This is a genomic window from Ignavibacteriales bacterium, assembly GCA_026390795.1.
GTDB lineage: Bacteria > Bacteroidota > Ignavibacteria > Ignavibacteriales > Melioribacteraceae > Fen-1258.
In genome coordinates this window covers 1672472-1787814 of sequence record JAPLFG010000003.1, presented here as the reverse complement: position 1 = coordinate 1787814, position 115343 = coordinate 1672472, and the positions used below count along the sequence as shown (strand labels likewise).

Here is a 115343-nt window from a genome sequence, read left to right as displayed (position 1 = left end):
AATTAAAGAGTGCCGCTACTTGATCCGGCTTATTGTTCAATGAGCTGTCTAACACTGTAGAATCGGCAAGACTTAAACCGCTTGTAATATCAAATTTAATTCCCAGTTTATAGAGAGTATTTATTTGATCTGTCGGAATTCCGGATACTGTCGAAGTAGAAAGAGAGCTGAAAAAACTTTGAAGCGTTGTTGCCGTAGAGTCTCCCGTCAAACTCCCTCTCGTAGTTGTTGTACCGTTTGTTGAACTGGTTAAATTAGTCTTTAGATATGTATAGAGATCGTTAAACTTACTTATAAAATTATTAATGGCTGTCTTTACAGCAGTAGTATCCCTTGTAACTGAAATATTAACTGTTGGATCTGTTGGCTGCATTACCGCATTTAAGGCAATCTTGGAACCGGGAATGAGATCAGAAATTGAATTTGAATTTCTCTCAATACTTATACCGTTGTATTCCAACTTCGCATTCAATGTTGAAGAGGCATAAGCATATCCTGCCGTATCAATATCGTTGCTAATTTGTTCGAATGAAGTTCTTGCCGCCCCTAAATTTAATCCCAAAGAAGCTAACGCACTTCCTCCAACGCTATCATCAAGAGACATTATTCTATAATCGAAACCAGATTGATCGGTAGTTAAAGAGAACTGTGAATATCCAGATACCGGAGTAAATACGGAAGCATTAGCTACCGCAGATGTGCTAATTTCTTTTGTGTTTGGAGAAGCAATACCAAGATCGTTTACCAATGTTCCTGTTATATCGTTTCCTATGCTTATATATTTCGAAGTATCTGTAACTGTAATTTGCAACTTAAAATTATCCGGTCCGTCTGCAATTTTTTCTGCCGTTATACCAGAAAGTGCATTAATCTGAGAGGCAACACTATCCAGAACATCACTGTATGTTCCAGCGGAATAATTAATTGTAGTTTCCGTTCCGTTGAGATTTAATTTGAATGAGCCTTCTGTTGTTTCGGTATCACCAGCAACAGAACCAGAATTAACAATGGCTTTATCTGTATTGATTGCTGTCTGAATTTTAGTCATCACATCTGCATTCGATATCGTACCGTTCGTAAAATCGGATTCGGAAAACGTTACTGTCACTTTACTTGTTAATGTACCGCCCAAACCATCACCTGACGTGATAACAAAATCATGACTTCCCGCTTCGGTAATTACAGTAGAAGCAGTATCGGAAGCTAGATCTTGAGATAAAACCAGATCATTCTTTGCAAGCTGATTAACACGTACCGTACTTGTATTACTAACCGCCGTGCTCGTAGCTGATATTGAAAAAAAAGCTGCGCTAGAAGAAGTGGCTCTCATTGAAGAAAATGTCGATGTGCTGTCCGTACTTGCTAGAGAATTTAATGAACTGCTGAACGCAGTTAATTTTGTATTTATTGTTGTATAAGCCGAATCGAGGGTTTGATAATTCGTTCTTCGAGTGGTTAAAGGAGTCAGCCTGTTATTAGCTTCCGTGTTTTTATAGTTTGTAACAAGACCGTCTATGCCCGATGTTGTTAAAAGATCGTAAGCCATAATTTACTACCTCAATTTTAATGCATCTTGCCAAGTAACTCTAAGTTCACTTAAAATTTTTTGAACTTCTTTATAATTCTTTTTTCTCATCTGATCCTGGCAATACTGATACAACCTTAATAGTCCAATTGAAATTGGTTTTGCACTTTCATCTGTAAAATTCAAACAATCTATAAGAACCTGAATTGCTTCGTTTGTTTTAAGCATATCTTCTTTTTGACACTTCATAATAGCGAAATCATATACTTTCATTATTTGCTGAGCGGGTGTTGCATTACTAATTTCATTAACAAGATAGGGATTCATTTTATTTCTGTTCGAGAATGCTGTAGCTGTCTGCATATTTTCTTACCGGGTTTAAGTTTTCAATAAAAAAGCCCCCCGGTATTACCGGGGGACTTAAATCATGTTCAATTAACGGAATAATGATAAGAGTTGTTGTGGAGCTGAATTCAATTGTGATAACATTGCTGTACCAATTTGACCAGAAATGTTGCCTTTTGTAGCATTCAATTGTTCAGCAGCCATATCAGCGTCGAATATACTGGAGATAGAAGCTGTACTGTTTGCAATTGAAGACGTTAAGAATTCGCTTCTTGAATCGATTGATTGACTCAAGTTACCAATTCTACCAAGAGAATCACGGATTGCAGCTGAAGCAACACTAACATCTTGTGCAGCAGTGATAACAGAAGCTGTATCATTAGCAGAAGGAACATAACCAGCTACTCCGCCATCATATGCAGTTGTAAGATCAGCTTGTTGAGAAATATAACTAAAAGCTGCTGTACCGGTGGATTGAACACCAGATGCGGTAGCGGCATCAATAAGAGCCTGATTTGCATCGCCACCTACAGCTACAGTTAACGCAGCTGCGCCTGCGGCTAAAGCTGCAGTTACTGCTGTTAAAGAATGAGCACCAGTGTCAAAATTGGCAGCATCTGTCTGCGTAGCCATAAAGCCACCGAATGCTGTTGAAAATGCTTGAACTTGAGCAGCACTAACACCATATTCACCTAATTTAGTAGCAATGTTCGCCATGAGACTATTTGCGGCGGTTTTTGCTGCTGTTGCATTAGTATAACCAGTATTAACTGCGGTAAGTGCAGCTGCATCATCGTAAGTTACGGTACCGGTTGATTGAACACCCTGTGCTAAAGCGTCAGCTACGGTTGTTCCGCCTACTGCGGTTTTACCTGCTGTAAATGCGTTATCTAATGCTGTACTTACACTAAGTCCAGCTGCGATATCTGAATCATATCTTGCGGTTAATGCATCAGCAAATGCTGTTACGTTAGCAGCAGATACATTGGATTCTGAAAGTTTTGTATTAACGTCTGTTAAAAAGCCTCCAACTACAAATGCTCTTGCAGCGGCTAAACCTGCAGCTGTTTCACCGGCGGTTGTTCCGCTGGCATCTGCTAAGGTTAAGCTTGCTATTTTAGTAAGTAGATTTACTGTATCCATCTTTCCACCAAAATCAACAGAGAAAGCTGCGCCGCCTACATCAAGTGATTTGTCTGTTGCTGCTAAGTTAACGTCTGTTTGTTTTACTAACAGCTTTGTACCGTTGATATTAGTTGTCTGAAGAATTGATTTTATTTCTACTGCTAGAGTAGTAATATCTTTTGCAATACTTGCTTGATCTTTCAACGGATCCTGTGCGTCTGTGTATTTAGCAGAAATCTGATTCAATTTATCATTGATCTGCTGAAGAGCGGATTCTGCTGTTGCTAATAAATTTTTTGCTGAAGAAACGTTGTTCAACTGAGCTTTCTGTTTTAATACCGAAGCCTCCATTTGTTTACCGATGTTAAAGCCAGATGTATCATCTGCTACTGAGTTGATTCTTTTTGTTGTAGCAAGACGTAACTGTGCTTTTTGTGTCTCTGCATTAACTTTTGCCAATGCGTTGTACGCTTGAAGAGCGCCTAGATTTGTGTTTACTGAAAAAGCCATTTGAAACCTCCATGTGTTTGTTGATTATTATTCAAGCTTCCTTGCTTGAACTTATTTTTGAGAACACTTTGTTCTCAAGAATATTATCGGAGACTCTTTTGAAAAGTTTAATTTTTTACGAGGTTAATTAGAGTAGTGCTGTTGCTTGCATGAATATTAATTAAGGATTGTCATTGCGATCCCGTTTTAGCAGGAGAAGCAATCTCGATAATTATTCAGAATCAAAGTTTTGAGTTTGCTTCACTTCGTTCGCAAAGACAGTCTTTGGAATATTTCAGAACTCCCTTTTATTTTAGTTAGAGGGGAACAGTTGTAAGCATAAGCAATTTTCTTCTTAATTTTCTTACTCTTTCCATCACTTCGGGTATGTGAGAATAATTTTTTTCTAATTTACCAATGATAGGCTTAATTTTATCTTCTGCTCCTTTTTTCAAATAGAAAGAAATGAGATAGAATAATGTGGTTGGGTCAAACTGGTTTTTTTCTACAATGTTTTCAAGAAGAAGAATAGCATCATCTATCCGCCCTGAATCTTCCAGCAATTTTGCAATTATTTTTTTTATTTCAACCGCGTCCGGATATTTTTTTAACAAGTCGTTGGCCAGCTGAAATACTTGTTGTTTATTCGGATTGCTGGTCATCATGAATAGAAATAGATTCATTGTAAAGTGGTTCGCCATTTCTATAAATATTTCTTCTTCGCTTACGGTTAGCATTGTATTGCTGAACAACTTTTGAATAACGGTTAATTTTTGCGGTCCGTTTTCATCTACTTTTTTATTGTAATATGCAGACAACTCCTTTTGATAGTAACTGATATTTGTAAAATTTTTGTTTTGAAGAGCGAGTGTTAAACCATAACAAATTACTTCTTCCGGGTCCAACAAGACGGCTAGTTTAGATTGCTCTTTTCCAAGAATCATATTTTGGTTTAATTGCTGGGCTTGCCGGCATCTAAGTTCTGCCGTTATATAGTCTCCTTTACGCAATGCTATTTTAGCTGATAACAATTGTGAGAACGGCTGGCGGTCATCCAGTTTGAGTGAAAACTGTATAAATCTTTCAGCTTCAATACTTTTATGATCATAGTGAGCTACGTACGCTAAAGAAGAAAAACATTGAGCACGTAAAGATCTGTCTAACCCTACGCTTTCGCCGGCACTTTTATAATATTTAAATGCGTTCAACTTGTCATCAAGAATAAAAAAAGATTGAGCAATTTGAAAAAGACAGTATACTGCTTTTGTGGATTCGTATTCTTCTTTCAGCAAAGTAAGGTTTCTTTCTATTTTCTTCTGATTATCCTCTTTCGAAATGCTATAACCGATATGATGAATAAGAATATTAGAATTGAGAATCTGATATTTATTTTGGGTCAACGATGGTTCGATCTGCTCGTGTACTTTCCCGCTAAATTTTAATTCGCGTGAATTGGCAAACAATCGAATATAGCGAACTGAGTTATCACGGTTTTTATCCAGATGATGATTTTTAACAGTACAGTAATAGCCGATCAATAATTTAACTTCACTTAGTTTTTTAAACTCGTCAACAGAATTACTATCAAGGCGTTCGTCTGCATCCATGCAAAAAATCCATTCACCGGTTGCTTTTCCAAGAGCAAAATTTCTAGCCGCTGAAAAATTATTTGCCCACTCATATTGAAATATTTTCGCATTATATTTTTCAGCAATCCTGATTGTACCGTCGTTTGAACCTGTATCCACAATAATCATTTCATTAACAACATCTTTCACGGAATCCAAACATGCAGCCAGATTCTTTTCTTCATTTTTGACAATCATGCAGAGCGTAAGTGTCAACTTCCCTCCGGTCCACCTAAAATTGGAGAGAATTTTTCCCTCAGATACTGCAAATTTTCAATTGCCACTTCATTTTGCGTATCAATGGCTAAGATCTGCATAAGCAAAGTCATTGCTAAATCATAATTCTCGGTGAGTATTTCTATTACTGCAAGATCGTTCAGTGCATCAAGGTTATTTTCGTTGGCACAGATTAGTTCATTAAGAAGCAGGCGGGCTGCATCAAAATTTCTAAGTTCGATCTGCTTTTCAGCTTCGAGAATTTGATCGCTGATTTCCGGTAGATTATTTAAAGCCAAGCAACCCTCTCTTTTATATTTATAACAGTTTTTTTTGCTTTCCAGTTAATATAGAGTAGAAAAATCATTCCAACCAGTAAGGCTATTTAGGATTGATATTAGAAGAGTTATCTTAAGGTGTCGATCTTTTATTCGGCAACTGGCTAATAATAGCCAAGAAGAAGGTTAATTTAGAAGACCCAGATCTGAAATGGTTGAATTAATTTGTTCTTCGGCTTGCTTCATAAGAGTGCGCTCTAAATCGGCTTTCTGAGTTCTCAGTTCTTCTACCCTTTTAAGGTGTTGGGTTATACTGTTAGTAAAATTATCACACATAATTTTTTCTTTTCTGATAACCGTTTCTCTTTGTTCGGCGATTAATCGTTCCCTCTCAATTTTCATGTAATTTATTTTCCGAAGCAACTTTTGCCGCATATCTGAACGCTCAATCAAAATTACTCCGGCCATAATTGTGGAAATAATTGCACCCAAAACAAAACTAATAGCACCCCACTTTGAACCAGTTATAAGAACAAATGTAAACATGGAATTAAACTCTGAAGTATCGGATACTGTTTTATTTGAATAGCCGGCAACTCCGCCAATAAAGAATACGACAAACGCTATGATGATATTATAAGTCATGTTGTTGGATAATGATACTCTGGGATTAAAACGGTCAACTTTATGAAGTTCATTAACTTTCTGTTCGAGCGATCGGGTTTCCAGATCAAAATTTTCATTTAAATGCTGAATCGATTTTGAAAGATTTTCTCTCGACTTTATTTTATACCTTTCTATTTCTTCAGTTAAATGTTTTTCTGCGCTTAAACTTTCATTTATTGAATTATCGTATGTTGATATTTTTTCTCTTACTTCGGTATAGTATAACTCTTTTATATTTTGGATTATCGATTCTACCATGGCATTATATCTATTTTGAAATTCCGGGTAGAGCGAATAGAGAAGTGTATTTGTGGAAGTGGAATAGTTTTGTAAAATCTTTTCCAGAAAAGCAATTGACTTTTTTATATCATCATCGTAATAATCATCTAATTTTTTTATTTTGAATGATTCCAAACTTTCTTTGCAAACTGTCAGCGTAGTTGCATCGTGAACGCTACTTTCGCTTAAAAACGTATCAATTTTAGTGTAGGCTCGCGCAAATTCTTTTTCATGAAAGATACTGTATATAAAAGCATTTCTGTAAAAATAGCTGAACATCCCGGAATTATTCGTTTTAGCTGCCAGAGTTAACCGGTGAATATCGTAATTAAAAATTTCTTTGAGTAAAAAAATCCCACCGTCTTCGTTTCCAAGAATTATCTCTGTAAGTGCACAATAAATCTTTGCGGTATTCCCCTGAGGTTTAATACCTATTGCTTCTTTAAAAGCTACGTTCGCTTTTTCATAATTGTTTTCTTTTAAGTGAATAAATCCGGTGTAAAGAATTAAAATATATTTTAATTCCACTTTAGACTGATCGTTCAGACGGATTGTGTTCATCAATCCCAACGTATTTGTAAGTAATTCCAATGCGCGTACAGGATTATAAAATGTGCTTTGATACGTATGTATAATTGCTTTAATGATTTGATTGAAAAAATTGTGTTTATTAATATCACGTTCAATAAAATTGACTGTCAAAGTGGCGTAATAATCCTTTTCACTTTTTAATTTTGTTATAACCCACTTGGAGTAATTTTCTTTGATCGATTTATGCAATTCGATATACGAATCTTTTACGAGATTAAATTTCATGAACTCTTCAATCTGGTTGAGCAGTGACGATTCATAAATCCAGAATACAGGCGCTTCTGCAAACGGGATGAAGATTTCTTTAACTTCCGGCGGTAAATCAAGCGAGAAGAAACGGATACTTTCTTTCACTCCGTTGATATAATCGTAATCATTCTTAATATTTATTTGAAAATGCTCTTTTGCGAGGTGAAAGAATTTGGAATAATTCACTTCTGTAATAATACCGGCCTGGTTATATTTTTCTAATACCGATTCCATAATTTATTTACTCGCCGCGAAACTAATTGAAATTTTTGTCCCAACATTTTTTTCACTTTCGATATCAAACTGACCGTCCATTAGTTTTGTCAATTTAAAGGCAATCGTCAATCCGAGCCCGGCACCTTCAAAGGGGCGTGTATATCCTTCTACTTCTTGTGTGAAAGGTTTTAATATTCTTTCAATATGCAATTTGTCTATTCCAACACCTGTATCCGAGACAACTATCTCTACACTATTCTCAAAATGTTTTGTGCTAAGGTAAACACAGCCATGAGTTGTATACTTTATAGCATTATCTACCAGCGAGTGAATTATTTTTTCAAATTTCACCCAGTCAACCTCAATAACACAATCTTCCTCGTCAACTTCCAGAACAAACTCAATATTTTTTTTAGATGTTTCGGCGAGCATCTTGTTATATACATTTCTAACTACCTGGTTGCAATTCAAATCTACTTTATCTAATTCAACTTCACCCGCTTCAAGTTGAGATACTTCTACTATGTTAGTAAACAAGTTAAGACCGCGCCCAAGTACTTCTTTCATCGAATCCATCAGATCACGAAGCATCTCAATATTGCCAGTCTCTATGCTTTCATCAACAATCTCAGAAAAACCAACGACGGCATTGAACGGAGTGCGAATCTCATGGGACATGTTTGCAAGAAAATCCGACTTCATTTGATTCAGAAGCATTTCTTTACGGTATGCTCTCTTTAATTGATCTTGATAGAGAACCTCATCGGTAATGTCTTTCATTGTAATGATGTATATTGTCGAATTCCGTTCTTGTTCCGTTATGCTGTTAATTTTGCAAGAGTAATCGCGTTTATCGAAATTTTTATAATTGAATTCGTAAAACGGGAGATTGGAATTTGAGAGATGCTTCATTGACTGATAAATTTTATCAACCAGATTAGCGGGAATGAAATCGTCAATTTTCAGAGAATAGATTTTATTTTTATCCAGATTGAAAATGCGGCAAAAATTATCGTTGGCATTTTCGAACAATGCCGCCGGTCCTATATGCTCTATAATCAGCAGAAGATCGGAAATATTATTTATTATCAGCCTTTGCTTTCTTTCAGACCGCTCAATTGCTTTTGTTTGATTTATATGTTCGGTTAGATTATTAGCAATAAAAATGAAACTTTGCTGAAGTTCGTCGTTTGATAACACCGGACTAAGAGTGAATTCCCAAAACGTTACGGGAATTCTTGCCAAAAAAGGAATTACTTTTTTCCATGGTATAAAAGATCTAAGAGCATATTCAAGATGATTAATTTCACTTTTGTCAAAGATATCGGACAAAACTTCAGTTAGATTCCTATTATAAATACTTTCAATTTCCCTCAACAAAAGAACTTCGAACGAACGTGTTGCGTAAGTTATTTTTCCGCTTGCATCTAAAATAATTATGGGAACATTTCCATGATCGAGCGCATTATGAAGGGAGTTTATTTTATTCTCAAGTTTCTTCCGTTGTGCCAACGATTCAATAGTAAGGACGTAATAAAGACCCGAAGAAATAAATACCCTCTCAATACTCACAGAATAATTTTTAGTGAATTGATTGTTATCCGAAGAAAGATTTATTTCAAGCGAGATATTTTTATACCTGCTTTCGCTAAATCCCTTTAAAAAATAAACGAACTCCGGATTGGAGTTCATTTTCGATATATCATCGTGAACATCTAGAGAAAATGTTTTTTTGAACGCATCATTGCAGTACGCAATATTCATTCTCTGGTCAACAATTACGAGCGGATTGTTGTTCGGCAATTCGGTATAATTCCGAAAATCCGTTTCGGAGTTTACCACGGAATATTTTGAAAAATTGGAATGAGCCATAATCTAAGTTTTATTTATCTGCAATAATTTCAGTTCTAACATATGTCTGGTATTACTCTCATCGTTTTTTAAATTAATTTTACACGAGAGATATTTTTCCAGAAAATTAATTAGCCCTTTATTTAAATAATTGAATTCCATTTGAAGCGCGCTTTCCATTTCCAAAAAGTATTTTTGCACTTCGTATGTATTTGAGGAGACATCCGATCTAAATCCGAAAGTCGAAATAATTGAACCGAAAAATTTATTCAATTCATTCAGGTGCAGTTTAATCTGAAGACTTTCGGATCCTTCTAAATTCAAAGGTGACGCAACTTTTATAGTCATATTAACTACACCCGTGTATGAACTAATAGAATATTTTATTTCATATTCGATGCGCGGAATTTGAATTATCTCCGCTGGATTGATTACCGTTGAGAAATCAAAATCATCAAACGAAAAAACAATGTGCAGTTTCTCTTTTTCATTTTGGATTTTTTTAAGTTTCCAACCGATACCCGAGAGAAATGCTGTGGCAGGAGAAAGCGAAATAGAATCGTTGCTTACTGCATGATAACTATTAATATAGTTCGATACAGCTGATTGTTTACCGGGTTTTGAAGATTGTTTATAATCAGACCCGGCAGAAATATTTACAATTTTTTCTAACATGCCTTATCCTCCGCATTATTATCGAAAGAACAGGCATTTATTTTATACTAATCCGTCTTGATCATCCTTTTTTCTTCAAAATAACTTACAACTTCTGGTTTTTCGAGATGAATTAACTCGTTTACAAACTTTTTAATCCGTTCAATTGATTCATTAACAGTCGTAAAATCTTCTAGATACTTTGATTTATCTTTCTGCATAAGCTCATTTTCAATATTTTTGATCGAAAAGACCAAGCTGCTGAGCGGGTTATTTATTTTATGCCCGATTGTACAAGCCATTTCAACAATCGCTTTCGAATGTTCAATGCTTCTTAGTTCGTTTTGAAGATTAAATATTCTTACACCTGAACGGATTCGCGCAAGCAACTCCTGGTTTTCAACCGGCTTGATCAAAAAATCGTCCGCGCCAACATCCAGGCCCATTATTCTGTCTTTTAAAGACGAACGTGCCGTAAGAATTATAAAATAGATGAGTTTATATTTTTCATCATTTTTTAGAACATTGCAGAGCGCCAGACCGTCCAGAATCGGCATTGTCCAATCTGCAAGAATAACTTTGGGCGAAAAAGTTTTTAACACTTCAAGTGCTTCCTGCCCGTTTACGGCGCTGGTCACATCGTAATTATTTCTCGATAAAAGTTTCTCGAGTATAAACCGAGTATCTTTTTCGTCTTCTACAATTAGGACTGAATCTTTCATGTTTTTATGCAAACCAAGTTGTTAATTTTTTCAATTAGTTGATTAAAATCTGCTATCGGTTTAATAAGATAATCATCAGCCAAGCTATCCTCAAGAAGGCGGTTTCCAAAACTCGATAAAGGATAAGCCGTAATAAGAATAATGGGAATTTGAAGATGGCTATAATGTTCTTTTATATACCGAGATAATTTTATTCCGTCAATCCGCTGAGAATTCAAGCTTGTGTTTCTCAGATTAATGTCCATGATTATCAATTCAACTTCACCTTCGCTAACTATTTTAAATATATCGTCCGAGTCTTCAGCAAGGATAATTTCTGCGCCAATTTTTTTAAAAATTATTCTGTAAAAATCCTGTAGAAACGCATCGTCTTCAATTATCAATATTTTTTTTAACGTTTTCATAGTTTATTAAATTTCACAGTAATACTAATTCTTCTGTTTGTTGAGCTTAGCGGATTTTGAACGTTTCTTAACCGAGTATCGGCATAACCTCGTACTTCATCAATTTGCTTCTCCTTTAATCCGCCAGCTACCAAAGCTCTCTTTGCAGCAAGCGCTCGCTCTGAACTCAGTTCAAAATTTGTATATCCGGTTCCAATATTATTATACTTATGCGAATCGGTATGTCCTTCAACAATTATTTTATTAGGCATTTTCGAAATTTCTGAACCAATTTTATGAATTATTTTTATTGCTCTTTGCTTCAACTCCGCAGTACCCAGATCGAAGAAGACATCATTTTCAGAGTCGGTCAATTCGATTAGTAATCCTTCCTTAACAATTTCAATCTTAACTTGGTTCGCAAGACCCATTAAATCAGTGTCGGCTTTTAATTCTCCCTCTAATTTTTCACCTATCTTTTCTAATTCTGCTTTTTCCATTTCATGAGTTTTCGCTTCTTCTTCCGCCTTCATACCTGGTACAGGATTCGCTTTACCTTCTATCAAAATTTTACTTTTGGAAGAGAATCCCACAGGATCTTTGAAATAAGAAGACACTGCTTCTTTCACTTCCGGTTTTTGACCTAAAATCCAAAGAACGATAAAAAGAGCCATCATTGCCGTTACAAAATCCGCATACGCAACTTTCCAAGCGCCCCCGTGATGCCCGCCGTGAGATTTTTTAATTTTTTTAATTATGGGAGTTGCTTCAGTTCCTATATCGCTCACTTATCTTTTTTCCCCCTTAAGAACGCTTCAAGTTCCTGGAACGAAGGGCGCTCATCAGAAAATATTGATCTTCTAGCAATCTCAGCCGCAACAAATGGCGGATTCCCTTTTGCATACGCAAGTATAAATGATTTAATAATTATTAAATCTTGCGCTCTCACTTCAACAGAGTGAGAGAGATTTGCCGCTAGAGGACCTACAAATCCATAAGAAAGCAATACACCAAGAAATGTTCCAACTAAGGCAGCCGCAACTTTTTCTCCAACTACTTCCGGTCCTTCATTGATAGCGCCCATTGTTACGATAATTCCAAGTACTGCTGCCACAATTCCAAGCCCGGGTAAAGCATCTCCAACTCGATTTATTCCTTCATAAACAGGCCGGTTTTCTTTTTCAAAAGTCTCAATTTCTGCATCCATCAAATTTTCTATCTCCTGCGGAGGAACTGAACCAGCCAACATAACTTTCATTGTATCGCAAAAGAAATTTTTCATAACAGCGTCATGAATAAATTTCGAATTTGCAGAGAGAATTGTACTAGTATCCGGATCTTCAATATGCTTTTCAATTGCAAGCAATCCCTCTCTTTGAGCTATTAAGAAAAGATCGCAAAATGATTTCATCATTTGGAGATAATCATCTTTTGTGTTGCCTGCGTGTTTTATTATTCCCTTCAATGAGCTAATCATTTTTTTAATCAGCGGTAATGGTGAAGCAATTAATAAACTTCCAATTGCGGCGCCGCCGATTGTAATAAACTCTGAAATTTGAATCAATAGAATTAAGTTACCACCCGCTAAGGAGAATCCTACAACCACAGAAATAAGTACAACTACAAGCCCAATAATTACAAACATTTTTTATCTCCTACTTAACAGCAGATGATTCTGCTTGCTGGAAGCTTTCCGTTAAAAGTTGACACTTTTGCTCAATTTCATCCCAGCTATGATTCGGCAAAGAGGCACATGCTTCAATTTCCCGGCAGATATCTGTTATTCGGTGAAATCCTACTGTTCCACTTGACCCTTTCAATTCGTGAACAACTAGTTTTAATAATTCCATATTCTTATGATCGAGCGATTTTTTGAGTGTCTCTTTTTTGTTAGCAAGACTATTTATAAAATATTTTTTTAGTTCCTTAGTCATCTGTTCCTTTTCCGAATTAGTAAGATTAAGAAACTTTTTAGAACTGCCTAGAAAATTACCGCCAAGGACTTCATTAATGCTTTTAATCAGAATCTCTTTAGTAAGCGGTTTTGAAACGATTTTTTCTGCACCTGCTTCCATAGCGGCAATAACATTGGTTTTATCTGTATGTCCGCTAATAATTATTACCGGAATATGTTTCAATTCTTCCATCACTTTCAGAACTCTAAGCAAACGTATGCCGTCAAGATTCGGCATCATCAAATCGAGAAAAATCAATCTCGGTTTGTGCTCAATTGCCTGCTGCAACCCCTCTAACCCGTCGTTGCTGGTAATAACTTCAATTTCATATTCCAGCAAGAATTTTTTTAAAGTACTTCTGATGATATCCGAATCATCGATTACTAGGATTTTAATTTTACCGTGATCAAAGTCCATTTCTTATTTAACCCTTTGGATTTTGTATTTGAATAGGTCTGTTTCTTTTTGAATGCTGGCACGTGATGCTTCAATTGTGCTTTCTTTTACTTTTTCAAACACTTCGTTTCGGTAAATTTGTACATTTCTAGGAGCGTCAATGCCTAACTTTATTTGATTTTCGGAAATAGATAATATTTTAATAGTTATGTCCGAACCAATTTTAATATCTTCATTTATTTTTCTTGTTAAGACTAACATATTCACCTTCACTCAGAAAAAAGGTTGTAGTTAACCGGGTAATTATCCGTATCAACTATTTTTTGAAATCCCGATTTATCATTTTGATTAATGTAAACCGGCGCTTTCAGATTCAATGTGATATTAAGAGGGTTAGAATTAAGTGTCACAATTCCAAACGCCTCAAAATTTTCTTCCTGCGGGAAATGATCATCAATTACTCTAAGACCAAACATCGGGAAAGCAATATCGGGATTTTCGATTGAGTTTAGCCAATAGAAAAAACTGTCATCCGGTTTAATGAAAAGATATTTTTTTAGATATTCGAAACCGAACAAGCCGTTTTCGAAGTTAATTATTTTTTCTTCGGTGAATTCAATTTCACCAAATTGATGTGTGTTGATTTTCATATTTACTCACTTAAGAATTACTAAATCTACTCTTCTGTTTTTAGCTCTTGATTCCGGTGTATCGTTCGTAGCAATCGGTCTGTATTCCGAGTAACCAACAATAGAAACTTTATCCGGAGAGATATTTTCTTGTTTTATTAAATAATAAGCGGTACTTAATGCTCTATCCACCGAAAGATGCCAGTTAGAAGGATAGCGTTCTGTAAATATCGGTATATTATCTGTATGTCCCTCTATTCTGATATCGTTTGGAATTGTGCTGAGAACTTTAGCTAATTTTTTCAATACTAATTTAGAAGACTCATTCATATCCGCTTTGCCGGGAGGAAATAAAATATCATCCAGAATATGTATCGTAACACCTCTTTCGTTTTCTTCCAATTGAATAGAGTTCGAGTAATTATTTTCTACAATCAACTTGCTGAGTTCTTCGCTTACTTTCTCTCTCGGCCTAGTCAATATTTTTGATTCCGCCATTTTTGGAACAATAGACTCATTGCCGAAATAACTTCCCATTGCTGCAACAACATTTTTATACTTACTGTTGTCAATATTCGATACGGCATAAAGAATAATGAACAAGCCCAAAAGCAGCGTAATTAAATCGGAATAGGTAATTAAGTACCGATCTTTATCACCGCTTTCTGCATAAGGATTTTCTTCGGAATCTAAGAACTCATTTTGCTTAATTGTTCTCTTTGCGGAAGCATTCCTATTAGTCTTGCCTTCATTATCGAAGGAATTTCTCCGCTCTGAAGTGTTAGCACTCCCTCCAAAGAAATCTCCATCATATTTTTCTCCTCTGAATGACATCTCTTTAATCTATCTCCTACTGGAAGCCATAAAATGTTTGCGCTGAATACACCCCACAGCGTTGCAATAAATGCGGTTGCAATATTTTTAATTAATGAATTAGGATCTGCGCCGGCATTAGCAAGGGTCATTATCAAACCCATTACAGTTCCTATAATACCCATTGTGGGTGCATATCCTCCCATTTTTGTAAATATGAAAATATTTGAATAATGCCTTTCCTGCATTGTTTTTAATTCAAGCTGTGCAAGATTCTGTAGCGATTCGGCATCAGTGCCATCAAGAACAAACTTTGTCATCTTTTTAGGAAAGACATAACCAAATTTGTTCAAATCTTTTTCGATTGAAAGCAATCCTTCTTTTCGTGCTTTAATAGAGAGTTCTACAAATGTGTCAATCACCCGGCTCACATCATACTCTCTGGGAAAGTAAGCTAGTCGAATAAGCGTAACTATATTTTTGAATTTGTCTAGTCCAAAACCAATAATGATTGCAGAAAATGTTCCGCCAAAAACAATTACTAAAGACGAAAATAAAAACAGCGCTTTAAAGGAACCGCCTTCTAAAAAAAACGCTCCGAAAATGGAAAATAAACCAAGAAGAAGTCCAATCAATGTTCCTGTTTTCTTTATCATAGATAATCAAAAAGAGATTTAGGATAATTGTTCGCTAAAAGTTTATTAGTGATCTGTAATAAGTAATCTTTGTTTTGTAATTCAACTGTAAGGGCTGCTACATCTACTCCCTGTTTGTTGCTAAGCATCTCCTGCAAATTTATTGTTTGGGTTGTCAACATCTGGTTCAAATCATCCATTCTATTAATAGATTGACCGCCAAGAGATTGTACATTTAGAATCGCATTATATGCGTTTTCTAAATCTGTTTGCTGAGCTTTGGTAGGTGCAGTCCCAGCAGTTAAAGAATCTATGATATTATTAATTGAATCAAATATGCCCGTTCCTAATAATTTAGAGCCGGGTATATTGTATGTCTGTTTTACGTCTTGAGAAATTTGAGCTTGCATCACTCCCGAAAAATCTTCGGCCGAAATGACGGCTTTCCCATTTACGTCAATCGTAACAGGATCCGACTGAAAATTAGTTCCTCCAAAAAGAGGCATACCATTATGCTTTGCTGTCATATTTTGTACAATCGCGGTTAACGAATCTTTAATTGATTGTACCATTGTTCCATAATTTTGAACATTAAGCGGATTATCGGCATCTACGCAAGTGGTCATTATTTTTTGAATTTCCACAGTCATGTTATCAAGCGATTGAAGAGAAGAATTCATAAACTGTTTTGCATTTACTCCATTCTGCACATATGTATCGGTCTTTTTTATTTGAGAGTTTAGTTTTATGCTCTCAAGTGAACCGGTAACATCGTCCGATAGTGTTTGAATCCTGCTATTGGTTGCAAGTTCAATCTGAATTTGTGTTTTACGCTTGAGAACTTGCTGCTGATTATACAAGTACGTTGCGTTTATTGAACTTTCTGTTACTCTCATAATTACACCATTTGTAAAATTGTCTGAATCATTTCATCCGCTATTTTTACCATTTTAGAGGCGGCATCGTATGAACGTTGAAATTTGAGAACGTTTGCCATTTCTTCATCAAGTGAAACTCCGGAAGTAGATGAATCCTGGTTTCCTAACTGTAAAAGGATTGCCTCACTTGATTGTATTGTATTATCGTTAGAAACTTTATCTAATCCAATGCTATTTAGTGTAGTTGAATAATTATCCAATAAACTCTGGCCGTTTAACTCCAATAGTTTTGAATCAAGCAGTTTGGCAATTTGAATAGCATTATTACCGTTTCCATCATTATTAACTGCATTGGAAGCGGCAATATTAGCCGGGTTATCTAAAATCGCTGGATTGATTTGCAGCTGACCATTCGAAATAGAATTAATCACATTTCCATTAACGTCAAGTTCTCCAAAAAATGGAATTCCGGTTTTTGAGTTAGCACCCTGCGCCAGGGTATTCCCGCTCATATGCAGTTGATTAATTTTATTCACAAAAACGGTTTCAAGGTTTTCAATACTGGATTTGTATTTAGCAATCTTGTTTGAATAAAGGTCAGAAACTGCAAATAATTCACCGCTGTTTAGCATTGCTATAGCAGAAGAATCGTTTTGTGAAACCAGCCGCATTTGACCATTAACAATCTTCATTTCAAATTGATTATATGTATTAAGGTCGGCACCATATAAACCGCCGACATTTACATTTACCGAACCATTCGGATTTTTTTGAACGGTTATATTAACCATCTTACTCAAATTACCAATCAATGCCTCTCTTTGATCTTTTAATTCATTGGCTTTAATGCCGCGCATTTCCGATTCGGAAATTCTTTGATTTAGACCGTTAATATCTTTTAAATATGTGTTAATCGTAGCAACATCATTTAGAGCTTCTGTTTGCAAACTGGTTTGAATATCATTCATCCCGTTTAAAATTTGTGAGAAGCGGTCGCTAACAGTTTGAGCATTCTGAATTACATCCAGTCTTCGAGGAGTTGAGTTCGGCTGCGATGCTAGTTGATCCCACGAATTAAAAAACTGAGTCATATAATTTGAAAGTCCATTATCTGAAGGCTCCGAAATTATGCTTTCAATCTGACTAAGTACTTGTGAGCGTTTATTGGCATCGGATGACTTTGATTGATAATTTCTAATTTGAACTCCCAGCAGATCATCTTTAATCCGCTGAACATCGGCAACGGTTACACCGGCTCCGCGTCCATTTTCAGCAGTTACAGTTGCAAACTGAATTCTTTGACGCGCATAATCGGGGTTACTTGCATTAGAAATATTGTTTGCAGTAACATCTATTGCCTGCTGATATGTAGACATTGCCCGTACGGCTACATCAAATACATTACCTATACTCATTATTATACTCTCTTGTTAACTAGTTTGTGCTTGTTTGGTCCCACAAGCATCAGAACAGTTTCTTTAATCATATTGCGTGAGAATTCGATCACAGTTTTCAAGTGTAAATTAGCCTGGGCTATTTTGTCAAGTTTAAGATTAATAGTCTCGCGCAATTTTGTCAGGTCTTTCATTTCATTTTCTAAATAACTTTTTCCATGTTCAAGAAGATTTTCAACAGAAGGTGATGAAAGTTCCAGCGAGTATAGACTGGCAATTTCTTTAATAATCTTAATACGGTTGGATTCTTCCCGTTCAACCGTTTTCAGTACTTTTTGTTCTTTAAGAATAACTTGCTCAAGAGCGTTATAATCGTTTTGAACAATTGCGAATTTTTCTTCTTCAAGTACTTCGATCAAATTGTCAAGATTATTATCCTGCTGCCTCAAAGAATTAACTAAAAGCTGTGCGTTCATAATTTACTCTCACTAAAATGATTGAAATAGCTTAACACTTTATTTATGTAATTTTTTGTCTCTTCAAAAGGAGGAATACCATTGTATCTTTCCACATTTTTCGGCCCGGCATTATATGCCGCAAGTGCAAGCTTCACATCACCACTATATTGTCGAAGCATTTTGGCAAAATATTTAGTGCCTCCAAGAATATTTTCTCTAGCATTAAACACATTCTGAACCCCCATATCTACCGCTGTTGAATCCATTAACTGCATTAATCCTTTCGCTTTAGCGCTGGAAACCGCTTTTTGATTCCCCGCGCTTTCTGTCATTATGATGGATTTTATAATATTTCTATCTACACCATAGGATTTGGCTGCTTCGTCAATATGCTGGTCCAACTTTTGGATTCTATTCAATGATTCATTACTTGGGTGTACATTCGTTGAATCAATTTTTATTGATGGTTCATTACTTAGATGAACATTTGTCGAATCAATTTTTGTATTAATATTATTTACTTTTATTGGTTCAACTTTATTACTGATCTTTGTACGCAACTCGGGCTTCATCTCTTCACCCGTAATTTTTTTGTAGAGCATCTCGGCAAGTCCAAGACTTTTTGTTTTACCCATATAAGTGGCAATTTCTTGTTCAAAAACAGTATCGAACATATCGTTGCCGTAACCTTCTTCGCCAAGCATTCCGCCTGTAGTCTTGTTCATGCTCTTAAGCATCATTTGAGTAAGCATACTTTCAAATTGCTTTGTTGCAGAGGCAACCTTTGCTTTTCCCTTTTCATCATAACGGGAATTCACTTTCATCGGTTGTGAAATTTGCCTTTGCGGATTATCTATTTTGAGCGTTAGTTCTTTCATTTACATTATAATTAATTCTGCCATAAGGGCGCCTGCTTCTTTAAGCGCTTGGAAAATTGAGATTATATCGCGCGGAGAAACTTTTAGAGAATTTAGTGCAGCCGCTACTTCCTGAACATTGCTTGCACCTTGTATGGCAACGGTGTTTGTTGAATCTTGAGTAGCATACGGAATCAAATTGTTTACAATGGCTGTCTTTCCTTGAGAGAACGCACCCGGTTGAGAGACAATAGGATAATTACGAATTGTAATATTCAGACTTCCGTGAGTAATTGTGACCGGCTGAATTTTTACATTCTGACCGGAAACAACAGTACCGGTTCTTTCATTTAATACAACTTTTGCAATCTCATCAACTTGAACCGGGATGTTTTCCAGCTCGGAAAGAAATCCAACAAGATTTGTTTGGCGGTCTTGCGGTATAGCAATTTTAACTTCGGCGGCGTCAACAGCTTTGGCAATATCACTTCCAAACTTTTTATTTACGGCTATTGAAATATTCTCCGATGTAGTAATATCCGGATCTTTCAAGAAGACAGAAATTTCACCAGTGGACTGCTCTGCAACTTCCATTGATTCTTTTAGTGTGCCGCCGCGCGGTACTCTTCCGGCTAAAGTATGATTTTTTGAAACTCTATTCCCGGTTGAAGTATTTATATCGTATCCTCCGACAGATATTGCGCCTTGAGAAAAACCAAATACTTTACCGCTTATACTTGATAGCGGTGTCATCAGAAGAGTTCCGCCTTGAAGACTTGTTGCATCTCCCATCGAAGAAACGGTTACATCGAACTCTGCGCCCGCTCGTAAATTTGAACTTAACGTTGCAGTTACAATTACGGCGGCAACATTTTTTGTTTTAAGATCCGTCTGAGGAACGGTTATCCCGAATCTTTTAAGCATACTTGTTACAGATTGTATTGTGAAAGATGAACGGTAACTATCTCCGGTTCCTGCCAATCCTACCACTAATCCGTAACCAATTATTTGTTCGGAATTTTTTCCGGACATGTATGCAACATCTTTAATTCTCTGAGAAAAAATTGAATTCCCCATGAATAAAAGAATTATAAAGAATAAAAAAAGTTTTGCTTTCATTTCGATCCTAAAACAACCAATGGAATATTTTTGTTAATAAACCCGGTTTTTGTGCATTATTAATTATGCCGTTCCCTTCAAATGATAATTCTGCATTGGAAATGTTGTATGAAAGAACTGCGTTGCCCGGAGAAATATCGGATGGGCGCACAGTTCCTTTAATAATAATTGTCTGCTCTTCACCGTTAATTGTAATTTTTTTACTGCCGTGAATTACTAGATTGCCGTTGGCAAGTACCGTGTCTACTGTTGCGCTTATCTTTGTACTTATATTACCTCTTGTTTGAGTTGATCCTTCACCGCTGAAATCATTATTAGCTGCCACTTTTAAATCAACATTCGGTAAAGCGGTTTTATCAAGACCACCCGAAAGACCGAATCCAACATCACTCTTTCTGCCAGCGTTCGTTGCGGAATTATTAGAAGCTTGTGTAGATTCTAATACAATTATTGTTATTGCATCTCCTTGCCTGCATGCCTTCTGATCAGAGAAAAGGGACGAGTAAGCATTTTGGCGCATATCCTGAGCTTTAATTGTTACTGTGAGAACAGTAAGTAATAAAATTGTTATTAGTCGTTTCATATTATTCTACCAGAGTTAAATTGCTTTTATCTACTATTTTCCCTTTGTATAATTTGTTTCCGTTTGATAAAACACTTATCACATCTCCAGCACATCCGTCTTGACGTGCAGTTACATCTATAGAAACATCAACACCAAGACCGCCGGTATGAAGAAATATTTTATCGCCTCGGTTTATTACAGGAATCGGTTCAATCATTTCTCCGGAAAGGATCGATCCGGATTTTACAAGAACCTTGCTTCTATAATTGGCAAGATTTTCCGTTACATTAATTATATTATCACCGTACAAGGAAACATCAGCAAGTTTTAATTCGAACATATTCGGCAAAAGATTTTCATTTCTCCGGATTTCCTTTGCCGCCGAAAAAACATTTTTATAAAGTTTTACACGTATAGTTAGAAGCGATAGACTTGCAATATTTTTGTTATCATAAATTTTTACAGGTAAATAGAAATAGTTCTTGTTCAAACGCGATTTTCTATCTTCGCTAATTTCAATGCGGGAGTAATTTTTAGGCGCTTGAATAATTTGATATTCATACTTTGCATACGAATTCAATTTTTCATCTAAATATTTTTTAAGCTGGACGTTAAAATTCTGCCCTTGCCCAAAAACTAAACCTATCAGTATTGAGATTAATCCGAACATATCAATTATCCGTTCTTAAGATTGTTTGCCATGGTCATCATATCTTCCACAGTTTTAACTGTTTTAGAATTAATTTCGTATGCGCGTTGTGCGGCAATCATCGAAATCATCTCTTCAACGATATCAACGTTGGATGCTTCAAGAAAACCTTGATTAATTTCGCCAAAGCCTGCATTTCCGGGAGTTCCAAGAACCGGTTGTCCGGATGCCGGAGTTTCCGCATAAAGATTATCGCCAAGTGAATTAAGACCACCGTTGTTCATGAAGCGCGCAAGTTCAATATTACCAAGTGTTGCTGCGCTGCCGTCGACCAAATGAGCTTCTACGGTTCCATCTTTTCCAATTGCAACACTCGCAATGTCCGAAGTCAAAGTGAATCCTGGCTCCAGAGTATATCCGCTTGTAGTAACAATTTTTCCTTCCGCATTTACTTTAAACGAACCATCGCGTGTATAAGCAAATGTTCCATCGCTCTTTTGTACCTGAAAAAATCCTTCACCTTGAATTGCGAGATCAAATTGATTGTTAGTAGGTGTAACATCGCCTTGCTTGAATATTTTTTGAGAAGATGCCGGCTTAACACCATTACCAACTTGAATCTTAGAAGTACTTGTGTCTTCCAACCCTGGAGTAGATGAAGTAAGAGGATTAATACTGACCTCCTGGTACATCAAGTCTTGAAATTCAGCTTTATTCTTTTTAAATCCGGTGGTGTTAATGTTGGCAATATTGTTAGAGATAACTTCAATATTAATTTGCTGAGCATACATACCGGTAGCCGCAGTTCTTAATGCACGTTCTGACATAACCTTCTCCTTTTATACTTTTCCAATTTCATTTGCCTGAGCGAGCGATTTATCTAGCGAGGCAATAATTTTTTGTGCTGATTCATATTCTTTATTAAGCTGAATCATTGCTTCCATTTCTTCAATAGCATTTGTGTTAGCTCCTTCAAGATATCCTTGAGAAATACCGTAGTCGGTTTCGGGAGCTGCAAAGCATTGCTGTCCATCAGTTGCAAAGTTAGAATCGTCAGATCTGGCCAATTGAGTTGAATCATCAACATTCATAATTAACAAAGTATCAATTGTTTTATCGCCAACCTTAATTTCTCCGGCTTTTGTAACAAGTATTACCGAATCCTTATTCTGCATCGTATCTTCCATAGAGATCGGACCGTTCTTTCCTAAAACTTTTTGATTGCTGCTATCAACCAAGAATCCTTCATCTGAAATTTTAAATCTCCCGTTGCGGGTAAGTTCTATATTACCTTCGTCATTTTTGACTGCAAAAAACCCTTTACCGGAAATAGCCATATCCAATGGATTAGCGGTTAGAAGAACATCTCCCTGCCGTTGGCTGGAAAGTTTTTTAATCTGAACATCACCCATCTGGTTTATTACTTCTGAAAAAGGAATTTCTCTTTTATATCCGGTTGTACTCAAGTTTGCAAGATTGTTTGCTATCACGTCAATATTTTTAACTTTGTATTCAAGACTTCGAGCGGCGGTATAGATTCCTTTTATCATTTCATCCTCTCTTACATTTTTCCAATTTCAAAGATCTTCAACCGCGATGCAAGCAGAAGTTCTCCTTTAGCAATGTTTAATCCCTTTGCTACTTTAGAGATGTGTTTATCGGTTGTATCAAAGATTGATTTGCTATTTCTCAGTTTCTTGCGCGCTTCTTCAAGTTTAGGATTTGTTCTTGTTACAACTTTTTCTTCGCGAAGCATTGTAATTTTATTTTTTAGGATCTGTGAAGCTCTCTTTTTAAAAGCAAGTATTGCTCTTCTAAACGTGATAACAAGCAGAATTACAATTGAAATCGAAAAAAATAATTTTATATGTAGAGGCAATGAACTAAAAAAGCCCGGAATTTCTTTGTTAACCGGTTGATTTATTCCGGATTGAGTAACAACTTTTACAATGGGAACTGTTTGTATTGATTGTTTTTCTTTTGCTTTGTTTATCTGCTGCTGAACAAGATCACTTATACGAACGCCATCTTTAAGCGAAACCGTCGAACTCGAGTCAACCGATTTACTTTGTGCAAACAATAACGAAGCAGAAATCAGAACAAAACAGAATACGGATCTCATAGATTTAATTTCCTTTTCAATGGGAAAATCAGATGAATGATTGTTCCTTTAAGCGGCAACGAGTTGAATTCAACAACACCTTCATTCTTCTTCATAAGTTCGTTTATTAGTTTTACCGTTACATTCGAATTGTATTCTTCCGGATTGGACAGTCCCATCACTTGTTCAGTTGTAAAAACCGAAAGAACAATTTTTTCTTTAATGTACTTTGATTGTATAACTATTGCCCCGCCTTTTTTAGAATCACTTTTAATTATTGAGAAAATGCTCGATAATAATTGTTTAATGTCTTTAGGATCACATAGAATGGGTGGCATATTTTCTTCAAGATCCAATTCACATTCCAGTCCAAGATTATCAAGCGTCGTTTTTATTACATTAATAAATTCACGCAGAACTTTGTTTATTTCGCACGGCTGGCTTTTTTGCGGCTGAGGTTTGTTAAGCCCGGAAAATTTAACAAGACGGTCAGCAAGGTCGCTGATCTTCTTTACCTGCTGTTTAATTTTATCCGTAATCTCGCCTTCAACGGTCTGTTCATTTTCAATATCGTTTGTATAACTTAAAATAACTTGAAGCGGTTCGCCTATCTCTTCCAATATTCCCTGCGCAAGTTCACCAATTGCGTAGGTATCAAAATCATTTTTCATCTTAGACTGGTAAACTTGAAGCTCCTGGTAAAGTTTATTGATTGTTTGTTTCTGTCGTAAATTTATAATCATCGGGATTATCATACTTAACAGAATTTGCACCGATTGATTTTCAAGCGAATCCTCCGATACTTTTGTAACCGGGGTTAGTATTGAAAGCAGTCCATAATTTGTTTTTCGATCAAAAATCGGGAAGATAATTTGATTGAGCTTCGAACCATTAATTGTGAGAAGATTCAGATCCGGAATTATAGTTGCTTTCTTTGTTTCGAATATCCAATCCAGAATGCCGTCTTTATATGCTTTATTTACCACAGCGATGTGCGGTTGTGATGTAGCCGTGTTCAGAGGAATAAGATTGCGGCGAGAATCGTTAAACAGAAATATCTCTACCTCTTTCGAAAAAATTATTCTTTTAACAAACTCTTGAAAAATCGAATTCAATTCTATAACGCTTTCAATATTTTGAATTCTTTTTTGAAACGAGGATACATTCTGAACAAAGAAAGAATATTTTTCAAATAGAGTTGAATTAACCTTATGGTTCTCAAAACTTACAAGTTTAAGATCTCCACGCGCTGCAGATTGTTTAGTGAAATACTGAAGCGACTTGTGAAAAGATTCATATTCGGTAGTATTGTCTTTAATCAGTCTCAAATTAAATACCTCAATGATTCAAGTTGACCAACTAATGGCTCACGGTAATTTTCTATAAATTTTCCAAGATCCGTCAAATCTTTGAAATGCAGATTATTAAAAATGTGCTCGTTCAATTCAATGTTGCCGTCCCAATTCAATTCTCCCATCTGCAATTTCTGGGTCATATAGTCTGCCAGATGAACTACAGAACTTAATACCGGCGCTTCTTGAGACAAATTCGGCGAGTGATGATTCTTGACAATATTGCAAATCAATTCAGGAATGTTCCAATTCTTTAGAAGCATTTCTCCTACCAACTGATGGTCTATTCCTAAAACTTGTCTTTCTGCATCAAGATATGTGGTACCATTGTTAACAAGATCGCAAATACTAACAAAGTCAGAATGCATGAAACGATGGACAACTGAAATTCCGAGATCATGTAAAAGTCCTGCAAGAAATGCTTCACCGCTTTTTTCCAACCCAAAATCCATTGCAATTTTTTTGGAGATTGTAGCTGTAATGTATGAGTGCATCCAGAAATTTTTCTGATCAAGATATTGATCGCTTTTGTTCCTCATCGATTCCATCAGCGAAAGTGCAGAAACAATATTTCTGATTTCATCGTAACCTAAAATCATTATTGCAAACTCAATCGAAGATACTCTTTTCGTTAATCCGTAAAATGGAGAGTTGGCAATTGTAAGAAGTTTTAGTACTACGCTTTGATCTTTGGATATTGCTTTTGATAAAATGTGCGGACTTGTATATTGATCGTTCAACAGTTCCAACACTTCAGTTAACAGCTTCGGAATGGGAGCTAATGTATTAACTTTTTTCAAGATCAATTCTGTTCGCTCGCGCTTCTGCGAATAATCAGTTGTTATTGTTTCCATGATAGCCTATAGATTTATTGATTCAAGATGACTTTTAAATAAAGGTTCGTAGCCTAAAATAAATTCTTCTAAATATTGAAAACTCCCAAAACCGAGGATGTCTATTATGTTTTCATCGAGTTCGAAATTATTATCCCAATCGAAAGCCCCTATTGATAAACGCTGGGTCATATAATCTGCAAGATGAATAAGTGAAGCCAGAACTCTTCCTTTTTCCGTTAGTGACGGTTTATGATGATAGAGTATAGCTTCGCTTATGTATGGAGGGAAATTCCATCTCTCAAGTAAGAACACGCCTATATCCTGATGTGTAAAACCAAGAGTTTTTTCTTCTGCCGTAAAGTGATTGACCTGATCTGTCTCGATCATACTTAAAATATTTTTGAATTCGGAATTCAAATAACGTTGAAGAACTACAAGACCCAAATCGTGAAGAAGGCCTGCAGTAAAAACTTCACCGGATTTTGGGTAGTGAAGATCATCAGCAATTCTTTTTGCTGCTGTTGCGGTCAACAACGAGTGGATCCAGTAAGCATTCTGATTCCAATCCGGAGTATTTTTGGCTTTAAAAGCTTCAACAAGAGATAGTGCAACTAAAATATTTCTGATATGTTCAAAACCGATAATGATCACTGCAAACTCGATTGTAGAAACTCGTCTTGGCAATCCATACAATGGAGAATTTGCAACTGCAAGTATTTTTGTGACAATACCTTGATCTTGAGAAATGATTTTGCAAAGATCAGTTGCGCTTGTTCTATCGCTGTCCAGCATCTGAGAAACTTCCGTTATAATGTGAGGTATAGACGGAAGTGTGCCAATATTCAGAAGCTTCTTTCTAATGTTTTCTTTTAATTCAGGATGCTTAACATCAACCATTGTACTCTGCCAGCTTAAGTTTAAGTGCGCTAATTATTTTAGAATGAATCTGCGATACTCGAGAAACCGTAATATTTAACACCTGTGCAATTTCTTTGTAGTTCAATTCTTCGTAGTAATACAAGCTCAAAATTGTTCTTTCCCTTTCGCCTAGTTCTTTTATAATATCAACCAATCTTTGTTTTAAATCTTTTGTTTCCAGAATGGCATCGGGTTTTTCTGCGCTGCTTGGGATAAGCTCTTGATATTGCATACCGTCATCATCGTTTACGGTTTGATTCAAGGAGATACTGGACAAAGAATAACTTGTACAGCTATCGCCTTGAACTGCATGTTCAAATTTATCCGTGTATTTGCGGAGCTCATCATAAATTTTTCCGCGTATACGCTGAATTGCATACGTCTCAAATTTGGTCCCGAAATCGGGATCGAAACGGTCTATGGCCTCGCTTAATCCTTCAATGCCAAATTGGAAAAAATCTCGGCGGTCTAGAATTCCGTTTTGAATCAGATTTGTCTTGTGAATTACGTAGTGAACAAGATTTACATAATTTAGAACAATCTGTTTCTTCAAATCCGTTGATGGATTTTGTTTGTACGAGGTCCAAAGAGCTGTATTACTCATTTTTTGTTTTTCCTGCTAAGTTCTCTGAATAGTCGCTCAATTTATTAAGCGAGTTTCTATTAATTGCTTTAATTATTCCAATTACTATTATGCTAAGCATAGAAGTAACTATGATAAAGATGACAAATGAATTGAGTAGAATTTTTTCAAGAGGCATTCCCCGTTGTGTAAAATAGATTACCGAAAAGAAAAATATCAGCAACCCGGTTTGAAGAATTATCTTGTTCATAGCATCCTTTTTTTGTTTATAAAGTTGCAAACACTATACCATACCATGTATGCCGCCGGGGCATTGCAAACATTGGTTTTTGAATGATTTAGAAAGAAAAAGAGTTGCTTTGACTATCTGGGTTGGTTATTATTAGCCAGTTGTGTGATAGTAATGAATCGCTTTACAAATAGATTAATTTCATTTGCTGCGATCGATTGCGGATCGAAATTAAGAAGCAGTTCTTGATTAATAATTGATTTATGCGCGGCGCTGTCATAACTGATTATTCCGAGCAATTCTAAATGTTCTTTTAAGAAATGATTGACTGCCGTTGAAAGATTTATAAATGCATTTTCTCCTTCGTCGGCATCACTGCATTTATTAACCACAACAAATCTTTCTGTTTCGGATTCGTTCTCAATCAAAAGTTTTAAAATAACATATGCGTCCATCAAGGCAGTTGGTTCCGGGGATGTTACAATAATGTTATAATCCGATTTTAGTAGTTGGCGAAGCACCAGATCATATGCCCCGGCCGATGAATCTAAAATGATATAATCATACTTGTCTTGAATCTTTCTAAGCATAACAAAGAAGTAATCTAAAATTTCCCGGCTTACTCTTGGGTAATCGCTTCTTCCCGAGTCCCCGTAAATTAAATCCAGATTGACGGCATAGTTAAAAACTATTTCGTCTATTGATTCGGTCTGCGCAAAGAAAGAAGAAATTGTTTTAGTTGTAGTTTGATTCAATAGGATATTCAGATTTGAGAAATTTAGGTCAAGATCAACAAGCAAAACTTTTTTATTCAGCCGTGAAAGTTGATAAGCAAAATTTGCAGCGAAAAAAGTTTTTCCGGTACCGCCTTTGCCCGAGCAGACAGAGATAATCTTGGAAACGGAATTTCTTTTTCCAACTTCCGCAAGTTTGTTTAGCTCCATCAGTCGTGATGCTTGACTGTTCATTTGTACAACTTACCTGTGTAAACCATATTTGCCAAAAATGCCGGAGTTACGGAAACAATGTCGTCCGGAATAACTTGACCATTAGTTAAAAACATAACCGGTATATTTTGAGTTACAGCCAGATTCATAATATTGCCGTATGAAACCGCTTCATCAACTTTCGAAAAAATGACCGAGCTGTATTTCAAACTTTTAAATTTTTCAGCGACATCATTATTAGTTCTGGTTGAATTGGTTGCGCTAACAACAAGCACTGTTTCATCAACTTGAGCCGCGTCCAGATGAGTTTTAATTGCATCCAGACTTTTTTTGCTGTTCTGGCTTCTTCCAACAGTATCAATAAAAATCAAATCCTTGTTCTTAAACTTTTTTATAAGCTTAGGAATTTCTTCCGGTTCATAAGCAACTGCCATTTCTATATCGCTGATCTCAGAGAATATTCTCAGTTGATCAATAGCTCCGAGCCGGTAAGTATCAATCGAGATAAGTCCTACATTGAGCTTGTGAATTATTTTAGAGATTACAGCAAGTTTTGCGATACATGTTGTTTTTCCAACTCCAGTTGGACCGACAAGAGCTATCTTATGTGTCTTCTTTTTATTCACTTTAAAACTTGTAGTTGGAATCATTGAAGCCATTGTTGAGAGGAGATAATTTTCTATATCCGATTCGTCAACAAACCCGGATGAATTTGATAAATGTTGAATCAATGTATTAGCAATATTTTTTTGAATCTCGTGAAGCTGCAATGTTTCGGCTATCTCGGCTATTTCTCTGTCAAAAGTTTTTACCGATGAAGCCGCGCGTGAATTTTTATTCTTTTTATCTTCGGAAATAGGAATAACTTCGGGTTTCTGATAAATCTTTTTTGTCAGCGCTTCAAGTTCGGATTTATAAGTTTCCGAAGATGGTTTCTTTTGTTCAACGCGATTATCAACACTCGCTTTGGCGGGCTGGTCTATACCGGCAGTTATTTCATACATCTTTTTCAAATTGAATCGTTTGTCATTTTCGAGAACACGCGTGCCAAGAATAATTGCGTCGATACCCATCTCAAGTTTCATTTGCTGTGTAGCTTCCTTTAATGATGGAGCGATATATTTTTTAATTTGCATTTTTTACCTCTAGCTTTCCTAAAAATTCCAATTCGATATTTGACGGCAACTCGGAATATGACAGTACCGTCAAATCCGGGAAACTGCTGTTTACCAATCGGTAGAAATACGGACGGATAGTTGCCGATGTAATTAGAATTGGCAAGTACCCGAGTTTGTTAAAGTTTTCAATCATTTGTTGAAGCTGTAAATTTAGTTCACGCAAAACCATTGGATTTAAACCGAGTGTAACTATGCTATCCTTTTGAGCCTGGAGCGACTTGGTTATTGCCGTTTCCAAGTTTTCGCTTAGCGCGCTTGCATGTATAATTCCATTTGAATCTTTGTAAAGAGTTGCAATTGTGCTTCCGATTGTGTGGCGTACATATTCCGTGAGTACATCAACATTTTTAGTTGTTTTGGAATAATCAATCAACGCTTCAAGAATCTGTACAAAATCTTTTATCGGAATGTTTTCTTTCAATAAGTTTTGCAAAACTTTTTGAATTGTACCAAGATTTAATACTTCCGGATTGATTTCATCAACAACGGCTGAGTAATCTTTTTTAATATTTTCGAGAAGCTGTTTTACTTCCTGCCGTGAAAGTATTTTGTCAAAATTTTTCTTCAACACCTCCTGGAGATGAGTGGATAGAACAGAGATGCAATCAACAACAGTGTAACCGAGCATTTCAGATTTTTCTTTTTCCTCACTTGTAATCCAAAAACTTTGCAGACCAAACGCTGGATCTGTCGTCGGCATTCCAGATAAAGTTTCTTCAATAGTACCCGGATTCATAGCAAGAAGACGGTCCGGAAAAACTTCATAATTGGAAATAACATTTCCTTTTATTTTGATAATATATTCATTCGGTGCAAGTTGAAGATTGTCACGTACTCTAACAGGCGGAATTAAAACTCCGAATTCAAGCGCAATTAATTTTCTTGTAGAAGAAATTTTTTGGAATAGATTTCCGCCCTGCTTTTCATCAACAAGACTTATAAGTCCGTACCCGATCTCAATTTCAATTGGATCAACTTGTAAATACTGCTCAATTTTTTCTTCCGCCGGTTCAGCAATCAGAATTTCTTCCTCAGTATTATTCAACGGAATAGAAGTTTTATTTTTCTTAGAAACGTATGACGTTGTACCTAATATAATACTGATCATTAAAAATGGAATTGCAGGCATTCCCGGAATCAAAGCAAATAAAAAGATTGCACCGCTCACTATTCCAAGTACTCTTGGATTTGAGAAGAGCTGTGTTTTCATTTGAAAATCTAAAGCTGTGCCTGCAGCGCTGCGTGTTACTACAAGACCGGCAGCAGTAGAAATAATCAATGCCGGAATTTGTGAAACCAGTCCATCACCGATTGTAAGAATTGTATACGTTTGAAGTGCGTCTTGAAACGATAATCCTTTTTGAGCTACACCGATTATAAATCCGCCGAGAATATTAACGCCATTTATTATTAATCCCGCAATTGCATCACCTTTAACAAATTTGCTGGCTCCATCCATCGCACCGTAAAATTCAGCTTCACGGCTAATATTTTCTCTTCTTTTTCTCGCATCGCTTTCTGAAACCAGTCCGGTGTTCAAATCAGCATCAATCGCCATCTGCTTTCCGGGCATTGCATCAAGAGTGAAACGCGCGGCTACTTCAGAAATTCTTCCGGATCCTTTTACAATTACTATGAACTGAATAACAACAAGTATTATAAATACAATGAAGCCCACAACATAATTACCGCCAACTACAAATGAACCGAATGATTCGATTACTCTTCCCGCATAACCTTCTATTAGGACCAACCGCGTTGAACTGATATTCAAACCAAGACGGAACAAAGTTGTTACCAGCAGCAATCCCGGAAAGACAGAAATATCCAAAGGCGATTGTATATAAAGAGAAACGATTAGGACTAAAATCGAAAGTGTGATGTTAAGTGCAAATAGAAAATCAAGGACTGTCGGGGAGAGCGGAACAAGCATTAACCCCAGCATCATGATTAAACCGAACGCCAGAAATATATCGCTATTTTTACCGAGAGCTTTCATCCGGCTAGATTATACTCCTTTTCTTTTTCAGTTTTTTCATTTGAAAGATGTATGCAAGAATTTGAGCTACTGCTTTAAATAATTTTGTCGGTATTTCATAGCCGACTTCAGCAGATTTGTAGAGTGCCCGTGCAAGTTCTTTGTCTTCATAAAGAGGAATATTATTTTCGACCGCAATTTTCTTGATTCGCTGTGCAAGTTCATCCATACCTTTAGCAACTATTTTGGGGGCGTTGTCTTTATTAATTTCATATTTGATAGCAATAGCAAAGTGAGTAGGATTTGTTACAACTACATCAGCTTTGGGAACATCTTTCATCATTCTCTTGTGCGCCATAGATAACATCTGTCTTCGTATTCTTGCCTTGATATGCGGATCGCCTTCGCTCTGTTTCATCTCTTCTTTCACTTCTTCTTTAGACATCATCATATCTTTTTTGAATTTGAATTTTTGGAAAGTCAAATCAATTGCGGCAAGAGCTGCAAAGAAGAGAACGATCTTCCAGATCATCGAGAATGCCGCATCGAGCATAAACTTTAAAGTCTCTTCGATACTTAGCTGAATTAGAAGACTTGTATCCTGAATCAATTTTGAAATAATAAAGTAAGTGAACAATCCTATCATGAATAATTTTGCTAATGATTTTGCGACTTCAATGAAAGAATGTGATGAAAATAAAATTCTCTTAATTCCGGTGAAGGGGTTAAAGCGTTCCATTTTGGGCATGAAAACGCTTGTCTTAAACTTGAATCCTACTTGCGCAATGTTGGTTATTAAAGTAACCACAACAATTCCAATTAAAACCGGAGCAAGAAGAGTAATAAAAAAAAGAGCCCATTTCAGCATGTAGGTTTGAATTATTGTTTTGTTGAGGTCAAATTTTTCGAGCGATCCTAATGTTTCAATTGTAAACTCAGAAAACTTTTCTCCAAGAAATCCTTTCGTGAGATAAATTAAAATTAAGCCAGTGCCAAAGACAGCAAGTGAATTGATCTCTTTGCTATTGGCAACCTGCCCTTTATCCCTAGCATCCGATAATTTCTTGCCGGTCGGTTGTTCGGATTTTTCCTGTCCGTCATTCTCAGCCATTATCAGATACCCATCGTTTTGATAATATTTGTGAGTTGCGATTCATAATTCTGGAGCAAATTTTTTATAACAAAAACATAAATCGGTGCCAATGCAGAAAGAAAAACAAGTCCAAGCCCAATCTTAGCCGGTTGTGTTACAAAGAATACCTGGATATTCGGAATAACGCGCGAGATAATACCTTCGGCAATATGAACTAAGAAGAAAGAAACCATTATTGGCGCTGCAATTTTTATTGCAATTGTAAAAACCGCAAAGGAATATTTTACAATCAACTGTACTACTGGTAAAGTTACAGTACTCTTAGAAAGAGGAACAACACTAAATGAAGCAACTACGGCGCTGATTATGTAATGATGCCCGTTGATAAGAATAAAAATCATCATCGAGACATAATAAATTACTTCTCCAACAACATTATTGTTTGCTTCCTGCAATGGATTCATAACTTCAGCCATCATCAATCCCATATCGTAACCAATTAAATGACCGGCAAAAGAAATTCCGTAAAAAACAAAGTTGAGCATAAAGCCCATAATTATTCCGGTAATAATTTCTTTTGCGGCACTTAGAGCGAGCGAGATAAGATTTATATCGATAACAATTTTGCTTTTGTCAATAGTCAAAAAAACCATGTACGCAATGACCATCGACAGAAATATTTTGGCAATTGTTGGAAATGAATTATGCCCCAATATGGGAGCAGTCACTATCATTGAAATGATTCGTAGAAAAATGAGGAGAACTATCACAAAATCGCCGATTAAAATTTCTGTCATCGCAGCACATGTTGAAACATTGTGAACATTTTTATTGTGATTGCAACCATTTTATCAATCATCCACGGCAGCATAAAAATTATGACCAATGCCGCAGCAATGATTTTGGGAACAAATGTTAAAGTCATTTCTTGAATTGAAGTTGCGGCTTGAAAAACAGAAATAAAAATTCCGACTATTAGAGAAACGCCCAGAACCGGAAGAAGGATCAAAAACGTGGTCCAGAAAGTTTCTTTCAACACTTCTATGATGAGTTCTTCAGTCATTTATGCAAAACTCCTTACCAAAGAACCGACAATTAAATTCCAGCCGTCAACAAGAATGAAAAGTAAAATTTTAAATGGAAGAGAGATCATCATTGGCGGCATCATCATCATTCCCATGGACATTAGTATGCTGGAGATTATCATATCAACCATTATGAACGGAATGAAAAGAAAAAATCCCATTATAAATCCCGCGCGCAATTCGCTAAGAACAAAAGATGGAATTAAAATAATTGTAGAAACTTCGTTCCTATTTGCAGGTCGAGGAAGGTTGGATAACCCAATAAACAATTCCATATCTTCACTGCGTGTCTGTTTGAACATGAACTGTCGAATTGGTTCAATACCTTTGTTGTAGGCTTCCTCAACATTGATTTTATTGGCCATTAACGGCTTAAGCGCTTCGTCGTTGACCTTATTCCAAGTCGGCGCCATTATAAAAAAAGTAATAAAGAGCGCAACTCCAGCCAGGAGCTGAGACGGCGGCATCTGCTGCGTCCCAAGTGCGCTCTTTAAAAATGAAAACACAATTATGATTCGCAAATATGCGGTTGTCATTATAACCAGAGAAGGTGCAAGCGATAGAACGGTCATTAATAATAAAATTTGAAGTGTTACAGAAACATCATTACCATTCTTAGCAGTACCAACATCTACATTAATTTTAGGAAACGGAATTGAAACCGATTTCTGCTGGGCAAATGAATCTGCGGCAATGAAAATAAAAACCGCCGCAATTATTATAAGGAACGATTTCTTGTTCATTTCATTCCCAAATTCTGCTTGAAGAGATCTACGAAGTTCGGTTTGTTATCTTTTGACTGACTTTCCGAATCTTGATATGAATTGTAATCCAGTTCTTTCAACAAAGTAATGCTGCTCTCACTTATGCCTAGAACAAGAAGTTTGTCTTGAACACGAATGAGAGATAAATACTTTTTTGGAAGAATTAATTGGTTATATATTACATCAACATTTACCGAGCGCTGTTTCTTGCCGCTCAAAGAAAATGAATATTTTCTTACAAGAACCAAAACACCGAAAAGTAATCCTAGAATTAATACCAAAGGAATGAACGATTTAACAATATCAAAAAATGTCATTAGTTGATGTCCTTTACTCTATTTGCGGGATCAACAAGACTTGTAATTCTTATTCCGAAATGTTTATCAATTACCACAACTTCACCTTCCGCAATTTTTTTATTATTAACAAAAACATCCACCGGCTCGCTGGCAAGTTTATCAAGTTCAATTACATATCCGCGTTCCAATTCAAGAATATCTTTGATCTGCATCTGTGTTCTTCCGAGTTCGATGTAGATATTCATCGGCAGATCTTTTAAGAAGTGAAGTTTTTCATTAGAGCCGCCGCTAGTTCTCGTTGAATCATCAAATTCCTCGAACTGAGCGATTGAACTACTAACCGCACTGTCTTTTGGTTCTTGAGAGTTGGAAGGATCAGTAAGTTCGTTTGTATCGTTATCCATATATTCCTCAGAAAGATTTTGGTTCGTCAATTACTTTAGTTGTTACTTTTATCGCTTTATGATTGTTAACGGAGCCGATTCTTCCGGTAAATAGAATTTGACTGCCGGTTCTAACTTTTTGATCGTCACTTAGTTTTGTTTCCAGACGTACAATATCTCCAACTTCCATTTCGAACAATTCTTTTATTGAAAGCTTAGTTGTTCCCATTTCAACCCGCAGCGGCAGAAGTGTGCCGGAAAGATGATTTGTTAAAACTTCTTTTGCCGTGATACCGTAATATTTTGTAGCTCTAATTGAAGAAAGCTTTTGAGCCGATAATTTTGCTAGAATGTTATCGAACGCAAAAGTTGCAAAACAAATATTCATCAAATACGATTGCTCGCCGATTAATATTTCGAATGAGATCAGCAATACAGATTCACTTTGAGATGTTATCTGGGCAAAATCAATATCGGGCTCAAAACGCTCTAGATTAAATTCAAAATTGTCTACTGTCTGCCATGATTTTCGCAAATCCTGCATAACTCTTTCTGCAACTACACGGAGAACTCTTTGTTCGATTGGAGTAATTACTTTAGTTTGCTTTGTTCCAAGTCCGTTTCCGCCTAAAAGTTTATCAACGAGTGATAAAGCCAAATCATTATTAAGTTCAAGAATTCCTCTCACATCTGTTCCTTTAATATCAAACGTGAAAAGACATGCCGGATTAGCAACCGATAGAATATACTCGGAATAATAAATTTGATCTACCGATGTTACGTTGATATTAACAACGGTTTGAAGTTTTGTAACCAGAAAGCCGCTGAAACTTTCCGCAAAATTTTCAAATATGCTTCTTAGAATTCTAAGCTGATTCTTGGAAATTCTATTGGGCAGACGAAAATCAAAAAGTACCGCTTCTTTTTCGTGGTTAGTTTCGACCTTCTGTTCGGTGCCGCTCTTAATATTATTAAGAAGCTGGTCAATCTCTTGTTGTGATAATATTTCAGGCATATTATTGTAAGATGTATTTACTGAAATAAATTGTGTTAATTTTAACAGCCGGCATTACCTGCGCCAAACGTTTGATAATCTCTGTTCTAAGAGTATCTCTGTATGCAATATTGCTCAGCTGTGTCATTTCTTTGCTGCTCATGATGGAAATAACCGCATCTTTGAGAAGAACTTCTTTTGATTTCAGTTCTTGATCATCTTTCTCGGAAGAAACATCGAATCCGAGCGATGATAAGAGCAATCTCTTACCATCGGTTTTTGCCGGATTGACGATCAGATCCTCAATCATAAAAACAAATTTGCCAAGTTCTTTACTGCTCGCCTGCGCCGGAGCCGCTTCTTTTTTTGTCTCTACTTGCGGGGTCTCTGTTGCAGAGTGATTAGTTTGAACTTTGTTCAGCAAAAAGTTCGCGGTGATAAAATAGACAGCTATAAGCTGTACGATGAAGATCGGAATTCCAAATAACAAAATTTTGAGATTCAGTCCTTTCTTCTCTTTCGGTTGAACTAGTGTTTCGTCAACCTTTGTTTCTTTTATTTCTTCTTTTGTCTGTTCCATAGTGCTGAATAAATTTCAATTGCTGTGCCATTGAAATTTGATTCAGAAACGCAAATAGATGGGGCTTAAGAAATCACCTTTGGCTAATATTCTTCAGTTGGATTCATCCATGCATCTGATTCTTACAATTTCCCATATAAGTTCAGTTTTGGGATATCTGTTTGATGAACAGAAGCTTTAGGAATGATATCAGATTTGAATTGATCATCACTTAAAAATAATTTTTAGTACGATGAAATTGATTAAGTGAAGAATTAAAATATTTTTGAGAGGGATTATTTCTAACCAAATAATACAGTAATGATTTGTACCAAAAATGCCAGAACGGCAGAATAAAGTTGTAATTTTTATAAAAGAACCTCTCTACTAAGTAGAGAGGTTCAGTAAATAACAGTCAACCTATTTTAGGACGCCTAATTATAATTAAGTCTATTTGATTAAGAGCATTTTTCGCGTCTGAACAAATTCGCCGCTATTAATTCTGTAAAAATAAATTCCGGAAGCGCATTGAGAAGCGTTCCATTCAACTTTATATTTTCCAGCGTTCTGCTGCTTATTCACAAGACTAATAACTAATTCTCCCAATACATTATAGACATCTACCTTAACTAATCCTTCATTTTTTATGCTGTACTCAATAAAAGTAGAAGGGTTAAACGGATTTGGATAGTTTTGGTTCAGAGAATAATTGAAATCAATATTATTATTTTCAGAAACATCGGTTAAGTTGGAGACAATTACCTGCCCGCCACTCGATGAAACAGAAAGGTTTATATACTTTGCATCTGAGGCAGACGCATTTAATATTTTTACTCCGCATGAATCTCCAAGTTTTGGATTTCCTTTAACAACAAACTTAAAGAAAGCAATCAATCCATCTTGACTTATCGGGTCGATGGCTCCTACGAAATCAGTTGCGCCTATGTTAAGTTTGCCGTTCGAGTCAAAATGCGTACTAAAACTCCAGCCGGTACCGGCAGGTATAGAATTACCTATGCTGTACTTATTTGTATAAGCTAAAATTTCAGGATTCACTTCAACTGATATATTGAACGCGGCGATTTTGCTTCCGTTTAGTTTTATATAAATCGGCAAGGATAATGTATCGCCGGGCTTAATCGTCATTCTTTGCGGTGTACTATACATTACTGTATTGGGGTCTAAAACTTGCGTTGCAGCAAAGATTTTTGATAAAGCAACAATGGTTGAAGGAGAGTAATCCCCATCGGCATCGCCTCTTATCACTCCCCAAAAAGTTTGTCTAGCTTTCAATGTATCGAGCGGTGTGTAAGAGATGGTGTTGGGGGCAGTCTGCCAATTAGATGATGTCAGCTTGAATGTAGAGTCTACAAAGATCCATTTACTTTCATTAAAATCGGCAGCTGTAAGAGCTCCTGTAGAAATTTGTAATATTGCAAAAGCATCCGTAGAATTGATAATTCCATCTCCATTAATATCGGCAGCCATTTTTTGTAGATCATTTTGGAAAGGTGTAGTGCCGCCTTCTCTGGCATCGAATGCTTTGCGTGCATCAACGGCATCAACAGCTAATGTAATTGGGTCTGGCAGACTAAGATCCGTTTTAGGTGTAAGTACAAAATCGCTTCCTGGTTTGATATTTGAGAAATCAAATTTTCCAACTGCGTTTGTATTACCGTCAATAGAAATACTCATTTCGGTGTTTTCGAATTTAATGGCGCCTGTTACATAGATTGGTTTTTTGTTGATTATATAACGGAAATACCCGGATACTCCACTGTAAATAGTTACTAATCCATCCACACCTGAAACAGAAAGCGCTTTGGCAGATTCATCAGCAAGTGATAGATATAAGTTGTTTACCTTCAGTCCGGTTTGTACACCCACTCTTGCAGTAGATTTTGCCGTGAACGTAACCAATACAATTGTATTTTGAGTATTAATTGCTAAACCATCATCATTTTTGAAACCACCGATTTGCAGAAAACCACCTGATGCATTATTGGTTACATCCATTGTCCAATTATCGAACGCAGCGTCTACTGTTGATCTCTTATAACTCAAAATTTCTTTATCATACATCAATCTTATATCAAGTGCATTCACCAAAGTGTTATCTGCCGGTGATATGACGATTGGTACAGTTACATCTCCGGATGGGGATACAGTAAAATTATCAGCTATAGATATAACCGATGTAGCTTCTTTAACGATCGAAAATGGAGCTGAATTTCCTTCAACTCCGGCTGATGATACTTGTATCTTGCAATTATTTAAAGGGACATTTGCGGAGAGATCCGGTAAAGTATAATCTTCACTTCCATCATTTAATGCGGAAACAAAAGTGGGTGATAGAGGAAAAGTTGTCCCGCCATCGATTGAAAGCTTTATGTCAACATCGGTAGCAAAACCAAAATAATCCCATTTTAATGTTTGAGTTGATTGATCTAATATTTTTTGTGCGATCGTAGGTGCATTAACTATTATGTACTTTTTATTAGCCCATGTAAAAAAGTCGGATTTACTCATAACCGCAAAACTCAAATTAATAACTTGCGGTGCTGCGTTCTTGTCGTAAGTATAAGTGGGTCCAAAAGCTATTGCTTGTTGAATTTTAGTATTTGCCTCAGTTGCACTTTTGAAACCAAAAAATTCATCATATCTATCGTCATACATAGCTGTTAATACGGTTCCTCCGGTAAAAAGAGTTGTGGCAACACCTGGATAAGTTAAAGTAGCTTTTGACAATAAATCGTTAGAACCGGCGTAAACAATAAAGTCATGTAATGGTCCTGTAGCTCCTCCAGGCAGCCAGGATGGTGATAAAACAGCCGCTTTATTTGCGTCTAAATTCAGTACCATGTTTAATACAATTCCGGTTGCATTCCAGGTAATAGTCAAAGTTTTGGAACCATATAAAGTATTTTCATATGTATAGACTCTACTTCCGGCAGCTTCCGTCCATGCAACAAGTTTTGAATTTTCTTCATTTAAGATTCTTCCAAGACCAGCTTTGCTTTTTGTATTCAACGAGGTATTCAGTAATTGATTTCCGGAACCGTGAAGGAATGTTAATTCTGAAATTGTTCCTTTTGTATGATCGAATGAAACTATTGCATCACCATCATTTATTAAGCTCGAGGGTGTACCCACGGTAAATGAATATGTCGGTGAATAATCACTATTTATAGTTCCAACTTTTGCATTAACTTTCCAGTAATATGTTCTCGCGTACACAAGTAAATCGACGGGCGTGTAAGTATTAGTCGCACTTGTGTAAGTTTTAGTTTCAGCTACAGTAAAATTTGCATTTTGACTAACTTTCAATTCATATGAAACGGCGTTTGCCACAACTGCCCAATTATAAGTGACCTTTGTGAATTTATAATTTGCAGCAAGATCAGCCGGCGATGTTAATGTAGGAGCCGGAATTGTTGAAAATGATCTTATTGTTGAAAAATCACTTTCATTGCCGTCTGCTTGAGTTGCTTTAACTCTCCAATAGTACGTTTGATTATTCGACAATCCATTCATTGCTTGACTCGTTCCAACCAGAGCAGCATTATTATAAACAAAGTTTGGAAAAGCTATATCAGTTGATACTTGCAATGTATAGTTCTCGGCTCCGCCAACAGCGTTCCATGTTAAATTTGCATTTGTCGCAATCCAGGTGCTTAAATCTGATGGTGTGGATAAAGTTGGAGTTGAAATTTTCGTTTCAAATGATCTCGTGGTTGAAAAATCAGAATTTATTCCTCCGACAACCGCTCTTACATGCCAATAATACGTTTTATTATATGATAAAACTGCAGCTGCGTAGCTTATTGCGGGGGCGTTTACTGTGGCCGATGTTTTGTTTATCACAATATTCGGATCTTCCGATATTTCCAGCAAATATTGTGTAGCAGAAGGAACAGCAGCCCACGAAATTGTTGGACTTAATAATTGTTTTTTAGCTTCATCAAGAGGTAGATTAGGCGCAGGTGCCGAAGGTTTCACAATTGAAAAGACAGCATCGGATACATCAATAGTTGCAGGAACATCTGCATCACTTATTTGTATTTCACAGGTTGCAGAGATTGTTGCCGGTACAGTCCAAGAATAATCCTTGGGGGCATCGGCGGTGGAAGCAATTATTGAAACCCAATTATTTCCGCTGTCAACACTATACTCAAGTTTAACGTTGGTTACGCCGGTACTTGTCCAAGTGATATGATAAGTAGATCCGACTTCTAAACTTTCACCGCCGTTAGGTGTAACAACTGCCACTTGAGCAAAGATCGATCCAGCTGTAAAAATAATTAATATCGTTAAGTAATATTTTTTTAAAAATTTCATAACAGCCTACTTTTATTTTTTTTAAATAACATTTTTTCTCTAAAATCTGTTACTGCATATAATAAATCCATCGTCATTATTATCGAAATAATCCTAAATATATTTAGGTAAATTGTTTGCTAGCGCAAGTTCTTTGAAGAGAGTATGTTTATCGGAAAGCTAAATAAAGCGACATGTTTAGTAATATACTTTCATCAAATACTTGCTATGTAAATCTTACGACCGCATCACAATTTTTCAAAAACTTGTTTAATCTGGAGATTCATTTTCGTAGTTCAATTTCCATCTTAAACTCATTTTCAAAGAAATGGGGCTGAAGAAAAGTAATTCAAAATTATCTGCATCTTAACTTTTGCCTCAGCCCATTTTTTGAGGTGTGCCGTAAGGTGACGAAAAACTATCTTACTAACTGTGTTATTTCTTGAAGTAATGCATCTGCCGTTGTAATAACGCGAGCATTAGCTTGGAATCCTCTTTGTGATACAATCATTTTTGTGAACTCTTCAGATAAATCTACATTAGATTGCTCTAAAGCACCCGACTGAACTGTTGTATTTGTTTCTTCACCCAAACTTCCAATTCTTGGTTCACCGCTGTTTGCATAAGCTGTGTACATATTATCGCCAACACTAATTAATCCGTTTAGGTTATTAAAAGTTGCAACCAGAATCTGCGCAAGACTTTTTGAACTACCATTAGAGAAAATACCAACAACATTTCCGTATTGATCAATGTTCATATTCGAAAGAGATGCCGATGGAGAACCGTTTTGAGATAGTGCGCTTACTACTGAGCTGGAAGATGTTTGTGTAATACCACCAAATCCGCTTCCAAAATCAAGATCAATTACTGTCGAATTTGCACCGCCTTTTGGTATGAATGTCATTTGCGGATTGTTTGGTGAAATATTTGCTGAATCTAATGTACCGTCTGCATTGAACAAAATCGTTCCGTTTGTTTCTTCGGATTTACCTGATGCTGTGCTTGTGCCCGGTACCGATGCTGTCCATGTCCATGTATTATCTGCAATCTTTGTGTATTTCAATGTTACCTGATGTGCGGTTCCCAATGAATCAAATACTGTTACCGAGCCGCTTACTACGTTTGGTATTCTATTATTATCTGCCGAAACACCCAGTGTGGCTGTACTTGAATTTGAAGTGACTGTTGACGCATCGAATGTAAAGTCTATGTTGTTTGCAGGAAGATTTATACGATTTGCAGTTCCGTCAAATTTAGCAAGTGAAGCTGCGTCAAGAGGACAAGTACCGGTTCCGTCATCTTGAAATGTTAATCCAACAATAGTTCCGCTGGCAATCGAAGCAGCGCTTCCATCTATTAGATCGTAGTTCAAGGTATAAGTATCGTTGGCAAGAACTGGAGGAGTTGCAGCAGGATCTGCGGCAGTAGCCGCAGTTTTTGTGTACGTGATTGAAAGAGTATAAGGAACGCCATATTCGTTATAAACCGTTACATTAGTCGGAAGAGTTGTATCAATAGCCGGTGCTACGGCTGGAGCGACTGTTACTGCGGATGAGTTGATATTGCCTCTTTGGGTTACAATTTGTGTTCTTGTTAATTCAGAATTACTTTTTAAGTTACCGCCCCACTTAATAGACGTTGTTGAAATTGCAGGCAGTTTTAAGTTTGTATCTATCACGATATCTTCCAAATTATTTCCAGGAGGAATAACGCCGTCTGTATTTGCAACTTTACCTTGAACTACCGCACCATTCTGTGGGCTTACTAGTTTTCCTTTAGCATCAAAAACAAATGCGCCTGCTCTGGAGAAGAAAGTTTGTCCGTTACTTTTTTGAACAAACATACCCGGACCCTGCAATGCAAGATCTGTCGTGATACCGGTTCTTTCAAATGTACCTTGATTCCAATTACGGTCAATAGAATTAACCTTCATGCCTAAACCAATTTGAAATGAGTTTGTACCGCCGGTTGTTTCTGTTGGATTTGTACCGGCTTTAACAAATTGATTAAAAGTATCGCTGAATGTAACGCGCGATCCTTTGAAGCCGATTGTGTTAACGTTAGAAATGTTATTGCCGATTACATCCATCATTGCTTGATGGTTTTTTAAACCGGAAACGCCTGCGAATAGGGATGTTAATAGTGCCATTTGTAACCTCCGAGATTTGATTCGGCCTCAGTCAGTCGGCCAAATCTGAGAGCGTCCTTGGTAGGTCCCGCTCAGTTTTTAATAAGTTATTTAATTAATATGCAAACACTACGCTGTCTATATTAGTAAAGACACTTTCATTTGAATCTGCAACAGCAATTGCCGTTACTACTGTTTTGTTGGGAATGTTGACTATGAATGCTGTTTTATCCATCATAACCAACGAATCCTTTGATCCTTTTGCTTCAGCTTTTTCTACAGCGTTTTGAATTTTGGAAAGATCATTCTCACTAAGTTGAATATTCCTCGATTCGAGACGCTTCAAAGCATGATTAGAAAATTTAACTTTCTCCAGTTCCTCTTTAAAAATTGCATCGAAACTTGAAGTAGCCTCTTTGCCAACTCTTCTTGAAGCTATTTCTGTGTTTCCAACAATCGGAATAAAAGGAACGGAGACTCCGTTAATTTCTGCCATTATTTGTCACCTCCGTTATTGTGGTTTCTGGTTATTAAGAACTTCAGCAATATCCGCAAGAGAATATTCAGCTCCGCCAACAAGAAGAACTGTTCCCTGATCTGTAAAGCGAACACCATCTATTGTTCCAACTTTGAAAATATCTAACGTCATGCTCTCGCCTTTTGTGTTCACTGCATCAACTTCAAATTTATAATTACCATTAGGTAATTTGTTACCGTTATTATCGGTTAAATCCCAGGAAAGTTTACTGGTGCCTGAGTTAGTGTTTCCATCGATAGTTTTTACGAGGCCACCGCTTTCATTATATATTTTAATCTGAGCAGTCTTTGCTTCTACAGGCAATGTATAGCCCAACGTTATACCGTCCTGACCGTTAACCTTTATAGCTCCCCCGCTCAATTTAACATCCTTACCAATTAATCCCGTTATAAGAGTGTTATTAATTGATTGAGTTAACGTTGCATTTGCATCAATGCTCTGTTTCATATAAGTATTCAAATTAGAAAGTTGTTCCAGAGAACTGAACTGTGCGAGTTGCGCTGAAAATGCTGTCCCATCCATCGGATTTAGAGGATCTTGATTTTGCAGTTGCGAAATCATCAGTTTCATAAAATCGTCTTTACCCAGTGATGATTTGCTAGTGGTCTGCTGTGTAGTGCTGGTCGAAGTACCTGTAATTGGATCTACCATAATTCACCTATGCTAAATATTCGTAAGTATTGTAGCCTAATGATTTTTGAGATCGGCGTGTTGAATCATCGCCTTCTTTTATTTTGGAAATTTTTTCTCCCATTTTTCTACGCGGTGTAAATGTCTTTGCAAATTTTTGTTCGGATTCAGCCAAACTTATATTCACATTGCTGAGATGAACTCCGGATGATTGCAAATTCTGTTTAAGCTGTTCAATATTGGATTGAATGAACTGTTTCACCTGATCGTTCTCAACTTCTATACGCGTACTTATATTATTGTTGACTAAATCAACTATCAACTTCACTTTGCCTAAATTTTCCGGTGTCAATTGAAAGGTCATACTCTGCTTTTCACCGGCTTGAATGATCTTTGAAAACTCGGAAATAATTTCAGCCGGTTTGATCAATTTCATCGGTTCATTAGGCAGTTTGGCATCATTCATCATTTTAAATTTATCGGCGTCAATCCCTCTTGTTTGTTCGGTGCCTTGCAATATATTTTTAAAGTTATCGTTCGGTTTATTTTGGAAAGATTCTTTTTCATCGGCTGTTTTGCCGTTCGCTTCTTTGACTTCAGCTTTATCATTTTTTACATTTTCACCGGAGACTAATTTTACGGCATCCGTTTCTTTTCCAACTTTTACTTTTTCATCGGCGGTTGAAATTTTTTGAGGAGGCATTCCGCTCATCAAAAGATCTTTAACTTCCTGTACAAAAGCTTTTTCTTTTGGGGATTCAATTGCAGCAGAATATTTTTCTCCATTGAAAGGAGTTGCTTCAGAAATTGCCGAAGCTTGTTTATACAATTTTGGTGCATCCGGTATTATTGTTCTACCGTCTTGAAATTTAGAATGAATGTCATTCTTTGTTGGTGATGCATCTTTGTTCATTTCTAAAGTCGGTGCGGAAAATATTGTTTTATCTTTTTGAGGAGAAGATTTTGTCAGTTCAGAACTTTCTATTTTTCCGTTAAGGTCGTTTAACAAAACTTTGATTTCTTTCACAACACTTTCTTTTACGGCAAAATTTTTATTTGCCGCTCCGGGTCCTACTAAAGTTTCTTTAAGATCGTTCAACAATGTCTTCGAATCGGTTACAACACTTTCTTTTACGGATGAATTTTTATTTGCAGATTCAGATCCTTCTATAGTCACTTTAAGATCGTTTATCAATGACTTAGATTCATTTACAATGTTTCCTTTTTCAGGCGAACTTTTTATTGTCTGCTGCAAGGTATTTATGCTGTCCGTACTTACTGTTTTATTGTTCCCTGCTTCCACTACTTTAACAATTGGGACGGATTGTTGTACCAAGAGTGGATTTGGAGCTTCCGTTTTAGCAGATGAGTTTGCAACCGGTACATTATTATCCTGGTTCTTCAGTGCATTTAATTGAGCCGCAAAATTATTTCTCAATCTAAATCCGGCATCAAATAATTCGAACTCCTTCTTAGATAGATCATTATTAAATATGCTCGTGCTCTTTGATGAATCAGCCTGTCCGTAATTGGGCATTTGATAAATTTTCGTCTGAGATCCAGTTGAATTCAAAATTTTCGATTGTACTGCCGGATTAAATGTAATTTCAATTACTTCCGTCTTGTAAACATTATTATTCTGATTTATCGAAGTAGCCGGATTAACCGGATCTGCAGATTCTGCCGGTTTGGTACTATCGGTTTGGGATTTAGAAATATCTAGATCATTTTGAACTAACGGTGAAGAATTAAAATCGGCTGGATTTTTTCCTAAACCTTTTAAAGTGGCGGCAGTTACTGTTTTTTCTTTCCCTTGTTCTTTAGCGATATCCGCCAATGCGGCATTAAATTCTTTACTGCTCTTATTAAAATCTGCTGAAAGTTTTTCTAAATTGAATTCAGTCTCTATATTATCTTCAGGCAAATTGTAAAAATTGATATTCAATTTGTCTTTACCGTTCTTAACAGAAAGCGACAATGATTTGTTCTCGGAAAGGTATTGGAGTAGCGACTGCACAATGTTTTCGGCTTCTGTAAAAGCATCATCCGTTTTAACATTGTTCTCAATTTCCTTTCTGGAACTTTGTTTATCATTATCATTTTTCACATTAAGATCTTTGACACCGCTAAAAGTATTTTCATCAATCGCGTTTTGTGAAAGGACTGTTTTCAAATCGCTAATATTATTTAGTCCAAGATTCTGAACCAGCCCATTAATAAAATTTTCTAAACTTCCGGATGATAGAAGAAATTGCTTTTTATTAATTACTACAGATTGAAGATCATGCTTTACTTCCGTTGCTTTAACCGACAATTGCGGATCGGCCATAAACGAATCAATAAATTTAATGAGTGCCTGCAGCTTGGTACTGTTGCATTCAATAACGTTAACAGGTAATTGGAATATATTTTGTGAAGCCAGATTTAAATTGTTTGCGCTATCGCTAGTTGTGGAGTTTTGTTCGCTTTCCTGCTCAAAGACTTTAATTATATCCGAAAATAAATTAGTAGGCGACGATAATTTTTTCGAACCAAGAGCAACTGCTTGCTCTCCAGCCATAAGTTTATCTAAGAAAAAAGTATTAATGTTCATTGAGTCGCACTTATTATTCTAGTAGCCGTTTGAGGCTTAAATTCAGCTAATATTTCTGCCGCTTTTTTCTTTTTCATTGTTAACAGTAAATCTCTGGCTATATTATCGGAGTAACCTTCAATTATTTTAGCCGCTTTTCTTGTATCCATTGTTTCATACAATTTTACGGTGTTTTTTATCCATGCCTGATAGACGCTGTCTTTTTTAGTATTATTTTTATCCGGTTCGGCAATTTTTGGCGGTTCTGCTTTTACAATAGCATTATTAACCGGTTGTGGTTCAGTTTTTTTCGCCTTTTCTTTACCATTTTTCTTAACAGCAATGCTGTCTTTAATAGCAGCAAGGTTCTGTTTTAATTTTGTTGAATCGATTTTTTGTGCGACGGTATCTTTAACAACAGGAAGTACTGCAGTTGTGTCTTTTGGTTGAACCGGCGGTTGATTTTTCGGCTCTTCTTTTTTTACTGCAGCCACAGAATTGTTGATTGGAGAAAAATCGAATGCGAATATATTTTTGTATGAGGAATTTAAAAAGATCAGTAGCCCTGTAATTAAAACAAACGCAAGAAGAAATGAAACTATATAAATTATTTTCTCTTTCAATTTTGATTTCCGTTGTAATTTCTAATGGCTATCTCGTTAAGTTCCTTTAATTCTTGTTTTCTTTCATCAAGAAGAAAAGCTTCTAATTGATTTTCTTTGAGTATCTCAAATGATTTAACTTCTTTTTTCTTTTCAATAAGCTCAATCTGTTTTTGTTCTTTATTAAGTTTTAACATATCGGTCTTTCTGTCGATAAATTGTATCTGCCTTTCTAAAATAGAATCATACATTTTTGCGCTTTGGAATTCCGAGACTTTCAGCGGCTTTTCAACCATTTCTTTTTGGGTTTTTAATCTTTCTTCAACAATAAGCTTCCGCTGTTGTTTTAAGTTTTCTATCTCTCTGTTAATTATTGATATCTCTTCCTTTATCTTTTTTTCAAGAATTTCTTTTGCGTTCAATAAAGTTGTAAAGCGATAATTAAATTTTGCCATCTTTCACCTACACTATTGATGCTTCAATAATATTGCTTAATCTTTCAACCGATTCGTCGTACAATGCTTTTTCAAATATTTCTTGCTTAAGAAAACTTCGTAATTGTGTAATTTTTGAAAGAGCATGATCAATCTGTGGATTGCTTCCTTTTACATATGCGCCGATATTTATCATATCCTCTGCTTCTTTATATGTAGCAATAATTTCGTTAAACCTCATTGCACGCTGATAATGATCGTGATCAATAATATCCGGCATTACCCTGCTTACACTTTGAAGCGTATCAATTGCCGGATACTGGCCGCGGTTAGCAAGTTTACGTGAAAGAACGATGTGGCCGTCAAGAATGGAACGCACAGCATCTGCAATCGGTTCGGTCATATCATCACCATCAACAAGTACCGTATAAAGACCTGTTATAGAACCTTTTTCGGTATTACCCGCACGCTCAAGAAGTTTTGGCAGAAGAGAAAAAACAGAAGGTGTATACCCTTTAGTTGTTGGTGGTTCGCCAATTGTTAAACCGATTTCTCGTTGTGCCATTGCAAAACGGGTAACGGAATCCATCATGAATAAAACATCCATTCCAAGGTCGCGAAAGTATTCAGCGATGGTTGTCCCTATATATGCGCCTTTCATTCTAATGAGAGGAGATTTATCGCTTGTTGCAACAATTACAACAGATTTTTGTAATCCTTCTTCGCCAAGATCTCGTTCAATAAATTCACGGACTTCCCTTCCCCGTTCTCCAATCAAAGCAATTACGTTTACGTCTGCACTCGTGTTCCGCGCAATCATTCCTAATAAAACGCTTTTACCAACACCGCTTCCAGCAAATATTCCTGCACGCTGTCCTTTGCCGATTGTTAACAAACCATCAATTGTGCGCACGCCAGTTTGAATTGGTGAAGAAATTCTTTTTCTTTCAAGAGGATTTGGCGGTTCGCGGTAAGATTCTCTGAATGAGGAATAATCAATCGCTCCTTTTCCGTCAATAGGATTCCCTAAACCGTCAATTACACGTCCTAGTAATTCTTTACCAACACCAACAGAAAAGTTTCTGCCGGAAGCTTTTATTTCGCATGCGGGAGAGATGTTATGAACTTCACCGATAGCAATAGAGAGGACTTTTCCATTTTTGAATCCAACGACTTCTGCCTTGCAGACTTCATTTCCTTTTTGATCAACGATTGAACAGATTTCTCCCATAACTGCATTGGGTCCTACAGAAACAATAACTAATCCTATTACGTCAATAACTTTCCCGTTAACACGTACAGTCTCGGATTTTGCAATTATCTGTTTATATTTATCTATTAAATGTTCGGCGATGTCCATATCAATTCTTTTTATCAGCCCATCTTTTAGTTTTCATTAATTGCGTAAAAATCTTAATTCAACCTTTCCAATTTCTCTTTCAATATTGAACAATTCTCTAGTTACTTCGCTTTGGGAAATAAGTAATAGACTGTTTAATTAAATGCATTGCGTAAAGTTCTTGTCCCAGTGAATATGTTAATGTTAAGTGACCGACAAGTTCTTTCCCTTTAATATTGCCGTTAAAAAATCCTTCAACTCTTCCCACATTTGTGTATTCGATAACGAACGCGAAGCTAATATCTGAATTGGTATATTGACCATTAACAATCGTGAATGGTAATCCATCCTCATACTCACCTTGACCGGTAATTGTATTGCCGGTACGAACCAAATGAAGAAGAACGTGACGATATGCATAGCCTTCGTCGAATTTATATGATTGCCATACGCCGTCAATCGTAAACTGTTCTTCAACAGGTGTTATTGGGTCTGAATTACAACCAGTTATTGATGCCATTAGAATCATTGTTAAGACAATTACTCCAATATGAAATTTGTTGCCTATTTTAGTTTTCATTTCAACTCCAGCCAGATCTTTAATCCTTTTCATTGTTATCAGTGAATCTCTGGCTATATTATCGGAGTTACTCTGAATTATTTTAGCAACATTTAATTATCCATTAATTAGTTTTCTATTAGTTTTTCTTTATAAGACTGTCTTCAAGCTGCCTCTGCATTTCGCTTAATTGTGTTGATATCCTAGAGTCAACATTTCCAATCTCCGTTTCAATCAAGCATCCACCTAATTCAATTCGTTCGTCGGGTTCAATTTTAATTTTATTGAACGAACCTCCATGAATTAATTTTTTTGTAGCCTCGTTTAATTCTTCAACATCCGCTGGATTTAATTTTAATCGAATTTCGTTTGCGCCCATTATTTTATTTATTGCAAAACGTACATTTTCATTTATAATAGTATTCTCACTTACTTCTCGTTGCACTACTTTTTTCGCAACCTCGAACGCAGTTTCAATCACCAATTTTTCAAATGACTTTTCGTATTCGGCAAAGCTTTCATCGAACTGCTGAAGAATTTTATAAACTTCTTCATATTTGCGAAATAGTTTGTCTGTGTATTCACGTTCAACATCTCTTCGTGTTTTTTCTTGAGCTTCACGGTATCCAAGTGAATAATAATCTTCGAGCTGCTTTTTTAAGAGATCGGATTCACTTTGGCTTTCAATTACCGTTCCATATCCAGAAACTTTTACATTCGTTTTTGTTGATCGAGAGTTCAGTTTAATTACATTAGACATATACTTCTTCCGGTCCGCCGCGCAGATTGAGAGAAATTTCTCCCTGTTCTTCTAACGCTTTAATAGAATCAATTATACGTGCTTGTGCGGCTTCTACTTCTTTTAGCTTTACCATTCCCATGTACTGAAGTTCTTCTTTCAGAAGATCGGCGGCGCGTTCACTCATATTTTTGAATATCTTTTCTTTTAATCTCTCGTCTGAAATTTTTAAAGCAAGCGCAAGATCTTTTCTATCTATCTCGCGCATGATCTTCTGAATATCTTTATCACTTATATTGATAATTTCATCAAAGATGAACATCAATCTTTTTACTTCGTATGTTGTTTCCGGGTCTAGATTTTCCAGTTTCTCTAAAATTTCTTTAACCATAGATACATTGGTTCGGTTAAGAATTGCGGCAAGACATTTTGCCCCGCCGAGTTTTCCAACGGACTGGCTCATTGAAGCGCCGGCAATTTCATCTACAACGTGTTCAATCTGTTTTAATGTCTGCGGTGCAATTTTACCAAGTGTAGCTATTCTATGAGCAATGTCCAATCTCAAATCTTCCGAGAGTTCTTTCATTGCATTGGCAGTTTGGTCCGGACTTAATTGCGAGAGGATCAAAGCCATTGTTTGAGGATGTTCCTTGTTCAAGAAATTAATTAGTTGTGCCGGTTCAGCTTTTTTTAGAACGTCAAAACCTCTTAATGTTGTCAAACGTTTTATTTTATCTATAATTTCCAATGCTTTTGGAGATCCGTAACTTTTTTCCAATACTGCTTGCGCAAAATCGAGTCCACCTTCCAGAACATACTCGCGTGCGGTAACCATGTTGTAGAATTCTTCTATAACGGTATCCGCAGTCTTGGAAGAAATATTTTTTACTTTGGAAATTTCCGCCGAGAGATATTCAACATCATTCGGATCAAGATGTTTTAGAACGGCAGCCGCAGCTTCTACGTTCATTGCAACCATCAGCATTGCTGCTTTTTGAACACCGGTTATTTCTTCCCGCAAATCTTTGATTTGGAGTTTATCGTTAGATTTCATCTTCATGCATCCATGCGTTAATTAATTTTGCTGCATCCATTGGATTTTTTGTAACATAATTCACAATTCTTTCCTGCTGATTTTTTTTCTGCAATGCATCATCAGAAATTTCATCTTCTATATCACCCATCGGCAGCATCCCTCTTTTCTTCTTTGCAATTAATTGATGGACTTGACTTGTCTGCGCCGGCAACTGAACTGCTAAGGATTCGCCGCCCATTTCAAATTGACCGGGATTCACCGTTCCAATAACAATTCTTTCATTCTTCAAACGTTTCATCAAATTTTTGAGAACAAATATTGACGAAACAATAGCAACAACAATAAAGGTTAAGTTTATCCATTCGTTGGCATCCGGTATTGAAGATTTGCCTGCATCTTCGCTAATGGTTTCGACTTGTTTTGTTTCGAATGGTATATTGGTGATTGAGAACTGATCATTCCTTTGAACATCCAGACCTACAGCATTTTTAATTATCTGTTCTAATTTATTTATTTGGTCCTGCGGCCGCGGATCGAAGACAATTTCTGTTTTATTTCCTTTCTTCACTTCTTTTGGAATATCATTGATAACGGCAGCAACACTTAAACGTTTTATGTTGCCGCTTCCGGAAACAACTTTTTCGATTGACTTATTTACTTCATAATTAGTGAGTGTATTATCATTCGTTTGTGCAGTCGAGTCGTTTTGAGCTCTACCAGAATTATTTGCTTTCATTATTTGTTCACTTATAGCCACTTGAGAATCGGGATCGTAATTCTCCATCGTCTTTTCAACTTGATCGAAATTCAAATCTGCATTTACCTGAACCATAGAATTGCCATAGCCAAGTACATTGTCCAACATTGACTGAGCTTTTTGAGCTAAATAATTCTCAACATTTTTTTTAATTTCGTACTGTTTAGATGAAGCAACGGCAAGCGATCCTTCCTCATTATCGGTATTGAGGATTTGTCCCCTCGTATCAATAATCGAAACTTTTGACTGCTGTAACCCTTCTATACTTCCGCATAATAAATTAATTATTGCCTGAATATTTTCTTTTGATGGCGCCGAGTTGCCTTTAAGTTTTAACACAACAGAGGCAGATGGTAATTTTTCTTCTTCTTTAAATATTGTTTTTTGAGGAATGACAATGTGGACACGTGCACCAACAACTCCGTCCTGCTGCTGGATTGTTCTCGAAAGTTCTCCTTCAAGCGCCCGTTTATAATTCAGCTGTTGAAGAAACTCGCTCATTCCCATAGTTGTCTTATCAAATATTTCATAACCGATTATTCCGGAACTTGGAATTCCTTTTCCTGCAAGCGCAAGCCGGAGCTCGTAAACTTTTTCGCGCGGAACTTTTATTGTTTGTCCGTTATCGTCTATTTTATAAAGCACTTTTTGACCGGATAAATACTCAACAACTTTTGAAGCATCTTCTTGAGACAGCCCGGAATAAAGTGATGTATAATTCGGTTCGTTTAAAAAGAAAAGCAGAATTGAGAGCAAACCCAGCGTTAAAACAACTCCACCGCCAAGCATAAATTTTTGCTTGGGGTTCAATTTATTTAGAATACCGAAAAGAGCTTGAAGAGGATTTGAGTTCATAATTAAATTGGCATCCTGGTTAGTTCTTTAAACATGTCAACTGTTTTGTTTCTGATCTCCATCAAAAGTTGGAGGCTTGTTTTAGCTTTTTCTCCTGCAATCATAACATCCTGAAGTTCAACGCCGTCACCCGAAACAAATTTTTCTATTGCATTCTGAGAATTTACTTGATCTTGATTTACATCTTTTAGCATATCTGAAAAAGCGTTTAAATTTCCCGAGCCGGTTTGTTTAACTTTTCCAATCTGGATATCGTTCGGCAGTAAATTCCCAAATCCTTCAATTTTCATTTTATCCTCTCCTGTCAAATAGTGAACCGACATGCACACCCGATACTTTCCCTTTCGAGTTGTATAATTGATAATCCATTATCTCATCTTGCTTGGTGGGATAAAGTTGTGCAAAATATTTTTTCTCTTCCTGAGAGATTATTTCGCCATTAAATTTCTGAACCGCTCCAGATTTGTTCGCTGCGGCAGCTTTCATGTATGTCGGGTGATAATTTCCAATGCTGTTTGTAGAAACTTTCATTTATATCTCCAAAGTATCTTTGACCATTTGTTTTGTTGAGTTAAGTGCTTGCAGATTTGCTTCGTAGCTACGAGTGGCTGCAATCATATCAACCATTTCGTTTATCACATTAACATTAGACATTTGAATGTATCCCTTTTCGTTTGCATTAGGATTTTCCGGCATGTAGACAAGATCACCGGGCTTCTGATCTTCCAATTCATCCATCTTCATTTTACCAATGTCGGTAGAAAAAGAAAAGTCTTTTGAATTGTTTGCAACAGCAAAATGATTTCCGTTTGTTGTGTTTAGTTTCAGAAGCTGTCCTTCGGAGGACAAATTTTTCAGAAACGAATTTTGATCGGCTTCAACTTTAATATATTTTCTTTTGTAAGGTTCGCCGTTTTCAGTTCGTACCGTATCGGCATTTGCAATATTCTGAGAAATCAGATCCATTTTTTTTCTTTGAATGCTCATTCCTTTTGCGCTAAAATTCAGGCCGAATATGCTTCCAAGTATTTTCAAACCGCACCTCCTCCTTTAATTACGCTTTGAATATCTCTGAAATAATCTCCTACTTTTCTTGAAGCGAATTTGAAACGGAGAGTGTTCTCCGCCAATTCTGTCATTTCACGTTCTATGTTTACATTGTTAACACCGGAATCCATTTCAGTGCTGTTATCGAAGACATGCTCAAACTTGGAATCGTCTGTATTATTTATCTGAAGTGCGCTGATATGCTTCGCATCGGTAGTCTTTAGAAATGAACTTACATTTTCATTCAGGATATCTTTGAAGACAACATCTTCTCTTTTATAGTTTTCCGTACCAATGTTGGAAATATTTTTCGCAATTACATTATTCTTTACTGAACAATAGTCGAGAAGATTTTGAAGTAACTTTATTGATGACGGCATTTTTTGCCTTTGAGTTTTAGAACATATACACCCAAATCAAATGCCAGACAAATTGTTTTGAAATCTATGAAATGCGTTGCTGAGGAAAGTCGGTTATGGCTAATATTCTACAAGTGTAATTTATTATTCAGTATAATCTAATATTATTGATTTAGTCTGACCGCATGAGCAAACAAATTTTATTTCCTTGATAGAATCATTGGCGTCTTTTTTCAATATGATGCGTATACCGTCAACTTCATCATCTTCAACAGCAATTTTTGCCATCCCCTTAATTTCAACTTCTGCGCTCTTTAAGAGATTACCGGTGCAAGATTTATTCTTTGAAAAAATATCTTTGAACAATGTGTCTTCGAAACGCTGTGGCATAATTAATTCTCCTTATTTCAATTTATGTGCTTAGTCTGTCTGCATATTTCTCACTGAGCGAGAAATAACACCATGTTGCATTAAACTACTTTGTTTATCATTTCCGGGATTTTCTCTGCCGGTAAAACCACGTCCGCAATACCGCCGTCAACAATTGCTTTGGGCATTCCGTATACAACACAACTTTCTTCATCTTGAGCAATTGAGTAACCACCGAGTTTCTTTAGATTTTTTACGGCTTCAAAACCATCCTTTCCCATTCCAGTCATTATAATACCAAGTGTGAGCTTGCCATAGACGTCCAGCACCGAATTCATCATTACATCTACTGCCGGACGGTGAAGTGTGTCGCTCGGTTCACTTGTAATATTGATGTTAATTCCGCTCATTCCATTACTTCTAACTTTCATGTGATATCCGCCGGGAGCTATATAAATTACATTCGGCTTCACACGTTCATTATCTTCGGCTTCTTTCACTTCAAGCCGGCACATTCCGTTTAATCTTTCTGCAAGTGATTTAGTAAATTTAGGCGGCATATGCTGTACAATAAAAATTGGAACATTTACTTTCTCTGAAATCACCGGTAAAACTTTTTGAAGAGTGAACGGACCTCCGGTTGAAATTCCAATTGCAATTGCTTTGTAACCGATACGTGGAATTTCACGGATTACATTTGTTGGTCGTTTAGGAAGCGAACCCGGTGCCGCAGAACTTCTGATTCGCTTCAACCGGTCTTTCAAAGATTTTTGCCGTACAATCTCTTTAATTTTTTGAATTAGATCTTCTTTAATTGCAGCAATATTCACACTTACATAAGAAAGTTCTTTAGGAATAAAATCAACCGCGCCAAGTTCCATTGCTTTGATTGTAGCCTGAGCTCCTTCTGTTGTAATTGAACTTACCATAATTACGGAAGTCGGGCATTCGGTCATTATTTTTTTGAGTGCGGTCAAACCATCCATTACAGGCATTTCAATATCAAGAGTTATTATATCGGGCTTCAAACTTTTAGCCAGATCAAAACCTTCTTGACCGTTACGGGCAGTGCCTACCACAGTAATTTCGGGATCGCTTCCGATCATTATAGATAATGATTTTCTCATGAAAGCCGAATCATCAACAATCAGCACAGAAATATTTTCTTTCAAGAATTCCTTTCCAATCTATTAAATAGCTCAATAATATCGAGAATCATTACAACAGTACCGTCTCCCATAATTGTAGAACCGGCAACTCCGTCAATTTTTCCAAGGTAAGATCCAAGTGATTTAATCACAACTTCCTGTTGACCGATTAATTCATCTACTTTTATTCCGTAACGTTTTTCGGCAATCCCTACTTCAACTACATATTGCCATTCTTGTTCAACTTTTTTCTTTCCGTTGGATTTACCAGCAAGAAGATAATCTAACGTGACAAGCGGAAGTACCGAATCACGTAATTGTATTACTTCTTTTCCTTTGATTGAGTGAATTTGATTTTTATCAACTCTTAGAACTTCAATTACAGATCCAAGAGGAATAACCAGATAATCACCGAGTGCTTTAACAATCATACCGGAAATAATTGCCAGTGTAAGAGGAAGCTTGATAATAATTTTTGTTCCTTTTCCGGTCTCAGATTCAATGTTAATTATACCGCGTAACTTTGCAACATTTGTTTTAACTACATCCATACCTACACCGCGTCCAGAAATATTTGATACTTTATCCGCGGTAGAAAAACCCGGGAGAAAGATTAGATGCATCATTTCCTGCCGGGAAAATTCTTTGGCACGTTCGCGGGTTACCAATCCTTTTTCAATTGCCTTCTCGCGGATTACATTGGGGTCTATTCCTTTTCCATCATCGTCAATTGTAATGACAACGTTATTGCCTACATGTTCAGCAGATAGTATAACGGTTCCTTTTGGATTTTTTCCGGCTTTGGTACGGGTTTCTGGATTTTCAACTCCATGGTCAACTGAATTGCGAATAAGATGAACAAGCGGATCGTTTATCTCTTCAATAAGATTTTTATCAACCTCGGTATCCTCACCTTTAATTACAAGTTCAACTTCTTTTCCAAGATCACGGCACAGATCACGGACAAGGCGTGGATAACGATTAAATATTTTTCCAATTTTAATCATGCGGAGTTTCATTACAACTAGTTGAAGCTCTGTTGTCATCAAATCAATTTGTTTTGTAACCTCTCCAAAGTCTTTAGAAAATGTTGTGCCTTCATTTTCAATTGCGAATTTAGAATTTACTTGAGAGAGCCGGTTTCTTCCGAGAACTATTTCCGAAACAATATCAAGTAAATCATCAAGTCTATCAACATCTACACGTATTGTGTTTTCTTGAATCGAGGCTGTTTGAGTTGTTTTCTTTAAATGATGTTTGATTTGGTCATTCTGGTTTTGCTTTGGTTCGAACATCTGCATATCTGCGGCAAGAATATCTTTGGATTTTTGATCGAGTTCATCAATCAAATTCTTTACTCCCGCCATTTCAACTGCGGTTCCCGTGCTTTCAATTTCGTTTATCAAATGTTCCAATGCCGCATTAGCTTCGTCGGTATTGAAGTCTTCATTCTTATCAATTTCGATTTTTTTTAGAAGACCTTTAATTGTATCGTAACCTAGTATGATTCCATCCATTAAATGAGTACTTAAACTAACTTCACCTTTCCGGAGTTTGTTCAGAATATCTTCTGCTTTATGTGTAACATTAGGAAGTTTCTCCAGACCAAGAAATCCTGAAGTTCCTTTGATTGTGTGAAATGATCTAAAGATTTGATTGAGCAGATCGGAGTCTTCCGGTCTTTTTTCAAGTTCAAGAAGATCGAAATCCAATTTTTCTAAAATTTCCTTGGTCTCAATTAAAAAGCTTTCAACAATCTCCTTCATGTCGAGATCGATCAGCGTCGGATTTGGTATATTTTCATTCATTGTTTTGCAAAGAGTTTATCAATTTCTGCTTGTGATGCTTTAGTTAAATTATCGGCTACTAATGAATCTACTAATTCTTGGGAACCAGTATTTTTATCATATCTGGCATCCGCGTTGAATGATGCATCTCTTGGATACTGATGTTCATCAATAATTAATCCATTATTCTCTTTATCATCTAATTCGGTTAAAAGTCCGCCAAGTTTTTCTTGAATTGATTGGATCAAATGATTTACCGAAGAGAGCTGCTGGGCGGTTATGTCCTGAACTTGCAGTGAAATTGTAATGTTCATCATTCTTTCTTTAATTTTTGCAACAAGTCCTAGAAGCGATTCGATGTCATCGTCATCTCCGATTTTTTTCTTGAGAGATTCTAATTTCGATTCCATTCCTTTTACATCAAGTGCCATTCCGTCAACTATATCAAGAATTTCGGTTGTTGCGACTTCGGTTGCGCTTGTAACACTGTTAATCTGCAATGCCGCCTTTGGCATTTTGCTTGTGCTTTCGTGAATAGAGCGGTTCACATTTTCTAAAAGGGGAACTGTATCCTGCATAAAATCTAAAATCTTTTGAAGAATAGGGATTAGCTTTTGTCCATAGACAAAGAATGATTTTAAGTCACCTAATTTTTGGAATATATTTTCCATGCTAATTTTTTGATCCATAATAATCCCCTTAAACCGCTGAACTAACTATTTGTTCAATTTTTTCTTTTAGTATCTGCGGAGTGAATGGTTTGACTACATAGTTATTTACTTTTGCCTGAAGCGCTTCAACAATATCTTCCTTTAAACCGCGAGTTGTAACCATAAGGATTGGTATTGTACCGAATTTATCGTTTGAGCGAATTGCTTTAACAAGTTCAAGGCCGGAAACGTCCGGCATATTCCAGTCTGTAATTACAAAATTTATTGAGTCGTCCGCTGATAATTTAGCCAGGGCTTCTCTGCCGTCTCCAGCTTCAACAAAAAGATCGTGACCAATAGTCTTTAAAGAGTTAGCAACAATCCTTCTCATTGTTACCGAATCATCAACGACTAAAAATTTAAGTGCCATAATTATTCCTTTAGTTTAGATATTTAGAAACTTCATAAACAACCCGTTTAGGATCAAACGGTTTAACGAGATACGAATTAGCTCCGCATTCCAATCCTTTCTGAATGTCCTCTGTATTACCTAATGAAGAAAGAACGATAATTGGTAGATCACAGTACTCACCGTTTTTTCTAATTGAGGTTATCAGTTCATAGCCATCAACATTTGGCATATTCAGATCCGTAATAACCAAATCAACTTTTTGATTGGGAAGAATTTCAATTGCTTCCATGCCGTCCGAACAACTGATTATTTCAAAACCCTTTACAGAAAGAGCAACTGAAACAAATTTTCTTAAAGTCGGAGAATCATCCGCAACTAATATTACTTTTTTCATAATCCCCTACTCCTTTTTGTAGCCGACGGTGTTTGGATAACTGAGCAATTTAAATGCTTTTGAAATTCCGTGAAGTGTTTCCGAATAGCCAATAAATAGATGCCCGCCTTTGTTTAAGGAGTTATATAAATTGGCAATAACTTTTGTCTTAGAAGCCTGGTCGAAATAAATCAGTACGTTCGCACAAAAAATTACATCAAAATTGAACATAGTTTTCATCAACGAGTCATCGTAAAGATTCATCAATTTGAAAGTTGCCATCTTCTTTATTTCGGGATTAACTTCAAATGCACCGGTGGTTTGTTTAAAATATTTTTTTAGATAGTATGGAGGTGTGTTTCGTACGGAATAATCCCTGTAAATTCCGCTTAATGCGGTATCAATTACAGCATTGTTTATATCAGTTCCCACAACTTCTAATTCTACGTTCGGGTAACGAGGTTTAATAAGGTCTTGAAATATCATTGCAATTGAATAGGCTTCTTCACCGGATGAACTCGCAGCACTCCATATTCTAACTTTGTTTTTGCCCAATGCTGTTTTAGAAGCAATAACTTCCGGAAAGATTTGTGAAGCAAGTACATCTAATTGCGGTTGATTCCTGAAGAAAAATGTTTCATTAATTGTTATTGCCTCAAAAAAATATTTTCTTTCTGCAACCCCGCCGGTTCCGAACTTAATCATATCATAATATTCTTCGAATCTTTTTAGTCCGAGAAAATTCATTCTGCGTTGTAAACGGCTTTCTAAAAAATATTTTTTGTTATCCTGAAAATAAATACCTGAATTTTCATAAATGTATTTGCGGATAGTCTCAAACAATGCCGTAGTCATTAATGCCGATTTTTCCGAGAAAGACGAAAATTGTTTTGCGACTCCCGAAGGATTAAGTGTTGGATTCATAGTTTCAGTTCGCATTTATGGATTGTGGAGAAATGTTTTTAATACCGGCTGTATAAGCGGCTCTTTCTCGTATCATTTCATCTTCATCAACAGCCAGCTTTTGAATAACCGAATTAAAGGCATCTCCGGGGATGTTTTCTATAATTTCAAGAAGGCGTAAACGGTTCCAATTATTTTCATCAGCGGCCATAACATCAACAAATAGAAGTGCGCTTTCACGGTCGAGTTCAAATAAGATTTCCATAGACAAGCGTCTGACTTCTTCATCATGATGATTTAACAATCCGCTTACACCATGTATAATATTTCTGATATCCATCTGTGTAACATTTAGATTTAGCGAGTAAGCTTTTCCATAATTTATTGTTGCAAGAAATAAGCTAAGAATATTTCTCAAGTTGTGCGGGTTTTGATTTATCAATCTTGTTATTTCATGGTAGATGAAATCTGAATTTCTATAAATTTTCGAACTTATCATTTCGTCAAGTTCATAGTCATCACCTAAGAGACTAAGGCTTGCGCTTAGAATATCTTTATCATCAAAAGAATCAACAAGAGTGAACGCAATTTTTTTATGTTCCGGTCTTCCTTCGGCAATTGTGTAAAGCAGAAGGTTTTTCATTCTATTATCAAAAGGAATATCGAGATTAAATTTTTGTTTGAGTGTAAAAATCGAAGTTATTAACGGAAGCACAAGGGTTCCGCTTATCTCCATCATCTGTTCAAGTAAAAAGAAAAATGTATTTATATCTCCAAGCTTTCCAAGGCTTTCCAAAATGGAATATTTTGTTAATTCATCTTCGTCTTTAAAACAGTTTACCAAAAAGTCGAGTGCGGATTTAGACCCTATTTTACCTAGCGCTTCTACCAATGTGGGTTTATATAATTCGTTCCTATCATAGAACAGAATCATTACTTCAACCGCCCCTTCAAAACGGATATTACCCAATGCTTCCAGACATGCAAGAACAACATTATCATTTTCTGTTGCGCTTATAACTTCCATTATAAAAAATGCAGCCCGTTCATCTCCTACAAGTCCAAGCACATCAATTATAAATATGAGTGTGTTGTTATCATTCTCGTGATTGAAATTTATGAGTGGTTCTACCGAAAGCGAACCAAGTTTAATTAATATTTCACCAGCTAAATTCCGAACTGAAATGTTATTCGATGTTACAAATTGTGCTACCATACTCGGGAATTTTGGATTTCGGTTGTTTATAATTAGCATTGTTGCGGCATTACGAACGCCTTTATCTTCGTCTGTCAGCAAATTTGAAACCGACTCGCATAATGGACCAGATAATTCTTGCTGGTCAAGATTGTTTAAAATTTCGATTTTTCTTTCCGCTTCGCTGGTTCTTAACAGATTAATCGTTGTTGATTCGTCGTACATTTTCATGTCGCATTTTTAAATGGTGAACTGATTATAAATTAATTTCTTGCTAAAATTCTTTTATTAGTTACTTATAAAGACAATTAATGTGCCTCAAAAATTTTCATTTTGTTTAATAAATTCGTTTGCTTTGCTGCTGTCGTGTGTTGAATATTAGCCAACTGTAAGTGGATGAACATTCATCTGTAAGGTTACGCTCAATTCTTTGAATAATTGCAAAATGCTTCAATCTATTATCGGATGGTTTTTGAAATATTTAATCATTTTAGAGCTGGAAATGCGAAAATCTAATTTGAGAAAAGAAAGATTAGAAGATTGGAGAAGTTTATATAATTACAAAAATCGAAATACTTAGTTATTAGTTAATATTCTTGGTTACTTCGATACCCAGTTGTTCCATTCTATAGCGCAGTTTCGACCTTGAAAGACCAAGTACCTTTGCGGCTTTTACTTGATTACCGTTTGTTATCTTTAATGTTTTCTGGATCAGCGTTCTTAAGACCAGGTCAATTTTTACTCCTTTTGGCGGGACTTGAAGAATAAATTTTTCATCATCATTTCCATGGGCATCCTTCCCTTCAATTAAAAATGAAAAATGATGATCACTTAATTCTTCCTCTTCGGCAAGTAGAACAACTCTTTCTATCACGTTCCGAAGCTCTCTTATATTACCCTTCCATATATACGCTCGTAGAAGACCAAGCCCGGCAGCATCGATTCCCGAAATATTTTTACCAAATTTTTTTGCGAATTCATTCAAGAAAGAGTAAGCAATGTAAATTATATCCTCTTTTCTCTCCCGCAATGGAGGAATATTTATCTTAGCTACATTTAGACGGTAGTACAAATCCTCACGGAACATTCCTTTACCAACTTCTTCTTCCAAATTTTTATTGGTTGCGGCAAGAACTCTGACATTTACCGAGACTTCTTTTTCTCCTCCAAGGCGGTAAAATTTTCTTTCTTGAAGAACGCGTAAAAGTTTTACCTGAAGATCCAAAGTGAGTTCACCGATTTCATCCAATAAGATTGTGCCTCCGTCGGCAAGTTCAAATTTACCAAGCTTTGTTTTTGTTGATGCGCCTGTAAATGCGCCCTTTTCATGACCGAACAATTCGCTTTCCGCAAGGTCTTTAGGAATGGTTGCGCAGTTAATTGTAATAAAAGTAGCATTGCAGCGGGGACTTTGCTGATGAATAAACTTTGCAAATACTTCTTTACCGGTACCGCTTTCACCCTCAAGAAGTATGGTTGTATCTGTGTTTTTAGCAAGTTTTTCTACCGAGGACACGATGCGTTGAATTTTTATGCTTTTACCGAAAAATTCTTTTGTAAGTACATTCTCTTCCAACAAAGTATGAAGTTTATCAACCTGCATTTTGAGACTAAGATTCTCGACCGCTTTTTCCAAGACAAATTTGAGTTGTTCAAGATCAATCGGTTTAAGAAGAAAATCAAAAGCACCGGCTTTGATAGCCGTAACCGCCATCTTTACATCTGCATAGCCGGTTATCATAATTACAGGAATTGCAGAATGTTTTTTCTTCAGTAAACGAAGGACATCAATACCATTATGGGTTGTAAGATAGATATCAAGAAGAATTATATCGGGTTGAAATTGTTCAATAAATTGTTCAACTTCTCCGGCATTCAAACAGGTGGAAACATCGTAACCAATTTTTATCAAAACTTTTTTTAATGAGGCTGAGACCAGATCATCGTCGTCAACTATCAAAATTTTTGCTGTCATAATTTTCATCTTCTCTGTGAAAGTATCTATTAATTATCATGCATGGCAAATTTAATCGAAAATGTTGTGCCTTTTCCATATTCTGATTCAAAAATCATTTCTGCGTTAATTTCTTCCGAGAGCATTTTACAAACCCCGAGTCCAATGCCATGTCCATTACTTTTTGTAGTAAAAAATCCGGATAAGATTTTCTCTCTGTCTTCTGGTTTAACACCAATACCAAAATCTTGTGTTTCCCAGATTACATAAGAAGTATTTTTCAATTTTTTCTTTGAACTCCGGATTATAATATTACCTTTTTCTTCTGATGCTTCAATTGCGTTGTTTATAAGATTAAGGAAGATCTGCATTAGTTTATTTTTATTCACATTTAGCAGAGGTAGATCATCTTCAAATTCCTTTTTTATTGTAACTCTTTTACTGCGTGCGGTAGTTGAAATTATTTTTAAACATTTATCGGTTAATGAAGATATAGATACTTGGTGCGATTTTTCCGTGGGCTTACGTGTAAAATCAAGAACATCTTCAATTAAAAAATTCACCTGTTCAAAAGCATCCAGGGTATCGCAGACAATCTCTTTAATATCGGTTGGTAAATCATCTTGTGCCATTTTCATATAATCAAGATTTAGTTTGATGGCGGAAAGAGGGTTTCTGATTTCATGTACTAACCCGGCCGTTAACTTTCCCAGCAAGATTAACTTATTCTCTTGTACAAAATCTTTCATAGGCTGTTTCCGACACTACTTGAATGGAACGAAGTCATTACTGAAACAAAAATAAATAAATTTGACCGAAGTATGAATATAAATTTCTTTTAATATTTAGAATTGGAGAAGTGGTGGAAAGACCGGAAATTAAAACTAAAGGTGGTTTACCTTTATGAAGTTCGTTTTATGCAGATAAACCACCTTATTTATTAGGACCAGTATGAAACTGATTTTTTACAAACCGACCTTTTAAGAATGTATTAGCTTTCCATTACTTCGGACACTTAATCTTTTCGTTTCTTTAGAGATTATAAACTTTGCAGTCAGCTCTTGCAGATTGATTGTGAGTTTACTCAAGTCTTCAGATGCTCTTGCTATCTGTGAAATACCCTGAGAAGTTTCTCTTGTAACGTTATTAATGCCTTCTATATTTCGGCTGATCTGTTCAGAAGAATTAGACTGTTCTTCGCTGGCTGCTGCCACTTGAATAACTGTATCGGAAACTCTTTGCGCAACATCAATAATATCTCTTAAAACATTTTCTGCTTCGTTAGCCAGTTTTTTTCCGTTTTCAACTTCTTGTGTTCCTTGTTCCATAGAATGAACGGCTTCACTCGTATCATTTTGAATAGTTTTAATCATGCTTGCGATTTCTTTAGTTGCTTTGGTTGTCCGTTCGGCTAACTTTCTAACTTCATCGGCAACAACGGCAAATCCTCTTCCTTGCTCTCCGGCGCGTGCGGCTTCTATTGCAGCATTCAGAGCTAATAGATTTGTCTGATCTGCGATATCATCAATAACTTGTATTATCTCGCCAATCTTATCGCTGCTTTTTCCAAGCGCAAAAACCATTTCGGCGGATTTTTCAACAACTTTACTAATGCGGTTCATACCTTCGATAGTTTGATGAACAACCATGCCGCCTTTTTTGGCCTGCTCGCCGGCATTTTTAGATGTAGCCGCCGCAAAGGATGTATTTTTAGTATTATCCAAAATTGATTTTGTCATCTGTTCAATGGCGGCTGCAATTTCGTTTGTCTGAACACTTTGTTCTTGAGCACCTGCAGCCATCTCTTCTGAACTTGAAGAGATTTGGTTTGCCGCACTTGCCGTCGCCGAAACCGACTCTGTTACTTCCAATAGAGTTTTATTTAAAGATTCAGAAACCGCATTTATACTGTTCTTAATTAATTGATGATCACCTTTATAATCACCTTCAACTCTTGTGGTTAAATCACCGGTCGCCATAACAGCCAATACTTTAGTCCCTTCTTTAATTGGGAAAAGAATTGTATCAAGAGTTTTATTCATTCCCAGAACTATTTCCTTAAATCCGCCATCAAATCTTTCAGCATCACCGCGAACTGTGAGATTACCGTTTGAAGCCGCCTCAGTCAAATGACTGATCTCATTTTTTAATTCTTCAAGAGTATCAATTTCTTTATTAAAACAAATTGCAAGTTCGTCTTCCGAAGAAGCAGGAGTTACTTTTTCAAATATTCCAGCAGAAATTTTCTCTGCAGCTTTAATTTTTTCTTTTTGTGCATCGCGGAATTGTATAAGCATCTCTTTCATTTCGCCAAATTCATCTTTAGAATCAACTTTCAGATCAATATTAAAATTTCCTTTGGAAAAATCAGTCATTGCTAATTTAAAATCATTTATTGGGTTTGTAATTGCGGGTGCAATAATAAAAAGCGCAAGCCCGAACACAATTGTTCCCATTACCATTCCGACTATAATTAAAATTTTACCGCTATAAAGTCTTTCAGTAATTCCCTCACTCAAAACAGTTCCCCGTTCATCCAAATAGTCTTCAACAACCTTAAATTTATTTTTCATTTGAGCCGAGACTTCTTCTCCCGAAGTGGTTGCAACAACACTTGCCATTTCATAATCATGCATCAGCCCTGCACTTAGAATAGCATCTATGACTACAGTTTTATAATTAACCCAAGTCTTTTGAATTTCGGCAATATCATTTTTTACCTTTGGATCAAATTCTTTTGCTGCGAGATATTTAAAAATACTGTCTGCGGAAATTTTTTCTTTACTTATAAATTTAATATCTGATGCAAACTCACTTTGAAAGGCTGCTACCGAAAATTTCATTAAAGTAAATTGTATTGTCTTGAATTTGTTATCAAGCTCGTGGATTTTATTCTGTGGCTGAAGAAATTCCGTAAAGAGAGATTCCTTTTCTTGCTTTGCCTTATTCATTTGATAAAATGAATTAATAGCAATTATTGTTGAAACTGCAGCAATAATAAAAAAACCTATTTGGATTTTACGAATTACCTTTACGTTTTTGAGCGTGAACATTTTATTCTCCTAGATTTTAAGACAGCTTAAAGGTAAGGGCTAATGAAAATTTTGCTTTTACGGAAACACCTTTATCTACTCCCGGTGTAAATTTGGTTTTCTTAATTGCTTTCACTGCTTCCTCATCGCATCCGTATCCAATACCTTTCACAATTTTTACATCATCTACATCACCTTTTTCATTAACATATATAAGCACATATACTTTTCCTTCGGTTTTGGTTCTTTGCGCCATTTCCGGATAGCTAATTTTTTTCATTATGCCTTCAAAACCGCCGACAGGTGTTGGCATTTTTTCGGCAGATAATAGATAATCATCTTCGCCGGAGAATGTATTTTTTATTTCTGCTCTATTTGTTGTTGAAAGAAATAGCGTAAAAAAGAAAAATGAAAAGAATATTTTATTGTAATTCATTATGATTTTCATGATTGATCTCCTTAAATGTTTACAATCTGTTCTTATATTCGTTTAGTTTGCACAAGAGTTTAATTTTATTTTCACTTTAGTAGTACAAATAAAAACTAAACAAGTCGGAAGCAACTAGATTTGTGCGTGCACCCTAACCCATTATTTTTATTTAAAAAATCCCCCATGTGTAAACCTTAAAAATTCTTTTTCGAAGCACACGATTTATTATATGAGGCAGATACCGAATTATCTGGGTTTGCTAAAATGTTACGATTGTATTCACAAGCCATTTCTCGTCTTTGTCTAAAAAAGTTCCGGCTGTGCTTTTCATCGTCCTGGCATCGGTTGTCATAATCTGTCTGTTTAATACTATCTCTATTTTGTCGTTCGGTTTCCAGGCTAGGCCTGCAATAAGGAAATTGATCTTGTCATTATCTTTATTAGTATCAAGATCGCAAGAATCGTACCTGAAGAGTAATGAAAGTTTAGGCTGCAAATCTCCAACAGGTAGTTTAATTTCTGTGAATAATGAGAAGACATTACCGGAAACATCAGCAGCATTTACCGCACCATCCGTTCTTGAATCATACTCAGCTCCGACTAAGACCACATCGTAAGAATAGCCTAGGAGTCCACCAAATCTTTGTTTCTTTAATCCGGCAGCACCATTTTTTCCTAAATAAGTGTATCCGCCTAAAGTAAGTGTTTTAAACTCTTCCGAATTTGGTAAAGGGACTAACGATACTCGCAATACTATGTCTTTGTATTTACTTGATTCCGGTGCGCTGTATGTTTCACCATTAAAAACGTATCCAGCTAATTCACCATATTTATCCGGCAGTAAATATGTTACTGATAAACCGAGATCGGCTGTTTGTATATATCCGTATTTGTCGTTCGCAGTTTGTGCAACTCCGCGGTATTTCCAAAAAACTTCGACTGCACCGTTCCATGGACCCGGAATCATACCGGCCTTAATAGAGAGAGACGATAATGGACTGAAATCAACGAACGCAAATTTCATTCTTACTGCGAGACCGGAATAATATGTGCCTGAAGTAGAATTTCTATATACATCCGTTGTCATTTGGAATTTCCAATTTTCAGAGACTTGAGATTTTGCTGTAAAGTACATTCGTTCAATGTCAAATTTGTTAAAATCACGCCCATCTATTCCCTGGACTGTATAAGAATAATTCCCGAAGAAAGATGCACTGAAATTAATAGGAAGTGAACTTTGTGTTTGAGCTAAAACAGATTTACTTACGAACAAACACAATCCTAGTACAATAGATGAAGTAAAGTATCTTCTCATTTATTTATCCTTTCAAGTTATTTGAATTATTTATAGATCCGTTTTTTTTGACTTCAATTTCTTACGTAACTATTAAAAAGAATTAATGACTAATCAACACTGTGAGTTTAAATTCGAATTGCTCTTCTGATGATTCCTCATGAAATCATTTCGATTATATGAAGATGTCTTGCTTATTTTGTTTTTGAGTTACAATTCTCTTTATCTCCATAATTAATTCTGATTACATAATCGCAAAAAAGATTAATATTTTAAGAAACACTTGCCAGCTTAATTTAACGACAACGAGGTAAGTTTTAGATTTATTAAATGATAACGAGAATAAAAAAGGAGGAGATTGTTAGGATCTCCTCCAAAATGAAATTACGATTTAATGATTACTCCGTTTGATCTGACCGAAAGACTACTTTTAGCAAACGTATTTTTATTGGCATGTATTGCACTTGTTGAATGATCTTCAATTTTGAATTTAGAAATGAGTTCTTGCAGATCAAGAGTTAATCTGTTCAAGTCTTCTGCTGCACGCGCAATCTGCTGGACACCTGATGCGCTCTCTTGCGTTACATTACTTATTGCCTCTATATTTTTACTTATTTCTTCTGCCGTTGCGCTTTGTTCTTCGCTCGCTGCTGCTACTTGTGTTACTATATCTACTACTTCATCCGATCCTGATATTATTTCTTTTAATGATTGTCCAGCTAAATCGGCTAACTGTTTTCCTTTTTCAACTTCTTTGGTTCCTTCTTTCATCGAGATAACTGCTTCTGCAGTATCTTTTTGAATCTGTTTAATCATTATTGCAATTTCTTTTGTAGCCTTTGTTGTTCTCTCTGCCAATTTTCTCACTTCATCGGCAACAACTGCAAAACCTCTCCCTTGTTCACCTGCACGTGCCGCTTCTATGGCTGCATTCAATGCAAGTAAGTTTGTTTGATCTGCTATATCATCAATGACTTGAATTATCTCTCCGATTTCATTACTACTTTTACCTAATGTTTGAACTAACTCAGCCGATTTTTTCACAACGAGAGAGACTCGATTCATTCCTTTAATCGTTTCTTCTACAACTCTTCCGCCTTCTTTTGCAACTTCGCCCGAATTTTTTGCTGCTTCGGCTGCGTTTGAAGAATTTCTAGTCGTGTCCATTATTGTTTTGGTCATTTCTTCCATCGCACCTGCAACTTCTGTGGTTTGAGAACTTTGTTCCTGTGCTCCTGCAGCCATTTCTTCGCTGCTTGATGAAATTTGACTGCTTGCACTTGCTGCAGCCTGAACAGCTTCAGTAACTTCCGATAAAGCGTGACTGAATGATTCGGCCAGACCATTTATATTTTCTTTTATTAATGCATAGTCACCTTTGTAGTCACCCGTCATTCTGGTTGTTAAGTCTCCAAGCGCCATCTTTTCCAAAACATGACTCGACTCATTAATCGGGTGTACAACCGCATCAAGAGTAGCATTTACACCATTAATTATTTCCTTAAATTCTCCTTTATGCATATTACTATCTGCTCTATATTCAAGCCTACCCTCTACTGCGGCTTTTGAGAGTGCCATTGAATCTTCAACAAGACTCTTCAAACTATATTTAATAGTTTGAAATGCTTTTCCCAACAAATCCTTATCTGATAAGAGTAAAACTTCTTTTCCAAAATTTCCGTCGGCGAATTCTGTCCCTAAAATAGACCTCTCCGTCATACTCGTCTGCAATTTTTTCAGAGCCGTATTCAGCTTCCCTATTTCATCGCTTCTTTCGGATACGCTTACATCTACGATCTCTCCATAGGAAAGTTTTTGAATATTACTTACAGATACTTCCAAATCCGCAACAATTTTCTTTTTAATAAAAAACATGGACATGACAAATGTAAAAACGATTGCAAAAGCTGCTAGAAGAATTGCTGCTAATCTTTGTGTTGCCATGTCGGATTTCATTCCGGCAAGAGAATATCTTACACTTACAACTGCAAGTGGTTCACCATCTTTAGATCCATGACAATCATTGCATGCTTTATCAGATAGGATCAATTCAATGTTTCTAAAAACATCCTTGTCTTTAAATGTTTCTGAAAGAGCTTTTGGCTGTTTCGATTTTAGAGCTGCCCGTTCATCTTGGTCCATTTTTTCTTCAGAACCGCTTTTAACTTTATCTGAAGGAGTTACCCTAAGTTCAACAAGATTTTCTGTGTCTTTCACTTTTTGTATGTATGGCCCAACATCGGAGGAACCTTGAGACATAGCAAAAGAAATCGACTTTATCATTAATTGGCTTGCATTGTGAACTTCTTGACGCATAGAATTTATTTTCGAATTGCTTTCTAGCACTAATAAAACAATTATCAATACGCTCAATGTTAAGAACAGACTTATTGAAACTATTAACCCCACTTTTTTAGAAATTGAGTATTTCATTTATCCCTTCAATAAATTAATAAACATAAGATTTAGAATTCCTCGTATTAACGACTTTGTAGCAAGGTGAAGAAGCTTTGCGGATTCTTTATCAGTTAAGATATTCATCCTCCTTTTATCGCATTACCGAGAATATTTAATTATTATTTTCGGACAAAATTTCAAAAACTTAAATAAAAAGTTGCGGATGCGTTTTTTATAGTGTTAATGGACTAACTTGCCTAGGTATATTGAATTTACTTTAAATGAATTAATGATGATGTGTCGCTAAAAATGAGCATGTCTTAATACATAGTTAGTTTAATTCTTATTCCGTTTTGAAAAACTGAAAAACGATGAATGATATTTAATATTAATTAGGCTGCTTTCTTTAACTTATTTTCACATTCATAAATTATCTAAACATTCGAATATGCAGCGTTTGACCACCTATTATATATAACACTAAATCATACCAAATGAATGGAATCCTCTCATACAAAGAAAGAATGTAGAATTTTATTTTCTCAATCAGTTCACAGTCTCTAGAACTTCTTTTTCTTCCTGGTGTAATATTTTGTCCAGATCTAAAAGTATGAGGAGCCTATCTTCTAATTTTCCAACAGCCGTTATATAATTAGAATTGATACCTGCAACTATCGATGGCGGCGGTTCCATAATATTTCTTGGTATTCTTAATACTTCGCTTACCGAATCGACTAAAAATCCAACTGTTTTGCCGGTTAGATCTACTACAATTATCCTTGTATCTTTATCATATTCTCTATTCGGCAAATCCATTTTCACTCGCAAATTAACAACCGGTATAACTCTACCGCGGAGATTGATAACTCCCTCTACAAACTCCGGAGAGTTCGGCACTTTTGTTACCTGTGTCATTTTGTTAATCTCTTGGACGTTCAAAATATCTATACCGAATTCTTCATTGGCAATTTTAAAACTTACTAATTGTAGGAGTTCCGTGGATTCATTCTTGGCTTCAGGATTGGTGTTCATAAAAAATCTCCCTTTATGTTTTTATTAAATTTATTTCCGTCATTATAAATATGATTTCAAAAAGATATCTAAACGAGAACTAATTAAAATTCTGCTCTTTATTATCTAAATATTAACCCAAAAGTTTAATCAATAATAAATGAATTCTTTCTATAGAATGACATGGATTCGGATGGAATGCATTTTGAAATTTTTGAGAACCATTCGGCTCACCTTTTTATATAAATCCGAGACCAGTAATTTCAAATTTATCATGATTGTGAAGTATTATTCTAGAAAATAAATTCCACCCATTCCGATAAAGTTCTGGAAAAGCAGCTCGTTTTTATTGGCTAATATTATTCACATGATTGATAACGCTCATTTAATATAATTCTATCTGTTTGTTGTGGAATGAATCAACTGCAATTCACCCTCAATAAGTAGCGTAAATATTCGATAATTGTATAGTGGATTTACATACTATGTACAGTATGGCATTTGAATTGTACGTTATTCAGGATGTATTACGAGTAATTTGTCTTCACAATTAGGGGTATTATGAAATGTTTTTAGCAAAAAAGCAGGTTTCCGGAATTATTTTTTGGATGATTAGGAAATTTTCTGATAGAGAAAATTTTTTCAGCGGTATAAATATAAAACAAACTATGTGATTTTTTGATGAAAGAGAAAAACAACGGAATAGTCGGCTCTATTTTTACCGAAGATCTCATGGAAAACTTTTCGCTCGGTATATTCAGAATTACAGCCGAGGGGAGACTTACATTTGCGAACAATTCATTTATCCAAATGATTGGATTCTCTTCACCGGATGATTTGATTGCCGGTTTGGGAACGAACGATGATTTGAGAAAATGTTTTTCATTGGAAAAGTTTTCAAAACATATTAAGAATAATAAATTAACTGAATCGGTAGAGAACCGGTGGATCAAAAAAAATGGCCAGTCAATTCTTCTTAAAGAACATATCAATGCTGTAATGGACAGTAATAACAATGTATTGTACTATGACTGCATGGTTGAAAATGTTACCGATCTTGCCATCATTGAAAAATTAATTCATTCTATTCATATTACTGATTACTCAATTCTGAAAGCTCTACCCGACTTGATATTTGTTCTTTCATGTAATGGTGTATTTCTCGAATGCAAGAATGGCAAATACCAAAATCTTTTTCCCGATACAGATCAATTTAACGGGCATTCTGTTTACGCAGTCTTTTCCAAAGAGATTGCTGATAAAATTCTCAATACTATATTAAAGGCACTCCAAACGGGAGAAGTGGAAACATTTGAATTCGAACTTGGAAACGGTAATCCCGATGAATTAAAGTTTTTTGAAGCGCGGTTTGTGATTAGTGAATATGAAAAAGTGCTTATGATTTTACGTGATATTACTATTCAGAAGCTTTCGGAAATTCAAATACAAAAATTTACCGAGGAACTGAAACACCTAAACACAACAAAAGACAAGTTCTTTTCCATCATTAGTCATGATTTAAGATCTCCAATAAACGGTCTACTAGGTTACGCAGAAATTTTGGCGAATGAACTTGATAGTCTTGACAAGGATGAGATTCGCGAGTTTGCAATGAACATCGTAGAAATTTCAAAGACTACAAATTCTTTGTTAACAAATATTCTTGATTGGTCGCGTGTTCAATCGGGCAGAATTTCTTTCCAGCCGGAAATGATAAACATTTGGAAAAGCTCGGATAGAATTTTTAATCTTCTCAGTCCTTCGGCGTCGAATAAGAATATATCGCTTATTAATACAATCAAAAAAGAAACTTTTATTTACGCCGATGAAAACATGATTCACTCCATTTTAATAAACTTGACCGGAAATGCAATTAAGTTTACAAACAACGGCGGATATGTACAGCTTGCATGTGAGGAAAATGAGAATCATTTTCATTTTACTGTGACCGATAACGGAATTGGGATTTCTAAAACAAATATTGAAAAGCTTCTTAACTCAGATATTATATTTTCCTCCAACGGCACCGCAAAAGAGAAAGGAACCGGTTTAGGATTATTACTCTGCAAAGAATTTATAGAGAAACATTCCGGTAAAATTTGGATCGAAAGCGAAGAAGGACACGGTACAACATTCAATTTCACAATAGCAAAAATTAAATTAGAATCATTAAGCGGAGAGGGGCATTGTTAAAATTTTTAGTTGTAGACGATGATGAAATAATCAGAGCCATGGTAAAGTCAATTTTGAAGAAAAAATTTGACTGCGAGGTATTTGAAGCCAATAATGGAAGGACCGGTTTGGAAGTAATAGAAAAAAACATGCCGGATATAATTCTTCTTGATCTAATGATGCCTGTAATGGATGGAGTTGAGACTTTAGATGCAATAAGAGCCAATTCTGCTTATAAGAATATTCCCGTAATAGTTATTACTGCAGTTGGTGATAGAGAAATTATAAGAAACCTTAGTGAAAAAAAAATTACCGATTATATCTTGAAACCAATTGATGTAAGTAATACCGTAGATCGAATCCAGAAAATGATCAACCGGCTAAATGAAACTAAAACAAATGATTTATTAGATAAGAAAGAAGAGTTGAACAGTAAAGTTGGCTTAATGCCAATTTTAATTGTAGACACTGATACGGAATTTAAAGCCTTTTTCTATTCTATTTTAAACGAGAATTTCACGATTTATCTAGCGTCCAATGTAACTGAAGGACTTTCTATTTTTGCAAATTATAAGCCAAAATATATTTTTATGAGTAATAGCTTAGGTCTGTTGGATAAAACTCTACTTACCCAAAAAATTAGGGAAACCGTTTCCGATAAAGAAGTTTCGATCTACCTTTTGACGGATAATACGAAACTTTTGACAACAAGAGTTTTTAGTTATGACGGTATTGTTAAAAAAACGATGGATAAAAAAATGTTTCTGAAGGATATTTACTCTGTAATGGAAAGGTTTGGATTGAAAGTGAAGAAGAGCGAGGTACAATATTCAATTTCACAATAGCAAAGAATAGCTAAATGCATTTAGCAGGGAATAACATTGGTAAGTTTTTTAATTATAGATGATGACGAATCAATTAGAACTCTTTTTAGAACAATTTTGAAGAAAAAATTTGTCTGCGAAGTATTTGAAGCCGATAATGGAGTTAACGGTTTGAGTGCTTTACAAAAGAATTTGCCTGATATTATTCTTCTTGATTTAATGATGCCTGTAATGGATGGAATTGAAACTTTGGATTCAATAAGAGCAAATCCGGCTTTTAAAACAATTCCCGTTTTTGTGATTACAGCTGTTGGAGATAGAGAAGTGATAAGAAACCTATGCGAAAAAAATATTACTGATTATCTCTTGAAACCAATTGATGTAAATGAAACTGTGGAACGAATTCAGAGAATGATCAACCGCTTGGGTGAATCTAAAAAAATTGAACCAGTCGGTAAAACCGGACGCGTCAACAGCAAAGAAAAGGCGAATCAAATATTAATCGTTGATAATGATGCGGAATTTAAGAACTTCTTCAATGATCTTTTAAATGAGCGCTTTATTATTCATCAAGCATCTAACGTAAACGAAGGTTTTACTGTTTTTTCTGATCACCAGCCAAAATTTATTTTTATGAGTAATAATCTTAGTTTGTTAGATAAAATAATTCTTTCACAAAAAATTAGAGAAATATCCTCCGATAAAGAGGTTGAGATTTATCTTTTAATTGACAATATGAAACTATTACCATCTAAAATACACAGCTATAATGGAGTTATTAGGAAAACAACAGATAAAGAATTGTTTCTAAAGGATATTTATTTCTTGAATGAAGAAATATTCGAAACGAAAAGGACAAGAATCTAAATGAAAAAGAAAGCACCTGCCGGGAAGAATATATCGGGCAGATCGAAGAAGTCCGAAGAATTATTAAAACAAAGCGAAGATAGTTTTCGCGATTTGTTCAACGCCATCAGCGATGCGATTTACATTCTGGATAAAGATGGAATATTTTTAGATGTAAACAAAAGCGCTGAAATTTTATACGGTTATAAACTGGAAGAGTTTATTGGTCGCACACCCGAATTCCTTTCAGCACCCCGAAAAAACAATATGAAAGAAATTGCGGCTTTCATTCAAAAAACTTTTACTACCGGAGAACCAACAACTTTCGAATTCTGGGGACTGAAAAAGAATGGCGTTGTATTTCCGACAGAAGTACTTCTGAATAAAGGAACTCACTTTGGTCAAGAAGTTATAATAGCAATCGGTAGAGATATAACCGACCGAATCGTTATTCAAGAAGCTCTGAGAAAGAGCGAAGAACAGTATCGAAACCTTTATCAGAATTCACCAATCGGTATTTACAGATCAACCCCGCAAGGTAAAATTCTCCTTGCAAATGCTTCTTTATTAAGGATGTTGCGATATCCATCATTCGAAGAATTACAGGAAATCGACCTTAAGAAAACATCTTATTTTAAAAAAAATTATAGAAAATCTTTTATTGAAAAGATTGAAAAAGATGGCGAAGTCATCGGGTTTGAGACAGCGTGGTTGAGAAAAGACGACACAACTGTTTTTGTAAGAGAGAATTCAAGAGCGGTTAAAGATGAAAATGGGAATATTTTATTCTACGAAGGAACTGTGGAGGATATTACTGAAAAAATAATTGCTGAGGAAGAACTGCGAAAAGAACGGGAATTATTTATGAGCGGACCTGTTTTTATCATCAACAAAAAAGCAACTTCCGGCAACCCAGCTACTTATGTTTCTCAAAATATTAAAACAACATTAGGTTATGATCCGGAAGAAATTCTTTTCAATCCGGCAATTTCTAGCTCGGTAATGCATCCAGATGATAGAGAGCGTGTTTCCAACGAAGTTAAAGCATACATTGAGGCCGGCATTTTTAATTTTGAACAGGAATATAGATTAAAGAATAAAAATGGAAAATATTGTTGGTATTCCGATTTCACTCATGTCGTAAGAAATTCCGATGGAGAAGTTACAGATTATCACGCATACCTTTTTGACATCACCTCGCGCAAAGAAGCCGAAGAGGCTTTACTGCGTTCCGAGAATGAATTAAGAAATTTAAACACGATGAAAGATAAATTTTTCTCAGTCATTGCTCACGATCTTAGAAGTCCGTTTCAAGGCTTGCTCGGAATGTCTAACATTCTGTTGGAAGATGACGAACTAACTGATGTGGAGAGAAAAACATTTATGCAGAAATTGCACGACGGGCTGAGAACTCAATTTAATTTTATTGATAATCTCCTTACTTGGAACCGTTCGCAAAGAGGCGCAATAGAGTTCCACCCTGAATCAAACGATATTTCTTCTATAATTCAAGAAACTTTGTCGCTCTTGAATGACAGTATCATAAAAAAAGATTTGAAAATCAGTAACAACTTGAACGAAAATATATTTGCTGTTTTTGATAGAAACATTCTCGCAACAGTTATCCGGAATCTAATCTCCAATGCAATCAAGTTTACAAACAAAGGCGGCGAAATTTCAATTTCGGTGTTTGAAAAAGATGGCTCTATTATTTTTTCCGTTAAAGATACCGGGATTGGTATAGACAAAATAAATCAGGAGAAACTTTTTAGAATAGACACCCACTTTTCCACCAAGGGTACAGAGGAGGAAAGTGGAAGCGGGTTAGGATTGATTATCTGCTTCGATTTTGTAGAAAAACATAACGGAAAAATTTGGGTTGAAAGTGAACTTGGAAAAGGTAGTTCATTTAGCTTTAGTATACCGAAGGATTAATGAGGGGCTTTTTTTAATGAAAAATGGTTCTATTACAAAAAAATTCTTACTAGACGAATTCGAAAAACTGAAAGCTGAGAACAAACGGCTTAAACAAGCCAATAAAAAATATTTGTCTGCTTCTCAAATGATTGAAGAAGCAAATACCATCGACGGTCTCCGGACGGAAATTGAGAATAGAAAAATTGTAGAAGAACAGTTGAGAGAAAGCGAGGAACGCTACCGGGAATTATTTGAAAGCAACCCGCATCCCATGTGGGTTTATGAACTTTCTACTCTCTCGTTTTTAGCTGTAAATGATGCAGCAGTAGAAAAGTATCAATATTCAAAAGAAGAGTTTTTGAATATGACTATTGCAGACATCAGACCAAAAGAAGATATTCCCAAACTTTTAAAAAGTATTCCGAAGAAAGATGCTGGAATTGACAAAGCCGGTTTATGGCACCACCGGAAAAAAGATGGAACCATTATAGACGTAGAGATAATATCCCATACCCTTACTTTTAATAACAAAGATGCAGAACTGGTTATTGCGCACGATCTAACCGAAAAAATACGCACTGAAGACGCCTTGAAATTAAGCGAATCACGTTTTAAGGGAGTAATTAATTCTATACAAGATTTGGTTTATACGCTCGATAGGAATCAAAAGATAACCGGCTTGTACGGAATGTGGTCGGAAATGTATGGCTTTACCGAAGAAGAATTTCTCGGCAAGAAATTAACCATGTTTTTATCCCATCCAGAAACTACAATAAATGAAATTGCGACATTAAGAGCGTTGAACGGCGAAGCGGTTAAATTTGAATGGTCATTAAAAAGAAATGACGATAATTTTAATTTTGAAAGTTCGCTTACTCCCATCTTCGGAAACACGAATGATGTAATTGGAGTTGTTGGTGTAGCCCGGGATATTTCAGAGAGGAAACGTTCTGAACTAAGACTTAGGGAAAGCGAAGAAAGATACCGTAAATTATTTGACTTCTCGCCCGATCCTATTTTTGTTCACAAAGACGGGATAATACTTTTTATAAACAGTGCCGGTTTAAAATTGTTTGCTGCAAAACGCGAAGAACAAATTATCGGTAAAAATATACTTGAATTTGTTCATCCGGATTTTCGTTCTTCCGCAAGAGAAAGAATTGTCTCGCTTCAGAATGGCACGGACAAACTTCAAGTGGTAAGGAAAAAATTTATCCGGCTGGATGACGCTGTAATAGATGTGGAAGTTTCTACAATTTCATTTTCATACGATGGTGAGATTGCGGCACAAGTTGTGGTGCGTGATATTACTGAAAAAATGAAAGCCGAGAAGCAGATTCGTCTTCAAGCTGAACTTCTAAATTCTGCTAACGATTCTATCTTCCTTATTGATAAGAACGGATATATAGTTTATGCAAATAAGGCGGCTCTTCAACAACATGGTTACACAGATGAAGAAATATTGGTGATGAGGATTCAAGATCTCGATGTCAACGAGAATTCAGATTTTACACATGTAAGACTAAGAGATATTTATGAAAAAGGATTTGGTGCCTTCGAAGTAACTCACTCCAGAAAAGACAAATCTACTTTCCCCGCTGAGGTTAATGCGCAGTTAATAATTATAGATAATGAAAAATATGTTTTAAGTGTAGAACGAGATATAACAGAGCGTGTTCAAACTCATGCCGAATTAATTCAAAGCGAAGGAAAATTCAGATCAATATTTGAATCCGCTTCAGTTGCAATTTTAATTCTAGGACTTGACCACAAAATCTTACAGGCCAATCACACTTTCTCTAAAATGCTTGGTTATACTCAAGAAGAAGTTCTTGGTAAAAGCATTTTAGATTTGACTTATGAAGAAGACCGGTCCGATTCATATTCAAAATTAGGAGGCCTAGTTCATAAATCAGAAAAGGTCAACTACCTTGAAAAGCGATATTATAGTAAGAATGGAAAGTTGGTTTGGGGAATAGCTTCGGGTACTGTAATCAAAGATGATAAAGGAAATCCACTTTATGTAGTCGGTTTAATTCAAGATATTACGGATAGAGTGAAAGCCAATGAAAATCTAAGAAAAATTTCAAGTGCGGTAGAACAAAGTTCCTCATCTATAATTATAACCGATCTAAAAGGTTCTATTGAATATGTTAATCCGAAATTCACTCAAGTTACCGGATTTACTTCTGACGAAGCACTCGGTAAAAACCCAAGAGTACTTAAATCCGGCAAACAGACACAAGAGTTTTATGAAAATATGTGGAATACAATTAGTTCCGGACGTGAATGGCAGGGTGAGTTCCATAATAGAAAAAAATCCGGCCAGCTCTTTTGGGAACACGCATCAATTTCACCAATAAAGAACGAAGCCGGTAAAATCACGCATTATTTATCGGTAAAGGAAGACATTACAGAGTGGAAAAATGTCCAAGAAGAACTTATTAGATCCAAAGAAGAAGCTGTCGAAGCGAGCAAATTAAAATCCTCATTGCTAGCAAACATGTCTCATGAATTCCGCACTCCGCTAAACGGAGTTCTAGGCTTTGCACAACTTTTGAAAGAAGAAGTAGCGGATTCAAGTCAGCTCGATATGGTAGATAAGATTATTCAATCCGGAAGAAGGTTGATGAACACTCTCAATTCCGTACTTATGCTCACCGAACTTGAGAACAACAATTATCTTATCAATAAATCGGAAATTGATTTAGTCGTCCTTTGCCAGCAGTTAAAAATGTTTTTTGTAAAACCGGCGCAGAACAAAAATCTCGAATTTATACTTGATCTCAAAGAAGAAAATTTTTCAATTTTTTCTGATGAAAATTTACTAACACGGGTCATTTCAAGCTTTATTGAAAATGCCATCAAATACACTCATGCCGGTGGAATCAAGATTGAACTTACAAGCATTTATCAAAATAACGGGAAGAGACTCGCTGTAATTAATATTATTGATACCGGTATTGGTATTAGAACCGAAGATCAGAGTTTGATTTTTAGGGAGTTCAAACAGTTAAGTGAAGGATTCAGAAGAGATTTTGAAGGGTTAGGACTTGGGTTAACAATTGCAAATAAGATTATGAATTTGATCGGCGGTACCATCACTTTACAAAGTGAGCTTGGTAAGGGATCAAAATTTACACTAATGATTCCGGTAGAAACTCCCCAAAAAATCGACAGTGTTCAATCAAAACAAATTTTTATGGAAAAAGAAATGTCACCTATAACAAAACCTCCAACAGAAAATGAATTGGCTAATGTATTGCTCATCGAGGATAATCCTCTTAACATAGAAGTGGTTCAAAAATTTCTTTCTAAGATATGTACAGTTTCTTTTGCGAGGGAAGGTTTGGCGGCAATTAAAATGGCGGATGAACATGATTATAGTCTGGTTATGATCGACATTAATCTTGGACAAGGAATTGACGGAGTTCAAGTTTTGCATGAGATCAAAAAACTTGGCAAGTATGACGGCAAACCGATAATTGCTTTAACAGGTTATGCGTCGGATACTAACAAAAAAGAATTTCTAGCTCATGGGTTTACTCACTATTTAGCAAAACCATTTGATAAAAGAGAATTAATAAAACTTGTTATGGGCATCTTAAATTTGGAATAAGAGCAAAATTCATTTACATACTTAATTGGGTTCGATTGTACGATTGGTTACGCAAATTACTAAGTATTATCCTAAATGTAACAACTTACAGATTCGTCATAAACCGTTTTTCTGATATATAATTCATTCAAAAGTGACTCGTTCAATATAAAATCCACTTGCTAATCTAATCAATAGCCAATAAGTTTCGGATATAAACATTCTATTTGAATAATCTATTTAAGGTTCTAACATGAGTCTCAGTCAAATTGCAAGATCAATCAAAGCTTCTCCGACATTAGCATTAAATGAAAAAGCGGCAATCCTAAGAGAAAAAGGAGACCCGGTAATTCATCTTGGCGGCGGTGAACCCAAAAGCAGAGCTCCTATGGATGCATTGCTTGCTGCTGTAAATTCTCTAAACTCGGGCGAAATTCGTTATGCACCGGCAGATGGAACTCCCGAATTAAAAAAATCAATTATCCGCTATACGGATGAATATTATCATCGGAAAGTAAATCCGGAAAATGTAATTGCTTCAAGCGGTGCTAAACAATCTCTTATGGTGGCTCTCCAGGCAATTTTAAATCCGCAAGAAGAAGTAATTTATCCAGCACCTTATTGGGTTAGTTATCCGGATATGGCAAAACTTTGCGGCGCCATTGGCGTAGCTGCATTGCCGGAAGACGGAACATTCTATCCACGGTTAAAAGATATTGAAATGCGTGTTGGTTCTTATACGCGTGCAATTATTATAAACAGCCCAAATAATCCCAGCGGCGCAATGTATTCAGAAGATTTCATTGCAGATATAGTTGATTTTTGTGAGAAGAAAGGAATTTATTTAATTATGGATGATATTTATCATCGCCTTATTTTTGACGGTAAGAAACCATTTAGCGCATATGATTACACAAAAAAATCTGTTGAAGAATCAAAACTTCTAATTGTTAACGGTGTTTCTAAACAATATGCAATGACAGGCTTTAGAATCGGCTGGGCTGTTGGAAACAAAAAATTAATTGCGGCTATGTCCAACATTCAAGGTCATCAAACTTCCGGTCCATCTGTTCTATTGCAAAAAGCCGCCGCCGGCGCACTTAACGGAATTCAATCCGGAGTTGAAAGCTTACGTGTTACTCTAGAGAACAACCGCAATGTTCTAATAGATCAACTACGTTCTTTTAGCGGCGTAAAAGTTTATGTACCGGACGGAACTTTTTATTGCTTTGCAGATTTTTCTGCATATGATAAAGATTCACAAAAACTTTCTCAGTTCTTAATTGATAAAGTGATGGTTCTAACCGTTCCAGGCAAAGAATTTGGTCTCGACGGATTTTTACGAATCAGTTATTGCGGAACGATCAAAGATATTACCGATGGAATAGAAAGAATGAAGTGGGCGCTCGATCCTAACGCGCCGAATGAACTGTATATTGGCGACCGCAAATTAGTGAGGGATTGGTCATGAGCAAATATTTAGAATTCAACACACCGGCACTTAAACAAGCGCTTGAGCTTGCATCGGATTTCCGATTAAAGAATCAAGGTATTACAAATCTTGACCGCGTTTATTGGAATCTTCCACACGAAGCTCTTTATGAAGAAATTATTTTCAGAAATGAAGGCAGGCTTGCTAAAGATGGAGCTCTAATTGTAAATACGGGTAAACATACGGCACGCGCTGCGTCTGATAAATTTATTGTTCGTGAAGAATCTACGATGAAGGATATTTGGTGGGGAACTTACAACCGTCCTTATGCGCATCCATTATGGTCACAGTTAATGGGTAGATTTCAAGCCTGGGCTCAAGGAGAAGAGTTGTTTGTTCAGGATTGTTATGCCGGAGCCGATCCGGATTATAAATTACCCGTTCGTATTATTACGGAAAAAGCATGGCATAGTTTGTTTGCCCGCAATATGTTCTTAACAACAAACAATAGAGATGAATTGAAAAATTTTGTTCCCGATTTCACAATAATTGCAGTTCCAGGATTTAAACTCGACCCGATTGCAGATGGTACGCGTTCGGATACAGGCATCATTCTTAATTTTGACCAACGAACTGCCGTCATTGCAAACACACTTTATGCCGGTGAGATCAAGAAGTCTGTTTTTACTGTTTTGAATTTTCTACTTACTTATCAAGATGTTCTTCCGATGCATTGTTCAGCAAACGTCGGCGATGACGGTGATGTTGCATTATTCTTTGGTTTGAGCGGAACCGGTAAAACAACTTTATCCGCCGATCCAAAAAGGAAACTCATTGGCGATGATGAGCATGGCTGGAGTAGTCAAGGAGTGTTTAATTTTGAAGCCGGATGTTACGCAAAAGTGATTCGTCTTTCAGCAGAACATGAACCGCAGATTTATGAAACCACACACCGCTTCGGAACGATATTGGAAAATGTTGTCTTTGATCCCACGTCCCGGATGATTGATCTGGATGATGATTCAATTACAGAAAATACGCGCGCATCATACCCGATTAATTTTATTCCTAATGTAATTAGTGACGGATATGTCCGTACTCATCCTAAAAATATTATTTTCCTAACTTGCGACGCATCCGGTGTTATGCCGCCAATTGCAAAATTAAACGCAGAACAAGCTCAATATCATTTTATCAGCGGATATACTTCTAAAATCGCCGGAACGGAGATTGGTTTAGGCATTGAACCGCAGATAACTTTTTCTGCATGTTTCGGCGGACCTTTTATGGTTCGTCATCCTTTTGAATATGCGGAGATGTTAAAACAAAGAATGCTTAAACATGGCGCAAATGTTTGGCTTGTTAATACCGGCTGGGTAGGCGGAAGATTCGGCGTCGGCAAACGTATCAGTATTCGCCACACAAGAAATCTTTTAAATGCTGCTCTAGAGGGAAAACTTGATAATGTGAAATACCGTAAAGATAAATTGTTTGGTTATGAAGTACCGATGACTTGCCCCGAGGTACCGGAAGATGTTTTGTACCCGGAAAATTCTTGGGGTAGTAAAGACGAATATTGGAAAAAATATGATGCCCTTGCCGCACGTTTCGGTGAGAATTTCAAATTGTTCGAAAAAGGTTGTTCGCAAAATGTAATTGATGCCGGTCCAAAACGTCTATCGCAACTTAAATAGTATTACATCCGGAGCTTCTTTTGAAGCTCCGGAACATTTCCGGAGTAATGATGAAAAATTACAAACCGATTTTGATGCTAGTGATAGGAGTTGTTTTATTTTCTTCATGTAATACCGAGAACCCGGTGATCACTAAAATTCCCGGGATAAATGACTTCAGCGAAAATAATCCTTCTGTAGCCAATGCATTAAATTCATTAACAATTACTGTCGTAGCCAATAAGTATAATTATGCACTGGAATACACAATTAATTTTGATAAACTTAATGCGGACTTAGCTCTTTCCATTGGTGGTCGGACAGGCGGAGATGTGTCAATTCAGATTTATAACGATTCCAAACAGATGCTCTACAATGCGGACTTCAATCAGAATACATCTTATGCACAATCAATCATATTCGATGAAAAGCCAACCAAGGTTAAATTAATATTCAATACTCTTACTGCAAATTTCAGTTGTGCACTTTCAGGTAAATAAATTTTACTTTTAGTGCCCTCCCCTTTTCAATATAGTTATCAAACATTATATTAGACAAAGTTTTTGAGGAAATTACATTTCCCGTTTATTCAATCTCCTAAACTAATTACAATAAGATCGGAGAATTTTTGCCAATCTCTAAACGAGTAAATAAAATTGGTGTCTCACCAACAATGAAGATCGCAGCCGAAGCAAAAGAAATGCAGGCAAGAGGCGAAAATGTTATTGATCTTTCTGTGGGCGAACCGGATTTTCCAACGCCGCCCAATGTAAAGCAAGCAGCTAAACGTGCTATAGACGAAAATCAAACACGTTACACTTTTAACCAAGGTACAATTGAACTTCGCACGGCTATTTCAAATAAATTTATAAAAGAGAACGGTTTAGAATATCTGCCTAATGATATTATTGTCTCTACAGGAGCAAAACAATCTATATACAATGCGGTTCAGTCGCTTGTTCATGATAACGATGAAGTAATTTTTTCTTCGCCCTACTACGTTTCTTACCCGGAGATGGTTTCCTTAGCACACGGACAGTCAGTGATTATTCCTACAACAGAAGAGAGCGGTTTCAAGATTACTCCGTCAATGTTGCAAAATGTTATAACAACCAGATCAAAAGTTTTGATACTTTGTAATCCGTCTAATCCCACCGGCGCTTGTTACACACTCAATGAATTGGAGGAAATTGCTGAGATAGTAGAACAGAATAATCTTTATGTTATAAGCGATGAGATTTATGAAAAGATAATTTATGATAATTTTGAATTCGTCAGTTTTGCATCTTTAAGAAAGAAAATCAAGAACAGAACAATTACTATTAACGGATTTTCAAAGTCGTATGCCATGACTGGGTGGAGAATGGGATATGCTGCCGGACCGGAAGAAATAATTAAAGCAATGAATAAAATTCAAAGTCACAGCACTTCAAATGCGTCATCAATTTCTCAAGCTGCTTCTTTAGAAGCGTTAACCGGTCCTCAGGATTATGTTGAAATGATGAGAAAGGAATATGAACAAAGAAGAAATTTCTTGCACAACGCTCTCGTTTCAATTAGTGATGTAAGCTGTTACAAACCCGAAGGGGCATTCTATCTTTTTCCAAATTTTTCTAAATACTTTCATAAATCCACTCCTTTATTTAGAATAGAACGTTCATTCGATCTTGCTATGTACCTTCTCTACGAAGCAAAGGTTGCTACTGTACCGGGAAGTGCGTTTGGAGCTGAAGGTTATTTGCGGCTTTCTTATTCTACTTCAATGGCAAATTTGAAAGAAGGTTCTGATAGAATAAAGGAGGCACTTTCTAAACTCTCTTGAATAATCTTATTCATTTTTAACAATTGCCGATAAGATTAGAATCAATTGAACTCTGAAGAACAACAACTAAAATTAGCTGATAAGGTAAGATTCAATTGCGCGGTAAACTTTTTCTTTTTCCATCTGCTCGCCTGTCCAAAGTTCAAAAGCTTTCGCGCCTTGTTCTACAAACATTTTCAATCCGGTAATTATTGTGGCGCCTTGTGATTCGGCGAGTCTAAGCAATTTTGTTTTTACTGGATTATAAACTACATCAAAAACAATCTGCCCGCTCATAAATGATTCTTTGATTGTTGTAGCAGAATCATCAATCTCAGGAAACATTCCCATTGGTGTAGTATTAATAATAAGTTTTGAATTTCGGAAAGTTTCTACCAAATCCGGCGGAACAAGAGCATGCGCTTTAAAGTCGTCATGTATCATTTTTGCGGAAAAATATTCTTTCAGAGATTCTGCCGTCTGCTCAGTCCGGTTGATTATATTAATTTGACCGACCTTAAATGTTCTAATCAGCGCATAAATAACGCTACGTGCCGCGCCGCCGGTTCCAATCACTGAAATTTTTGCGCCTGCAATTTCATCTTTGTATGGATTCAACGATTCAACAACACCGTTAACGTCTGTATTGTAACCACGTAAAATTCCGTCGTCGTTTACAACTGTATTTACAGCTCCAATAATATTTGCTTCCTCCGAAACATCTTTTAGTAACGGAAGAATTTTTTCTTTTAATGGAATAGTAACATTAAAACCTTTTATTCCAAGAGCAACCATTCCTTTCATTGTATCTTTCAAAGAATTTGAAGGTATATCGAATGGGAGGTAGATACAATTTAATCCAGAAATTTCGAAAGCAATATTATGCATTAACGGTGAAAACGATTGCTTTATCGGATGCCCGATTACACCAACAATTTTTGTATTATGATTGAACTTGTTTTGAGATTGTATCATAAGCTATGATTTATTTTCGTCTATTAATTTTGTAAACAGTTTTGATGTTTTTACATCCGGATAATCTTTTGTGAATTCATTTCTGATATTCGGATCAAGTTCGAATGCAATTTTCAAACTCTCAATTGCTTCCTGAGTATGGCCCAGAAGAAAGTTTATTTTTGACTTGCCGTAAAACGAATTTGCATTCTTTGGTTCAATTCTAATGCATTCGTCAAATGCTTTTAGACTTTCCAGCCACATGCCTATTTCGATGTATGTTTCGGCAAGTTTAAGCCAAGCATTAAAATTATTCTTGTTATGTTCAACGGCTTTTAAATAATTGTTAATTGATTCATGCAAATTACCAAGAGAATATTCCAAGTCTGCAATCGCGAACCATGCATCTTCTGGACTGCTGGTCAATGAAATAGCCTTGTTGAAATCCTTTAATGCAAGCTGGTATTTTCCAACAGAGTCATAGCAGTAACCACGGGCGAGAAACGCTTCATAATATTCGGCATCAAGTTTAATTGATTCGGAATAATATTTTATCGCTTGATGAAACGATCCCAGTTCTTCGTAAGTCTGTCCCATATTAAATAAAATTGTTTCATCAAACGGGTCAAGCTCGTTCGCCCTCTTATAGGACTTCAGCGCATCATTAACTCGTCCAATTCGCGCATAAGAATACCCGCAATTAAACCATGAGCTTGAAAAATCATCTTTCAACGCAATAGAAAGCTCGAAACAATTAATTGCTTTTTCAAAATGTTCAAGGCGAACCAGGACTATTCCTTTATTATACCATCCGGTAAAACTGTTTGGATCCAATTCCAAATATTTATCGTAAGCAACAAGGGCTTTGTCTAATTGGTTCATATTCTCGTAACAATAACCCAATTCATACCATGCTTCTATATACTCCGGGTCGGCTGCAATAGAACTGTCGAAATAACAAATTGCTTCTTCGTACTTTTCTTTTTTCTCAAATAAAATTCCAAGATTGAAAAGCGTTTCTTCGTTATTCGGTTCAATTTCCAAAGCCCGCGTCAACGATGCAACCGCATCGTCAAATAAACCTAAATTATCTTCAGCAATTGATTTATTGATAAAGGTTTCAACGTCGTTGGGATTCAATGAAAGAGCTTTTGCAAAACACTTGTCTGCTTGTTCAAAACTAAACGTATTATTGAGAAGAATTCCTTTGTATTGCCAGGCTTCGGAATTATATGGAACTGCGTTTAATAATGCTTCGGCTAAGTATAAACCGTCTTCGACATAATCATATTCAAGGCAAAGTTGAATTACTTCTTCTATAAAATCCAGGTGTACAAAAGTAGAGCCATTGTCTATATGTTCTCTGCATGTATTTATTTTTAATTTTACTTCTTCATCATTAAATTCTGATTCATAATTGTCGTTGAGATAATCCTCAGAAAAACTCATTAATACTCCTTCTTAATTCGGAAGAAAATGTATAGCTAACAAAAGTGAAAATCAAGTTGAAATTAGTTTGGATATTTCGGGTATAGCTTTAGAATTGAATTGGGCTGTTTTATTGCAAGCTGAATTCCAATTTTTTTGAAGAACTTTGTTTTATACTTCCACTTAACTTTATGGTATATATCTTAAGTTCATTGTTATAATGATTTCTATATGATTTTCTAATTGAGAAAATAAAATTCTCTAATTTATCATCATCAATAATGTGGAATGTGCTTCTTACAGGAGAACAACATATTATTTTTGAGGAGTGCACACCTTCTATTTGCTGAGATTCTCTAAAAAGGAAATCGCAATGTTCATTACTTAGATTGTAATCTTCGGCTAAATTAATATGAGAATCTATAATAGTATTGCCAAAATTTTTGAGAGATTTTTTTCTTAGGTGCTTAATTGCCTCTTGAACCCTTATCCTTTCCTTTACATTATATAAAACACGGTCAAAGATTCTTTTGGGAAGCATGTGATAATGCTTGTATAAAAAATCTATCTTTATATCACGAAGATTTCTAATTCCCCATAAATATAAACGTAACGCTTTCACACCAACTTCACATTCGTCAATTCTTTCATTACATGTAATTTGAGGCTCAATTATTCTTTCACCCGAATCGCAAATTACTAATGACTGCTCTCCGCTGCCCCAGCTAACGGTCTTATACTCTTTAGTTCGTAAATCCATGAAAAACAGCTTGTTCACTTTACCGAATTGAACAGTGTAATGGTGTGCAATGTTGGAGATTTTACCAATGATATTGAGTTCATTCTTTCTAACTATGCTTAACAGTTTTTCGTCATCAATCTTTAATGCAAATAATTTTCTAATGCTGTTCATAAAACCTATTTGATGCGCTGCCGAAGAACCAAGTCCTATACAGTCTGGAACTGTTGATGACACAACGCAATCGAATCCGGATCTAATAAGATTTTCTTCTTTTAAAATTTTCACCAATCCTTTAATTAGTTTATACGGATATTTAGCTTCTTGGTCAAGCTCGTTTAAATTGATGTTTGTGATGTAATTATATTCTGTCGAGGCAATATTAATTTCGCTGTCTTTTCTTTTCCTAACCATAAAAGTCCAATACATATCGATGCAAACGGAAAGAATAACACCATCGTTGTAATGTGTATGGTCGCCGAGAAGTATCATGCTGGCAGGACAAACTTTTAGAACAGTGTTGGAGGTATCGCCAAAAAGACTTGTAAATAATTGTGTGGTTAAGGCAATATTTTGATTTTCATTTCCATCAAGATTCATTTTCATAGAAGTTATGAATTAATGTAAAAAATGATTCATTCGAGCCCTTAATAAAGAGCAAAGAATGAAATTGTCTTATTAAAATTAAGCAATTTCTTCAATTTTGCCTAAAAAGATTTCTGTTTTGTACAAAGTTGGTAAAAAAGCCAAAATCGATTTTGACAGCCACTCTTTTGAGATAATGCAATATTATGGAAGTTTACAGCTAGTTGAGATCGTAATTATATATTAAAGATAACTCTGGGCGTCGAACTGATTCCTTTAGTTCTTTCAAGTTCTATTTCAGTTTTGTTCATTTCGTAATCTCTTTTTACGAGTATGAATTTTTTTCCATTGCCGTCATATTTGCGTGTGTTTATTTTGTCTTTAGCAAGCAACGTAAAAAAGTTCCGGAATAAATTTCTTTGCTAATTCAATTCCTGTACCTATTGCCTCAAAAAGCAATTTATCATTTTGATTTCGTTTTACAGTAATCTCTATTTTGCGGAGGTTAGTTTACTTGAAAGCATTATCAATAAGATGGGGGTTAACAAGGTAAAAACAATCAGTTATTCTGAAAATCCTTATTCTCTTTAAGTAGCTGTAAATGATTAACAATCGGTTGTATTAATCTAAAAGCCTGTTGAGAGGAGAATAATTTAAATTCTTCCTGATGAAGAATGCGTGATAATGCCCTTACTGTTCCGGTGATTATATTAATTAGATTGGTTTCCTGTGCAACTAATTCAACCGGCAATAGAAACACAGTATCAAAAATAGAAGCTTCTACAATTGGCAAGAGTTGTTTATACGGCAAGTTCTCAATCCGCAATCCTTTGGGAATTATCATATCTCGTTGACGAATTTTAAGTTCAACATTCATTCGTTCGAGAAGGAGTGTTAACGCGGAATCTATTGTTATTTTTATTTCTATCATCTTTGCCTAACCATAAACCCGATTTGTTTAGAAATCGGGTTTATTATAATTCATTTTATCCTAAAGTACAAATAATTAGATCACCGTTTTCTGTGAAAGAACCGATGTAACTTTTTTCGCCGCATCATGCAATGTTGAAGCAACTTCGAAATTTAATCCGGAGTTTTCTAAAAGTTCTTTTGCTTCAATTGCGTTAGTTCCCTCGAGACGAACGACAACTGGAACAGTAACAGAAACCTCTTTTACAGCATCAATAACACCTTGAGCTACACGGTCACATCTAACAATCCCACCGAAAATATTTATTAAAATTGCTTTTACGTTTGGATCAGACAAAATAATTTTAAATCCGTTTGCTACTGTTTCTTTATTTGCTCCGCCGCCGACATCCAAAAAATTTGCCGGTTCCCCGCCTGCAAGTTTAATTATATCCATAGTTGCCATTGCGAGTCCCGCGCCGTTGACCATACACCCTACATTTCCGTCAAGCTTTATATAATTGAGATTGTATTTTGAAGCTTCGATTTCAAGCGGATCTTCTTCATCAAGGTCCCGGTATGCAGAGATTTCTTGATGACGGTAAAGAGCGTTATCGTCAAAATTCATTTTTGCATCGAGTGCTACAATTTTATCATCGTTTGTAATAATCAGCGGATTAATTTCGAGCATCGATGCATCCGTTTCTTCATACGCTTTGTAAAGTTTCATCATAAATGGAATAAAACTTTTGAATGCCGCCCCTTCAAGTCCAAGACCAAATGCAATTTTGCGAGCTTGATATGATTGAAAACCAACTGACGGCTCGATCCATTCTTTAATAATTTTTTCCGGAGTTTCTTCGGCTACTTTTTCAATTTCAACCCCGCCTTCTGTAGATGCCATAATAACATTTTTTGAAACACCGCGATCGAGAAGAATTCCTAAATACAATTCTTTTTTGTAATCGAGTCCTTCGGCAATAAAAAGTGTTTTTACAATTTTACCTTCAGCACCGGTTTGATGTGTTACCAACAGATTGCCAAGCATTTTAGAAGCGTATTCTCTTGCTTTTTCAACCGATGTTGTAAATTTTACTCCGCCTTCCTGGACCAACTCTTCTCTATTATTAGGATTAAAAAGTTTGCCTTTACCTCTGCCGCCCGCGTGAATCTGCGATTTAACTACATATTGATTAATTCCGCGTTCTTTTAGTTGAACTATAGCGCCGTCAAATTCCGATAAAGTTTTAATAGCAATGCCATCCTGAACCGGTACACCGTATTTTTTTAAAGTCTCTTTAGCTTGAAACTCGTGTATTTTCATGATTTCCCTATTAATTAGTGTCTTCTGTGTTGTTGTTTATTAACGTGGTGAAAAATTAATTCATTTAGAAGTAAGAATCAAAGCGATGAAAATGCATACGCTCTCATTAAAATTTTAACATTAGCGTTTTATGAGAGATCAAAATAAGATGAACAATAATTTGCGGAAAAATTATTTGGTTATGGTGATGAATAATTAAACCCAACTTCAAGACGAAGTTGGGTTTTAACTTTTATTCTTCATTCAAAGCTTGTATTCTATCCCGCTTACAAAACCGACTAATTGAGTAAAATCTCCTGTCTGCCAGTTTACACCCGAGACAAGATTGAAATTATCCGATATACAAAAAGAGTAGCCCATACTAAATCCAATAGAAACGAAGACTGTATTCTTTGTATATTTTTTGTATGATCCATCGAATGAAGTGGCTGCATCTGCAGCGAAAACATTAGTGTAATAATCATTCGTTACATAATTTGCTGCCCATTCGATTGATAAATATGGATGTGAATCAGCATTACCAAATTTATAGCTAATCCCGACTCGAAGAGGAACTAGTAATCCCATTTCTCTAATAACATGGTAATAATAATTACTATAACTATAACCGTTATTTAGATCGTGCTTTTCGCCCCAATGAAAATATCCAGTGGTTAATTGAAATCTCAGATTTTCATTAATAGCTCTCTTGAATCCGATCTCAAAACCCAACGCCGTACCGTAAGATTGAATAATTCCAAATCCGGCGGAAAGTGAAGAACTACTTTGAGAAAAAATGGTTGGGGCAAAACAACAGAAGACAGCAACACTTAAGATGATTTTCGGTTTCATTTGACACTCCGTTTGTTTAATAAATGAAAGATTTCTGTTGAAAGTTGAAATCTTAAAAACGGTTTGTCAATTTTCGATATGGTTTCCCACTTTGTGTTTTATTTCCGAAAAGAACGTAAACAACTGAGAAGTAATTAACAAGTGAATTTAAATTACACAAATTTTGCGGAGACAAATTGCAGATCTGTCTCCAATGAAGTTCAATTAATTTTTGCTTTATTCTCTTTTTCTTTTTCAGCAAAAAAACTATCCTGAATTCCTCTGTTGATTTGATAATTCTTATAAGTCATAGTGACACTTCCTTTAAGAGAGGCGCCAGCCGGTAATCCTCTTCTGTTCTTCATTTTTTTTTCAGCATTATTATTTTCATTTTGTTGGTTGGAAGGATCTGTTGGCAAATTAACATTACCTAGGCTGAACGATATTTTGATTTGAGACGGCAGCCCAAATTCATATTTGTCATAATATAATTCAATCTGAGTTGTGCCGCCTTTTTTGCTTGTGGTTTCAAATTTGCGAATGACCGATTCGGCTGCATCAATCCATAATGTTGAAAGGACTACATCTGTTGAATCACTATTTGGAATAGCTTTTACTACATCAAGTTTGCGGTTGTCAATAGTCTCAGAGCGGACATATAAAGCCGTAAAATCGCCATGTAATAATTCCGCGGGAGAAAATTTTAATCCTTGTTTCGGCAGCATTGCAAATCCCTTTGCTTCAACTTTTATTTTATCGGGTTTTTTGAAATAAACTTTCGCTTTCATTTCCGGTACTTTTATAAAGCTCATATCTAGTTTAACGGAAGCGTCTACTTTATAATCATTCACTTTATTAAATTTTTTGCGTACGGCATCAATCAAATTATTTGGATCTTTTATTTGAGCAAAAGAAACAGCTGCAGTAATCAAGAAAAATGTTATCAAAGACCTTTTCATTTTTGCCTCTTAACTTAGAATGTCTTTTTTGATAAAAATATAGGTTGTGATTAAGTACAAACCGGCAATATGCGCCAGAAGAATCCATGTTGAATTAAAAATTTCCGAATAGTTAACTTCATCGCTGAAGAAATTATTCCATTGAGATAAATGTGTTGTAAATAAATACGGTTTTATACTTTGTAGAAAGTCAACCGGAATGGCGGAGATAATAAGAAAGATAATAATGATTGCCATTGTTGAAACGATTGGTCCGATTGCATTCTGTACCAGCGACGAAAAGACAATCGATATAAACATAACTGTAGTCATACCAAGAGTAGCAAAAGCATAAGCACCGAGAAATCGCCAGAATATATCATTCTCCGCAAAAATTACTATTCCGCTCCCCATAGATAAAAGTGGACCGGAGCCAAAAATTAGCAAGCTGACTCCGAGACTAAGAAAAGCCAACCACGTCAATAAAATAATTACGTAGAGCATTCCCGCAATAAATTTTGAAGTAATGACTTGGAGCCTTGAAACGGGTCTTGTTAAAATCATTCTGTAAGTACCGGCAGTTGCTTCTCCGGCTAGAAGATCACCGCCAACAAGTACAATAAGGAACGGAACGTGTATAATCAACAAAGTAAGAATAAGCCGGGCGATAAAATATCCATTCAATAAATTTCCAACAATTACAAAAGATTGTTCCATACCCCGCATTTGAGCATCAACAAAATTTTTACCGGTGAAGTAAAGGACAAGTTGCACAATAATTGTAAGAAGACCGATGGCAATAATGCCGATATAAGTTCTCCACTTCTTAAACATTTTCTGAAGTTCTATTAAGACTAATGTGATCATTTTAAACCTCCCTCGGTAATTTTTAAGAAGAAATCTTCGAGAGAGCGAACCGGAATTATTGCGCTGACTGCAATTCCTTTATCTATCAAATATTTATTGAGTTCTGCAATTTCATTTTTTGTGAGTTCGAAATTTATCTCACTTTTGGAAGTTGATTTAAAACCATTCTGCCATGAGGATTCATTCACAAGCCGGAGTGCATCTTCAATTTTATCGACTTCGAATGTCACTTTAATTTTATCTGTCTTAAGTAGTTCCTCAACGGTTCCTTCAACTTGAGTTGTTCCTCTGTTAATAATTATCATTCTCGTTGAGATTAGTTCAACTTCATGAAGTATATGCGACGATAGAAAAATTGTTTTTCCCTTTTCCCTGCTGAGATAGATTATCAAATCCCTAATTTCTTTCATCCCTTGCGGATCAAGGCCTGTAGTTGGTTCGTCAAGAATGATCAATTCCGGATCGTGAAGAAGAGCCTGCGCAATACCGAGCCGTTGTTTCATACCGTGAGAAAAAGTTTTCACTTTGCTTTTATACCGTTTTTCAAGACCAACGAGTTCAAGCATGCTCATCAATTTCTTCTTTGAAACATCCGTTCCTGAAAGTTTTCCAAGAATTTCTAAATTCTTGTACGCGGAGAGATAAAGATAGAAATCCGGTTTTTCAACAATGGCTCCAATTTTCGAAAATATCTCTTTTCTATCTTTAGAAATCGACTTGCCAAAAATTTTCATCTCGCCGCTTGTAGGTTTGATGAGCGAGAGAAGCATTCTAATTGTAGTGCTTTTTCCGGCGCCGTTAGGACCGAGAAATCCGAATACATCGCCGCGGTAAACATTCAAATCAAGATTGTTTACCGCTATTAGATTCCCAAATTTTTTTGTAAGTCCGCGAACTTCAATTACTTGTTCGGAATTCAACTAACCTCCATCTGTGTGAGAATTAAGACGAAGGGATGAGAACAATTGTTACATTTCTCACCCGTTCAAAAAATTATGATTCATTTATTTTCTTTTTTCCGAATTGGTATTCGAGCGGAATAAATTTTATAATTATGAAAGATGGTATTGTAACAAGAACCACCCATATGAAGAAAAATTTATATCCAATTGCTTCTTGAATCATTCCGCTGAACATGCCGGGTACCATCATACCCAGTGCCATAAAGCCTGTAGCAATTGCGTAATGAGAAGTTTTGTAATCTCCATCTGATATGTAAATCATATACATCATATAAGCCGTGAATCCAAAACCATAACCGAATTGTTCAATAGCGACGCAAGCATAAATAATCCAGATTGCAGTTGGTTGTGCATAAGCCATGTAAACATAAAGCAGATCGGGAAGATTTATTGCAAGCAGCATAGGCCAAATCCAGTATTTCAATCCTTTTTGTGCAACTGCAAATCCTCCAAGAATTCCACCAAGAATAAGTGCTATTATTCCAACCGTCCCATAAATAAATCCTACATCCGAAGTAGTTAAACCGAGACCGCCAATTTCTCTTGGATCCAGCATGAATGGTGATGCCATTTTAACAAGTTGTGCCTCTCCTAAGCGGTATAATAAAAGGAAGCCAACTATAAGTATCACCTGTTTCTTCTCAAAGAATCTGAAGAATGTTCTAAAAAATTCCTTAAACGGTGAACTCTGCCGGTTGCTTCCAACAGACTTGTCCGTTATAGGTTTCGGTAAAATAAATTTATGATAAACAAAAAAGAGAAAGAACAATCCCGCCACAACTGAAAAGGTAAATACCCATGCAAGCGGAACTTTATTTATTTGTACCATAAAATTCGCTTCAGATTTTTTTGAAATTACAGGATCGAGTTGAATTACTGCAAATGCAGGTTTATTCCAATTCATCGAAGTGAATTTTAATGTCTTTCCTTCTACAACTCTAATTCCAGCATCTCCGCTTATATGATTGACATCAACTATGTATTCACTCCCTTTATCCGGCGGCTTGGAAAGAATAAATTTTACAATTCCAACATTTCCAACAAGGTCCTGGCTGACCGATGTATCGGGAAGGGCAAATTTTTCTATCGAATATCCATTCATAATATTAAAATCGCGAGCAAAATTTATATACGATGCAATTTCTTCCCGGGTTTTGGGACGGGTACTGATTTCGACATAAGAAGGAGTTGCAATTACACGCAAACTTCCTTCCATCGGTTTTGCTTTTATAGAATCAACTTTAATTGTTTCTTGAAAAAATTTATTTGGATTAGAGACCACTTTGAATTCAGCGGGATGCACACCAAGAGCTCCTTCAAGATACCCGGCAAGTACTATAAGCAATCCCTGTCCAACTATCATTGAAACACGATAAAACGTTCCCCGTATTCCGACAAAAAATGATTGTTGACTTTCGCTTAAACCGAGCATGTAGAATCCATCGGCTGATATATCGTGTGTTGCCGAACTGAAGGCGATCAGCCAAAAAAATGCAAGCGTAAATTGAAAAAAATCCGGCATTGGAATAGTAAAAGCAACACCTGCCATTCCGGCTCCAATAAGCAGTTGCATTGTTGTAATCCAAGCCCGTTTTGTCTTAAGGAGATCAACAATTGGACTCCAGAGCGGTTTAATAACCCATGGCAGGTATAGCCAACTTGTGTAAAGAGCTATATCTGCATTAGAAATCCCAAGCCGCTTATACATTATTACCGAGACCGTAATTACAATTACATACGGAAGACCTTCTGCGAAATACAAAGTCGGTATCCAAGTCCACGGATTTTGTTTTTTTGAATCTGAATTTTCTATCGATTTTTTTATAATCATATTATTTTTTTGATAATTATTGAATAGCCGATTTTTTAATTGCAAGAAGACCCGCTCCAATTTCGGGCGTGAAATCTGCTTTAGTTAATTTTATATCACTGAATGAATTTGCAATTTTTTTCTTCAGTTCAACTGAATAATAATTCTTTGATGAAAGGAGTCCACCGCCAAGGCAGAGTTTTATTTTTTTTTCTGCAAGTTTTTTTTTCAATGAGCTGATATGAACAATAAGTTCTTTGATTTCTTCATTAAGAATTTTTATACAAATCAAATCATGCATCTCAGCAGCAGCAATTACATTCTTTGCAACATTTGCAACATCAAATTTTTCGTTATATACTTTCGCAATCAAATCATCCCGGTTTTTTATTCCATATTCATTGTCAAGAATTTTTGCAAGAAGAGTTGTTTTTCCGCGACCGTCAAATTGTTTTGCAACAGCAGATAAACCTTTTCTTCCAATTGAATAACCGCTTCCTTCGTCACCTAAAATTCTTCCGTTTCCCCCGCAGCGTTTAAATTTCCCCGTTCGATCCTTCCCAAAAATAATCGAACCGGTACCCGCAATTAAAATTGCTCCTGGCTTTCCGGAAAAAGCACCTTCAATTGCAATTTCCGCATCACTGACAATTTCTAAATTTTTCAAAGTAAATTTTTTGAGGTTGAGTAATTCAATAATTGCGTTTTTTACTCCTTCGGATTCTCTTATTCTTCCTGCACCGGCGAGACCAATGACCGCCGAATCAATTAAAAGCGGATTAAAATTTAGAGATACTTCTTTAATTAGACCTGCAAGCAAAACTGCAGATTGTTCTATTCCGACAATCAATGGATTTGAAGGACCTCCCTCGATTCTCGACAAAATATTCAGTTTATCATCAACCAAGACACATTTGGTTTTGGATCCGCCGCCGTCAATTCCTATGGAGAAACTCATTTCATTTTTCACATAATTGGAAGCTAAAATATGCAAATTGAGTTCAATTCAAAAGTTGTTTCTCAGTGTACTGCGTTTACTTTTGCAGATTTCTGTTTGATTAATTTGTGAAGAAAGTTAAATTATAGTGTGACGATGATAATATATTATTAAATTCTTTCGATAATAGAACATCTAGGAAATATTTTAAAAAAACAAAAGCGGAAAAAATGTTTAGCATGAAAAAATTATTATTTGTTGTTGTCGGAATTTCTTTTTTGGTATTGGCTGAAAGCTGCAAAAAGGACGACAGCCCCACCGAATCTTCATCTGCTTCACTTGTCGGGACATGGGTTCTTACAAAAATCACTATTATAAGCGGGTCATCCAGCTTTGTAATGACTCCAGCTCAGGCTCAAATCGAATCAACAATTATTGCTAGAGGCCGACGGCACTTATACCGGAACAGTAACTCAGCAAGGTGTTGTGACTACAGAAAGCGGTACATGGAGTACCGACGGGAAAAAAGTTACTTTTAAATTACAAGACGGAACAACCACAACTCTTGATTATACAATTACCGGGAATAAACTTGTAGTAAGTGAAACTATTTCAACACCATTCGGAGAAAATACACCTGCTAATTTGGAGTTCACAAAACAATAATTCATAAATTTTTTTTGATCTTCTCAAATATTAAAGGAGGATTTATGCCAACTAAAATGTTAAGAGAATTTTTGGATCAAAACAAAGTTAGGTATGTAACCGTTAAACATTCCGTAGCATATACCGCACAAGAAATAGCTGCATCAGCACATATCAAAGGGAAAGAATTGGCAAAAACCGTCCTAATCAAAATTGATGGTAAAATGGCAATGTGTGTTCTTCCTGCTTCTTATAAAATTGATTTTGATCTTTTAAAAGAAGCACTTGGCGGAATGAATGTCCGGATTGCAAACGAAGTAGAATTCAGAGATAAATTTCCCGAGTGTGATGTTGGAGCTATGCCGCCATTCGGCAACCTTTATGGCATGGACGTCTATGTTGAAGAAATTTTGGCAAAAGACGAAGAGATTGCTTTCAACGCTTGCAGTCATGTCGAACTTTTGCAGATGTCATTTAAAGATTATGGACGGCTTGTAAAACCACGGTTGATAAAATTTTCATTTCACTCAAAATTGTAACGGTGCGTCTTTTCATTTTTTGTACTTGTTGGATTTTGAGTTTCAATTTATTAATTATATGAAGAAATAATAATAAACTTCTTATTGAAAAAGCTTTTCTTCATTGTTACATTTTTATACGGTGTCGTAATTCCGGCTCAGCGAATTATTCTTTGCAAAGCGTACACAAACCACGGTGAGCCGATTGATTTGATCTATTCATCTACATTAACTCTCAATCAATCGGTATGTGTTTTATTTTCAGGCGAGAAAAAAAAGATCTCGGGAAAGACAATCAATCTGTTCATTGATAGAATCATCGGGGGCGGGAGGGAAAATCAACTGAACAAAATTTTTAAACCGGAAAAGGAAAATTGGATTCCACTTTTCTACAAATTTGTTAAAGAGGGAAAATTCGAAATCTATTTTACCGATGAATATAAAAACCGTCTTTCCGCTTTAACAGTTTATATCGGCACTCCAAAGGAAACTAAACAATTAGAACCTCTCTTTGTTCAAAAATACAGCGGTGTTGAAGTTATTCTAAGCGACAAGATACAATCTGGAAGACCGGTGAATACAAAGCGAAGTATTTCACTCAGCGCTGATGGAGGAACAATTTACATTTGTCTGAATAATACTCAACCTTTCGGAACCGAAAAAATTCTCATCAATACATGGCGCAAACCAAATAATAATCTTGATTACGACGAATTCGTTGATTCAAAAAAATTTCAGATTGAAAACGAATGGAATGATACTTATTTCAGATACAGATTTACCAGGCCTGGAGAGTATAAAATCTACCTGTATGACGAAAAGGAATTATTAATTAAAACGGCTTATATTTCAGTAACAAATTGATTCAACAACAAAATGGATTTCTATGAAAGGAATAATTTTAGCGGGCGGCTCCGGCACAAGAATGTATCCTATGACAAAAGTTTACAGCAAGCAACTTGTGACAATCTATGATAAACCGCTAATCTATTATCCGTTTTCAATATTAATGCTCGCCGGAATCCGCGAAATCCTTATCATCTCTAACGAAGAAACAATCCCTCTCTACAAAAAATTATTTGATGACGGATCTCACATCGGAATGAAAATTGAGTATGTAGTACAACCGGCACCGAACGGAATTGCTCAATCATTTATTCTAGGCGAAAAATTTATTGGCAATGATTCCGTTACATTAATTTTGGGCGATAATATTTTTTACGGTACTTTGGATTTTTTCTACAGAGCCGTTGAACAAAAAAAATCCGGCGCTACAATATTTGCTTATCAAGTTAACGATCCTGAACGTTATGGTATTATTGAATTTGCAGAAGATGGTAAAGCAATAAGTATTGAAGAGAAACCGGATAGACCGAAATCCAACTTTGCGGTTCCAGGTCTATACGTTTATGACAATAAAGTAATTGAGATCTCCAAAAAATTGAAACCATCCCAAAGAGGTGAGCTTGAGATTACTGATGTTAACAAGAAATATCTAGAGCTAGGAGAGTTAAAAGTAGGAAAAATTGGACGAGGCGTTGCATGGCTTGATACCGGAACACCGGAAGCGCTTCTGAAAGCATCAAACTTCTTTGGAATTATTGAAGACCGCCAGGGATTGAAAGTTGCATGCATTGAAGAAATCGCCTATCAGAAAGGATTCATTGATAAAGAACAGTTTGATTCTCTTTTGGAAAGAATTCCAAAATCTCTTTATAAAGATTATCTTAATAAAATTCGAGAAGAGTAATCGCACTTTTTAATATTCATTACATCAAACGGGTAAACACATTTTTATCTATAAAATAGTTTTAATTGTTTTGGGATGGTTATTCATTGTACTCGGAACAATAGGAATATTTCTTCCCTTAATGCCGACTACAATATTTTTCATTTTAGCAGCGTGGTGTTTTGCGAGAAGTTCAGAAAAATTTTATAACCGGCTGATCAATCATCCCATCTTCGGGAAGATTGTCCGGGATTACCGCGAGAAAAAAGGAATGCCCATTAGAGCAAAGATAATTTCTATTACAATGATGGCAATTACAATCAGTTGTTCTGCACTTTTCTTTACAGAAGATTTAATCGTAAGAATACTTTTATTAATTATCGCGGTCTCGGTTTCCATTTATATACTATCGCTTAAAACGCTTAGAGATAATGTTTCCTCGGAAACTTTTTAGCCGGGCAACCGGGATTGTAATCTTATTATAATAGAGGATACATTTAACAAAGTTTATTATCTTTGTTTTAAGCATTATATACCAGCCAAATAAGGAGCAGATAAAGAATGAGTCTTTTTTCATCGAAGGCAAAAAGTGAAATTGAAAAGCTCGTAGAAGAGAACGATGAATTAAAAAACACTCTGCATCAAGTCCTCCAAAAACATCAAAATCTTGTTGAACTTGAAAATAAGCTTAACGAAGCCAGAAAAGAGTTCACAGAAATTACTACCGAAACTGAAAAATTAAAAAACAATCTGAAATCGTTGGTGATTGACTTTACTTCCAAAACAGAAGAAGTGAGTGAACTAACTGAAACTATTAATTTGCTTGCCGAAAAAAAATCTTCCGTCGAATCTACAGTTAGAGAAATTGAAACCGAGTCTCAGCAGAATGTTGAGAGGGCTCTCTCAGAAAAACAGTTGGAAATTGAGAAGCTGAATGAAGATTTAGGCGATCTTCACTCATCTATTGAAAAGCTTGCGAACGAAGAAAACTCTCTCCGCATTAGCATTGCGAATCTTCATAATGAAGAAGAGAAATTGCGCTCTTCACTTGATCAGGCAGCTGCCGGTTTGGACACATCCGAACTTACAGACAGAATAAATCAGCTTAAGGTGGAAGAAGGTAAAAAAACAGCCGCTATTAATACACTGGATGAAAAAATTTCTCTCGCCGAAGAAATCAAAAGCAATCTTGAATCATCATTATCGGCAATTATCGGTCGTCTCTCCGAGAAAGAAAATATATTAAGTGAATTAATAAATGAACGCGATTCATTAGGTGATCAGCTTCGGGAACGACAGAAGGAATTTGACGAATTTGAATCCAGATATAATTTTACTAAAGAGACAATATCAAAACTTGAAGAAGACATAAAAGATCTCACCTATAAACGCAATGAACTATCCGATGAAACAAGAAACTTTGAAACAGTTAAAAATGAACTGCAGGATAAGCTGCTTCAACTAGGCAACGATGAAGAGACTTTGACAGAATCTGTGAATCAAAAACAGAAAACCATTGAAGAACTTGAGAAACGTAAGTTTGAGATTGAAGAATCGCATCTAAAAGTTGAAAACAACTTTTCACAAGTTCTTCAAAAATTTACCGAGGAACTTAATTCATCGAAGAGTAAACTTAGCTCACTCCGTCAGGATATTTTAGAAAAGGAAAAGGAACTATCCCACAAAGAGAAAATTCTTCTTGAAAAGACAACTCAAGTTGCCGAATACGGCGGCTTAACGAAAGTACTTCAGAAAGAGCGGGCTGCAACAGAACAGTTACTTTCAAATCTAAAACAAGAATCAACCGAGTTAAGTAATTTAGTCCTAACATTGAAGGATGAAGCAACTAGGCAAAAGCTTTTTATTCAGCAGCTGAAGTCCGAGACAGCTTCTCTCGAAATAAAGAAAGAATCATTCGAGAAAGATATTAGACAGCTCTTCATCCAAATCAGTGAAAATTATTCCAGCTTAAACGACAACAAGCAAAAGCTGGTATTAGAAACGGCACAAGCAACTCGCGAACTCGAAGAATTAAAGGAGCAAATCGCCAATCAAAGAAATGAATTACGTCTGCTTAAAACAGAGACCGCAAATACAGAGATTAAAAAAGAAGAATTTACTGCGAAGATTTCAGAACTAATTGCTATGGAGAAAAATCTCAAATTCCGAATTTTAGAAAGCGAAAAAAAGATGAACATGGATGAAGGGAAGGACAAATCCTAATAACTAGTCATTTACGACGCCTTTGTTTTTTTACCGATATAAATTAATTTGTATTTAAGTAAACATAAAAACTTTCGAAAGACCTTTAGTGAAAACAAAATCTTCAAAAAATATATTAGCGCAGGCATGCTTCTATATCGTTTTAATTTCAGCTGTATCATTCCCGCAAACTAAACCGATTGTAAAAGATACACTACGGTATCGCACTAATTCCAATTACACTCTTCAGCAATCAATGTTCGATATTTATAAAACCCGCCAGGCAGATATTGTTATGCTCGGAAATTCTTTAACTCACGGCGCCGCATGGAATGAATTGTTAGGTCGTCCTAATGTTATTGAACGCGGAATTACAAGCGATGTCCTTTATGGTTACGAATCGAGAATAAGCGCTATTTACAAGCTGAATCCGAAAATTGTTTTTATAATGGGCGGGTTAAATGATATTTATAATTGGACTCCGGTTGAAGATATATTTGCTGTTTATGTTCGCATTATATCCGGTCTCCGGTCAAGAAATATAATTCCCGTGATTCAATCAACAACTTATTCCGCTAAAACTTATGCAAAAGATTGGGGCGGAACTCCGGAAGGAAATTTCGGGAGGAACCGAGAAGTAGATAAATTGAACAAACTCCTTTCGGATTACGCGAAGAAGAACAACATCGACTACATTGATGTGAACTCGTTGACTGCGGGTAAGGATGGATTCTTACGTCCCGAATTAAGCTGGGATGGAATTCATTTTAAAGCAGATGCGTATAAACTCTGGGCAAAAGAAGTTGAAAAAGTTTTGGTAAAGCATAAACTGTAATTTTTCTTTCATCATCTTGACTTACATAAACCGGAATGATGAATCTCTAGTACTGAATTTTTTAAGTGTCAAATTTTATTAGAATATATCAATAGTAAATTTTAAGAAGGGTTTTATATGCAGAGTGAAAACAAATTCAGAGAACCGTTAATTATAGTTGTTCTTACAATCATCATATTATACGCGATTTCGTTTGTGAAAATAGATTACCAGATTTCTGCTCTCAGCTTTAATTTGAAGAGCGTTGATATTCTTTCCGATGTAAAAGTTGAACCGGCAAATGCGATACAACCGGTTAGTAATTTAAGAGCACGCGTCAACCAAGCTTCTCTTGATTTCTCGAATGTTTTTTCTTCCGCGTTTTCATTTTTTGGTTCGGCTACTGATAAATCCGGAAGTCTCTATGAATTAGCTCTTCAGAATAAAAACACTCCAATCACTGGCAACATAAAACAATTAAGCTACTTCTTCGATGCGGTAAAAAACGCAAAATCAAAAACTATACGTGTTGCACATTTTGGCGATTCAGCAATTGAGGGCGATTTAATAACATCTGATATTCGCCAGACACTTCAGGATAAATTTGGCGGTAACGGTGTTGGCTGGCTTGGTATTACTTCTCAAGATATTATGTTCAGGCAAACAACAAAACATTCGTTCTCCGACAATTGGGAATCTGCCGCACTCTATACAAGCAATCCTAAAGGACTTCCGCTAGGAATCAGCGGAGAAGCATTTGTACCAAAAGGGAGCGCATGGGTTCAATATGAAACAACGCGTATCAGAAGATCATTAAAAGATTTCAGTTTAGTTCGTCTTTATTACGCAAACGCAAAGAGCTCAAATATTACTTACTCGTTTGATGGCGGCGCAAAAAAAACAACTCCACTTAAAACAGGAAGTGCTCTGCAAGAATTAGTTTTGAAACCGGATTCCCGTGCAAAATCAATCCGGATTGAATTTCCAATGGCAGATCAAGCTTATTTTTATGGAGTAAGTTTGGAAAATGAACCAGGCATTTACGTGGATAATTTTCCTCTACGCGGGAATACCGGTGTTGATCTTGGCTCTCTTCAAGAAGGAATTCTAAAAGAATTCTCTAAATATTTTGATTACAAATTAATCATCCTTGAATTCGGTTTAAATATCGCCGGGTCGCGTAATACAGATTACAGTTGGTACGAAAAAGAAATGGTGAAAGTTATTAATCATTTGAAATCGGTTTTTCCTAAATCAAGTTTCTTGATGATCTCTATACACGACCGGTCTATGAAGAAAGGATCCAGTTTTGTAACCGATCCGGGAATTTTGCGGCTCTTAGAAACACAAAAAAATATTGCGAAACTTTCCGATGTAGCAATATGGAATTTGTTTGAAGCAATGGGCGGAGAAAATTCGATGCCTAATTGGGTGAATGCAAATCCTCCTTTGGCATTCAAAGATTTTATTCATTTCAATGATCAAGGCGCAAAGAAAGTAGCGGATTTACTAACCGAGGCATTATTAAAATTGTATAAATAAATAATCAATCTCTGAATAAATAAGAGTAGGCGTGAGTAATAACGATAATAACTTTACCGGTATTCCAACAAGTGATTCGTCTGGTTTAGAAAAAACTCTTTGGGAAAGATGGCAAGCCAATGCGGAAAAGAATCCGGATCGCGAAGCCATTGTTCACTGGGTTGCAGGCGAAGAGCCGATCCGTTGGACTTATAAAAACCTAATTCAGACAGCAAAAAAATATTCCGTTAAAGTTAGAGAAGCAGGCATCAAGAAAGGGGACGTCTGTGCAATTGTAATGCATCATAATCCTAATTTCTATCCTTTGTATCTTGGAATTTCCCGCATGGGAGCGCTCCCTGCAGTGCTTGCCTATCCTAATCCCCGCTTGCATCCCGATAAGTTCCGTCAAGGTATTGAAGGAATGGCTCAGCGTTCCGGTCTCGATTATATTTTAACCGAACGTGAGCTTGACCCTATAATTCATCCATTAATTGAAAACCCCGCCAGTACAATTAAATCTGTTTTTTTCCCGCTCGAGTGGAATATCGAAACCGATATTGATCCAAAGGCGGATTCCGAGATAGAACAAATTGCCTTATCAGTTAAAGAAGACGACGCAATTTTATTACAACATTCATCCGGCACAACCGGATTACAAAAACCTGTAATATTATCTCACCGGGCAGTTTTAAATCATGCACAAAATCTTGGTAATGCATTAAATTTATCGGATAAAGATAAAATTGTTAGCTGGCTTCCTCTTTATCATGATTTCGGTTTGATTGCGTGTTTCCAAATTCCGTTAGCTTATGGAATTACAACTATTCAAATCAATCCATTCGAATGGGTACTTGCACCGATTCTTTTGCTTGAGGCAATTACCAAAGAAAAAGGAACATTGACTTGTCTTCCGAATTTCGCGTATAATGTTTTATCAGAAAAAATTCACGATGATGAACTAAATGATATTTCCCTAGAGAGTTTACGATTGGTTATCAACGGCGCCGAACCAGTTAGGCATGACAGCCACATAAAATTTACAGAAAAATTTGTAAAGCATGGATTCAATCCTCTTGCTCTTACTGTATTATATGGGATGGCTGAAGTTTCTCTTTGCCTAACATTAACAGATCCGGGAAAACCAATTAAAGAATTAATTTTAGATAGAAATGAATTATCTCGAGGCGTAATGAAATTCGCAGATGAAAATTCCGTTAAACGAGTTTCTGTTTCTTGCGGAAAATGTATTGACGGATGCGACGCCCGGATTGTTGACGAAAAGCGGAAAGATGTTGCAGATGGAATTGTTGGTGAAGTAGCCGTTAAATCAGTTTCCATGTTTGATGGCTACAGGAATTATCCGGAAAAGACCGCAGAAGTTGTTGAAAACGGCTGGTACTTTAGCGGCGATTGGGGATTCAGATATCAAAACGAATTGTTTATCATCGGAAGAAAAAAAGATCTGATAATTGTTGCCGGAAAAAATATTTACCCGGAAGACATAGAAGATGCGCTCAATCAAGTTGATGGAATAATTCCGGGTCGCGTAATTTCTTTCGGTGAAGAAGACGAACAGATGGGAACTGAGCAGATTGCGGTTGTAGCAGAGACAAAAGATGAAACCGAAATTGGAAAAAATAAAATCCGTATGGATATTTTGAGAGCCGGAATGGCAATAGATGTCAATATTCACAAAGTTTATCTTGTACCGCCACGATGGTTAATTAAAAGTTCCGCCGGCAAACCGAGCAGAAACGCAAATAAAGAAAGAATTCTAAGTCGCGAAGACAAACAAGTTTGGAGTAGATAATGATCTCACAAGAACTAAAAAAAGTAATTCTAACAGAACTTAATCTAGATGATTTCGATCTTCAAGATGAGACTATGGCGCCGGAAGTTCCGGGCTGGGATTCATTGAATCACGTGAATATAATTTTGGCTGTTGAAAAATCTTTCAACGTGAAGTTCAAGAGTTATGAGGTGCTGCGCTTGAAAAATGTTGGCGATCTTCAGAAGCTTGTTGATATTAAAACCGGTAAATAACTCTTAGTTAATAAAGCGCTGACCTACCTACCGGTAGGCAGGTTATCATGATCGTTTATGATTTTCTATTATCAATCATAACGAATCATAATCATCATAAAGATCGGCGTTCCATTAGGACTATTTTCCAAAACAATTAAATTCATTTGCCCATGTTCTCTTCTATCAGTCTTGAAAAAATCTTTTCTCTCTTAAAATACGATCCGAACGATCCGCTTATCTTCAGCACAAGTTTATTTCTTTTTCTTTTCTTAGGATTCTTAATCTTTTATAATCTGCTGGGAAAGAACAAAGCGGCAAGAATCGTATTGCTGATAATATTTTCACTCTACTTCTATTATAAAGCTGCGGGGCTCTACTTTGTCATTCTAATAGTTTCTGCTGTTGTTAATTTTTATGCGGGCAAATGGATTGCCGGTACGGACCGGTTCCCCATCAAAAGATTATTTCTTGTCCTCGCGCTAATTCTTAACATTGCACTTCTCGGCTATTTCAAATACACAAATTTTATTCTGCAGATCATTGCCGATATAAGCAAACATACTATCGATCCGCTTGCAATCTTTCTTCCGATTGGAATTTCATTTTACACGTTTAAATCGCTCAACTATGTTTTTGACATTTACTACGACACTCTCAAACCGACAAACAGTTTGCGCGATTTCAGTCTATATGTTTTCTTCTTCCCAAATATTTTACTCGGACCGATTGACCGTGCGGCGGATTTTCTTCCGCAGATTGACCGCGAACCTTTTATCTCAAAAGAAGATATTGGCCGGGCGCTCTTTTTAATTATGCTCGGTTTGTTTAAGAAAGTTGTTGTAGCGGATTATATAAGTCTGAATTTTGTCGACCGGATTTTCGATTTCCCTTTACGTTATACCGGAGTTGAAAATTTATTAGCGATTTACGGTTACGTGCTTCAAATCTATTGCGACTTTTCCGGCTACTCCGATATGGCAATAGGGATTGCTCTTCTACTTGGTTTTAAATTAATGGATAATTTCAACTACCCATTTAAAGCAGCAAGCATCGCCGATTTCTGGCGGAGATGGCATATATCACTTTCTAAATGGCTGCTCGATTATTTATTCAAACCGATTCAAATTTCTTCGCGCAGCTTGAAAATATTTGGAAATGTTATCGCTCTTGTTGTAACATTCTTCGTCTGCGGTTTGTGGCACGGCGCCGGATGGAATTTTATACTTTGGGGAGTTTTTCACGGTACGTTGATGTCTATCTCATTATTCTTTAAGAAGCCAAAAGAAAGACTTTATAAATTTTTACGCATTTACAACACAAGATTTTTAAGATTCTTCCAGATTGTAATTACATTTCATCTTGTTGCGTTATCGTTTTTAATTTTCCGCGCGAAAGATTTCCAAAGTGTAGTTGATATGCTCGATCAGATTTTTAATTTTTTCCATGGAGAAGTTTTTTTACAATTCGCCGAAAAACTTCCGTTGATTCTTGGGCTGATTGTGATTGGATACTTATTTCACTTTTTGCCATCCAAACTTGGAACTTGGTTTCAAAAAATTATTACCGCAATGCCGCTTCCTTTAAAGATTTTAATTTTCGTAATTGCAATTTGGATTGTAGCCCAATTCAAGACCGCGGACATTCAGCCGTTTATCTATTTCCAATTTTAATATGAGACGGTAATGTAAAACCGTCTCATATTATCCCATCAAGACCGGCTCATCTTTTAAGCGATTGCCCCAAAACAAGCTATAATCCTATTTATCATTACTCCATTACTTTTTGCATAATTTTTGATAAATTGAACGTGAGAATAGAGCGGCGAGTTGGTTTAATCCGTTTTTTACCGTTGTTACTTTTAACGAGCATATTAATGAGGATTATGATTTTATCCCGAATTAAATTTTACTTTTTACTTTTACTTTTCATTCTTCCGCAATTTTTGGAAGCGCAGAGAGTTGATGTTAGTGAACTAAAAAGAACCGCGCTATCACACATGCAAGCCGGAAGATACGGCGAAGCTATTGATCAGCTCAACAAATATATTACAGCCAATCCTCAGGAATCCGACGGATATAATTTACGCGGTCTTTGTTTTGAGAAACGCCAGCAATATGAAAATGGACGTCTTGATTACAGACGCGCAATTGCGCTCGAAACTATCAGCACGACAAAAAGAGCCGAGTATGAAAGAAATCTTCAACGTTTGATTGATATCTGGTATCCGCTCCTCAACAAAAAAATTGAAGGTCATTTACGCGAAATAGCAATTGATCCGAACAAGCCGTTCAATTATCTCGAAATTGGAAAATCATATGCATGGATGGAAATTTGGGATAAAGCAGAAGAATGGTATGATCAATATTTGGCAAGAGATGATAATGCCTCACCCGACGAAATTATTCGGTATACAATAATTCTTACACATACCGGAAGCATTGTTAAAGGTGAGCGGATTCTAAAAAAATATGTTGAACGTTATCCGGAAGATTGGCGTTTGTGGAGCCGCTACGGTTATTTCACAATGTGGCTTAGTAAATACGCAATAGCCAAAAAAGCATTTGAAACCTCTCTCGGCTTCAAACCGTTTTTTAAAGAAGCCCAAGATGGGTTGGATTTGGTGAACAACAGGGCATACTTAACTCAAGAAAATCCGCGTGCATTCGAAAAAGAATATACCATTGACCGGCTATATAGAATTTTAAAAAAAACTCCAAGTGATATCGAGTCGAGATACGAATTAGTTGATGAGTTGATCAAAGCAAATAGGATTGAAGAAGCTTATCAACAGTTGCTTATCATCGGAACGACCAATCCGGATGACTCGCGTTATAAAGAAAAATCCGATTATGTTATAAATCTCAGAACTACAACTTACCGGGAAAGATTAGACAGCGCCAAAGTGCGCCTTTCATTAAATCCCGACGATAAAGAAGCGTTGAAGTTAATTGCAGAGTATCATGAAAATTTACAGGAATATGACAGCGCCCAAGTTATACTCGATAAATATTTTGAAAAGTATCCCGATGAGAAAGATCCGGCACTCAGATACAGGTGGGCAAGAGTATCTGCATGGAACCGTGAATTCGATAAAGCAATTGACATCACCGATAAACTTTTACTTGATTATCCCAATAATCTCGATTATCAACTTTTCCGGGCGCAAGTTTCTGTCTGGATCAACCGCGACATTGAACTTGCCAAACAATATCTTGATAATGTTTTGAAAGAAAGACCGAATTCTGTTCCGGCATTTATCTCAATGGGATCGATCAAACTAATAGAACTGGATTTTCCGGCTGCTCAAGAATATGCCGACAAAGCAAAAGCTCTCGAACCGGCAAATGAAGATGTTATTAAACTTCAGTCTAATATTGATTGGCAGAAGATGCGGTTCGAAGAAGAAAAACTTTACGCCATTCTGGAACAAGGAAGACAAAAAGTAATAGATAAAGATTACGATGCCGCTATTCCATTCTATCAAGATTATATGTCAAAAGCCGAACCATCAACTTTAGTTCTTAAAGAATATGGAGACGTTCTTTTCAGCGCAAAAAAATATCCTGATGCTTTAGATACTTATAACAAAGTTCTCTCATACGGAGAAAATTACGACGCACAGAAATCCCGAGCCGCACTTTATTTTGCAACCGGAGATTCGGTCAGCGCACTTCGCGAATACAAAGATTTGGTAAAACAAGATTCATCCGATTTTGAAGCGAATTTATACCTTGGCGATTCTTACGCAAAGATGGCGGCAAATGATTCCGCCCGGACAGTTTATAATAATCTTCTTGATTGGAAACTCGACTCTGCGCAAGTAAGTATGGTAAAGCAACGCAAGGGTTGGCTTCCGGTTACCGGCATTGTTGCTATTTTCGAAACCTTTCCTAACAGTATTGGATTTAGTCCGTCACTCTCTTATTACACGGATAATCTAAGTTTTAGAATTTTGAGTGCCGGAGGAAGACTCGAACTCGGTGTTACTAATTTTCTAACACTTGGAGTTTCATTAGTACGAAGCTCTATAAAAGCCAGCCAAGCCAGTCTTAATCAAGACGCCTTAAGCAGTATGGATGACCTCGGGACTCCTTTTGTGGGCAATCAAGTATTTACAACTTTTAAAGGGTTAGTTCTTTTAAGATTGGGAAGTAATATTAGTATGGGAGTCGGAATTGGAATCAGCGGTTCGCTAGGTAAATTTACACGAGATGATCATGATGCCTTTTTCGTTTTTGAAAAACCAGACTCAATTAGAGTGGGCCTTACTTATCAGAATTCCGACGCAGTCAGCATACTCTACTCTCCTTATCTAATAGATTTGCGTTACTATGCTTCACTCTATAAGATTGATGCTTATTACAGAAATCGTGATGGATTAAAAATCTCCGGCTATTTTCAATACATCGGCGTTGATGACGGTAACGCTGGAAATGATTTTAACATTAGACTTGGAAAATATTTTTGGCCTGATATAGCTATCGGCTACGAATATGCTTATTCAAATTATAAATATAAATCCAACTTCTACTACTCACCTCACAATTTTGAATCGCATAGTATTTGGTTAGATAACGATCTCGATAAAAGTGAAAAATTAAAAGTTTCTATTGGAGGAAAAATCGGTTTGATTCCTCAAAGTACATTAATTGCTCTTGAAGGTCATATAAATGCACAATACACTCCGACTAAAAAATTAATTCTTTCGGGAAAAATTAGTATTGGAAGTGCATCACGTGATAATTCAAGCTACCGATATTTCTCCGGTCAACTTTCAGCATACTGGGCAATTCTTTAACAACTTATTATTAATCCTTATTTTGATAATTATTCGTAGGAGACGTTTAAATGAAAGCAATTTCCATTTTTATTGTTTTATTTTTCTCGACAACGCTTACGGCACAAGAAATAAATTTTTACGGAGAAGCTCAACAGGGCGGAATTATTGTAGGTGTCGGAAAAGATATTACAAGCGCTCAGTTGAACGGTGTGAATTTACAGATTGATAAATCCGGTGCGTTTGTGTTTGGATTTGACCGTGACGCAAAAGGTCTATTCAAAGTAAAAATACGCTTCAAAAACACAAAAGTAAAAACATTGGAGTATACTCTTGAACCGCGTAAGTATGAAGAACAGAGTTTAACAATCGCGAAAAAATATGTAACCCCGCCCAAGAGAGAGTTGAAAAAAATTCAACGCGAAAGTAAATTAATGAAAGCTGCGCGTGCGAAAGTAGGCAAAGTGAAAAACGCGTTGTTCATGTCCGGCTTTGCATATCCGGTTGACAGCGTTGATATAAGAAGCGTATTTGGAAGTCAAAGAATTCTCAATGGCAAAAAGGCAAATATTCATAACGGTCTCGATTTTTCCGCTGAAGTGGGAGATTCTATTAGGGCAATTAGCGATGGTGTTGTACGAATCGCCGGAGACAATTTTTACTATAACGGCAATTTCATTCTTCTCGATCACGGACAAGGATTAACAAGCGTTTATCTTCACATGAGTAAACTTCTTGCGAAAAATAGTCAGAAGATAAAAAAGGGTGAAGTTATTGGTCTGGCGGGCTCAACAGGTCGTGCAACCGGACCGCATCTACACCTTGGTGTTCAATGGTATAAAAAAAGAATCGATCCGATGAGTTTGTTTAATTTGGTTCTACCTTCACAGAAGAAAATTTAAATTCGGGAGGACAACGCAGCCAAGTTTTTCTAATTTATCTTTACTCTGGTGTCCGTTCGCAATTAAAACACAGTCGGCACCGATCTCCATAGCCACTTCATAATCATGTTCAGTATCGCCAATTAGAAGAGTCTCCCCCTTCCCGTTACCCAATCTTTTCATCAAATCTTTGCCCAGATGAAGTTTACTTGCTGCGTAAATATTATCGAGACCGACAACATGCGTAAAATATTTTTTTAAACCATGATGCTCGACCATCTCATCGAGTGTATGTTGTGAATATGCAGAAAGTATTGATTGACCGATGCCAAGCTGATTGATTTTATTTAGAATATCAATAACTCTATCATAAAGACCGCATTCAAATTTTCTTTTCTCGTATCCGTCCATCCACTCTTTACCAACAACCTCAAACGATTCTTTAGAAAAATCAAAGCCAAGTTCGGCATAATAATTTTTTACAGGAATTGTAAAAATCTCGCGGTATTCTTCAATATTCAGCTGTTTTAGTCCGCGGGCAGACAAGAGCTGGTTAATTAGATCCATGCTGAGACTTACGTCATTTATTATAGTGCCGTTCCAGTCCCAGATAATATGTTTATAGTTTTCAATTTTCATGCGGCAAATTTAGGAAAAATCTTTCTTGTTTCCTTTTAGCTCAATACCTAATTTTAATCAAAACCAATCTTTGTTAAAGAGGAAAAAAGATGAGACAATTTAATCGCAGCATTTTATATGTTTTTATAACTGGATTATTTCTTTTCAATATATCCTCCTTTGCCCAGCAGAAAGAGGGGAAGATCAAAAAAGAAATGATTCCAAATGCGGAAAAAATAATCGGACTTGAGTTCACAGATACCGAGCGTGATTCAATGCAAGACGCACTCAACGATCAGTTGGGCAATTACGAGAACATCCGCAAAATTCATATTGCCAACAGCATTCCTCCGGCAATATTATTTAATCCGATTCCGGCCGGGTTCAAGTTCGATCAGAAACAAAAACTGCTGAAGTTTAGCGATTACTCATACGTAAAGATGCCTAAGAATATTGAGGAGATAACTTTTTATTCGATCGGCGAGCTCGCGCAATTAATCAAAACAAAAAAAATCACTTCGACACAATTGACAAAATTTTATCTAGAAAGATTAAAAAAATACGGACCGAAACTTCATTCCGTAATAACTCTAACCGAAGAACGGGCGCTCCGTCAAGCAGAAAAAGCCGATCAAGAAATTTCTAAAGGAAAATACCGCGGTATGCTTCATGGAATTCCTTTCGGTGTTAAAGATTTACTTAACTCAAAAGATTATAATACAACATGGGGCGCAGCACCGTATAAAGATCAATTGAACAATGAAGACGCGACAGTAATAAAAAAATTGGAGGATGCCGGAGCTGTTTTATGCGCCAAACTTTCAATGGGCGAACTTGCAATGGATGATGTTTGGTTCGGCGGAATGACACGCAATCCGTGGGATACAACAAAAGGATCGAGCGGATCTTCGGCAGGTTCGGCTTCTTCCGTTTCGGCGGGACTTCTTCCGTTTGCAATCGGCACCGAAACATGGGGTTCAATTGTTTCTCCATCAACCGTTTGCGGAGTTACGGGTTTGCGACCGACTTACGGAAGAGTCAGCAGAACAGGCGCAATGGCTTTAAGCTGGTCGATGGATAAAATCGGACCTATCTGCCGAAACGCAGAAGATCTTGCAATTGTTTTTAATGCAATTTACGGCAAGGATGGAATTGATCAGACTTTATATGATGCGCCGTTCAACTATCAGCCGAAGCTTGATTTTAAAAAATTGAAAATCGGTTTCTTGAAAAATGATTTTGCAAAAAAATACCGGTTCCATCAGAATGATTCACTCGTCTTGAAAAAACTTGCGGAACTGGGAGCGCAGCTTATCCCTATTGAACTTCCGGAGATTGCGACAAACGATA

109 protein-coding genes (2 of these 109 running past the window's edge) are annotated in these 115343 nt (G+C 36.1%); 23 read left to right on the top strand and 86 right to left on the bottom strand.

Annotated elements, in window-relative coordinates:
* The 74 genes from fliD to NTX65_11130 form a co-directional block, all read right to left on the bottom strand.
* Positions 1 to 1546: the 5' portion of a flagellar filament capping protein FliD gene (fliD, locus tag NTX65_11495; protein ID MCX6169959.1), read on the bottom strand. It extends 290 nt beyond the left edge of the window; only the first 1546 of its 1836 coding nucleotides appear in the window; the start codon lies at positions 1544 to 1546; its stop codon lies beyond the left edge, outside the window.
* Positions 1547 to 1552: 6 nt separating this feature from the next.
* Positions 1553 to 1888 carry a flagellar protein FliS gene (locus tag NTX65_11490; GenBank protein ID MCX6169958.1) on the bottom strand — a complete coding sequence of 112 codons (336 nt, stop codon included), beginning with the start codon at positions 1886 to 1888 and terminating at the stop codon, positions 1553 to 1555.
* Positions 1889 to 1960: 72 nt separating this feature from the next.
* The gene (locus NTX65_11485; GenBank protein ID MCX6169957.1) at positions 1961 to 3505 is read right to left on the bottom strand and encodes a flagellin; all 1545 of its coding nucleotides are present in this window, start codon (positions 3503 to 3505) and stop codon (positions 1961 to 1963) included.
* 296 nt (positions 3506 to 3801) lie between these two features.
* Positions 3802 to 5328: a glycosyltransferase gene (locus tag NTX65_11480; GenBank protein ID MCX6169956.1), complete on the bottom strand. Its 1527-nt coding sequence runs from the start codon at positions 5326 to 5328 to the stop codon at positions 3802 to 3804.
* Positions 5325 to 5627: a hypothetical protein gene (locus NTX65_11475; protein ID MCX6169955.1), complete on the bottom strand. Its 303-nt coding sequence runs from the start codon at positions 5625 to 5627 to the stop codon at positions 5325 to 5327. The genes NTX65_11480 and NTX65_11475 overlap by 4 nt, the downstream gene beginning before the upstream one ends.
* A 165-nt stretch (positions 5628 to 5792) precedes the next feature.
* Positions 5793 to 7625: a hypothetical protein gene (locus tag NTX65_11470; protein MCX6169954.1), complete on the bottom strand. Its 1833-nt coding sequence runs from the start codon at positions 7623 to 7625 to the stop codon at positions 5793 to 5795.
* Positions 7626 to 7628: 3 nt separating this feature from the next.
* A complete protein-coding gene (locus NTX65_11465; protein ID MCX6169953.1) occupies positions 7629 to 9410 on the bottom strand; it encodes a PAS domain-containing sensor histidine kinase in 1782 nt (593 codons plus the stop codon).
* 72 nt (positions 9411 to 9482) lie between these two features.
* Positions 9483 to 10133: a hypothetical protein gene (locus NTX65_11460; protein ID MCX6169952.1), complete on the bottom strand. Its 651-nt coding sequence runs from the start codon at positions 10131 to 10133 to the stop codon at positions 9483 to 9485.
* A gap of 47 nt (positions 10134 to 10180) precedes the next feature.
* Positions 10181 to 10834 (bottom strand): response regulator, encoded by a 654-nt coding sequence (locus NTX65_11455; GenBank protein ID MCX6169951.1) that lies wholly within the window; start codon positions 10832 to 10834, stop codon positions 10181 to 10183.
* Entirely contained in the window at positions 10831 to 11238 is a 408-nt protein-coding gene (locus tag NTX65_11450) for a response regulator (protein MCX6169950.1), read from the bottom strand. Before NTX65_11450 ends, NTX65_11455 begins: the two co-directional genes overlap by 4 nt.
* Positions 11235 to 12005, bottom strand: a complete 771-nt coding sequence (locus tag NTX65_11445) for an OmpA family protein (protein MCX6169949.1) — start codon at positions 12003 to 12005, stop codon at positions 11235 to 11237. The genes NTX65_11450 and NTX65_11445 overlap by 4 nt, the downstream gene beginning before the upstream one ends.
* The gene (gene motA, locus NTX65_11440) at positions 12002 to 12862 is read right to left on the bottom strand and encodes a flagellar motor stator protein MotA (GenBank protein ID MCX6169948.1); all 861 of its coding nucleotides are present in this window, start codon (positions 12860 to 12862) and stop codon (positions 12002 to 12004) included. Before motA ends, NTX65_11445 begins: the two co-directional genes overlap by 4 nt.
* Positions 12863 to 12872: 10 nt before the next feature.
* Entirely contained in the window at positions 12873 to 13589 is a 717-nt protein-coding gene (locus NTX65_11435) for a response regulator (protein MCX6169947.1), read from the bottom strand.
* Between the two features lie 3 nt (positions 13590 to 13592).
* A complete protein-coding gene (gene csrA / locus NTX65_11430; GenBank protein ID MCX6169946.1) occupies positions 13593 to 13829 on the bottom strand; it encodes a carbon storage regulator CsrA in 237 nt (78 codons plus the stop codon).
* A gap of 8 nt (positions 13830 to 13837) precedes the next feature.
* Positions 13838 to 14218 (bottom strand): flagellar assembly protein FliW, encoded by a 381-nt coding sequence (gene fliW, locus NTX65_11425; GenBank protein ID MCX6169945.1) that lies wholly within the window; start codon positions 14216 to 14218, stop codon positions 13838 to 13840.
* Positions 14219 to 14224: 6 nt separating this feature from the next.
* Positions 14225 to 14908 carry an OmpA family protein gene (locus NTX65_11420; GenBank protein ID MCX6169944.1) on the bottom strand — a complete coding sequence of 228 codons (684 nt, stop codon included), beginning with the start codon at positions 14906 to 14908 and terminating at the stop codon, positions 14225 to 14227.
* Positions 14887 to 15666 carry a MotA/TolQ/ExbB proton channel family protein gene (locus NTX65_11415; protein ID MCX6169943.1) on the bottom strand — a complete coding sequence of 260 codons (780 nt, stop codon included), beginning with the start codon at positions 15664 to 15666 and terminating at the stop codon, positions 14887 to 14889. The genes NTX65_11420 and NTX65_11415 overlap by 22 nt, the downstream gene beginning before the upstream one ends.
* On the bottom strand, positions 15663 to 16541 hold the full coding sequence (locus NTX65_11410; GenBank protein MCX6169942.1) for a flagellin: 879 nt from the start codon (positions 16539 to 16541) through the stop codon (positions 15663 to 15665). The genes NTX65_11415 and NTX65_11410 overlap by 4 nt, the downstream gene beginning before the upstream one ends.
* A 2-nt stretch (positions 16542 to 16543) precedes the next feature.
* Positions 16544 to 17938 (bottom strand): flagellar hook-associated protein FlgK, encoded by a 1395-nt coding sequence (gene flgK, locus NTX65_11405; GenBank protein ID MCX6169941.1) that lies wholly within the window; start codon positions 17936 to 17938, stop codon positions 16544 to 16546.
* A 2-nt stretch (positions 17939 to 17940) separates the two neighbouring features.
* Positions 17941 to 18393: a flagellar export chaperone FlgN gene (gene flgN, locus NTX65_11400; GenBank protein ID MCX6169940.1), complete on the bottom strand. Its 453-nt coding sequence runs from the start codon at positions 18391 to 18393 to the stop codon at positions 17941 to 17943.
* Positions 18390 to 19253, bottom strand: a complete 864-nt coding sequence (locus tag NTX65_11395; GenBank protein ID MCX6169939.1) for a transglycosylase SLT domain-containing protein — start codon at positions 19251 to 19253, stop codon at positions 18390 to 18392. The genes flgN and NTX65_11395 overlap by 4 nt, the downstream gene beginning before the upstream one ends.
* Positions 19254 to 20351 (bottom strand): flagellar basal body P-ring protein FlgI, encoded by a 1098-nt coding sequence (locus NTX65_11390; GenBank protein MCX6169938.1) that lies wholly within the window; start codon positions 20349 to 20351, stop codon positions 19254 to 19256.
* Between the two features lie 7 nt (positions 20352 to 20358).
* Positions 20359 to 20934: a flagellar basal body L-ring protein FlgH gene (locus NTX65_11385; GenBank protein ID MCX6169937.1), complete on the bottom strand. Its 576-nt coding sequence runs from the start codon at positions 20932 to 20934 to the stop codon at positions 20359 to 20361.
* A gap of 1 nt (position 20935) precedes the next feature.
* Positions 20936 to 21586 carry a flagellar basal body P-ring formation chaperone FlgA gene (flgA, locus tag NTX65_11380; protein ID MCX6169936.1) on the bottom strand — a complete coding sequence of 217 codons (651 nt, stop codon included), beginning with the start codon at positions 21584 to 21586 and terminating at the stop codon, positions 20936 to 20938.
* A 5-nt stretch (positions 21587 to 21591) separates the two neighbouring features.
* Complete coding sequence (flgG, locus tag NTX65_11375; GenBank protein MCX6169935.1) at positions 21592 to 22392, bottom strand: flagellar basal-body rod protein FlgG; 801 nt, start codon at positions 22390 to 22392, stop codon at positions 21592 to 21594.
* A 12-nt stretch (positions 22393 to 22404) separates the two neighbouring features.
* Positions 22405 to 23115 (bottom strand): flagellar hook basal-body protein, encoded by a 711-nt coding sequence (locus NTX65_11370; GenBank protein ID MCX6169934.1) that lies wholly within the window; start codon positions 23113 to 23115, stop codon positions 22405 to 22407.
* 11 nt (positions 23116 to 23126) lie between these two features.
* A complete protein-coding gene (locus tag NTX65_11365) occupies positions 23127 to 23687 on the bottom strand; it encodes a hypothetical protein (GenBank protein MCX6169933.1) in 561 nt (186 codons plus the stop codon).
* Positions 23684 to 24994, bottom strand: a complete 1311-nt coding sequence (locus NTX65_11360) for a hypothetical protein (GenBank protein MCX6169932.1) — start codon at positions 24992 to 24994, stop codon at positions 23684 to 23686. The genes NTX65_11365 and NTX65_11360 overlap by 4 nt, the downstream gene beginning before the upstream one ends.
* Complete coding sequence (locus NTX65_11355; protein MCX6169931.1) at positions 24991 to 25872, bottom strand: HDOD domain-containing protein; 882 nt, start codon at positions 25870 to 25872, stop codon at positions 24991 to 24993. Before NTX65_11355 ends, NTX65_11360 begins: the two co-directional genes overlap by 4 nt.
* A 6-nt stretch (positions 25873 to 25878) precedes the next feature.
* Complete coding sequence (locus tag NTX65_11350) at positions 25879 to 26751, bottom strand: HDOD domain-containing protein (protein MCX6169930.1); 873 nt, start codon at positions 26749 to 26751, stop codon at positions 25879 to 25881.
* Entirely contained in the window at positions 26744 to 27376 is a 633-nt protein-coding gene (locus NTX65_11345; protein ID MCX6169929.1) for a sigma-70 family RNA polymerase sigma factor, read from the bottom strand. Before NTX65_11345 ends, NTX65_11350 begins: the two co-directional genes overlap by 8 nt.
* On the bottom strand, positions 27369 to 27605 hold the full coding sequence (locus NTX65_11340; protein ID MCX6169928.1) for a hypothetical protein: 237 nt from the start codon (positions 27603 to 27605) through the stop codon (positions 27369 to 27371). Before NTX65_11340 ends, NTX65_11345 begins: the two co-directional genes overlap by 8 nt.
* 113 nt (positions 27606 to 27718) lie before the next feature.
* The gene (locus tag NTX65_11335; GenBank protein MCX6169927.1) at positions 27719 to 28552 is read right to left on the bottom strand and encodes an AAA family ATPase; all 834 of its coding nucleotides are present in this window, start codon (positions 28550 to 28552) and stop codon (positions 27719 to 27721) included.
* Positions 28549 to 29667, bottom strand: a complete 1119-nt coding sequence (gene flhF / locus NTX65_11330) for a flagellar biosynthesis protein FlhF (GenBank protein MCX6169926.1) — start codon at positions 29665 to 29667, stop codon at positions 28549 to 28551. The genes NTX65_11335 and flhF overlap by 4 nt, the downstream gene beginning before the upstream one ends.
* The gene (gene flhA / locus NTX65_11325; protein MCX6169925.1) at positions 29657 to 31708 is read right to left on the bottom strand and encodes a flagellar biosynthesis protein FlhA; all 2052 of its coding nucleotides are present in this window, start codon (positions 31706 to 31708) and stop codon (positions 29657 to 29659) included. Before flhA ends, flhF begins: the two co-directional genes overlap by 11 nt.
* A 4-nt stretch (positions 31709 to 31712) precedes the next feature.
* Positions 31713 to 32798 carry a flagellar biosynthesis protein FlhB gene (gene flhB, locus NTX65_11320; GenBank protein ID MCX6169924.1) on the bottom strand — a complete coding sequence of 362 codons (1086 nt, stop codon included), beginning with the start codon at positions 32796 to 32798 and terminating at the stop codon, positions 31713 to 31715.
* 2 nt (positions 32799 to 32800) lie between these two features.
* Complete coding sequence (gene fliR / locus NTX65_11315; GenBank protein MCX6169923.1) at positions 32801 to 33577, bottom strand: flagellar biosynthetic protein FliR; 777 nt, start codon at positions 33575 to 33577, stop codon at positions 32801 to 32803.
* Positions 33574 to 33843: a flagellar biosynthesis protein FliQ gene (gene fliQ / locus NTX65_11310; protein ID MCX6169922.1), complete on the bottom strand. Its 270-nt coding sequence runs from the start codon at positions 33841 to 33843 to the stop codon at positions 33574 to 33576. The genes fliR and fliQ overlap by 4 nt, the downstream gene beginning before the upstream one ends.
* Positions 33844 to 34608, bottom strand: a complete 765-nt coding sequence (gene fliP / locus NTX65_11305; GenBank protein MCX6169921.1) for a flagellar type III secretion system pore protein FliP — start codon at positions 34606 to 34608, stop codon at positions 33844 to 33846.
* Positions 34605 to 34946 carry a flagellar biosynthetic protein FliO gene (locus NTX65_11300; protein MCX6169920.1) on the bottom strand — a complete coding sequence of 114 codons (342 nt, stop codon included), beginning with the start codon at positions 34944 to 34946 and terminating at the stop codon, positions 34605 to 34607. The genes fliP and NTX65_11300 overlap by 4 nt, the downstream gene beginning before the upstream one ends.
* Positions 34946 to 35332, bottom strand: coding sequence for a flagellar motor switch protein FliN (gene fliN / locus NTX65_11295; GenBank protein MCX6169919.1), 387 nt, complete (start codon positions 35330 to 35332; stop codon positions 34946 to 34948). Before fliN ends, NTX65_11300 begins: the two co-directional genes overlap by 1 nt.
* A 7-nt stretch (positions 35333 to 35339) precedes the next feature.
* Positions 35340 to 36326 (bottom strand): flagellar motor switch protein FliM, encoded by a 987-nt coding sequence (fliM, locus tag NTX65_11290; protein ID MCX6169918.1) that lies wholly within the window; start codon positions 36324 to 36326, stop codon positions 35340 to 35342.
* A 1-nt stretch (position 36327) separates the two neighbouring features.
* Positions 36328 to 36885 carry a flagellar basal body-associated FliL family protein gene (locus tag NTX65_11285; GenBank protein ID MCX6169917.1) on the bottom strand — a complete coding sequence of 186 codons (558 nt, stop codon included), beginning with the start codon at positions 36883 to 36885 and terminating at the stop codon, positions 36328 to 36330.
* 429 nt (positions 36886 to 37314) lie between these two features.
* The gene (locus NTX65_11280; GenBank protein MCX6169916.1) at positions 37315 to 41202 is read right to left on the bottom strand and encodes a cohesin domain-containing protein; all 3888 of its coding nucleotides are present in this window, start codon (positions 41200 to 41202) and stop codon (positions 37315 to 37317) included.
* Positions 41203 to 41599: 397 nt separating this feature from the next.
* Entirely contained in the window at positions 41600 to 43333 is a 1734-nt protein-coding gene (locus NTX65_11275; GenBank protein MCX6169915.1) for a flagellar hook protein FlgE, read from the bottom strand.
* Positions 43334 to 43427: 94 nt separating this feature from the next.
* Complete coding sequence (locus NTX65_11270) at positions 43428 to 43808, bottom strand: flagellar protein (GenBank protein ID MCX6169914.1); 381 nt, start codon at positions 43806 to 43808, stop codon at positions 43428 to 43430.
* 15 nt (positions 43809 to 43823) lie between these two features.
* Positions 43824 to 44501, bottom strand: a complete 678-nt coding sequence (locus NTX65_11265) for a flagellar hook capping protein (GenBank protein ID MCX6169913.1) — start codon at positions 44499 to 44501, stop codon at positions 43824 to 43826.
* A gap of 7 nt (positions 44502 to 44508) precedes the next feature.
* Positions 44509 to 47073: a flagellar hook-length control protein FliK gene (locus NTX65_11260; protein ID MCX6169912.1), complete on the bottom strand. Its 2565-nt coding sequence runs from the start codon at positions 47071 to 47073 to the stop codon at positions 44509 to 44511.
* Positions 47070 to 47675: a hypothetical protein gene (locus NTX65_11255; GenBank protein MCX6169911.1), complete on the bottom strand. Its 606-nt coding sequence runs from the start codon at positions 47673 to 47675 to the stop codon at positions 47070 to 47072. The genes NTX65_11260 and NTX65_11255 overlap by 4 nt, the downstream gene beginning before the upstream one ends.
* On the bottom strand, positions 47672 to 48109 hold the full coding sequence (gene fliJ, locus NTX65_11250; protein ID MCX6169910.1) for a flagellar export protein FliJ: 438 nt from the start codon (positions 48107 to 48109) through the stop codon (positions 47672 to 47674). The genes NTX65_11255 and fliJ overlap by 4 nt, the downstream gene beginning before the upstream one ends.
* A gap of 7 nt (positions 48110 to 48116) precedes the next feature.
* Positions 48117 to 49448, bottom strand: coding sequence for a flagellar protein export ATPase FliI (gene fliI / locus NTX65_11245; protein MCX6169909.1), 1332 nt, complete (start codon positions 49446 to 49448; stop codon positions 48117 to 48119).
* 97 nt (positions 49449 to 49545) lie between these two features.
* On the bottom strand, positions 49546 to 50007 hold the full coding sequence (locus tag NTX65_11240; GenBank protein MCX6169908.1) for a hypothetical protein: 462 nt from the start codon (positions 50005 to 50007) through the stop codon (positions 49546 to 49548).
* Positions 50008 to 50125: 118 nt separating this feature from the next.
* Positions 50126 to 50746 (bottom strand): FliH/SctL family protein, encoded by a 621-nt coding sequence (locus tag NTX65_11235; GenBank protein MCX6169907.1) that lies wholly within the window; start codon positions 50744 to 50746, stop codon positions 50126 to 50128.
* Complete coding sequence (fliG, locus tag NTX65_11230) at positions 50739 to 51779, bottom strand: flagellar motor switch protein FliG (protein MCX6169906.1); 1041 nt, start codon at positions 51777 to 51779, stop codon at positions 50739 to 50741. Before fliG ends, NTX65_11235 begins: the two co-directional genes overlap by 8 nt.
* On the bottom strand, positions 51769 to 53373 hold the full coding sequence (gene fliF / locus NTX65_11225; GenBank protein ID MCX6169905.1) for a flagellar basal-body MS-ring/collar protein FliF: 1605 nt from the start codon (positions 53371 to 53373) through the stop codon (positions 51769 to 51771). Before fliF ends, fliG begins: the two co-directional genes overlap by 11 nt.
* A gap of 2 nt (positions 53374 to 53375) precedes the next feature.
* A complete protein-coding gene (gene fliE, locus NTX65_11220; protein ID MCX6169904.1) occupies positions 53376 to 53663 on the bottom strand; it encodes a flagellar hook-basal body complex protein FliE in 288 nt (95 codons plus the stop codon).
* A 1-nt stretch (position 53664) separates the two neighbouring features.
* Entirely contained in the window at positions 53665 to 53904 is a 240-nt protein-coding gene (locus NTX65_11215; GenBank protein ID MCX6169903.1) for a hypothetical protein, read from the bottom strand.
* The gene (flgC, locus tag NTX65_11210) at positions 53905 to 54408 is read right to left on the bottom strand and encodes a flagellar basal body rod protein FlgC (GenBank protein ID MCX6169902.1); all 504 of its coding nucleotides are present in this window, start codon (positions 54406 to 54408) and stop codon (positions 53905 to 53907) included. It lies immediately after the preceding gene.
* Positions 54405 to 54800, bottom strand: coding sequence for a flagellar basal body rod protein FlgB (gene flgB / locus NTX65_11205; GenBank protein ID MCX6169901.1), 396 nt, complete (start codon positions 54798 to 54800; stop codon positions 54405 to 54407). The genes flgC and flgB overlap by 4 nt, the downstream gene beginning before the upstream one ends.
* Before the next feature lie 123 nt (positions 54801 to 54923).
* A complete protein-coding gene (locus NTX65_11200; protein ID MCX6169900.1) occupies positions 54924 to 55169 on the bottom strand; it encodes a hypothetical protein in 246 nt (81 codons plus the stop codon).
* Positions 55170 to 55249: 80 nt separating this feature from the next.
* A complete protein-coding gene (locus NTX65_11195; GenBank protein MCX6169899.1) occupies positions 55250 to 56320 on the bottom strand; it encodes a chemotaxis response regulator protein-glutamate methylesterase in 1071 nt (356 codons plus the stop codon).
* A complete protein-coding gene (locus NTX65_11190; protein ID MCX6169898.1) occupies positions 56317 to 58104 on the bottom strand; it encodes a chemotaxis protein CheA in 1788 nt (595 codons plus the stop codon). Before NTX65_11190 ends, NTX65_11195 begins: the two co-directional genes overlap by 4 nt.
* Positions 58101 to 58772 (bottom strand): hypothetical protein, encoded by a 672-nt coding sequence (locus NTX65_11185; protein ID MCX6169897.1) that lies wholly within the window; start codon positions 58770 to 58772, stop codon positions 58101 to 58103. The genes NTX65_11190 and NTX65_11185 overlap by 4 nt, the downstream gene beginning before the upstream one ends.
* 10 nt (positions 58773 to 58782) lie before the next feature.
* Positions 58783 to 59163, bottom strand: coding sequence for a response regulator (locus NTX65_11180; protein MCX6169896.1), 381 nt, complete (start codon positions 59161 to 59163; stop codon positions 58783 to 58785).
* Positions 59164 to 59173: 10 nt separating this feature from the next.
* On the bottom strand, positions 59174 to 59539 hold the full coding sequence (locus NTX65_11175; GenBank protein MCX6169895.1) for a response regulator: 366 nt from the start codon (positions 59537 to 59539) through the stop codon (positions 59174 to 59176).
* A gap of 6 nt (positions 59540 to 59545) precedes the next feature.
* On the bottom strand, positions 59546 to 60457 hold the full coding sequence (locus NTX65_11170) for a protein-glutamate O-methyltransferase CheR (protein MCX6169894.1): 912 nt from the start codon (positions 60455 to 60457) through the stop codon (positions 59546 to 59548).
* A complete protein-coding gene (locus NTX65_11165) occupies positions 60447 to 61841 on the bottom strand; it encodes a hypothetical protein (protein ID MCX6169893.1) in 1395 nt (464 codons plus the stop codon). The genes NTX65_11170 and NTX65_11165 overlap by 11 nt, the downstream gene beginning before the upstream one ends.
* Positions 61842 to 62199: 358 nt before the next feature.
* Positions 62200 to 63591 (bottom strand): sigma-54 dependent transcriptional regulator, encoded by a 1392-nt coding sequence (locus NTX65_11160; protein ID MCX6169892.1) that lies wholly within the window; start codon positions 63589 to 63591, stop codon positions 62200 to 62202.
* A gap of 29 nt (positions 63592 to 63620) precedes the next feature.
* Positions 63621 to 64319, bottom strand: coding sequence for a HAMP domain-containing sensor histidine kinase (locus NTX65_11155; GenBank protein ID MCX6169891.1), 699 nt, complete (start codon positions 64317 to 64319; stop codon positions 63621 to 63623).
* A 231-nt stretch (positions 64320 to 64550) separates the two neighbouring features.
* Positions 64551 to 66623, bottom strand: coding sequence for a methyl-accepting chemotaxis protein (locus tag NTX65_11150; protein ID MCX6169890.1), 2073 nt, complete (start codon positions 66621 to 66623; stop codon positions 64551 to 64553).
* A gap of 16 nt (positions 66624 to 66639) precedes the next feature.
* Positions 66640 to 67050, bottom strand: a complete 411-nt coding sequence (locus NTX65_11145) for an energy transducer TonB (protein MCX6169889.1) — start codon at positions 67048 to 67050, stop codon at positions 66640 to 66642.
* Positions 67051 to 67291: 241 nt separating this feature from the next.
* A complete protein-coding gene (locus tag NTX65_11140; protein ID MCX6169888.1) occupies positions 67292 to 68347 on the bottom strand; it encodes a hypothetical protein in 1056 nt (351 codons plus the stop codon).
* A 363-nt stretch (positions 68348 to 68710) separates the two neighbouring features.
* Entirely contained in the window at positions 68711 to 70759 is a 2049-nt protein-coding gene (locus NTX65_11135) for a methyl-accepting chemotaxis protein (GenBank protein ID MCX6169887.1), read from the bottom strand.
* A 510-nt stretch (positions 70760 to 71269) separates the two neighbouring features.
* Positions 71270 to 71755, bottom strand: coding sequence for a chemotaxis protein CheW (locus NTX65_11130; protein ID MCX6169886.1), 486 nt, complete (start codon positions 71753 to 71755; stop codon positions 71270 to 71272).
* Positions 71756 to 72415: 660 nt separating this feature from the next.
* Here NTX65_11130 and NTX65_11125 point away from each other — a divergent pair.
* From NTX65_11125 to NTX65_11085, 9 genes are all read left to right on the top strand, one after another.
* Complete coding sequence (locus NTX65_11125; GenBank protein MCX6169885.1) at positions 72416 to 73927, top strand: PAS domain-containing sensor histidine kinase; 1512 nt, start codon at positions 72416 to 72418, stop codon at positions 73925 to 73927.
* On the top strand, positions 73921 to 74751 hold the full coding sequence (locus NTX65_11120; GenBank protein MCX6169884.1) for a response regulator: 831 nt from the start codon (positions 73921 to 73923) through the stop codon (positions 74749 to 74751). The genes NTX65_11125 and NTX65_11120 overlap by 7 nt, the downstream gene beginning before the upstream one ends.
* Before the next feature lie 36 nt (positions 74752 to 74787).
* Positions 74788 to 75597 (top strand): response regulator, encoded by an 810-nt coding sequence (locus NTX65_11115; GenBank protein MCX6169883.1) that lies wholly within the window; start codon positions 74788 to 74790, stop codon positions 75595 to 75597.
* A complete protein-coding gene (locus NTX65_11110; protein MCX6169882.1) occupies positions 75598 to 77511 on the top strand; it encodes a PAS domain S-box protein in 1914 nt (637 codons plus the stop codon).
* 16 nt (positions 77512 to 77527) lie between these two features.
* Positions 77528 to 81112, top strand: coding sequence for a PAS domain S-box protein (locus NTX65_11105; GenBank protein ID MCX6169881.1), 3585 nt, complete (start codon positions 77528 to 77530; stop codon positions 81110 to 81112).
* 232 nt (positions 81113 to 81344) lie between these two features.
* Complete coding sequence (locus NTX65_11100; protein MCX6169880.1) at positions 81345 to 82562, top strand: aminotransferase class I/II-fold pyridoxal phosphate-dependent enzyme; 1218 nt, start codon at positions 81345 to 81347, stop codon at positions 82560 to 82562.
* On the top strand, positions 82559 to 84217 hold the full coding sequence (gene pckA, locus NTX65_11095) for a phosphoenolpyruvate carboxykinase (ATP) (protein ID MCX6169879.1): 1659 nt from the start codon (positions 82559 to 82561) through the stop codon (positions 84215 to 84217). The genes NTX65_11100 and pckA overlap by 4 nt, the downstream gene beginning before the upstream one ends.
* A gap of 50 nt (positions 84218 to 84267) precedes the next feature.
* Positions 84268 to 84696, top strand: a complete 429-nt coding sequence (locus NTX65_11090; GenBank protein MCX6169878.1) for a hypothetical protein — start codon at positions 84268 to 84270, stop codon at positions 84694 to 84696.
* 128 nt (positions 84697 to 84824) lie between these two features.
* A complete protein-coding gene (locus NTX65_11085; GenBank protein MCX6169877.1) occupies positions 84825 to 86018 on the top strand; it encodes a pyridoxal phosphate-dependent aminotransferase in 1194 nt (397 codons plus the stop codon).
* 72 nt (positions 86019 to 86090) lie between these two features.
* Here the strand turns inward: NTX65_11085 and NTX65_11080 are convergent, their stop codons facing one another.
* The 11 genes from NTX65_11080 to NTX65_11030 all read right to left on the bottom strand — a co-directional run bounded on the left by NTX65_11080 (position 86091) and on the right by NTX65_11030 (position 98281).
* A complete protein-coding gene (locus tag NTX65_11080) occupies positions 86091 to 86972 on the bottom strand; it encodes a shikimate dehydrogenase (GenBank protein MCX6169876.1) in 882 nt (293 codons plus the stop codon).
* Positions 86973 to 86975: 3 nt separating this feature from the next.
* Positions 86976 to 88400, bottom strand: coding sequence for a tetratricopeptide repeat protein (locus NTX65_11075; GenBank protein MCX6169875.1), 1425 nt, complete (start codon positions 88398 to 88400; stop codon positions 86976 to 86978).
* Between the two features lie 109 nt (positions 88401 to 88509).
* Positions 88510 to 89724 carry a hypothetical protein gene (locus tag NTX65_11070; GenBank protein ID MCX6169874.1) on the bottom strand — a complete coding sequence of 405 codons (1215 nt, stop codon included), beginning with the start codon at positions 89722 to 89724 and terminating at the stop codon, positions 88510 to 88512.
* 538 nt (positions 89725 to 90262) lie between these two features.
* Positions 90263 to 90634 carry a hypothetical protein gene (locus NTX65_11065; GenBank protein MCX6169873.1) on the bottom strand — a complete coding sequence of 124 codons (372 nt, stop codon included), beginning with the start codon at positions 90632 to 90634 and terminating at the stop codon, positions 90263 to 90265.
* 75 nt (positions 90635 to 90709) lie between these two features.
* Positions 90710 to 91936, bottom strand: a complete 1227-nt coding sequence (gene sucC, locus NTX65_11060; GenBank protein ID MCX6169872.1) for an ADP-forming succinate--CoA ligase subunit beta — start codon at positions 91934 to 91936, stop codon at positions 90710 to 90712.
* A 243-nt stretch (positions 91937 to 92179) separates the two neighbouring features.
* Entirely contained in the window at positions 92180 to 92767 is a 588-nt protein-coding gene (locus NTX65_11055) for a hypothetical protein (GenBank protein ID MCX6169871.1), read from the bottom strand.
* A gap of 200 nt (positions 92768 to 92967) precedes the next feature.
* The gene (locus NTX65_11050) at positions 92968 to 93705 is read right to left on the bottom strand and encodes a hypothetical protein (protein MCX6169870.1); all 738 of its coding nucleotides are present in this window, start codon (positions 93703 to 93705) and stop codon (positions 92968 to 92970) included.
* Between the two features lie 9 nt (positions 93706 to 93714).
* Positions 93715 to 94551, bottom strand: a complete 837-nt coding sequence (locus NTX65_11045) for an ABC transporter permease subunit (GenBank protein MCX6169869.1) — start codon at positions 94549 to 94551, stop codon at positions 93715 to 93717.
* Positions 94548 to 95471, bottom strand: a complete 924-nt coding sequence (locus tag NTX65_11040; protein ID MCX6169868.1) for an ABC transporter ATP-binding protein — start codon at positions 95469 to 95471, stop codon at positions 94548 to 94550. The genes NTX65_11045 and NTX65_11040 overlap by 4 nt, the downstream gene beginning before the upstream one ends.
* 73 nt (positions 95472 to 95544) lie before the next feature.
* Positions 95545 to 97344, bottom strand: a complete 1800-nt coding sequence (locus NTX65_11035) for an MFS transporter (protein MCX6169867.1) — start codon at positions 97342 to 97344, stop codon at positions 95545 to 95547.
* A 16-nt stretch (positions 97345 to 97360) separates the two neighbouring features.
* Positions 97361 to 98281: a hypothetical protein gene (locus tag NTX65_11030; GenBank protein MCX6169866.1), complete on the bottom strand. Its 921-nt coding sequence runs from the start codon at positions 98279 to 98281 to the stop codon at positions 97361 to 97363.
* Positions 98282 to 98695: 414 nt separating this feature from the next.
* Here NTX65_11030 and NTX65_11025 point away from each other — a divergent pair, with 414 nt between their 5' ends.
* From NTX65_11025 to NTX65_10965, 13 genes are all read left to right on the top strand, one after another.
* On the top strand, positions 98696 to 98926 hold the full coding sequence (locus NTX65_11025) for a lipocalin family protein (GenBank protein MCX6169865.1): 231 nt from the start codon (positions 98696 to 98698) through the stop codon (positions 98924 to 98926).
* Positions 98927 to 98970: 44 nt separating this feature from the next.
* The gene (locus tag NTX65_11020) at positions 98971 to 99444 is read left to right on the top strand and encodes a deacylase (GenBank protein ID MCX6169864.1); all 474 of its coding nucleotides are present in this window, start codon (positions 98971 to 98973) and stop codon (positions 99442 to 99444) included.
* An 84-nt stretch (positions 99445 to 99528) separates the two neighbouring features.
* Complete coding sequence (locus tag NTX65_11015) at positions 99529 to 100287, top strand: hypothetical protein (GenBank protein MCX6169863.1); 759 nt, start codon at positions 99529 to 99531, stop codon at positions 100285 to 100287.
* Between the two features lie 22 nt (positions 100288 to 100309).
* Complete coding sequence (gene rfbA, locus NTX65_11010; GenBank protein ID MCX6169862.1) at positions 100310 to 101173, top strand: glucose-1-phosphate thymidylyltransferase RfbA; 864 nt, start codon at positions 100310 to 100312, stop codon at positions 101171 to 101173.
* A gap of 64 nt (positions 101174 to 101237) precedes the next feature.
* The gene (locus NTX65_11005) at positions 101238 to 101606 is read left to right on the top strand and encodes a YbaN family protein (protein MCX6169861.1); all 369 of its coding nucleotides are present in this window, start codon (positions 101238 to 101240) and stop codon (positions 101604 to 101606) included.
* 107 nt (positions 101607 to 101713) lie between these two features.
* On the top strand, positions 101714 to 103375 hold the full coding sequence (locus NTX65_11000; protein MCX6169860.1) for a hypothetical protein: 1662 nt from the start codon (positions 101714 to 101716) through the stop codon (positions 103373 to 103375).
* A gap of 88 nt (positions 103376 to 103463) precedes the next feature.
* Positions 103464 to 104189, top strand: coding sequence for a GDSL-type esterase/lipase family protein (locus NTX65_10995; GenBank protein MCX6169859.1), 726 nt, complete (start codon positions 103464 to 103466; stop codon positions 104187 to 104189).
* 117 nt (positions 104190 to 104306) lie between these two features.
* Positions 104307 to 105710, top strand: coding sequence for a hypothetical protein (locus NTX65_10990; protein ID MCX6169858.1), 1404 nt, complete (start codon positions 104307 to 104309; stop codon positions 105708 to 105710).
* 31 nt (positions 105711 to 105741) lie between these two features.
* On the top strand, positions 105742 to 107502 hold the full coding sequence (locus tag NTX65_10985; protein ID MCX6169857.1) for an AMP-binding protein: 1761 nt from the start codon (positions 105742 to 105744) through the stop codon (positions 107500 to 107502).
* Complete coding sequence (locus NTX65_10980; GenBank protein MCX6169856.1) at positions 107502 to 107735, top strand: acyl carrier protein; 234 nt, start codon at positions 107502 to 107504, stop codon at positions 107733 to 107735. Before NTX65_10985 ends, NTX65_10980 begins: the two co-directional genes overlap by 1 nt.
* A gap of 152 nt (positions 107736 to 107887) precedes the next feature.
* Positions 107888 to 109387 carry an MBOAT family protein gene (locus NTX65_10975; GenBank protein ID MCX6169855.1) on the top strand — a complete coding sequence of 500 codons (1500 nt, stop codon included), beginning with the start codon at positions 107888 to 107890 and terminating at the stop codon, positions 109385 to 109387.
* Positions 109388 to 109599: 212 nt separating this feature from the next.
* Positions 109600 to 112515: a tetratricopeptide repeat protein gene (locus NTX65_10970; protein MCX6169854.1), complete on the top strand. Its 2916-nt coding sequence runs from the start codon at positions 109600 to 109602 to the stop codon at positions 112513 to 112515.
* Between the two features lie 50 nt (positions 112516 to 112565).
* On the top strand, positions 112566 to 113396 hold the full coding sequence (locus tag NTX65_10965; protein ID MCX6169853.1) for a M23 family metallopeptidase: 831 nt from the start codon (positions 112566 to 112568) through the stop codon (positions 113394 to 113396).
* Here NTX65_10965 and NTX65_10960 read toward each other — a convergent pair.
* Complete coding sequence (locus tag NTX65_10960; protein MCX6169852.1) at positions 113379 to 114014, bottom strand: HAD family hydrolase; 636 nt, start codon at positions 114012 to 114014, stop codon at positions 113379 to 113381. The two genes, NTX65_10965 and NTX65_10960, sit on opposite strands and share 18 nt — an antisense overlap.
* An 89-nt stretch (positions 114015 to 114103) precedes the next feature.
* Here NTX65_10960 and NTX65_10955 point away from each other — a divergent pair, with 89 nt between their 5' ends.
* On the top strand, positions 114104 to 115343 hold the 5' portion of the coding sequence (locus tag NTX65_10955) for an amidase (protein ID MCX6169851.1). 425 nt of this gene lie beyond the right edge of the window; 1240 of the gene's 1665 nt are visible here — the first part of the coding sequence; it begins with the start codon at positions 114104 to 114106; its stop codon lies beyond the right edge, outside the window.

Bases quoted from the DNA above. Each gene is read 5' to 3' on its own strand.
- NTX65_11270 (MCX6169914.1), bottom strand. From the start codon at position 43,808: ATGGCAGAAATTAACGGAGTCTCCGTTCCTTTTATTCCGATTGTTGGA.
- NTX65_11260 (MCX6169912.1), bottom strand. From the start codon at position 47,073: ATGAACATTAATACTTTTTTCTTAGATAAACTTATGGCTGGAGAGCAA.
- NTX65_10965 (MCX6169853.1), top strand. From the start codon at position 112,566: ATGAAAGCAATTTCCATTTTTATTGTTTTATTTTTCTCGACAACGCTT.
- fliN (MCX6169919.1), bottom strand. From the start codon at position 35,332: ATGGATAACGATACAAACGAACTTACTGATCCTTCCAACTCTCAAGAA.
- NTX65_11020 (MCX6169864.1), top strand. From the start codon at position 98,971: ATGCCAACTAAAATGTTAAGAGAATTTTTGGATCAAAACAAAGTTAGG.
- fliJ (MCX6169910.1), bottom strand. From the start codon at position 48,109: ATGGCAAAATTTAATTATCGCTTTACAACTTTATTGAACGCAAAAGAA.
- NTX65_11200 (MCX6169900.1), bottom strand. From the start codon at position 55,169: ATGCCACAGCGTTTCGAAGACACATTGTTCAAAGATATTTTTTCAAAG.
- NTX65_11140 (MCX6169888.1), bottom strand. From the start codon at position 68,347: ATGAGAAGATACTTTACTTCATCTATTGTACTAGGATTGTGTTTGTTC.
- fliF (MCX6169905.1), bottom strand. From the start codon at position 53,373: ATGAACTCAAATCCTCTTCAAGCTCTTTTCGGTATTCTAAATAAATTG.
- NTX65_11175 (MCX6169895.1), bottom strand. From the start codon at position 59,539: ATGAAAAAAGTAATATTAGTTGCGGATGATTCTCCGACTTTAAGAAAA.
- rfbA (MCX6169862.1), top strand. From the start codon at position 100,310: ATGAAAGGAATAATTTTAGCGGGCGGCTCCGGCACAAGAATGTATCCT.
- NTX65_11170 (MCX6169894.1), bottom strand. From the start codon at position 60,457: ATGCGAACTGAAACTATGAATCCAACACTTAATCCTTCGGGAGTCGCA.
- NTX65_11335 (MCX6169927.1), bottom strand. From the start codon at position 28,552: ATGAACAGTCAAGCATCACGACTGATGGAGCTAAACAAACTTGCGGAA.
- fliW (MCX6169945.1), bottom strand. From the start codon at position 14,218: ATGAAAATCAACACACATCAATTTGGTGAAATTGAATTCACCGAAGAA.
- flhF (MCX6169926.1), bottom strand. From the start codon at position 29,667: ATGCAAATTAAAAAATATATCGCTCCATCATTAAAGGAAGCTACACAG.
- NTX65_11340 (MCX6169928.1), bottom strand. From the start codon at position 27,605: ATGAACAAGATAATTCTTCAAACCGGGTTGCTGATATTTTTCTTTTCG.
- NTX65_11350 (MCX6169930.1), bottom strand. From the start codon at position 26,751: ATGGTTGATGTTAAGCATCCTGAATTAAAAGAAAACATTAGAAAGAAG.
- flgG (MCX6169935.1), bottom strand. From the start codon at position 22,392: ATGTCAGAACGTGCATTAAGAACTGCGGCTACCGGTATGTATGCTCAG.
- NTX65_11070 (MCX6169874.1), bottom strand. From the start codon at position 89,724: ATGAAAATGAATCTTGATGGAAATGAAAATCAAAATATTGCCTTAACC.
- NTX65_11345 (MCX6169929.1), bottom strand. From the start codon at position 27,376: ATGAGTAATACAGCTCTTTGGACCTCGTACAAACAAAATCCATCAACG.
- NTX65_11090 (MCX6169878.1), top strand. From the start codon at position 84,268: ATGAAAAATTACAAACCGATTTTGATGCTAGTGATAGGAGTTGTTTTA.
- flgK (MCX6169941.1), bottom strand. From the start codon at position 17,938: ATGAGTATAGGTAATGTATTTGATGTAGCCGTACGGGCAATGTCTACA.
- NTX65_11105 (MCX6169881.1), top strand. From the start codon at position 77,528: ATGAAAAATGGTTCTATTACAAAAAAATTCTTACTAGACGAATTCGAA.
- NTX65_11130 (MCX6169886.1), bottom strand. From the start codon at position 71,755: ATGAACACCAATCCTGAAGCCAAGAATGAATCCACGGAACTCCTACAA.
- NTX65_11365 (MCX6169933.1), bottom strand. From the start codon at position 23,687: ATGAGATCCGTATTCTGTTTTGTTCTGATTTCTGCTTCGTTATTGTTT.
- NTX65_11190 (MCX6169898.1), bottom strand. From the start codon at position 58,104: ATGAATGAAAATATACCAAATCCGACGCTGATCGATCTCGACATGAAG.
- NTX65_11485 (MCX6169957.1), bottom strand. From the start codon at position 3,505: ATGGCTTTTTCAGTAAACACAAATCTAGGCGCTCTTCAAGCGTACAAC.
- fliQ (MCX6169922.1), bottom strand. From the start codon at position 33,843: ATGACTGAAGAACTCATCATAGAAGTGTTGAAAGAAACTTTCTGGACC.
- flhA (MCX6169925.1), bottom strand. From the start codon at position 31,708: ATGAAAGCTCTCGGTAAAAATAGCGATATATTTCTGGCGTTCGGTTTA.
- NTX65_11160 (MCX6169892.1), bottom strand. From the start codon at position 63,591: ATGACAGCAAAAATTTTGATAGTTGACGACGATGATCTGGTCTCAGCC.
- sucC (MCX6169872.1), bottom strand. From the start codon at position 91,936: ATGAAAATACACGAGTTTCAAGCTAAAGAGACTTTAAAAAAATACGGT.
- fliP (MCX6169921.1), bottom strand. From the start codon at position 34,608: ATGAACAAGAAATCGTTCCTTATAATAATTGCGGCGGTTTTTATTTTC.
- NTX65_10990 (MCX6169858.1), top strand. From the start codon at position 104,307: ATGCAGAGTGAAAACAAATTCAGAGAACCGTTAATTATAGTTGTTCTT.
- NTX65_11035 (MCX6169867.1), bottom strand. From the start codon at position 97,344: ATGATTATAAAAAAATCGATAGAAAATTCAGATTCAAAAAAACAAAAT.
- fliM (MCX6169918.1), bottom strand. From the start codon at position 36,326: ATGCCTGAAATATTATCACAACAAGAGATTGACCAGCTTCTTAATAAT.
- NTX65_11355 (MCX6169931.1), bottom strand. From the start codon at position 25,872: ATGGAAACAATAACAACTGATTATTCGCAGAAGCGCGAGCGAACAGAA.
- NTX65_11215 (MCX6169903.1), bottom strand. From the start codon at position 53,904: ATGAAAGTTTCTACAAACAGCATTGGAAATTATCACCCGACATACATG.
- NTX65_11155 (MCX6169891.1), bottom strand. From the start codon at position 64,319: ATGAAAGATTTTGTACAAGAGAATAAGTTAATCTTGCTGGGAAAGTTA.
- NTX65_11285 (MCX6169917.1), bottom strand. From the start codon at position 36,885: ATGGAACAGACAAAAGAAGAAATAAAAGAAACAAAGGTTGACGAAACA.
- fliR (MCX6169923.1), bottom strand. From the start codon at position 33,577: ATGACAGAAATTTTAATCGGCGATTTTGTGATAGTTCTCCTCATTTTT.
- NTX65_11075 (MCX6169875.1), bottom strand. From the start codon at position 88,400: ATGAGTTTTTCTGAGGATTATCTCAACGACAATTATGAATCAGAATTT.
- csrA (MCX6169946.1), bottom strand. From the start codon at position 13,829: ATGTTAGTCTTAACAAGAAAAATAAATGAAGATATTAAAATTGGTTCG.
- flhB (MCX6169924.1), bottom strand. From the start codon at position 32,798: ATGGCTGAGAATGACGGACAGGAAAAATCCGAACAACCGACCGGCAAG.
- NTX65_11165 (MCX6169893.1), bottom strand. From the start codon at position 61,841: ATGTACGACGAATCAACAACGATTAATCTGTTAAGAACCAGCGAAGCG.
- NTX65_11300 (MCX6169920.1), bottom strand. From the start codon at position 34,946: ATGACATTTTTTGATATTGTTAAATCGTTCATTCCTTTGGTATTAATT.
- NTX65_11030 (MCX6169866.1), bottom strand. From the start codon at position 98,281: ATGAGTTTCTCCATAGGAATTGACGGCGGCGGATCCAAAACCAAATGT.
- NTX65_10960 (MCX6169852.1), bottom strand. From the start codon at position 114,014: ATGAAAATTGAAAACTATAAACATATTATCTGGGACTGGAACGGCACT.
- NTX65_11490 (MCX6169958.1), bottom strand. From the start codon at position 1,888: ATGCAGACAGCTACAGCATTCTCGAACAGAAATAAAATGAATCCCTAT.
- NTX65_11390 (MCX6169938.1), bottom strand. From the start codon at position 20,351: ATGAAAGCAAAACTTTTTTTATTCTTTATAATTCTTTTATTCATGGGG.
- NTX65_11450 (MCX6169950.1), bottom strand. From the start codon at position 11,238: ATGAAAACGTTAAAAAAAATATTGATAATTGAAGACGATGCGTTTCTA.
- NTX65_11415 (MCX6169943.1), bottom strand. From the start codon at position 15,666: ATGATAAAGAAAACAGGAACATTGATTGGACTTCTTCTTGGTTTATTT.
- NTX65_11470 (MCX6169954.1), bottom strand. From the start codon at position 7,625: ATGGAATCGGTATTAGAAAAATATAACCAGGCCGGTATTATTACAGAA.
- NTX65_11185 (MCX6169897.1), bottom strand. From the start codon at position 58,772: ATGGATCAAAAAATTAGCATGGAAAATATATTCCAAAAATTAGGTGAC.
- NTX65_11055 (MCX6169871.1), bottom strand. From the start codon at position 92,767: ATGAAACCGAAAATCATCTTAAGTGTTGCTGTCTTCTGTTGTTTTGCC.
- NTX65_11385 (MCX6169937.1), bottom strand. From the start codon at position 20,934: ATGAAACGACTAATAACAATTTTATTACTTACTGTTCTCACAGTAACA.
- NTX65_11395 (MCX6169939.1), bottom strand. From the start codon at position 19,253: ATGAAAGAACTAACGCTCAAAATAGATAATCCGCAAAGGCAAATTTCA.
- fliE (MCX6169904.1), bottom strand. From the start codon at position 53,663: ATGAAAATTGAAGGATTTGGGAATTTACTGCCGAACGATATCCAGATT.
- NTX65_11000 (MCX6169860.1), top strand. From the start codon at position 101,714: ATGAGTCTTTTTTCATCGAAGGCAAAAAGTGAAATTGAAAAGCTCGTA.
- NTX65_10980 (MCX6169856.1), top strand. From the start codon at position 107,502: ATGATCTCACAAGAACTAAAAAAAGTAATTCTAACAGAACTTAATCTA.
- NTX65_11275 (MCX6169915.1), bottom strand. From the start codon at position 43,333: ATGGCACTATTAACATCCCTATTCGCAGGCGTTTCCGGTTTAAAAAAC.
- NTX65_11280 (MCX6169916.1), bottom strand. From the start codon at position 41,202: ATGAAATTTTTAAAAAAATATTACTTAACGATATTAATTATTTTTACA.
- flgB (MCX6169901.1), bottom strand. From the start codon at position 54,800: ATGCCGTCATCAATAAAGTTACTTCAAAATCTTCTCGACTATTGTTCA.
- NTX65_11265 (MCX6169913.1), bottom strand. From the start codon at position 44,501: ATGGTAGATCCAATTACAGGTACTTCGACCAGCACTACACAGCAGACC.
- NTX65_11050 (MCX6169870.1), bottom strand. From the start codon at position 93,705: ATGAAAAGGTCTTTGATAACATTTTTCTTGATTACTGCAGCTGTTTCT.
- NTX65_11125 (MCX6169885.1), top strand. From the start codon at position 72,416: ATGAAAGAGAAAAACAACGGAATAGTCGGCTCTATTTTTACCGAAGAT.
- fliG (MCX6169906.1), bottom strand. From the start codon at position 51,779: ATGAAATCTAACGATAAACTCCAAATCAAAGATTTGCGGGAAGAAATA.
- NTX65_11100 (MCX6169880.1), top strand. From the start codon at position 81,345: ATGAGTCTCAGTCAAATTGCAAGATCAATCAAAGCTTCTCCGACATTA.
- NTX65_11110 (MCX6169882.1), top strand. From the start codon at position 75,598: ATGAAAAAGAAAGCACCTGCCGGGAAGAATATATCGGGCAGATCGAAG.
- flgA (MCX6169936.1), bottom strand. From the start codon at position 21,586: ATGTTCGGATTAATCTCAATACTGATAGGTTTAGTTTTTGGGCAAGGG.
- NTX65_11235 (MCX6169907.1), bottom strand. From the start codon at position 50,746: ATGTCTAATGTAATTAAACTGAACTCTCGATCAACAAAAACGAATGTA.
- NTX65_11065 (MCX6169873.1), bottom strand. From the start codon at position 90,634: ATGATAGAAATAAAAATAACAATAGATTCCGCGTTAACACTCCTTCTC.
- NTX65_11240 (MCX6169908.1), bottom strand. From the start codon at position 50,007: ATGAAAACTAAAATAGGCAACAAATTTCATATTGGAGTAATTGTCTTA.
- NTX65_11410 (MCX6169942.1), bottom strand. From the start codon at position 16,541: ATGAGAGTAACAGAAAGTTCAATAAACGCAACGTACTTGTATAATCAG.
- NTX65_11460 (MCX6169952.1), bottom strand. From the start codon at position 10,133: ATGTTAGAAAAAATTGTAAATATTTCTGCCGGGTCTGATTATAAACAA.
- pckA (MCX6169879.1), top strand. From the start codon at position 82,559: ATGAGCAAATATTTAGAATTCAACACACCGGCACTTAAACAAGCGCTT.
- NTX65_10970 (MCX6169854.1), top strand. From the start codon at position 109,600: ATGATTTTATCCCGAATTAAATTTTACTTTTTACTTTTACTTTTCATT.
- NTX65_11135 (MCX6169887.1), bottom strand. From the start codon at position 70,759: ATGAAATACTCAATTTCTAAAAAAGTGGGGTTAATAGTTTCAATAAGT.
- NTX65_11435 (MCX6169947.1), bottom strand. From the start codon at position 13,589: ATGGACTTTGATCACGGTAAAATTAAAATCCTAGTAATCGATGATTCG.
- NTX65_11370 (MCX6169934.1), bottom strand. From the start codon at position 23,115: ATGATAAAAGGAATCTATACCGCCGCTCGAAGTCTTGAATACAAAGTT.
- NTX65_10975 (MCX6169855.1), top strand. From the start codon at position 107,888: ATGTTCTCTTCTATCAGTCTTGAAAAAATCTTTTCTCTCTTAAAATAC.
- NTX65_11150 (MCX6169890.1), bottom strand. From the start codon at position 66,623: ATGTTCACGCTCAAAAACGTAAAGGTAATTCGTAAAATCCAAATAGGT.
- flgN (MCX6169940.1), bottom strand. From the start codon at position 18,393: ATGAACGCACAGCTTTTAGTTAATTCTTTGAGGCAGCAGGATAATAAT.
- NTX65_11045 (MCX6169869.1), bottom strand. From the start codon at position 94,551: ATGATCACATTAGTCTTAATAGAACTTCAGAAAATGTTTAAGAAGTGG.
- motA (MCX6169948.1), bottom strand. From the start codon at position 12,862: ATGTTTGTAATTATTGGGCTTGTAGTTGTACTTATTTCTGTGGTTGTA.
- NTX65_11080 (MCX6169876.1), bottom strand. From the start codon at position 86,972: ATGATACAATCTCAAAACAAGTTCAATCATAATACAAAAATTGTTGGT.
- NTX65_11180 (MCX6169896.1), bottom strand. From the start codon at position 59,163: ATGGCACTTAAATTTTTAGTCGTTGATGATTCGGTAACAATGAGAAGG.
- NTX65_11145 (MCX6169889.1), bottom strand. From the start codon at position 67,050: ATGAAAATCATAATGAATTACAATAAAATATTCTTTTCATTTTTCTTT.
- fliI (MCX6169909.1), bottom strand. From the start codon at position 49,448: ATGGACATCGCCGAACATTTAATAGATAAATATAAACAGATAATTGCA.
- NTX65_11455 (MCX6169951.1), bottom strand. From the start codon at position 10,834: ATGAAAGATTCAGTCCTAATTGTAGAAGACGAAAAAGATACTCGGTTT.